At 62.8% G+C, this 115,343-nt stretch carries 93 protein-coding genes (1 of these 93 running past the window's edge); 61 read left to right on the top strand and 32 right to left on the bottom strand.

What is annotated here, in order from left to right; translation table 11 throughout:
* Positions 1 to 1,014 carry the 3' portion of an 8-oxoguanine deaminase gene (locus tag AC3WP7_RS24850; RefSeq protein WP_102593075.1) on the top strand. 342 nt of this gene lie to the left of the window's left edge, so only the last 1,014 of its 1,356 coding nucleotides appear in the window; the start codon falls outside the window, past its left edge; its stop codon occupies positions 1,012 to 1,014.
* Here the strand turns inward: AC3WP7_RS24850 and AC3WP7_RS24845 are convergent, their stop codons facing one another.
* Complete coding sequence (locus AC3WP7_RS24845) at positions 1,015 to 2,106, bottom strand: calcium:cation antiporter (protein WP_093514668.1); 1,092 nt, start codon at positions 2,104 to 2,106, stop codon at positions 1,015 to 1,017. It lies immediately after the preceding gene.
* 194 nt (positions 2,107 to 2,300) lie between these two features.
* Between AC3WP7_RS24845 and AC3WP7_RS24840 the strand changes: the two genes are divergently transcribed.
* On the top strand, positions 2,301 to 3,254 hold the full coding sequence (locus AC3WP7_RS24840) for an adenosine deaminase (RefSeq protein ID WP_071491558.1): 954 nt from the start codon (positions 2,301 to 2,303) through the stop codon (positions 3,252 to 3,254).
* 50 nt (positions 3,255 to 3,304) lie between these two features.
* On the opposite strand, the gene AC3WP7_RS24835 is transcribed toward AC3WP7_RS24840, so the two are convergent.
* Positions 3,305 to 3,994, bottom strand: a complete 690-nt coding sequence (locus AC3WP7_RS24835; RefSeq protein ID WP_102593074.1) for an ArsR/SmtB family transcription factor — start codon at positions 3,992 to 3,994, stop codon at positions 3,305 to 3,307.
* A gap of 137 nt (positions 3,995 to 4,131) precedes the next feature.
* Positions 4,132 to 5,058, bottom strand: a complete 927-nt coding sequence (gene vimR / locus AC3WP7_RS24830; RefSeq protein WP_102593073.1) for a transcription regulator VimR — start codon at positions 5,056 to 5,058, stop codon at positions 4,132 to 4,134.
* Between the two features lie 118 nt (positions 5,059 to 5,176).
* Here vimR and AC3WP7_RS24825 point away from each other — a divergent pair, with 118 nt between their 5' ends.
* The 3 genes from AC3WP7_RS24825 to AC3WP7_RS24815 all read left to right on the top strand — a co-directional run bounded on the left by AC3WP7_RS24825 (position 5,177) and on the right by AC3WP7_RS24815 (position 6,838).
* Positions 5,177 to 5,470, top strand: a complete 294-nt coding sequence (locus tag AC3WP7_RS24825; protein WP_092250040.1) for a putative quinol monooxygenase — start codon at positions 5,177 to 5,179, stop codon at positions 5,468 to 5,470.
* Between the two features lie 25 nt (positions 5,471 to 5,495).
* Positions 5,496 to 6,509 (top strand): zinc-binding alcohol dehydrogenase family protein, encoded by a 1,014-nt coding sequence (locus tag AC3WP7_RS24820; protein ID WP_092250037.1) that lies wholly within the window; start codon positions 5,496 to 5,498, stop codon positions 6,507 to 6,509.
* 146 nt (positions 6,510 to 6,655) lie between these two features.
* Entirely contained in the window at positions 6,656 to 6,838 is a 183-nt protein-coding gene (locus tag AC3WP7_RS24815; protein WP_071491563.1) for a hypothetical protein, read from the top strand.
* An 8-nt stretch (positions 6,839 to 6,846) separates the two neighbouring features.
* Here AC3WP7_RS24815 and AC3WP7_RS24810 read toward each other — a convergent pair whose 3' ends face one another.
* Both AC3WP7_RS24810 and AC3WP7_RS24805 read right to left on the bottom strand, forming a co-directional pair.
* Positions 6,847 to 8,040 carry a Bcr/CflA family multidrug efflux MFS transporter gene (locus AC3WP7_RS24810; RefSeq protein ID WP_058423620.1) on the bottom strand — a complete coding sequence of 398 codons (1,194 nt, stop codon included), beginning with the start codon at positions 8,038 to 8,040 and terminating at the stop codon, positions 6,847 to 6,849.
* An 85-nt stretch (positions 8,041 to 8,125) separates the two neighbouring features.
* The gene (locus AC3WP7_RS24805; protein WP_092250031.1) at positions 8,126 to 8,323 is read right to left on the bottom strand and encodes a heavy-metal-associated domain-containing protein; all 198 of its coding nucleotides are present in this window, start codon (positions 8,321 to 8,323) and stop codon (positions 8,126 to 8,128) included.
* Between the two features lie 147 nt (positions 8,324 to 8,470).
* On the opposite strand from AC3WP7_RS24805, the gene AC3WP7_RS24800 reads away from it, so the two are divergent.
* From AC3WP7_RS24800 to cueR, 3 genes are all read left to right on the top strand, one after another.
* Entirely contained in the window at positions 8,471 to 8,851 is a 381-nt protein-coding gene (locus AC3WP7_RS24800; RefSeq protein WP_071491565.1) for a hypothetical protein, read from the top strand.
* Positions 8,852 to 8,917: 66 nt separating this feature from the next.
* Complete coding sequence (locus AC3WP7_RS24795) at positions 8,918 to 11,119, top strand: heavy metal translocating P-type ATPase (RefSeq protein WP_102593072.1); 2,202 nt, start codon at positions 8,918 to 8,920, stop codon at positions 11,117 to 11,119.
* Positions 11,116 to 11,517 carry a Cu(I)-responsive transcriptional regulator gene (gene cueR, locus AC3WP7_RS24790; protein ID WP_092250025.1) on the top strand — a complete coding sequence of 134 codons (402 nt, stop codon included), beginning with the start codon at positions 11,116 to 11,118 and terminating at the stop codon, positions 11,515 to 11,517. Before AC3WP7_RS24795 ends, cueR begins: the two co-directional genes overlap by 4 nt.
* Positions 11,518 to 11,650: 133 nt before the next feature.
* On the opposite strand, the gene AC3WP7_RS24785 is transcribed toward cueR, so the two are convergent.
* Both AC3WP7_RS24785 and AC3WP7_RS24780 read right to left on the bottom strand, forming a co-directional pair.
* Complete coding sequence (locus AC3WP7_RS24785; RefSeq protein WP_014716761.1) at positions 11,651 to 12,550, bottom strand: PA4780 family RIO1-like protein kinase; 900 nt, start codon at positions 12,548 to 12,550, stop codon at positions 11,651 to 11,653.
* 124 nt (positions 12,551 to 12,674) lie between these two features.
* Positions 12,675 to 13,952: an acetyl-CoA C-acetyltransferase gene (locus AC3WP7_RS24780; RefSeq protein WP_092250022.1), complete on the bottom strand. Its 1,278-nt coding sequence runs from the start codon at positions 13,950 to 13,952 to the stop codon at positions 12,675 to 12,677.
* Positions 13,953 to 14,057: 105 nt separating this feature from the next.
* On the opposite strand from AC3WP7_RS24780, the gene AC3WP7_RS24775 reads away from it, so the two are divergent.
* From AC3WP7_RS24775 to AC3WP7_RS24760, 4 genes are all read left to right on the top strand, one after another.
* A complete protein-coding gene (locus tag AC3WP7_RS24775; protein ID WP_102593071.1) occupies positions 14,058 to 15,401 on the top strand; it encodes a 3-oxoacyl-ACP reductase in 1,344 nt (447 codons plus the stop codon).
* A gap of 2 nt (positions 15,402 to 15,403) precedes the next feature.
* Complete coding sequence (locus tag AC3WP7_RS24770; protein ID WP_102593070.1) at positions 15,404 to 16,252, top strand: MaoC family dehydratase; 849 nt, start codon at positions 15,404 to 15,406, stop codon at positions 16,250 to 16,252.
* Positions 16,253 to 16,553: 301 nt separating this feature from the next.
* Positions 16,554 to 18,116: a collagen-like triple helix repeat-containing protein gene (locus tag AC3WP7_RS24765; protein WP_172963362.1), complete on the top strand. Its 1,563-nt coding sequence runs from the start codon at positions 16,554 to 16,556 to the stop codon at positions 18,114 to 18,116.
* Between the two features lie 175 nt (positions 18,117 to 18,291).
* On the top strand, positions 18,292 to 19,974 hold the full coding sequence (locus AC3WP7_RS24760; protein ID WP_102593069.1) for a ShlB/FhaC/HecB family hemolysin secretion/activation protein: 1,683 nt from the start codon (positions 18,292 to 18,294) through the stop codon (positions 19,972 to 19,974).
* Positions 19,975 to 19,994: 20 nt separating this feature from the next.
* Here the strand turns inward: AC3WP7_RS24760 and AC3WP7_RS24755 are convergent, their stop codons facing one another.
* Both AC3WP7_RS24755 and AC3WP7_RS24750 read right to left on the bottom strand, forming a co-directional pair.
* Positions 19,995 to 20,399, bottom strand: coding sequence for a response regulator (locus tag AC3WP7_RS24755; protein ID WP_071491573.1), 405 nt, complete (start codon positions 20,397 to 20,399; stop codon positions 19,995 to 19,997).
* 58 nt (positions 20,400 to 20,457) lie between these two features.
* Entirely contained in the window at positions 20,458 to 20,649 is a 192-nt protein-coding gene (locus AC3WP7_RS24750) for a Flp family type IVb pilin (RefSeq protein WP_058423609.1), read from the bottom strand.
* Positions 20,650 to 20,980: 331 nt separating this feature from the next.
* Between AC3WP7_RS24750 and cpaB the strand changes: the two genes are divergently transcribed.
* Genes cpaB through AC3WP7_RS24710 form a run of 8 tightly spaced genes read left to right on the top strand, consistent with a single transcriptional unit; the run spans position 20,981 to position 28,399 of the window.
* Complete coding sequence (gene cpaB, locus AC3WP7_RS24745) at positions 20,981 to 21,922, top strand: Flp pilus assembly protein CpaB (protein ID WP_093128527.1); 942 nt, start codon at positions 20,981 to 20,983, stop codon at positions 21,920 to 21,922.
* Between the two features lie 19 nt (positions 21,923 to 21,941).
* The gene (locus AC3WP7_RS24740) at positions 21,942 to 23,159 is read left to right on the top strand and encodes a type II and III secretion system protein family protein (protein WP_092250008.1); all 1,218 of its coding nucleotides are present in this window, start codon (positions 21,942 to 21,944) and stop codon (positions 23,157 to 23,159) included.
* Positions 23,156 to 24,349, top strand: a complete 1,194-nt coding sequence (locus AC3WP7_RS24735; protein WP_071491576.1) for a CpaE/TadZ family protein — start codon at positions 23,156 to 23,158, stop codon at positions 24,347 to 24,349. Before AC3WP7_RS24740 ends, AC3WP7_RS24735 begins: the two co-directional genes overlap by 4 nt.
* Positions 24,346 to 25,617 (top strand): TadA family conjugal transfer-associated ATPase, encoded by a 1,272-nt coding sequence (locus AC3WP7_RS24730; RefSeq protein ID WP_092250005.1) that lies wholly within the window; start codon positions 24,346 to 24,348, stop codon positions 25,615 to 25,617. Before AC3WP7_RS24735 ends, AC3WP7_RS24730 begins: the two co-directional genes overlap by 4 nt.
* A 10-nt stretch (positions 25,618 to 25,627) precedes the next feature.
* Positions 25,628 to 26,509, top strand: coding sequence for a type II secretion system F family protein (locus AC3WP7_RS24725; protein ID WP_092250002.1), 882 nt, complete (start codon positions 25,628 to 25,630; stop codon positions 26,507 to 26,509).
* A 1-nt stretch (position 26,510) separates the two neighbouring features.
* Entirely contained in the window at positions 26,511 to 27,398 is an 888-nt protein-coding gene (locus tag AC3WP7_RS24720; RefSeq protein WP_092249999.1) for a type II secretion system F family protein, read from the top strand.
* Between the two features lie 10 nt (positions 27,399 to 27,408).
* Complete coding sequence (locus AC3WP7_RS24715) at positions 27,409 to 28,119, top strand: tetratricopeptide repeat protein (protein WP_092249996.1); 711 nt, start codon at positions 27,409 to 27,411, stop codon at positions 28,117 to 28,119.
* 10 nt (positions 28,120 to 28,129) lie between these two features.
* Complete coding sequence (locus tag AC3WP7_RS24710; RefSeq protein ID WP_092249993.1) at positions 28,130 to 28,399, top strand: DUF3613 domain-containing protein; 270 nt, start codon at positions 28,130 to 28,132, stop codon at positions 28,397 to 28,399.
* A gap of 3 nt (positions 28,400 to 28,402) precedes the next feature.
* Here the strand turns inward: AC3WP7_RS24710 and AC3WP7_RS24705 are convergent, their stop codons facing one another.
* Both AC3WP7_RS24705 and AC3WP7_RS24700 read right to left on the bottom strand, forming a co-directional pair.
* Positions 28,403 to 29,191, bottom strand: coding sequence for a response regulator transcription factor (locus AC3WP7_RS24705; RefSeq protein ID WP_102593068.1), 789 nt, complete (start codon positions 29,189 to 29,191; stop codon positions 28,403 to 28,405).
* A gap of 125 nt (positions 29,192 to 29,316) precedes the next feature.
* The gene (locus AC3WP7_RS24700) at positions 29,317 to 29,766 is read right to left on the bottom strand and encodes a prepilin peptidase (protein WP_093128505.1); all 450 of its coding nucleotides are present in this window, start codon (positions 29,764 to 29,766) and stop codon (positions 29,317 to 29,319) included.
* 72 nt (positions 29,767 to 29,838) lie between these two features.
* Here AC3WP7_RS24700 and AC3WP7_RS24695 point away from each other — a divergent pair, with 72 nt between their 5' ends.
* Complete coding sequence (locus AC3WP7_RS24695; RefSeq protein WP_092249984.1) at positions 29,839 to 30,288, top strand: TadE/TadG family type IV pilus assembly protein; 450 nt, start codon at positions 29,839 to 29,841, stop codon at positions 30,286 to 30,288.
* Positions 30,285 to 33,011, top strand: coding sequence for a PAS domain-containing protein (locus tag AC3WP7_RS24690; RefSeq protein WP_102593067.1), 2,727 nt, complete (start codon positions 30,285 to 30,287; stop codon positions 33,009 to 33,011). Before AC3WP7_RS24695 ends, AC3WP7_RS24690 begins: the two co-directional genes overlap by 4 nt.
* On the opposite strand, the gene AC3WP7_RS24685 is transcribed toward AC3WP7_RS24690, so the two are convergent.
* The 6 genes from AC3WP7_RS24685 to pbpC form a co-directional block, all read right to left on the bottom strand.
* On the bottom strand, positions 33,008 to 34,954 hold the full coding sequence (locus tag AC3WP7_RS24685) for a pilus assembly protein TadG-related protein (RefSeq protein ID WP_102593066.1): 1,947 nt from the start codon (positions 34,952 to 34,954) through the stop codon (positions 33,008 to 33,010). The two genes, AC3WP7_RS24690 and AC3WP7_RS24685, sit on opposite strands and share 4 nt — an antisense overlap.
* Before the next feature lie 213 nt (positions 34,955 to 35,167).
* Positions 35,168 to 35,725 carry a DUF4136 domain-containing protein gene (locus AC3WP7_RS24680; protein ID WP_071493017.1) on the bottom strand — a complete coding sequence of 186 codons (558 nt, stop codon included), beginning with the start codon at positions 35,723 to 35,725 and terminating at the stop codon, positions 35,168 to 35,170.
* 45 nt (positions 35,726 to 35,770) lie between these two features.
* Positions 35,771 to 36,373, bottom strand: coding sequence for a DUF4136 domain-containing protein (locus tag AC3WP7_RS24675; RefSeq protein ID WP_093128495.1), 603 nt, complete (start codon positions 36,371 to 36,373; stop codon positions 35,771 to 35,773).
* 24 nt (positions 36,374 to 36,397) lie between these two features.
* Positions 36,398 to 37,147: a methyltransferase gene (locus AC3WP7_RS24670; RefSeq protein WP_102593278.1), complete on the bottom strand. Its 750-nt coding sequence runs from the start codon at positions 37,145 to 37,147 to the stop codon at positions 36,398 to 36,400.
* Entirely contained in the window at positions 37,140 to 37,448 is a 309-nt protein-coding gene (locus AC3WP7_RS24665; protein ID WP_093514656.1) for a MazG-like family protein, read from the bottom strand. Before AC3WP7_RS24665 ends, AC3WP7_RS24670 begins: the two co-directional genes overlap by 8 nt.
* 146 nt (positions 37,449 to 37,594) lie before the next feature.
* Entirely contained in the window at positions 37,595 to 39,925 is a 2,331-nt protein-coding gene (pbpC, locus tag AC3WP7_RS24660) for a peptidoglycan glycosyltransferase PbpC (RefSeq protein WP_102593277.1), read from the bottom strand.
* Positions 39,926 to 40,015: 90 nt separating this feature from the next.
* On the opposite strand from pbpC, the gene AC3WP7_RS24655 reads away from it, so the two are divergent.
* Complete coding sequence (locus AC3WP7_RS24655) at positions 40,016 to 40,309, top strand: hypothetical protein (protein ID WP_071491590.1); 294 nt, start codon at positions 40,016 to 40,018, stop codon at positions 40,307 to 40,309.
* A gap of 129 nt (positions 40,310 to 40,438) precedes the next feature.
* On the opposite strand, the gene AC3WP7_RS24650 is transcribed toward AC3WP7_RS24655, so the two are convergent.
* Complete coding sequence (locus tag AC3WP7_RS24650; RefSeq protein ID WP_102593276.1) at positions 40,439 to 45,337, bottom strand: alpha-2-macroglobulin family protein; 4,899 nt, start codon at positions 45,335 to 45,337, stop codon at positions 40,439 to 40,441.
* Positions 45,338 to 45,635: 298 nt separating this feature from the next.
* On the opposite strand from AC3WP7_RS24650, the gene AC3WP7_RS24645 reads away from it, so the two are divergent.
* The gene (locus tag AC3WP7_RS24645) at positions 45,636 to 47,003 is read left to right on the top strand and encodes an MATE family efflux transporter (RefSeq protein ID WP_102591569.1); all 1,368 of its coding nucleotides are present in this window, start codon (positions 45,636 to 45,638) and stop codon (positions 47,001 to 47,003) included.
* A 207-nt stretch (positions 47,004 to 47,210) separates the two neighbouring features.
* Here the strand turns inward: AC3WP7_RS24645 and speA are convergent, their stop codons facing one another.
* From speA to AC3WP7_RS24625, 4 genes are all read right to left on the bottom strand, one after another.
* Positions 47,211 to 49,124, bottom strand: coding sequence for an arginine decarboxylase (speA, locus tag AC3WP7_RS24640; protein ID WP_071491593.1), 1,914 nt, complete (start codon positions 49,122 to 49,124; stop codon positions 47,211 to 47,213).
* A 143-nt stretch (positions 49,125 to 49,267) separates the two neighbouring features.
* Positions 49,268 to 49,639 (bottom strand): translation initiation factor Sui1, encoded by a 372-nt coding sequence (locus AC3WP7_RS24635; protein WP_017849660.1) that lies wholly within the window; start codon positions 49,637 to 49,639, stop codon positions 49,268 to 49,270.
* A 173-nt stretch (positions 49,640 to 49,812) separates the two neighbouring features.
* Complete coding sequence (locus AC3WP7_RS24630) at positions 49,813 to 50,349, bottom strand: NUDIX hydrolase (protein WP_093128483.1); 537 nt, start codon at positions 50,347 to 50,349, stop codon at positions 49,813 to 49,815.
* A gap of 2 nt (positions 50,350 to 50,351) precedes the next feature.
* Entirely contained in the window at positions 50,352 to 51,329 is a 978-nt protein-coding gene (locus AC3WP7_RS24625; protein WP_371322043.1) for a DUF2333 family protein, read from the bottom strand.
* A gap of 388 nt (positions 51,330 to 51,717) precedes the next feature.
* Here AC3WP7_RS24625 and AC3WP7_RS24620 point away from each other — a divergent pair, with 388 nt between their 5' ends.
* From AC3WP7_RS24620 to AC3WP7_RS24560, 13 genes are all read left to right on the top strand, one after another.
* Positions 51,718 to 53,388, top strand: a complete 1,671-nt coding sequence (locus tag AC3WP7_RS24620) for a response regulator (protein ID WP_102591568.1) — start codon at positions 51,718 to 51,720, stop codon at positions 53,386 to 53,388.
* Between the two features lie 53 nt (positions 53,389 to 53,441).
* Entirely contained in the window at positions 53,442 to 55,403 is a 1,962-nt protein-coding gene (locus AC3WP7_RS24615) for a methyl-accepting chemotaxis protein (RefSeq protein WP_102591567.1), read from the top strand.
* A gap of 296 nt (positions 55,404 to 55,699) precedes the next feature.
* Positions 55,700 to 56,155 carry a type II 3-dehydroquinate dehydratase gene (gene aroQ / locus AC3WP7_RS24610; RefSeq protein WP_010213488.1) on the top strand — a complete coding sequence of 152 codons (456 nt, stop codon included), beginning with the start codon at positions 55,700 to 55,702 and terminating at the stop codon, positions 56,153 to 56,155.
* A 24-nt stretch (positions 56,156 to 56,179) separates the two neighbouring features.
* Positions 56,180 to 56,644 carry an acetyl-CoA carboxylase biotin carboxyl carrier protein gene (gene accB / locus AC3WP7_RS24605; RefSeq protein ID WP_010213489.1) on the top strand — a complete coding sequence of 155 codons (465 nt, stop codon included), beginning with the start codon at positions 56,180 to 56,182 and terminating at the stop codon, positions 56,642 to 56,644.
* Positions 56,645 to 56,661: 17 nt separating this feature from the next.
* Entirely contained in the window at positions 56,662 to 58,023 is a 1,362-nt protein-coding gene (accC, locus tag AC3WP7_RS24600) for an acetyl-CoA carboxylase biotin carboxylase subunit (protein ID WP_010213490.1), read from the top strand.
* A gap of 234 nt (positions 58,024 to 58,257) precedes the next feature.
* Complete coding sequence (gene prmA / locus AC3WP7_RS24595; protein WP_071491599.1) at positions 58,258 to 59,136, top strand: 50S ribosomal protein L11 methyltransferase; 879 nt, start codon at positions 58,258 to 58,260, stop codon at positions 59,134 to 59,136.
* Between the two features lie 30 nt (positions 59,137 to 59,166).
* Complete coding sequence (locus AC3WP7_RS24590) at positions 59,167 to 60,369, top strand: DUF3426 domain-containing protein (protein WP_102591566.1); 1,203 nt, start codon at positions 59,167 to 59,169, stop codon at positions 60,367 to 60,369.
* A gap of 185 nt (positions 60,370 to 60,554) precedes the next feature.
* A complete protein-coding gene (gene dusB / locus AC3WP7_RS24585) occupies positions 60,555 to 61,568 on the top strand; it encodes a tRNA dihydrouridine synthase DusB (RefSeq protein WP_092249945.1) in 1,014 nt (337 codons plus the stop codon).
* Positions 61,565 to 61,885 carry a DNA-binding transcriptional regulator Fis gene (gene fis, locus AC3WP7_RS24580; RefSeq protein ID WP_002555375.1) on the top strand — a complete coding sequence of 107 codons (321 nt, stop codon included), beginning with the start codon at positions 61,565 to 61,567 and terminating at the stop codon, positions 61,883 to 61,885. The genes dusB and fis overlap by 4 nt, the downstream gene beginning before the upstream one ends.
* 81 nt (positions 61,886 to 61,966) lie before the next feature.
* The gene (gene purH / locus AC3WP7_RS24575) at positions 61,967 to 63,574 is read left to right on the top strand and encodes a bifunctional phosphoribosylaminoimidazolecarboxamide formyltransferase/IMP cyclohydrolase (protein WP_092249942.1); all 1,608 of its coding nucleotides are present in this window, start codon (positions 61,967 to 61,969) and stop codon (positions 63,572 to 63,574) included.
* Between the two features lie 113 nt (positions 63,575 to 63,687).
* A complete protein-coding gene (gene purD, locus AC3WP7_RS24570; RefSeq protein ID WP_071493000.1) occupies positions 63,688 to 64,980 on the top strand; it encodes a phosphoribosylamine--glycine ligase in 1,293 nt (430 codons plus the stop codon).
* Between the two features lie 100 nt (positions 64,981 to 65,080).
* Complete coding sequence (locus AC3WP7_RS24565; protein WP_092249939.1) at positions 65,081 to 67,852, top strand: hybrid sensor histidine kinase/response regulator; 2,772 nt, start codon at positions 65,081 to 65,083, stop codon at positions 67,850 to 67,852.
* A gap of 115 nt (positions 67,853 to 67,967) precedes the next feature.
* Positions 67,968 to 68,564, top strand: coding sequence for a MarC family protein (locus tag AC3WP7_RS24560; RefSeq protein WP_003171467.1), 597 nt, complete (start codon positions 67,968 to 67,970; stop codon positions 68,562 to 68,564).
* Here AC3WP7_RS24560 and AC3WP7_RS24555 read toward each other — a convergent pair.
* The 5 genes from AC3WP7_RS24555 to cobG form a co-directional block, all read right to left on the bottom strand.
* Positions 68,561 to 69,340 (bottom strand): hypothetical protein, encoded by a 780-nt coding sequence (locus AC3WP7_RS24555; protein WP_092249936.1) that lies wholly within the window; start codon positions 69,338 to 69,340, stop codon positions 68,561 to 68,563. The two genes, AC3WP7_RS24560 and AC3WP7_RS24555, sit on opposite strands and share 4 nt — an antisense overlap.
* A 236-nt stretch (positions 69,341 to 69,576) precedes the next feature.
* Positions 69,577 to 71,214, bottom strand: a complete 1,638-nt coding sequence (gene cobJ / locus AC3WP7_RS24550) for a precorrin-3B C(17)-methyltransferase (protein ID WP_092249933.1) — start codon at positions 71,212 to 71,214, stop codon at positions 69,577 to 69,579.
* Positions 71,214 to 71,945, bottom strand: coding sequence for a precorrin-2 C(20)-methyltransferase (locus AC3WP7_RS24545; RefSeq protein WP_071491607.1), 732 nt, complete (start codon positions 71,943 to 71,945; stop codon positions 71,214 to 71,216). Before AC3WP7_RS24545 ends, cobJ begins: the two co-directional genes overlap by 1 nt.
* Positions 71,945 to 72,571 (bottom strand): precorrin-8X methylmutase, encoded by a 627-nt coding sequence (locus AC3WP7_RS24540; protein WP_071491608.1) that lies wholly within the window; start codon positions 72,569 to 72,571, stop codon positions 71,945 to 71,947. Before AC3WP7_RS24540 ends, AC3WP7_RS24545 begins: the two co-directional genes overlap by 1 nt.
* A complete protein-coding gene (cobG, locus tag AC3WP7_RS24535; RefSeq protein WP_092249930.1) occupies positions 72,564 to 73,910 on the bottom strand; it encodes a precorrin-3B synthase in 1,347 nt (448 codons plus the stop codon). Before cobG ends, AC3WP7_RS24540 begins: the two co-directional genes overlap by 8 nt.
* A 38-nt stretch (positions 73,911 to 73,948) precedes the next feature.
* On the opposite strand from cobG, the gene cbiE reads away from it, so the two are divergent.
* Together cbiE and AC3WP7_RS24525 are read left to right on the top strand one after the other, a co-directional pair.
* Entirely contained in the window at positions 73,949 to 75,154 is a 1,206-nt protein-coding gene (gene cbiE / locus AC3WP7_RS24530) for a precorrin-6y C5,15-methyltransferase (decarboxylating) subunit CbiE (RefSeq protein ID WP_092249927.1), read from the top strand.
* Positions 75,151 to 75,870, top strand: coding sequence for a cobalt-precorrin-6A reductase (locus AC3WP7_RS24525; RefSeq protein WP_102591564.1), 720 nt, complete (start codon positions 75,151 to 75,153; stop codon positions 75,868 to 75,870). Before cbiE ends, AC3WP7_RS24525 begins: the two co-directional genes overlap by 4 nt.
* A 118-nt stretch (positions 75,871 to 75,988) precedes the next feature.
* Here the strand turns inward: AC3WP7_RS24525 and AC3WP7_RS24520 are convergent, their stop codons facing one another.
* Entirely contained in the window at positions 75,989 to 76,195 is a 207-nt protein-coding gene (locus AC3WP7_RS24520; protein WP_093514644.1) for a DUF6124 family protein, read from the bottom strand.
* 101 nt (positions 76,196 to 76,296) lie between these two features.
* On the opposite strand from AC3WP7_RS24520, the gene AC3WP7_RS24515 reads away from it, so the two are divergent.
* From AC3WP7_RS24515 to urtE, 15 genes are all read left to right on the top strand, one after another.
* Positions 76,297 to 76,590, top strand: coding sequence for a helix-turn-helix domain-containing protein (locus AC3WP7_RS24515; RefSeq protein WP_071491613.1), 294 nt, complete (start codon positions 76,297 to 76,299; stop codon positions 76,588 to 76,590).
* Between the two features lie 275 nt (positions 76,591 to 76,865).
* On the top strand, positions 76,866 to 77,261 hold the full coding sequence (locus AC3WP7_RS24510) for a DUF2946 domain-containing protein (RefSeq protein ID WP_093514643.1): 396 nt from the start codon (positions 76,866 to 76,868) through the stop codon (positions 77,259 to 77,261).
* Between the two features lie 47 nt (positions 77,262 to 77,308).
* Positions 77,309 to 77,791 (top strand): copper chaperone PCu(A)C, encoded by a 483-nt coding sequence (locus tag AC3WP7_RS24505; protein WP_102591563.1) that lies wholly within the window; start codon positions 77,309 to 77,311, stop codon positions 77,789 to 77,791.
* 11 nt (positions 77,792 to 77,802) lie between these two features.
* Positions 77,803 to 78,192 carry a DUF2946 domain-containing protein gene (locus AC3WP7_RS24500; protein ID WP_102591562.1) on the top strand — a complete coding sequence of 130 codons (390 nt, stop codon included), beginning with the start codon at positions 77,803 to 77,805 and terminating at the stop codon, positions 78,190 to 78,192.
* Positions 78,193 to 78,285: 93 nt separating this feature from the next.
* Entirely contained in the window at positions 78,286 to 80,355 is a 2,070-nt protein-coding gene (locus tag AC3WP7_RS24495; protein ID WP_102591561.1) for a TonB-dependent copper receptor, read from the top strand.
* A 125-nt stretch (positions 80,356 to 80,480) separates the two neighbouring features.
* Entirely contained in the window at positions 80,481 to 81,863 is a 1,383-nt protein-coding gene (locus AC3WP7_RS24490; RefSeq protein WP_102591560.1) for a PepSY-associated TM helix domain-containing protein, read from the top strand.
* 151 nt (positions 81,864 to 82,014) lie between these two features.
* Positions 82,015 to 84,123 carry a TonB-dependent receptor gene (locus tag AC3WP7_RS24485; protein ID WP_102591559.1) on the top strand — a complete coding sequence of 703 codons (2,109 nt, stop codon included), beginning with the start codon at positions 82,015 to 82,017 and terminating at the stop codon, positions 84,121 to 84,123.
* Positions 84,123 to 84,911: an ABC transporter ATP-binding protein gene (locus AC3WP7_RS24480; RefSeq protein ID WP_093530648.1), complete on the top strand. Its 789-nt coding sequence runs from the start codon at positions 84,123 to 84,125 to the stop codon at positions 84,909 to 84,911. Before AC3WP7_RS24485 ends, AC3WP7_RS24480 begins: the two co-directional genes overlap by 1 nt.
* Complete coding sequence (locus AC3WP7_RS24475; protein WP_102591558.1) at positions 84,908 to 85,855, top strand: ABC transporter substrate-binding protein; 948 nt, start codon at positions 84,908 to 84,910, stop codon at positions 85,853 to 85,855. Before AC3WP7_RS24480 ends, AC3WP7_RS24475 begins: the two co-directional genes overlap by 4 nt.
* On the top strand, positions 85,852 to 86,862 hold the full coding sequence (locus tag AC3WP7_RS24470) for a FecCD family ABC transporter permease (protein ID WP_102591557.1): 1,011 nt from the start codon (positions 85,852 to 85,854) through the stop codon (positions 86,860 to 86,862). The genes AC3WP7_RS24475 and AC3WP7_RS24470 overlap by 4 nt, the downstream gene beginning before the upstream one ends.
* Before the next feature lie 187 nt (positions 86,863 to 87,049).
* On the top strand, positions 87,050 to 88,315 hold the full coding sequence (gene urtA / locus AC3WP7_RS24465) for an urea ABC transporter substrate-binding protein (RefSeq protein WP_093128435.1): 1,266 nt from the start codon (positions 87,050 to 87,052) through the stop codon (positions 88,313 to 88,315).
* Positions 88,316 to 88,460: 145 nt separating this feature from the next.
* Positions 88,461 to 89,963: an urea ABC transporter permease subunit UrtB gene (urtB, locus tag AC3WP7_RS24460; RefSeq protein WP_102591556.1), complete on the top strand. Its 1,503-nt coding sequence runs from the start codon at positions 88,461 to 88,463 to the stop codon at positions 89,961 to 89,963.
* Positions 89,963 to 91,030 carry an urea ABC transporter permease subunit UrtC gene (urtC, locus tag AC3WP7_RS24455; RefSeq protein WP_092249886.1) on the top strand — a complete coding sequence of 356 codons (1,068 nt, stop codon included), beginning with the start codon at positions 89,963 to 89,965 and terminating at the stop codon, positions 91,028 to 91,030. The genes urtB and urtC overlap by 1 nt, the downstream gene beginning before the upstream one ends.
* Positions 91,027 to 91,860 (top strand): urea ABC transporter ATP-binding protein UrtD, encoded by an 834-nt coding sequence (urtD, locus tag AC3WP7_RS24450; protein WP_172963310.1) that lies wholly within the window; start codon positions 91,027 to 91,029, stop codon positions 91,858 to 91,860. Before urtC ends, urtD begins: the two co-directional genes overlap by 4 nt.
* 45 nt (positions 91,861 to 91,905) lie before the next feature.
* Complete coding sequence (urtE, locus tag AC3WP7_RS24445; protein ID WP_071491627.1) at positions 91,906 to 92,604, top strand: urea ABC transporter ATP-binding subunit UrtE; 699 nt, start codon at positions 91,906 to 91,908, stop codon at positions 92,602 to 92,604.
* Positions 92,605 to 92,622: 18 nt separating this feature from the next.
* Here the strand turns inward: urtE and AC3WP7_RS24440 are convergent, their stop codons facing one another.
* Positions 92,623 to 98,538 (bottom strand): DUF4329 domain-containing protein, encoded by a 5,916-nt coding sequence (locus tag AC3WP7_RS24440; protein ID WP_102591554.1) that lies wholly within the window; start codon positions 98,536 to 98,538, stop codon positions 92,623 to 92,625.
* Positions 98,539 to 98,630: 92 nt separating this feature from the next.
* Entirely contained in the window at positions 98,631 to 103,184 is a 4,554-nt protein-coding gene (locus AC3WP7_RS24435) for a hypothetical protein (protein WP_102591553.1), read from the bottom strand.
* A 252-nt stretch (positions 103,185 to 103,436) separates the two neighbouring features.
* Between AC3WP7_RS24435 and AC3WP7_RS24430 the strand changes: the two genes are divergently transcribed.
* The 6 genes from AC3WP7_RS24430 (at position 103,437) to ureC (ending at position 107,762) form a co-directional block, all read left to right on the top strand.
* Positions 103,437 to 104,276 carry an urease accessory protein UreD gene (locus AC3WP7_RS24430; protein WP_102591552.1) on the top strand — a complete coding sequence of 280 codons (840 nt, stop codon included), beginning with the start codon at positions 103,437 to 103,439 and terminating at the stop codon, positions 104,274 to 104,276.
* Between the two features lie 3 nt (positions 104,277 to 104,279).
* Positions 104,280 to 104,582: an urease subunit gamma gene (gene ureA, locus AC3WP7_RS24425; protein ID WP_003171437.1), complete on the top strand. Its 303-nt coding sequence runs from the start codon at positions 104,280 to 104,282 to the stop codon at positions 104,580 to 104,582.
* A gap of 9 nt (positions 104,583 to 104,591) precedes the next feature.
* Positions 104,592 to 105,104 carry a GNAT family N-acetyltransferase gene (locus AC3WP7_RS24420; RefSeq protein WP_092249871.1) on the top strand — a complete coding sequence of 171 codons (513 nt, stop codon included), beginning with the start codon at positions 104,592 to 104,594 and terminating at the stop codon, positions 105,102 to 105,104.
* 5 nt (positions 105,105 to 105,109) lie between these two features.
* The gene (locus tag AC3WP7_RS24415) at positions 105,110 to 105,643 is read left to right on the top strand and encodes a GNAT family N-acetyltransferase (RefSeq protein ID WP_102591551.1); all 534 of its coding nucleotides are present in this window, start codon (positions 105,110 to 105,112) and stop codon (positions 105,641 to 105,643) included.
* On the top strand, positions 105,640 to 105,945 hold the full coding sequence (locus AC3WP7_RS24410; RefSeq protein ID WP_058423547.1) for an urease subunit beta: 306 nt from the start codon (positions 105,640 to 105,642) through the stop codon (positions 105,943 to 105,945). Before AC3WP7_RS24415 ends, AC3WP7_RS24410 begins: the two co-directional genes overlap by 4 nt.
* A gap of 116 nt (positions 105,946 to 106,061) precedes the next feature.
* Positions 106,062 to 107,762 (top strand): urease subunit alpha, encoded by a 1,701-nt coding sequence (ureC, locus tag AC3WP7_RS24405; RefSeq protein WP_071491633.1) that lies wholly within the window; start codon positions 106,062 to 106,064, stop codon positions 107,760 to 107,762.
* 20 nt (positions 107,763 to 107,782) lie between these two features.
* Here ureC and AC3WP7_RS24400 read toward each other — a convergent pair whose 3' ends face one another.
* Complete coding sequence (locus tag AC3WP7_RS24400; protein ID WP_092249865.1) at positions 107,783 to 113,017, bottom strand: NEL-type E3 ubiquitin ligase domain-containing protein; 5,235 nt, start codon at positions 113,015 to 113,017, stop codon at positions 107,783 to 107,785.
* 63 nt (positions 113,018 to 113,080) lie between these two features.
* Positions 113,081 to 114,148, bottom strand: coding sequence for a hypothetical protein (locus tag AC3WP7_RS24395; protein ID WP_146012678.1), 1,068 nt, complete (start codon positions 114,146 to 114,148; stop codon positions 113,081 to 113,083).
* Between the two features lie 287 nt (positions 114,149 to 114,435).
* Between AC3WP7_RS24395 and AC3WP7_RS24390 the strand changes: the two genes are divergently transcribed.
* Positions 114,436 to 115,343: dermonecrotic toxin domain-containing protein (locus AC3WP7_RS24390; RefSeq protein WP_492574135.1), on the top strand; the 908-nt coding region annotated here is incomplete at its 3' end.

Genomic DNA, 115,343 nt, shown 5'->3' with positions numbered 1-115,343 from the left:
CTGCTGCTCTCGGGCTGCACCACGGCGGCAGACCACCACTACCTGTTCCCCGAGGGCCTGGAAAACGCTATCGACGTGCAAGTGCAAAGCGTGCGCGAATTGGGCATGCGCGCCATGCTGACCCGCGGTTCCATGAGCCTGGGCGAGGCCGACGGTGGCCTGCCGCCGCAACAGACGGTGCAACAGGGCCAGGTCATCCTCGAAGACAGCCAGCGCCTGATCCGTGAATACCACCAGCGTGGCGACGGCGCGCAGATCCAGATTGCCCTGGCGCCCTGCTCGCCGTTTTCCGTCACCCCGGAAATCATGGAAGCCAGCGCTGAACTGGCCAATCGCCTGGATGTGCGCCTGCACACCCACCTGGCGGAAACCCTCGACGAGGAGGATTTCTGCCTGCAACGTTTCGGCCTGCGTACCGTGGATTACCTGGACAGCGTCGGCTGGCTCGGTCCGAGCACCTGGCTGGCCCATGGCATTCACTTCAACCCGGATGAAATCGCGCGCCTGGGCGCTGCCGGCACCGGCATCTGCCATTGCCCAAGCTCGAACATGCGCCTGGCGTCCGGCATCTGCCCGACCCTGGACCTGCTCGCGGCCGGCGCGCCTATCGGCCTGGGTGTGGACGGTTCCGCGTCCAACGACGCGTCGAATATGATCCTTGAAGCGCGCCAGGCTTTGTACATCCAGCGCCTGCGTTACGGCGCGGAAAAGATCCCCCCGGAAGGTGTGCTGGGTTGGGCGACCAAAGGTTCGGCGCAGTTGCTGGGGCGTACGGATATCGGTGAGTTGGCCGTAGGCAAGCAGGCCGACCTGGCGCTTTTCAAGCTCGACGAGCTGCGCTTCTCCGGTAGCCATGATCCGATTTCGGCGTTGCTGTTGTGCGGCGCCGACCGTGCGGACCGGGTAATGATCGGCGGCAAATGGCGCGTGATCGACGGCCAGGTCGAAGGCCTGGACCTCAAGGGCCTGATCGCCGATCACACCCAGGCTGCGCGTCAGTTGATCGCTGGCTGATTACAACCCCAACAGCGACAGCATGATAAAGGTCGCAAACAGCACGAAATGGGTCATCCCTTCGATGGCGTTGGTTTCGCCATCGTTGAGGTTGATCGCGCTGACGATCAGCGTGATAAATACCATCACGGTCTGCACCGGCGTCATCGCCATCTGGAACGGCTGCCCGGTGTAGAGCGCCATCGCCTCCATCACCGGCACCGTCAGGATCACCGTCGACAGCGAAGCACCCAGCGCGATATTCACCACCGACTGCATGCGGTTCGCCAACGCCGCCCGCAACGCGGTCAGAATCTCCGGTGCCGCCGAAATGGCCGCGACCACGATCGCCGTGATCACCGGCGGCGCGCCTGTGCCTTCCAGGCCCAGGTCCAAGGTCTTGGACATCACCTCGGCCAGTGCACCGATCACTATCACCCCAAACACCAGCGTGCCAATGGAAAACGCCAGGTTGACCGCCGGCGCTTCCTGTTCTTCCGGCAGTTTCTTGCGGCGCTTTTCCGGGTAGCTGTAGCTGAAGAAGTAACTGTGCGGCCCAACCTGCATACGCAGGAACAGGGTGTACAACACCACCATCGCGCCAATGGTGAAGGCCGAATAGATTTTCCAGTCGGCTTCGGGGATAAATTCCGGCACCACCATCGACACACCCATGGCGGTGAGGATCATCACGCTGTAGGTGCGTGCCGAGTCATCGTTGTAGGACTGTTCACCATGCTTGATGCCGCCCATCAGCGCGGCCAGGCCGAGGATCCCGTTGATGTCGAGCATCACCGCAGAATAGATGGTGTCGCGCACCAGGGTGGGCGATGGCTCATTGCTCATCATGATCGCCAGGATCACCACTTCCACCAGCACGGCGGCGAGGGTGAGGATCATGGTGCCGTAGGGATCGCCGACTTTTTCCGCGAGCTGCTCGGCGTGATGGGCCACGCGCATCGACGCCACCACGATAAAGCCGATCAGCACCACACCGGCCAGCAGCGCCGTGATTTGGCCACTATGGAGCATCCAGTGCTCCAGCGGATAGGCAGCGATGGCGGCAATCAGCGCCAGCAGCATGAATTTTTCTTGCTTGAGGGATGTGAGCATTCCGGGCCTTTTAGTACGGCAAATCAGTCATTGATGGGGTACAGACTGCGCCAAGCCGCTAACGTTTCGTTACACCTTAGTTCACAAGGCCCTTGCGTGAATGCAACGAAAGCAATCCTGCTGGTCAGGTTTTGCCGATTATTTCAGCCATGGCCTGTAGAATGCCTTCATTGCACCTGATGAGAATTTAGAAAATGTACGATTGGCTCAACGCCCTGCCCAAGGCTGAACTGCACCTGCACCTGGAAGGCTCGCTGGAGCCGGAGTTGCTGTTCGCGCTGGCCGAGCGCAACAAGATTGCGCTGCCGTGGAACGACGTCGAAACCCTGCGCAAGGCCTACGCCTTCAACAACCTGCAGGAATTCCTCGACCTGTATTACAAGGGCGCCGACGTGCTGCGCACTTCCCAGGATTTCTACGACCTGACCTGGGCCTATCTGCTGCGCTGCAAAGCGCAGAACGTGATCCACACTGAACCCTTCTTCGACCCGCAAACCCACACCGACCGTGGCATACCGTTCGAAGTGGTACTCAACGGCATCGCTGCGGCGCTGAAAGATGGCGAGCAGCAACTGGGGATCACCAGCGGCTTGATCCTCAGCTTCCTGCGCCACCTGAGCGAAGCCGAAGCCGAAAAAACCCTCGACCAAGCCCTGCCGTTCCGCGACGCGTTCGTGGCCGTGGGCCTGGACAGCTCGGAAATGGGTCACCCGCCAAGCAAATTCCAGCGTGTGTTCGACCGTGCCCGCCACGAAGGCTTCCTCACCGTCGCCCACGCCGGTGAAGAAGGCCCGCCGGAGTACATCTGGGAAGCCATCGACCTGCTGAAAATCCAGCGTATCGACCATGGCGTACGCGCCATCGAAGACGAGCGCCTGATGCAGCGCATCATCGACGAGCAGATCCCGCTGACCGTGTGCCCGCTGTCCAACACCAAGCTGTGCGTATTCGACGACATGGCCCAGCACAACATCCTCGACATGCTCGAGCGTGGCGTGAAGGTGACCGTGAACTCGGATGACCCGGCGTACTTCGGCGGTTATGTCACCGAGAACTTCCACGCGTTGTACACCTCACTGGGCATGACCCAGGACCAGGCCAGACGCCTGGCGCAAAACAGCCTGGATGCGCGACTGGTCAAACCGTAATACCCGTGGGAGCCGGCTTGCCGGCTCCTGCACAGTCAATGCCTGGACCATCACTCAGGCACGGCCAACCGGCTGATCGCCCTGCGCCCGATGGCACTGACCTGCAAGGCCTGGGACTCATTGCTCACGCAGATCCAGCTCGACTGCAAAAACAGTTGCAACAACCCCGCCCCCAACGCACCGCCCAGGTGCGGCTGCTGCTGGCTCCAGTCAAAGCAGTTACACACCAGCGGCGACGCCAATGCCTGGGTAAAAATCCCCAGTTTTGCCAAGTGCTGGGCGCCCTTCACCGTGACATCGGGACGCTGTTCGTAGCGCTCGATCCAGCCTGCGTCCAGCAGATGTTGATACAACTGCGCCCCCAACTCGCCACCAAGGTGCCCATGGCACAAACGGGCATGACGTAACGACGGCGGAGCAATCAGGGTCGGCGGCAAAGCATCCGGCGCGCTGCGCGCAGCGCAGGCCATGGTGGTCCTGGCCAGAGCATCGATGGCTGCACTGACATCCGGCGCCGCCACGCGAAACAGGCGCTTGCCACGCCTGGCTTCCACACGCAGCAAACCGCCTGCGGTCAGTCGCGCCAGGTGCGCATGGGCAGAGGTCGTGGACAAACCGGCGAACGTCGCCAACTCTATCGGTGACTTGGCTGAACCGTCCATCAAGGCCCACAGCATGGCGGTGCGCTTGGGCTCGGCGAGCAAGCTGGCGATCTGACTGATGCAAGGTGCTGCTTCCATCTTTTCACTCCCTGTTGGCTTATTTTTCTACTAATGTGGGAGCCAGAGTATAGGGGCGCAAACCACCGGTTCCACGGCGTCTGACAGCGCGGATAGGGACAGGACCTGAGTGAAATTTCCTGCTCTGATGGAAGGCGCTACGTCGCGCTCAATCGCTCCGGCCATTGAGCGGTCAACGTCGCACAGCGAGATACGAGCATTTCCCGCAACAGGTTGATGGGCTTGCTCAGTTGCGCACGATGGGCACACAGCAGATTGAGCGGCGTGCGCTCACCACGCAGCTCCGGCAGGATCAGGCGCAAGCGGCCCGCGAGCACATCGGTGCTGACATCCAGCCAGGATTTGTAGGCAATCCCCACACCCGCCACCGCCCAACGACGGACCACGTCGGCATCGTCACTGAAGCGGTCCCCCGTGACGGTCAAGCTCACTTCACGTTTGCCGTCGTGGAGCGTCCAGTGGTCATGAACCCGGCTTCCGAGCATATAGAGCAGGCAATTGTGCTGGGCCAATTGCTCCAGGTGCCGTGGCTGACCATAACGGGCGAGGTAGCTGGGGGAGGCACACAGCACGCGAACATTCTCCGGCGCAACCGGCAGCGCGATAAGGCTCGAATCCTCGGGCTCACCATAGCGCAGGGCAATATCCACCGGCTGGCGAAACAGGTCGGCAATCCGATCACCCAACAGCAGACGCACGGTAAGTTGCGGATACTCACGCTGAAATTCATCCAGCCACGGCAGCAACTGGTTACGCCCGAAATCCGACGGGGCGGACAGCTGCAGCACGCCGCTGACATGGTCCTGGCCGCTGGCCAATAAACGGCGCCCCTCGTCCAGTGAACTCAACGCAGCACGGGCATACTCCAAAAAGCCCTCGCCTTCGGCCGTCAGGCGCAAGCTGCGGGTGGAACGCGCCAGCAAGCGCGCGTCCAGTTGCTGTTCGATACGCTTGAGCGCGGCGCTGGCCACGGCGGGCGACAGGTCCATCACCCGTGCCGCTGCGGACAGGCTGCCGAGGTCCGCCGCCCGTACAAACAACTGCAAATCATCAAAGCGCAGCATGTGTTCCCGCCCATTATCAAAATTTTATTGAAACAGACTGCTGTTTTAGCCGCTTTTATCTGCGCGGGAAATAGCCAATCATCTGTGCATCCCGTTCATCACGTGTCTGGAGTTGACTATGTCCACCGCCTTTAACGTCATTGCCACGCTGATCGCCAAACCCGGCCAACAAGCCACCCTGGAACCCTTGCTGCGCGGCCTGCTGGAACCCACGCGCCTGGAGGCCGGTTGCGAACAATACGACCTGCACCAAGACCTGCAACACCCCGAGACCTTCTACATGCTCGAACGCTGGAGCGACGAAGCGGCGCTCGCCGACCACGACCAGAGCGCGCATATCCAGAGCTTTCGCACCCAGGCCGCTGATGTAATCGAACACTTCGAACTCAAGCGCCTGAAATTTCTCGCCTGATCATCGCCCTTTTTCCGGAGCCATCATGAAAGCCATTGCCTACTACGCCTCACTGCCGATCAACGATCCAAACGCCTTGCAAGACATCGAGCTGCCAGCGCCCGTCGCCGGCCCGCGTGACCTGCTGGTGGAAGTCAAAGCCATCTCGGTCAACCCGGTGGACACCAAGGTGCGCCAGAACGTCGCCCCGGAAAACGGCGCCGCCAAGGTGCTGGGCTGGGACGTCGCCGGTGTGGTCAAGGCCGTCGGCAGCGACGTGACGCTGTTCAAGACCGGTGACAAGGTGTTCTACGCCGGTTCCCTGGTGCGCCCAGGCGGCAACAGCGAACTGCACACCGTGGACGAGCGCATCGTCGGCCATATGCCGAAAAGCCTGGGCTTTGCCGAAGCCGCCGCGCTGCCACTGACGGCGATCACCGCCTGGGAGCTGCTGTTCGAACGCCTGCAAGTGCGTGAGGGTAAACAGGATGAAGGCCAGAGCCTGCTGATCGTCGGTGCCGCCGGTGGTGTGGGCTCGATCCTGACCCAATTGGCCAGCCAGCTCACCGCCTTGAAAGTGATCGGCACCGCTTCGCGCCCGGAAACCCAGGCGTGGGCCAGGGACCTGGGCGCCGAGCTGGTGATCGACCACAGCCAACCCTTGAGCGAAGCGCTGAAAAGTGCCGGCCACCCGCACGTGACCCACGTCGCCAGCCTGACCCAGACCGATCATCATCTGGACCAGCTGGTCGAGGCTCTGCAACCCCAGGGCAAGCTGGCGCTGATCGACGATCCCAAGGCGCTGGACGTCAGCAAGCTCAAGCGCAAAAGCCTGTCGTTGCATTGGGAGTTCATGTACACCCGCTCGATGTTCGAGACGCCGGACATGATCGAGCAGCACAACCTGCTCAACCGCGTGGCCGAACTGATCGACGCCGGCACCCTGAAAACCACGGTGGGCGAACACTTCGGCGTGATCAATGCGGCCAACCTGCGCCGTGCCCATGCGCTGCTGGAAAGCGGCAAGGCCAAGGGCAAGATCGTGCTGGAAGGGTTCTGAAAAAACGGCTGTCAGCGTCGTCCATTATTCATGTGAGTAATGGACGACACCGCTAGTCAGAGAGTTGATCCTTGTCATATTTGTGAGCGTATTCGGGTTTATATTGGCCGCCTTTGCCACGATTCTTTTACGTGAGGAAGTCAGCAATGAAGATCCTGATAAAAGCGTTAGCAAAATCCGCAGGCAATAAATGGCAGGTGCGTCTCGACCAGGACGCCTTCACCTTCCGCACCGAGGCCGAGGCCCGCGCCTTTGCCGACACCCTGCAAGCCCGTATCCAGGCCCCCCACCGTTTCCCCATCAGCCAGCAACGTTCTGCCGCTGGCTGACCCGCTCTTCAGACCTGCGCCTGCAAGGCCCGTTTGCGTTGCAGGCGCTGGGTCGACATCGCAATCGTCACCGCCAGTACACCGCACAAGCTGATGACCATGGCCATCGGCATCGCCGTGCCGTCGTGCAACACGCCGACCAACGAAGCAGCGCCGGCGGCCACGCCAAACTGAATGCAGCCGAGCAACGCCGAAGCGCTACCGGCCCGTGCACCCTGCCCGCTCATGGCGCAGGCCGAAGTGTTAGGCAGAATGCAGCCCAGGCTGGCAATGCAGATAAACAGCGGCACCAGCAATGGCCACAATGCATCGGTGCGCAATGCCGCGATACCCAGCAACGTCAACGCCGCCAACAGGTAGACCCACACACTGCGCGACAGCAGGAACGCCGGGCCGCGCTTGGACAGCAGCCGCGCATTGACCTGCGCCACGAGGATAAAACCCGCCGCGTTGGAGCCGAACAGCCAGCCGTAATGCTCGGCCGGCACGCCATAGAGTTGGATAAACACGAACGGTGAACCGGCGATGTAGGCAAACATCCCGGCAATCGAAATGCCACCGGTGAGGGCATACCCGAGGTAGACGCGGTCCGACAACAAGGCCGCATAGCGACGCAACGAGCCGGACAACGGCTGGCGCGGCTGATGGGCCGGAAAGGTTTCCGGCAACCCGACGGCGACCGCGATGGCCGCCATTACGCTGAATATCGACAGCGCCAGGAAAATCGACTGCCAGCCCCACAGCCCCACCATCAACCCACCGGCCAGCGGCGCGAGGATCGGCGCCAGGCCAGTGACCAGCATCAGTTGGGAAAAGACTTTGGCCGACCCCACCGCGTCGCATTTGTCGCTGACCACGGCACGGGAAATCACCATGCCCGCGCAGCCGCCCAGGGCCTGCACGAAACGCGCGCCAATCAACCATTCCAGTGAAGGCGCAAAGGCGCAGGCGAAGGAGGCCAAGGTGAACAAGGTGACGCCGCTGAGCAGCGGACCGCGCCGACCAAAGCGGTCAGCCAATGGACCGTAGATCAACTGGCCGATGGCCAGGCCGCCGAAATACACCGCCAGGGTCAGCTGGATGTGTTTTTCATCGGTGGCAAAGGCCTTGGCCATGGCCGGGAAGCCCGGCAGGTAAAAATCGATCGCCAGCGGCGCGAAGGCGCTCAAGGCACCCAGGATCAGGATTATGCGGAGGTTCATCGGGCACCCAAGTGAGTCGACAGCCCGATAGTCTAGCCGCGCTTGGGTGCGTTGAACACGATAGCTCGCTAACTATTGGTCCGCGTCAGGCGAGCTTGGCGCTATAGCCCTCGTCTTTGATTGCCTCGATCACTTGCTCGGCAGACAAGCGGCTCTCGACGCCCACCTCTTTTGCAGCCAGGTCGACCTTCACGCTGGCCGCCGGGTCCTGGTTCTGCACCGCCTGGGTCACCGCTCGAACGCAATGGCCGCAGGTCATTCCTTCAACGCTGAATACTTGCATGACATGACTCCTTTGATGAGGTTGGACCCAGTCTCGACCTTGCCACGATGGCAAGGTCAAGTTCCGGAAGTTTCTGCCGGGCTGGTATTTGGCCGCTTCAAAGGCCAAGCTTCACTCATCTTCGATTCACACCACGGAGCATTCGCCATGCGCTGGTCGTTTTTTGCCCTTGCCGGCCTGATGAGCCTGTCGGCCGCCGCGCCCCAAGCATTCGCCGCAGAAGACTATGCGGTGCTGATCATTTCCCGGGAACGCCTGGAGGTGCCGACCAACTGCGAAATCGGTCTGTACCTGAATGACCAGTTGGCGGGTCGGCTGTTCCAGGAGCAGGCCACCTCGTTCAACCTGCCGGCGGGCAACCTGTCACTGCGCCTGAAGTTACTGCCGGGCCAATCCCCGGGTTGCCTGCCGGGCCTGCTGGCACCGCCTGCGCAGAACATCACGCTCAAGGTCGGTGATGTGCGCAAGTTGCGCATTGCCCAGGGCCCGGACGGCATGTACCTCAAGCCCGCCGCATTGGAATACTGAAGGCGCTTGACCTTCCCCACAGGTCAAGGTTGATGCTAGGGGCAACTTCTCCTGGAGGACTGCCCCATGAATGGATCCACCACCTTTGACCTGCCCATCGGCGGCATGACCTGCGCCAGCTGTGCCGGCCGGGTCGAGCGCGCGCTGAGCAAGGTGCCGGGGGTGCAAAGCGTCAGCGTCAACCTGGCCAATGAACGCGCCCATGTCGAAGTGCTCGGTGTGATGGACCCCGGCGTGCTGATTGCCGCCGTCGACAAAGCCGGCTACACCGCCAGCCTGCCCCAAAGCGAAACCACCACCGATGCCGATCAGGCCCGGCGCCTGCACCGCGAGCGTTGGTCGTTGCTGCTGGCGATCCTGCTGGCACTGCCGTTGGTATTGCCGATGCTGGTGGAGCCCTTCGGCCTGCACTGGATGCTGCCGGCCTGGGCGCAGTTCGCCCTGGCCACGCCGGTCCAATTCATCTTCGGCGCACGCTTTTATATTGCTGCCTGGAAAGCCGTGCGGGCCGGTGCCGGCAATATGGACCTGCTGGTCGCCATCGGCACCAGCGCCGGTTACGGCCTGAGTATCTACGAGTGGCTCACCGCTCACCCAGGCATGACGCCGCACCTGTACTTCGAAGCGTCGGCCGTGGTGATCGCCCTGGTGCTACTGGGTAAATACCTGGAGAGCCGCGCCAAACGCCAGACCGCCAGCGCCATCCGCGCCCTGGAAGCCCTGCGCCCGGAGCGAGCGATTCGGGTACTGGATGGCCGCGAAGAAGACGTCGCTATCAGCGTCCTCAAGCTCAATGACCTGGTGCTGGTGAAACCCGGCGAACGCTTCCCGGTGGACGGTGAAGTGGTCGAGGGTCAGAGCCACGCCGACGAAGCGTTGATCAGCGGCGAAAGCCTGCCGGTGCCAAAGCAACCTGGCGACAAAGTCACCGGTGGCGCCATCAACGGCGAAGGCCGCCTGCTGGTACGCACCCTGGCCCTCGGCGCCGAAAGCGTGCTGGCGCGGATCATCCGTCTGGTGGAAGACGCCCAGGCCGCCAAGGCACCGATCCAGAAGCTGGTGGATAAAGTCAGCCAAGTGTTTGTCCCGGCCGTGCTGGTGCTGGCGTTGATCACCCTGGTGGGCTGGTGGCTGTACGGTGCTTCCCTGGAGACCGCGATCATCAATGCCGTGGCTGTGCTGGTGATCGCCTGCCCCTGTGCCTTGGGCCTGGCCACACCCACCGCAATCATGGCCGGCACCGGCGTTGCCGCCCGCCACGGCATCCTGATCAAGGACGCCGAGGCCCTGGAGCGCGCCCATGAAGTGAGCGCCGTGGTCTTCGACAAGACCGGCACCCTCACCTCAGGCGCCCCGAAAATCGCCCACCTGGTCGCCATGGATGGCAACGAAGCGCGGCTGCTGCAACACGCCGGCGCACTGCAACGCGGCAGTGAACACCCTTTGGCCAAAGCCGTATTGGATGCGTGCAAGGAACAAGGGTTGGCAGTTGCCGATGTGACGGCCAGCCAATCCCTGACCGGACGCGGCATCGCCGGAACCCTGGACGGCCAGTCGCTGGCCCTGGGCAATCGCCGCCTGCTCGAAGAAAACGGCTTGAACGCGGGGGGCCTGGCGGACTCGGCCAAGGCCTGGGAAGCCGAAGGCCGCACGTTGTCCTGGTTGATCGAGCAAGGCGCCCAACCGCGAGTGCTGGGGCTGTTCGCTTTTGGCGATACGCTCAAGCCCGGCGCGCTGGAAGCGGTACGGCAACTCAAGGCCCGGCACATCAGCAGCCATTTGCTCACCGGTGATAATCACGGCAGCGCGCGCGTGGTCGCCGAGGCTTTGGGTATCGACGATGTACACGCCGAAGTGCTGCCCGCCGATAAAGCCGCAACTGTCACTGAGCTGAAGACAACCGGCGTGGTGGCCATGGTCGGCGACGGCATCAACGACGCCCCGGCCCTGGCCGCCGCCGATATCGGCATTGCCATGGGCGGTGGCACCGACGTGGCCATGCACGCGGCCGGTATCACCCTGATGCGCGGCGACCCGCGCCTGGTGCCGGCAGCCCTGGAGATCAGCCGCAAGACCTACGCCAAGATCCGTCAGAACCTGTTCTGGGCCTTTGTGTATAACCTGATCGGCATTCCATTGGCCGCATTCGGCCTGCTCAACCCGGTATTGGCCGGCGCGGCAATGGCCTTGTCGAGTGTCAGCGTGGTCAGCAATGCCTTACTGTTGAAGACCTGGAAACCCAAGGACCTGGAGGATCGACGCCCATGAACATCGGCCAAGCCGCACGCCAGACCGGGCTCAGCGCCAAGATGATTCGCTACTACGAATCCATCGGCCTGCTGAAGCCAGCCCACCGCACCGACAGTGGCTATCGCGTGTACGGCGCGGATGACCTGCACACCCTGGCGTTTATCAAACGCTCGCGCGACCTGGGATTTTCTCTGGAGGAAGTCGGCAGGCTACTGACCCTGTGGCAGGACCGGCAACGGGCCAGCGCCGATGTAAAAGCCTTGGCGCGCCAGCATATCGAGGCATTGAACCAGAAGATTCTTGAGCTGGGGCAACTGCGCGATACCTTGCAGGACCTGGTGGAGCACTGCCAGGGCGATCATCGGCCGGATTGTCCGATTCTCAAGGAGTTGGCGTCCGGAAGCTGCTGCGCCTGACCGAATGTGCACAAATCCAATGTGGGAGGGGGCTTGCCCCCGATTGCAGTGGGTCAGCTACAGATAAGCCGGCTGATCCACCGCTATCGGGGGCAAGCCCCCTCCCACATTGTGATTTCCAGTTATCTGGAAATCACTGCATCCACGGCGGCGGCGGCGGTTCGTCCGGCACCTTGCTCGGCGGCGCATCGTCCGCCGCGCGAATCGCCTGGCGGCGCTCTTCATCCAACCGCGCCGCTTCGATCTCGCGGATCACACCGCCGACGTCTGCCAGTTCTTCCGGCTCGTCGAACTCACCGGTCAACACGCTGGCAGGGTGCAACGTGCCGGCTTCGTACAGCGCCCACATTTCCTTGGCGTACTTGGTCTTCTTCAACTCCGGGGCAAAGCGCCCGAAATAGGAAGCCATGTTGCCCACGTCCCGCTCCAGCATGCTGAACGCGTGGTTGTTGCCCGCCGCATCCACCGCCTGGGGCAGGTCGATGATCACAGGGCCGGTGGGCGTGAGCAGTACGTTGAACTCGGACAGGTCACCGTGCACCAGGCCGGTACACAGCATCAGCACGATCTGGGAAATCAGGAAGGCGTGGTATTCGCGCGCCTGGTCCGGTTCCAGCACCACGTCGTTCAGACGCGGCGCCGCATCGCCGTACTCGTCGGCCACCAGTTCCATCAGCAGCACGCCTTCAAGGAAGTCGAACGGCTGGGGCACGCGGACGCCCGCACCGGCCAGGCGGAACAATGCAGCCACTTCGGCGTTCTGCCAGGCATCCTCGGTTTCTTTCTTGCCGAACTTGGAGCCCTTGGCCATGGCCCGGGCCTGCCGGCTGTTACGGACCTTACGGCCTTCCTGGTATTCGGACGCTTGACGAAAACTTCGTTTGTTCGCCTCCTTGTAAACCTTGGCGCAACGCAATTCGTTGCCGCAGCGCACCACATAAACAGCTGCTTCTTTACCACTCATGAGTGGGCGCAGCACTTCGTCGACCAGACCGTCTTCGATCAGGGGTTCAATGCGTTTAGGAGTCTTCATCAGCTTTTATTGTGGGTCCTGTATTACCAAACACGCGTATGGCACTCGTTATACGGCAATCAGCTCGCCGGTGGGAGAGGCTAGCGACCGTTGATCACTTAAGAATGCATCCAATATGCCAGTTTCAGCGCTCGATGATCGCCGTAACACCCTGACCGCCCGCAGCGCAGATCGAAATCAGCCCACGCCCCTTGCCCGCCGCGTCCAGCAACTTGGCCAGATTGGCAACGATACGCCCACCGGTGGCGGCAAACGGATGGCCGGCGGCCAGGGAACTGCCTTTAACGTTCAAGCGGCTACGGTCGATGGAACCCAAGGGGGCGTCAAGTCCAAGGCGCGTCTTGCAGTAGTCCGCATCCTCCCAAGCCTTGAGCGTGCACAACACTTGGGCAGCGAAGGCTTCGTGGATCTCGTAGTAATCGAAGTCCTGCAGCGTCAGACCGTTCCTCGCCAGCAAGCGCGGTACCGCATACACCGGCGCCATCAGCAGGCCTTCGGCACCGTTGACGAAGTCCACCGCCGCCGCTTCGCCATCGCGCAGGTACGCGAGGATCGGCAGGCCGCGCTCCCTGGCCCACGCTTCACTGCCCAAGAGCACCAACGATGCGCCGTCGGTGAGCGGCGTGGAGTTGCCGGCAGTGAGCGTGCCCTTTGCGCTGCGTTCGAAGGCGGGTTTAAGGGCGGCGAGTTTTTCCAGGGTCAGGTCGGGACGCAGGTTGTTGTCGCGGGTCAGGCCCAGGAACGGCGTGAGCAGATCGTTGTGCCAGCCCTCGGCATAGGCGGCGGCCATTTTCTGGTGGCTTTCCAGGGCCAACTGGTCCTGCTCGGCGCGGGGGATCTGCCAGGTCTGCGCCATCAATTCGCAGTGCTGGCCCATGGACAAACCGGTACGCGGTTCGCCGTTGCGCGGCAGTTCCGGCTTGAGGTGATGGGGACGAAGTTGTAACAGGACTTTTAATTTATCCGCCATGGACTTACTGCGGTTGGCTTGCAGCAAAAGCCTGCGCAGCCCTTCGTTCACCCCGATCGGTGCGTCGGAGGTGGTGTCGACCCCACCGGCAATCCCGCATTCGATCTGGCCCAGGGCGATCTTGTTGGCCACCAGCAACGCCGCTTCCAGGCCGGTGCCGCAGGCCTGTTGAATGTCATAGGCCGGGGTTTGCGGGGACAGGCGCGAGCCGAGCACACATTCGCGGGTCAGGTTGAAATCCCTCGAGTGCTTGAGCACCGCGCCGGCAGCCACTTCACCCAGGCGCAGGCCGTGCAGGTTGTAGCGTTCGATCAGGCCTTCGAGGGCCGCGGTCAGCATTGCCTGGTTGCTCGCCGTGGCATAGGGGCCATTGGAACGGGCGAAGGGAATGCGGTTACCGCCAATGATCGCTACACGGCGCAATTGAGTCATGGAAAGCTCCCTCTGTCTGTTATGGGCTGGATTACTGAGCCTAGTCGAACGACTGCTACCCTGGGATGGTCAACCCTTTGAACCCCAGCCTTCGGAGAGCGTTCCATGTCTGACCGTTATATCGACTTCGCCAACTCTAGCCTCGGCCATCGTCTGGTCGCCGCCATTGGCCTGCCGTCGCCGGTACGCCTGGAACGCTGGCAGGCCGGGCGCCTGCGCCCGGTGGAAGGCGCATTGCTGCTGGGCGGCGGTGCACTGGTCAGCAAGGTGCAGGCGTTCGCCAACAAGCTCACCGACGCGATCTACACCTACGGCGCTGAGACGTCGACGTGGATCCCCGGCCACGGCCCCAAGCTCAAGGCCGTCGTGTTCGACGCCAGCGACTTGCAACACACCGACCAGCTCAAGCAACTGCGCGAGTTCTTCCAGCCGCTGCTGAAAAACCTGGATAACAGCGCACACCTGGTGATCCTCGGCCGTGCGCCGGAAAGCCTCGGCGATCCGTTCGCCGCCAGTGCCCAACGCGCCCTGGAAGGTTTCAGCCGCTCGCTGGCCAAGGAGTTGCGCAACGGCGGCGTGTTGCAATTGCTGTATGTCGGCGACGGTGCCGAAGACCAGTTGGAAGGCGCCCTGCGCTTCTTCCTCTCGCCGAAAAGCGCCTATATCTCCGGCCAGGTGATCCGCCTGGAGGCTTGCACTACACCGGTCGAAGATTGGACACGGCCGCTGGCCGGGCGCAAGGCGCTGGTCACCGGCGCCGCCCGGGGCATCGGGGCATCCATCGCCGAGACCCTGGCCCGCGATGGTGCCGAGGTGATCCTGCTCGACGTGCCCCAGGCCAAGGCCGACCTCGACGCCCTGGCCGCACGCCTGGGTGCACGCACCGTAGCGCTGGATATCTGCGCCGAAGACGCCGGCAACCAATTGATCGAACACTTGCCCAAAGGCCTCGACATCCTGGTGCATAACGCGGGTATCACCCGTGACAAAACCCTGGCAAACATGACCCCGGAATACTGGGACGCGGTGCTGGCGGTCAACCTCAATGCACCGCAGGTACTGACCCAGGCGCTGCTCGACAGCGGCACCCTGCACGACAACGCCCGTGTAGTGCTGCTGGCTTCGATCAGCGGCATCGCCGGCAACCGTGGGCAAACCAACTATGCGGCGAGCAAGGCCGGCTTGATCGGCCTCGCACAGGCCTGGGCGCCGCTGCTCAAGGAGCGCGGCATCAGTATCAACGCCGTGGCGCCGGGGTTTATCGAAACCCAGATGACCGCGCATATCCCGTTCGCCTTGCGTGAGGCCGGGCGACGCATGAGTTCGCTGGGCCAGGGCGGCCTGCCGCAGGACGTCGCCGAAGCGGTAGCCTGGCTGGGCCAACCGGGTTCCGGTGCGGTCAGCGGGCAAGCGCTGCGGGTGTGTGGGCAAAGTCTGCTGGGGGCGTAACCATGCAATGGAAGACGTTAGACAGTGCACCGTCTCTGCCGCCGCTGTATTGGCGTGCGGCCCTCAAGCGCAAGATCACCGGCCGCACGCTGCCCGAGCACGGGTTGCGCTGCCGGGTCAGCATCGACCCCAAGCGGGTAGCGGCCTATCGCAAGGTCTGCGGCTTTGCCGACAGTCCGATCCTGCCGGCGACGTATCCGCATATCCTTGCGTTCGGTTTGCAGATGCAGTTGCTCACCGATAAGAGTTTTCCGTTCCCGCTGCTGGGGCTGATTCACCTGAGTAACCGCATCCGCATTCATCGCCCCCTGGGGGGTGTGAGCGACCTGTCTGTGGCTGTACACGCGCAGAACCTCAAGCCCCACGCCAAGGGCGCAACCTTCGACCTGATCACCACGGTTGAAGACTCCCTCGGCCTGCTGTGGGAAGCTGAAAGCCGCATGTTGTGCCGGGGCGTGAAGCTGGAAGGCGCGGCAGAAGATATCGCCCAATCGCCCCCCGACCAGGTCAGCGAGCTGACCCGCTGGAAAGCCCCCGCCGATATCGGCCGTCGTTATGCGCGAGTCTCCGGTGATTACAACCCGATCCACCTCAGCGCCCTGACCGCCAAGCTGTTCGGCTTCCCCCAGGCCATCGCCCATGGGTTGTGGAACAAGGCGCACACCGTTGCCGCGCTCGGCGAACACTTGCCCGCCGCCAATATCGAGATCGACGTCGAGTTCAGGAAACCCGTGCGCCTGCCCGGTGAAGTGACGTTATTGGCCAGCGCCGCCGGTTCCAGCGGAGAGTTGCGGTTGAAAGGCACGGGCGATATTGAACATATGGTAGGTAAGTGGCGGCCGATCGCCTGAAACAAACAGATTAATTGTATATATACACCCTAAGTAATAGCGGACTTTATGAAGTTCGCTTTTTTATTTAACCAATTGATTTATAACATATATACATCTTGGTACATCCTTTCTCTACACCCTTGGCATTAGTTGCTTAACCGGTACATCGCTGCTGTATATAAATCGTTAATACCAAGTAGAGCATTGAGAGAACGCACCGCCGGGGCTGTTATAGCCGCACGGACAAACGCATCGCTATCCCCAGAAGTAGCGAGCGCTTGAAGACAACCAAGGTTGTACAGGTGCAAGGAACTCAATCATGAAAACTCAAGTTGTGTTTTGGAAAGCAAGTACCGCGCTGGCCCTGGCAGTAGCACTGGCACTCGGCGGCTGCAGCAGCGGTGGTGGTGGGCACAAATCCAGCGTTGCAGCATCCTCCCCGGATGCAGGTGCAGGAACCGGGGGTGGCACGAGTGGCGGTGATGGCAGTGGCACAGGCGGCACGGGTGGCGGCACAGGTGGTGGCACAGGCGGTGGCACAGGCGGTGGCACGGGTGGCGGCACAGGCGGTGGTACGGGTGGCGGCACAGGCTCGGCCAGCACACCTCTGGTCACCGGCCAGATTGTCGGTACCCTGGGCGGCACCGTGGGTAACGTAGGCGCTGCCGTCGGCGATCTGGGGGACACTTTGACCAGCGTCCCCATCGTCGGCACCACCGCAGGAGGCCTGGTCACCGCAACCGGCAATGCGGTCACCAGTATCGGAACCGGCGTCACTGCAGGCCTGGGCTCCCTGGGCACAAACAGCAACTCCTTAGGCATCACCGTGGCGGGTGTAGGTAATGGCGTCGCCGACTTGGGCGACGGCCTTTCGACCACTGGCAGATCGTTGTCGACTACGCTGGGCGGTGTTCCAGTCGTCGGCGGACTGACCGGCGGTGTAGGGGGCGCAGCAGGAGGCCTGGTCGACCAGGTTGGCCAGGCCGTCACCATGCTCGGCGATACCTTGAGTACCGCCAGCACCACCGGCCCGCTGGGCTCGATCACCGGCCGTGTCGGCGCAAGAGTGCTGGTACCCGTGGTGTCGTTGGTGGAAAACACCACCGGCAACCTCGGCAACGCAACCGGTCTGGGAAACCCGGTAAACGGCCTGGTGGATAAGGTCGGTGCCGCAGTCACCGGCCTGGGTGGCCAGGTGGCCAGCGCAGGCGGTACCGGTAACCCCGTCACTGACATCGTGGGTGGCGCATTGACCGGCGTCGGTGGCGTGCTCGACAAATCAGGGGGTTATGTCGCTCCAGCGGGTGGCGCTTCCGCACCTGGCTTGCCGGAGTTGGTGGGTGGCCTGGTGGCAAACGTCGGTAACGGGCTGAACGCTGGCAACACCAACGGCGCGGTCAGCGCAGCAGGTGTCACCGGTGGCGCGCTGGGCGGCACCGTCGCCTCCCTCGGCACGGTCATCGGTGGTACCGGCGTGGCCAACACGGGGGCAACGGCACCCGTCGCAGGCCTGGCAACCAATGTCGGCGCAGCCCTCAATCCGGTGACCTCAGGCGTGGCCAGCCTCACGCAAAACATCGGCACAACCACAGGCGTCGGTGCTCCGGTCAACGGCCTGGTGACCAACGTGGGCGCCGCAGTCACCAACGTCGGGACCACGCTGACCGGTGCAAATGCCAACCCGATCACTCACGCGCTGGGCAATACCGTCAGTGCCGTAGGCGGCACGGTAGGCTCGGTCGGGGGCCTGGTCACTGGAGGTACCGCCAGCAGTGGCGGCCTGCTCGGTGGCTTGAGCGTCGGCGCCTCCGCCAACGGCAGTGCAGGCGCTACCACCAACACCGGTGTAGGCGGTTTGCTCACAGGCCTCACCGGTCAATAGAAATGCACCTGGCCGATTAGACGGCCTCACCTACAGCGCCTACGCTTGGTTGAGACGAGAGCCCCCCAATAAGTCTCTCGTCTTTTTTATGGGGCTTGGCACCATGTTCCTCCCGAACCGAGTCCCAGAACCCGGTGGGCCCGAAACGCTGCTGCAGTTGACCATGGAGTGTCCTATGCGCGTGTTGACGCCGTTGTTATTGCTTTCTCTCAGTGCCTACGCCCAGGCCGAGACCCTTCCCCGCTTCCTCAACAGCAACGACACCATCCGCAACTTGCCAGTGCCCAACCTCCCTGCCGATGCTTATCGACCGGTCACGCCGCAAACCCAGGTGCCTGAAGCACCGCCTACCCAGGGCCAGCCGCTGATGATGGACACCAAGGTGACGATTCGCAAACTGCAGATCGAGGGTGGCACGGTCTACCCTCTCGCCGAGAGCGCCAAAGCCTACGAACCGTTAATCGGCCATGAGACCAACCTGGCGCAGTTGATCGAAGCTACCCGCGGTATCACACGTCGGTACCAACAGGACGGCTATCTGCTGTCCTATGCGTTCCTGCCCCAGCAGAACTTTGAAAACGGCCTGGTGCGCGTGGTGCTGGTGGAGGGCTATATCAAGGATTACCAGCAAAGTGGCGACATCGGCTCGGTCTCGACCTACGTCGACAAGTTGGCCGACAAGCTTCTGGTCGAACGCCCCCTGACCCGCAAGACCTTCGAGCGCTACACCACGCTCATGGGCCGCATCCCGGGCGTCACGTTGCAAGCCCAAGTGCCACCACCCGGTACCACTGACGGTGGCACGAGCATGCACATCACCGCAAGCCGCAAACCCTTCACCAGCAGCATGAGCATGACCGACGACAGCCGTGGTGGCCTGCAGGCCCTGCTTACCGGTACCAGCAACGCGCAGACCAGCATGGGCGAGCAGCTCAACATCAGCGGTCTGCTCCCACCTGGCAAGGATAAAGAGCATTACTACCGCGTGGGCTACAGCCAGTTCGTGAATGCCGAGGGGACGCAACTGGCGCTCGGCGCTGAGCGCTATCGCGCCGATCCCAACACCAGCCTGCAACTGGGCAGCGGCTTCGCGCTCAAGCCGCACCAGGCCATCGATCGCTATTCCGTCGGCCTCAGCCATCCGTTGATTGCCTCACCCAACGAGTCGCTGACCCTGGGCACGCGCCTGTACGCGGTCGACCAGACCACGCGCTACCAACTGGTGGGCTACCCCCAGCGCTTCGACATCGAAACCAACCTGCGCGCCCTGGCCTTTGAAGGTGACTGGCGCAAGGCCGACACGCGCCAGTTACGCATTCTCAGTGCCGGCCTGTACCAGGGGATAGACGGCATGGGTGCCAAGACCCGTAGTGATTTCGAAGGACTCAAGCCGGACCTGGATTTCTTCCGCCTGCGCCTGTCCGGCGTCCAGAGCGACAAGTTCTTCGATAACTGGCAGGGCGTGCTGTCGGGAGCGTTTTACTGGAGTGATGACACCCTGCCCGACAGCGAGCGTGCCACCTTCGGCGGGCAGAACTTCGGGCGTGGCTACCCCGATGACCAAGGTTCCGGCGACAAGGGCTGGGGGTTGGCGTATGAGGTCAACTACAGCTACAACCGCGCCGGTGAGTGGGTGCGGATCCTGCAGCCCTATATCGTGTTCGACCGCGCCAAGTCCTGGTTCAACAACCTGCCGGTCAGGGCCAGCGATATGTCATCTGCGGCGATGGGCCTGCGCTTTGGTGACAACAAGTACTACAACATTGCATTGGAAGCCGCCAAACCCATGTCAGATATTGCGCTGGACAGCTTCAACCGCAGGCCGCGCTACTCACTGAGCTTCAGCTACCAACTGTAATCCCCTATAGAGGCCAGGCTCTAAGGTTTCGCTTTGGGCAGGGGGAAGAGGTTGTTCAACGTATCGATCAACCGCACCAGGTAGATCGGCTTGCGAAACAGGTCCAGCACCTGCAGGCGCAGCATGTCGCTCACATCATCCATTTCGGCATGACCCGACATCACAATCACCGGCAAGTGCGAGCGCGAGGTGTGTTCGCGCAGGCGCTTGATCAAGGAAATGCCACTTTCCTCAGGCATGCGCAGGTCGGTGATGACCAGGGCGATGTCGGGGTGAAGTGTCAATTCTTGCAGGGCGAAGGTGACGGAATTGGCGGTGAAACACACAAACCCTTCGTTTTCGAGGGATTCGGCGAGTTCGATCAGGGCGTCCTCTTCGTCATCCACCAAAAGAATTTGTTGGCGGGAAGTCGAAGAGGCGCTCATGGCTGTACCTGGACAGGAAGAACGTTGATAAGGCGTTTCCACATGGAAAAAGACGCTATCAAGTGGTCATCTTAGTGGCGACGCTGTCGAAGATCGATTTGATCTTAGTTCCCAGCCCAGAACCGGCACCGACGATCACCAATGCAACCATGGCCACAATGATCGCGTACTCAATCCCGGACGCACCGTCTTTGCGTTGAAAAAAAAGTTGGGTTTGGACATACAGCTTCAACATCATGTCAAGGAACATTGGACTTCTCCCTAAAACGCCACTGAAAGCCGGAAAGGCTCTACCACCAGATGATCGCGGCGTGCCATTAGAGCATTGTCAACAAACCCTGGCCTCACAACTGTAAGAACGGATTAATCACAAAGTATTAGTCGCAACGTTGACGCCACAACACCGCAGTTTAAAAGGCCAACTTTCTGCTTCAGATAATTTTTCCCCGCGGTAATGGCATTTCGTCCTAGCTGAGCTACCTTCAAATAGCCAAATCGTTAGATGTTCATCACAGCCAGGTTGCGGATTAACCCGTTTGGATTAACAGGGTGTGCAGTGCAACGGGAAAGGGAGAGCCGTCATGAACAGTCGCATCAGCATGGTCCTGGCCGGCTTGTTGCTGATCGGGGCATTGATTGCCGGGTACTGGGGGCTGGTGTTGAGTCGCGCACCTGAGCCCGTCGCAGCGCCTGCCGCACCTGTCGTTTCCGTTGAAAAAACCCTCGCCGCCGCTGAAGACCAAACCCGCCAGCCGGTGGTCGTCCTGCGGCATGAAGTGCCTGCCTTTACGCCACTGACCGCCGCGGACCTGTCCGTCGAGAAACTGCGCACCGCGCCCGCCGGCAGCCTGACCCAACTCGACCAGGCCATCGGGCGCATACCTCTGAGAACCCTCGGCGCCGGTACCTGGCTCAACGAGGACAGTTTCAACGCCGGCGGCCCCCTCTCGCGCATGATCCGACCCAACGAGCGCGCGCTGGCCGTGGCCGTGGACGAGGTGGTCGGCGCCGCAGGCCAATTGAGCCCCGGCGATTACGTGGATGTGTTGCTGTTCCTGCGCCAGGATGCCGGCAACGCCGAACAGTCGGCCCAGATCGTCCTACCGGCGATGCGCCTGCTCAGCGTCGGTGATCAATTGGGCCTGGCCAACGATGGCCAACCGGCAGTGCCACCCCCGGCTACCGCCGAAGAACGCGCCCAGGCCCTACAACGTCGACTCACCGCACGCACCGTGGTGCTGGCCGTGCCGGAGCCCTTATTAAGCCGCATGATGCTCGCGGCACAAGCCGGGACCTTGCGCCTGGCCGTGCGCAGTGCCGAGGAACAACTGCTCAGCCGCTATTGGGCCGGTGAAGACGACACCGCGCAGAAGCTGGAAAGCGCTAACCGCGACCTTTACCAGTTCACTCAACTGGCGTTGACCGGCCCGCCCAAACCCGTCGTGCCGGCTGGCGGTGGGCCTGGTGTACGGCGTGGCATTGAAGTGATTCGCGGTGCCCAGGCGGCACCACAAACCCCGTGATCGAGCAAGGATGCCTTGAATGAGCCATCGCTACGCACCCATGTTCACGCAACTGGCCTGCGCCCTGATGCTGGCGAGCCTGCCGATCGGCATGGCCCTGGCAGCGCCGGGCAACTGCAGTGCCCTGGGCCAGCTGCCCGCCGTGGTCGAGGTGGGAGAAGGCCTGCAACAGGAACTGCAATCGCCCGTGGCAATTACGCGCCTGGCCATCGGCGATCCGAAAATCGCCGACGTGCGGGTCAACGGTGACCGTAACTTCCTGCTCACCGGTGTCAGCAGCGGCGCCACCAGCCTGCTGGTGTGGACCGCCTGCGCCAGCGCGCCGCGCCAGAGCATGGTGTTCGTCAAGGGCAAGGCCACCTCGGCGCTGACCAGCGTGTCGCTGTCGCCCTCGCAAGACCCGTTGCTGCCCAGCCAGGTGCAGACCGACATCCGCTTTGTGGAAGTCAGCCGTACCAAGCTCAAGGAAGCCAGTACGAAGTTTCTCGGCGTGGGTACCAACTTTTTCCTCGGTAGCCCCAGCCTTCTTTCGCCCTCTGAGGGGGTATTCAAGCTGCCGGTGAGCACGGACAGTTTCAACGTCGGATTTGGCGGCGGCCGGGTCAAGGCCATGATCAACGCCCTGGAGCGCAGCGGCTTTGCCTACACCCTGGCCCGCCCAAGCCTGGTGGCCATGAGCGGGCAGAGCGCATCCTTCCTCGCCGGCGGTGAAGTGCCCGTCCCGGTACCCAGCTCCGGTAGCGATACCATCTCCATCGAATACAAAGAGTTCGGTATTCGCCTGACCCTGACCCCCACCGTGATCGACCGCAACCGCATCACTCTCAAGGTGGCACCGGAAGTCAGCGAACTGGACTACAGCAACGCCGTGCAGATTCAAGGCATCCAGGTGCCGGCCCTGACTGTACGCCGTACCGACACCAGCGTGTCCCTGGCCGATGGCGAAAGCTTCGTGATCAGCGGCCTGATCAGCACCAACAACCGCTCGACCATCGATAAATTTCCAGGGCTGGGCGATATCCCCATCCTTGGCGCATTTTTCCGCGATTCCACGATCAGCCGCGAAGAAAAAGAGCTGCTGATGATCGTCACGCCGCACTTGGTGCAGCCGTTGGCCGCCAACGCCCAACTGCCCTCCTTGCCCGGCGAAAAACTGCGCAACTACGACCCGAACTGGTACCGGCTGTTCTTCCTGGAAAACGGCAACTTCGACCGTCGCAGTGGACTTTCCCAATGAGCGATAGCCTGAGCCAGACCTTCCTCGCCATCACCCGCAACACCACTGACCTTGAGTGGCTGCAGGGGGCCCTCGCACCGCTTGGCCAAGTGGTGAGTGCCGGCACCGGCAGCCTCGACGAACTGTTGGCGCTGGTCGATGTGACCTTCGCCAACCTGGTGTTCATCGGCCTTGACCGCGAAAACCTGGTGGCCCAGAGCGCACTGATCGAAGGGGCGCTGGAGGCCAAGCCCATGCTCGCCGTAGTTGCCCTCGGCGATGGCATGGACAACCAGCTTGTGCTGAATGCCATGCGTGCCGGCGCCCGCGATTTCGTGGCCTACGGCTCACGCTCCAGCGAAGTGGCCGGCCTGGTGCGGCGCCTGAGCAAGCGCCTGCCGACCGTGACCCCCAACGCACAACTGGGCGGCCTGACCGTGCTGTTCGGCACCCAGAGCAACGCCGACGGCGCGATGCTGGCCACCCACCTGGCGCTGGTGGTGCAAAAGAGCGGGCAGCAGACCCTGCTGCTCGACCTCGGCCTGCCACGCAGCGACAGCCTGGCGTTGCTGGGCCTGGAGAGCACGTTCAATTTCGGCGATGCGCTGCGGCATTTGCGCCGCCTCGACACCACCTTGATCAACAGCGCCTTCACCACCGCCCTGGATGGCCTGCGCATCCTGGCGTACGCCACCGGTGACGAACCGCTCAAACTCACCAGCGCCGCCGAGCTGTACATGTTGCTCAGCGCCTTGCGCCAACACTTCCAGCACATCGTCGTGAACATTACCGGACAGCCGGACAGCGAAGCCCTGCGCACCTTTGTCAGCCACTGCGACAAACTGCTGTGGTGCACCGACCAGAACGTGCTGGACTGCCGTCGCAACCTGGCGGTGATCAATCGCTGGCGTGAAAAAGGCATGAAGCTTGAGCATGCCAAACTGGTAGTGGACCGCTACATCAAGGCCTGCGCCCCAGACACCGAAGCCCTGGAAAAGAGCTTCGGCCTCGAATGCGTCGCCGTGCTGCCCCTGAGTGCCGAACTGCGCCTGAATGTGAAAAACCAGGGCCAGACGCTGTTCGCCCTGGCGCCACGCGAACCCTTGACCCAGGCCGTGCGCGCCTTGGGCGAGCGCCTGGCAAAACGCTCCGAGGGTTTGGCAAAACCTTCGATGCGCTGGTTTGAACGCATCCTGGGGTCAGGACGATGAACGGAGAAAAGCTGTTTGGCGGCCCGGCCCGCGCTGCCGGTGGCAACACCGATCACGATGGCCTGAAACTGGTGCTGCATCGCTACATCATCGACGCCATCGAGGAGTCGGGCAAGAACCTGCTCGAAGGCACGCGCCAGTCCCTGGCGCAATTCGTCACCGACAAAGTCTCCGAGTACATCACGCGCATGCGCCTGGCGATTTCGCGCTACGAGACGGAGCGCCTGGCCGAAGAGATCGTTGACGAACTCACTGGTTTCGGCCCGCTGGAGGTGTTGCTGCGCGATCCATCGGTGACCGAAATCCTGGTCAACGGGCCACATCGAGTATTTATCGAACGTGATGGTTTGCTGCACCAGAGCGACCTGCGCTTCATCGACGACCACCACGTGGAGCGCGTGATGCAACGCATCCTCGCACCGCTGGGCCGGCGCCTGGATGAGTCTTCGCCCATGGTGGATGCGCGCCTGCCCGATGGCAGCCGGGTCAATGCGATCATCCCGCCGATCGCCCTGGACGGACCGTGCCTGTCGATTCGAAAATTCCGCAAGGACATGCTCAAGAGCAGCGACCTGGTCGCCATGCAGACCATCGACCAGAGCATTTTCGAGTTCTTCCAGGAGGCCGTGGGCAAGCGCTGCAATATCCTGATCAGCGGCGGCACCGGCACCGGCAAGACCACGCTGCTGAATATCCTCAGCCAGTTGATCAACCCCCACGAACGCCTGGTGACCATCGAGGACGTCGCCGAATTGCAATTGGGCCACCCCCACGTGGTACGCCTGGAAACCCGTCCACCCAACGCCGAGGGCCACGGCGAAGTCAAGTCCAGCGACCTGATCCGCAACGCCCTGCGGATGCGCCCGGACCGCATCATCCTTGGCGAGATCCGTGGTGTCGAAGTGCTCGACGTGATGACGGCGATGAACACCGGCCACGACGGCTCCATGAGCACCGTGCACGCCAACAACGCCCAGGATGCATTGCTGCGCCTGGAAACCCTGGTGGGCCTGACCGGGCGGGTAATCGCCGAAAAAACCCTGCGCCAGATGATCTGCGCCGCACTGGACGTGATCATCCAACTGACGCGCATGCCCGATGGGCGTCGCTGCGTGAGCGAAGTGGTGGAAGTGGTCGGTGTGCGTGATGACGTGTACGTCACCAATACCCTGTTCCGCCTGGACCGGCGTACCGGCTTTGGCTTCCTGCGCGAAGCCCTCAACCCGGCCGGCGACAAACTGCGCCGCGAATCGGCGTTGCAGTCCTAGGGAGCGCGTGATGACAGGACCGGTGTTGTTGCTTGTCTGCCTGCTGTTGATCGGCCTGTCGTTCTGGCAGTTTCAGCATGGCCTGCGCAAAGCCCAGACGGACCGCGTGCTGGAGCGCCTGGGTGACGGCCAGCCGCAGGCACAGGAAACGAACACCAAGTGGACCGCTCTTGAGCGCATGTTCCAGCGCGCCGGGCTGGGCAAACCCACTGACCGCCTGGGCCTTTGGCTGAGCGCCTGGGTGATCGGCGCGCTGTTCGGCTGGCTGCTGGCCGGCGGTCTGGGGCTGATCGCGATGGTCGTGGCGCCGCCCCTGGTACTGCGCTTGTACATCAGCTGGCGTTATCAACGGCGCGTGCAGCGCATGGTCGAGCAACTGCCGCAGTTGCTCGACCACAGTGTACGCAGCCTCAAGTCCGGCAGAACCCTGGCAGATGCGGTACTTGGAGGCGTCGAAGGCGTTGAAGACCCACTCAAGGACGCCATGGCCCGCGTGCAACGCAATGTGCGCATGGGGGTCAGCCTGCCGGACTCGGTGAGCGACTTTGCCGAGTTCTACGAGCAGGACGAATTCCGCCTGTTCGCCCTCGGCCTGAAGGTCAACCACCGCTACGGCGGCAACGCCAGCGAACTGCTGGAAAACCTGATCAAGATGATTCGCGAGCGCGAACAAGGTGCCCGGCAGCTCAAGGCCATGACCGGTGAAACGCGCATGACCGCCTATGTGCTGGGCGGACTGCCCATCCTGATCGTCGGCTACTTCATGATCGTCAACCCTGGCTACTTGATGACCATGTGGAACGACGACACCGGGCGCATCATGCTGTTCGCCGCGCTGGGGATGGACCTGACGGGTACCTTCGTCATGTGGCGCATGTTGAGGAGTGTCTGAGATGGTGCTGCTGGCCTGCGCCCTGTTGTTGCTATCCGCCGCGGTACTGGTGGGAGGCCAGGTGCTTGAACACCGCCGGCGCGATCGACGGGTCGCCGAGCGCTTGCAAGGGCGGACGGCCAGCGACCACAAACTCGGTAGCTTCATGCGTCAACTGGGGGGAAGCGCCCTGGCCCAGCGCTCGGTCAGCCTGGACAACGAGACTCAGGTTCTCCTCAACCGGGTCGGTTGGCGCAAGGCCAGCCAGCGCTCGCTGTTCGCCGCCTTCCAGGTCGGTACGCCGATTGTGCTGCTGGGCCTGACCCTGCTCGGCCAGCAGCTATTGTTTGCGCACGCGGCCCCCGCATGGATTGCGCCGATGTTTGCCGTGGGCATCGGCTACCTGCTGCCCAAACGCGTGCTCGCCGCTGCGGCCAAGTATCGCCAGCAGACCATCGCCAAGGAAATTTCAACCTTCATTCCACTGCTGCGCATCCTGTTCGAATCCGGCATGGCGATTGAACAGTCGCTGCGGGTGGTGGGCAACGAAGCCCAACGCCTGCTCCCCGCGTTGACGCATGAACTACGCCTGATCCTGGCACGGGTCGATTCGGGGCTGGAGCTGGGCGAGGAACTGGGCAAGACCGCACGCCTGCTGGAGGTGGATGAGTTCACCGACACCTGCATCATCCTCCAGCAATTGATCCAGCAGGGCGGCGGCGCGATGAAGTCCCTGCTGGCCCTCAAGCAACTGCTCGACGACCGACGCCTGACCCGTTTGCAGGAATACATCTCGAAGATGTCGGCAAAAATGTCGGTGGTGATGATGGTGTTTCTGTTCCCCGCTTTGTTGATCGTGCTCGGCGGCCCGGCCTTTATCGGCATCGCCCGCGCGTTGAGCCACTTTTGAGGAGACCTTGATGAAAGCATTGATTGCCGGCCTGACGCTGTTGATGCTCGGCGGCTGCGCCACCAACGGCCAATCGCCCTGGGCGGCGCTGACCTCACCGGGCAGTTGCACCAAGCCGAGCGCGGACCAGGAGCTGGCGCTGAACCTGTCCGACGACCTGGCCAACGAAGGCAAGCTGCACGCCAGCCTGGCCAACCTGCAAAACCTGCCCGAGTCCCTGCCCCAGGTGCGCCAGCGCAAGGCCCGCACTTATCGCCTGCTCGGGCGCAGCGAAGCCGAGCCGCTATACCGCAGCCTGCTCGGCACCTGCATGACGGCCGAAGGCGAGCACGGCCTCGGGCAGTTGGCGGCCGCCAGCGGCGACAACGGCCTGGCCATGACCCACTTGCAACGGGCTGCGCAGCTGGCCCCCACTGACGAAAAGATCCGCAATGACTTGGGCGTGGTCTACCTCAACCAATTACGGGTGGAAGACGCCCGCTTTGAATTCATGACCGCCATCGAACTCAAGCAAGGCGACCCGCTGGCCGCCGTCAACCTGGTCACACTGTTGATCTACCAGAACGACTGGGGGCAAGCGGCCAAGGTCGTCAGCCAGTTGGGCCTGAGCCGCGAGCAGTTCACCGAGGCCCAGGCCCGCGCGGAGAAACTCAAGGCCACCGGCGTGGCGGCACGCAAAGTCGCGGCAGTCAGCCAGGCCCTGCCGGTGACCCTGAAGTAAGGAGAGCGAGATGACAGCACATTACTTAATCGCACTGGCGCTGCTACCGCTGAGCGCACTGGCCATCGAGCCGGGCCCGTCGTCCCCCTATCAGGCGGAGACGGAAAACTGGATGGCCTTGCAGGTCGATGGGCGCGCAGCTTCCGCCACGCCGCAACGAACCACGCCCGCAGAACGGGAACAGGCCATGCAGCGTTGGCTGGACAGCAACAAGCATCCGATTCCGGAGTTCTTCGAGTCGCAATCCGGCGGGTCTTCCAAGGGTGGGAAGAGTCAGTAACCGTCAGTGCGCCGTCACCCGTTGCCGCGGCGCCGAGATAGTCGGCGACAGGGCCAGTGCCAGCTGGGTACGGTTATGCATATGGGTGAGGCGCAGCACCTGGGACACGTACAGCTTGACGGTGTTCTCGGTGATCCCCAGTTCACAGGCGATCTGGTAGTTGGTCTGGCCCTTGCCCACCAGGCGCGCAACATCGAGCTGGCGCGGCGACAGCTGGTTGAAGATGGTCGGGATTTCGATCGGCCCGGCATCATCGACGACCGGCTCGCCCTCATCCGCCAAGCCGGCGCCAGGGCTGCGCCGCACTTTGTCGAGGTCATGGTACAAATCGTTGATGGATTCGGAAAGGTATTGCAGCTTCTGGTTCAGGTGCCCCAGGTGCAGCTCTTTTTGCCGCTCCTCCAGCGCCGCTTCCTGGCGTTGCAGGCCTTCGAGCAACTCATCGAGGTTGATCGGCTTCTGGTAGTAATCCGAGATCCCCGCGCGCAGGGCCTTGATCACGTCCTGTTTGTCGGCACGCCCGGTGAGCATGATGGCCTCGAACGCGCGCTGCTTGCCCGCGACCTTCTGCATGGCCTGCACCAGCTCGATGCCATCCATGTCCGGCATATGCAGGTCGCACAGCACCAGGCCGATCTCGGGGTCTTCACTGAAGCGCTGCAAGGCGTGTCGACTGGACTCACATGGGGCGCAGCGGTAGCCGCTGCCTTCAAGAAATTCGCAGAGCTCTTCCACGATCAACGGCTGATCGTCGACCACGAGCACTTTTACTGCCGAGGTAAGCTTGTTCACGCGCTACTCCATGCCTGGCAAGCAAATGGGCGACCCATCCATTTGGACAAAAAACAACTTACGGATACTTCATAAACGTAGACGTACTTTTCGACTATGTACATAGCGGTAGAGCGGTTGTTCGACTAATGGATCCAAAGCCAGTACAGCACAAATCCTGTCAGGACAAAGGGGGCAAATGGCTGTTTGGTCGACACCTGCGCATCTGCCCTCCCCCGACGCGCCCCAAGCCTTTGACTCACAAGCACCCAGCACGCCTGAAAGAGCGCCGCACCGATCAACGACCACAGCAAACAGTCCAGCGTACTGGCCAGGGCCAGGGCAGCCAGCAGCTTCACATCTCCCGCACCAAAGCGGTCCAGCGCATACCCGGGCAAGGTCAACAACAGGGCCAGGGCAAACGCCCAACCGCCCTCGCTGGCGGGCGCTCCGAGCCAGGTCGTGCCCGTCCACAGCAAGAAGATCAGTGCCAACAGCGCTGCCGTCAGGGTCAAGCCATTGGCGATCTGCCGCTGGCGGATATCCTGCCACGCACAGAGGACCAGCCAGAGCAGTATCACCACGCCGTGGATCACGTAAAAAACATCCCTTTTCGCTGATTGATTCTATGCTGATATCAAGTAGTAGCCGTCAGGGTAGACGCAGTCATGAAAACAGGCCTGCCTGGAAAGCAAAAAGGTGCGGCGGCGATTGAGTTCGCCCTGGTCTTCACGATCTTTTTTGCCGTGTTCTACGGGTTGATCAGCTATAGCCTGCCGTTGCTGTTGATGCAGTCGTTCAACCAGGCGGCGGCGGAGGCCGTGCGCCAGGCCCTGTCGGTGGACCCGATAGCCGCCGGCACCGCTTACGGCACGCAGGTGACCGACCGTGCCAAAACCACTGTGATAGAGCAGTTGAAATGGATCCCGAGCAGTTTCCAGTTCTCCCCCAGTTACATCAGCAGTTCCTATAACGGCGCCACGACCACGCTGACCGTGGCAATCAACTACCCGACTACCAACCTCTATTCCGTGTTCCCGGCGCTGGTGCTGCCGGGGATCGGCACCGTCCCGAGCCTGCCGGCCAACCTGTCCGCCAGTTCGAGTCTGCAGTTTTGACGTCGGGGGACAAACTCTTCGGCCGCCTGCTCGGCCGCGTCAGCGCGCCGCCCCTCGATATGCCGGGCATGCCCATGCCAGGCCTGCAGGTGCAATTGGATGCTCAAGGCCACGTGCTGGGTATCCGCGGCACCCTGCGCTCACAGCTGGCGACCCACGCCATCGGCGAACGTCGGCCGCCACTGCGTGAGCTGCTGTGCGCCGACAGTGCCCTGGATATCGAAGGCAGCCCTGCCGACTGGCAACACCAGAACCTGGACCTGGACTTCCAGGGCGCAACCGGCCAGGTGCTGCACACTCGCGGCTGGATCGAACCCGACGGTGATGAATGGAGTCTGCGCCTGCAGGACGTGGGTGATTTACTGGCCGGCCGGCAACTGGCCCAGCACCGCGAACAGAACCATCAACTCGCCTGCCAGATGAGCGAGCAGTTGCGGGTGTGCAGCCTGACCCGCCTGCCCGAGGTGTTCAACGAGCACCTGCGCAGCCTGGCCCAGCGCTGGCACATCCCCTGCGTTGCCCTGGCCCTGCTCGATGACGAAGACCGGGGTTGGCGGATCTACAGCCAGTACGCCGCCCACGACGCCCCCGCCTTGTGGCAGGCCGGCCAACACCTGGGCATCAGCCTGGACAGCGTCAATGGCAACGTACCGTTGAGCCTGGCCCGGGAGCGCAGCGATAACCCGCGTCTGCACAGTATATTCGGCGATGCCGACGGTTTTCTGGTGCCTTACCGTGACAGTCAGGGCGTCGCCGCCTGGTTGCTCTGTGGCCCATACAACGGCCAGCAGCACACCAACGACCGCGACTGGCTGAATCTCACCGCCGCCCTCGCCGCCCCCCTGCTGAGCCGGCTGCGCGAGCAGCGCTATCACCAGCAGCTCGACCGCATGGAGGCGTTGCAGGGCCTGCTCGGCACCGGCTGGTGGGAGCTGCTGCCGGCCACCCACGAAATCCAGCTGGCCCCGCAGTTGCTGCACAGCCTCAGCCTGGAAGACGGTCCGACCCTACAACCTTTGAGCCAATGGCTGGAATTGATTCACCCCGCCGATCGCCAGGCCCTCGACAGCCGTCTGCACGACCTGCTGGCCCTGGGCAAACCCTTGCTGACCAGCGTGCGCCTGCAACGCACCGACGCCGAGCACCACCCGCTCTGGTATCGCGTGCAGGGCCAGGTGCTTGGCGTGGGTGACAGCCGCCGCTGGATCGGTTTCATGCTCGACATCAGCGACATCAAGAACCAGCAACTGCAAGCCGCCGCCGCCCATGCACGCCTGGACAACCTGATCGCCAGCTCACCGGCCGTGATCTATGTGCAGCGCTATGTCGACGGCGCCCTGCATCCGGCTTTTTTCAGCGACAGCCTGCTACCGCTGCTGGGCTGGACCTTGGCCGAGTGCAACCACGACAGCCTGGCGTCCTTGATCCACCCCGAAGACCGCGACCGGTACTTCGAGCGCAGCCGCCAGTTGCTGCGCGAAGGCAGCGTACGCAGTCGCTACCGCCTGCGCGACAAACAGGGCCACTACCACTGGCTGCTGGACGAGGCCAAGTTGCTGCGCGATGACTTGGGCCTGCCGGTGGAAGCTGTCGGCCTGTGGCTGGATGTCACCGAGGCGACCCTGGCCGCCGAACAGATCAAGCAGAGCGAAGAACGCTATCGCATCCTGGTCGAAGACTCCCCGGCAATGATCTGCCGCTATCGCCCCGACCTGACCCTGACCTTCGGCAACACACCGCTGGCCAATTACCTGGAATGCCCGCCCGCAGAGCTGCCAGGGCTGAACCTGGGCCACTGGATGTCGCAGGAACAGCGCCAGGCGTTTGTGCAGCGTATCGGCCAATTGAGCGCGGAATTCCCGGTCAGCACCGCCGAAATCAGCCTTGAACTGCCGGGGCGCGAACACGCCTGGTGGGTCTGGTCGGACCGTGGCGTGTTCGATGAACAGGGCTCGCTGGTGGAGGTGCAGGCGGTGGGCCGTGACAACACCGAAGTGCGCCGCTCCCAGCAGCAACTGACGCAAAGCGCCAAGATGGCCACCCTGGGCGAAATGGCCACCGGTCTGGCCCATGAAATCAACCAGCCGCTGAACGTGATGCGCATGGCCATCGTCAATGTGCTCAAGCGCCTGGGCAACGGCGATGCGCAGATCGACTACCTCACCGAAAAACTCCAACGCATCGACACCCAGGTGCAGCGCGCCACGCGGGTGGTGGACCATATGCGGGTGTTCGGCCGCCGCTCGGAAATCGAACAGCAACCCTTCGACCCGTCACAGGCCGTGGAAGGCACGCTGTCACTGCTCGGCGAGGGCCTGCGCGGCAAGGGCGTTGAGCTGCGGATCACCCCGGCGGACGTCCAGGTCCAGGTCAAAGGCTATGTCGATCAGCTTGAACAGGTGTTGATCAACCTGATGGTCAATGCCCGTGACGCGCTGTTGAGCAAACGGGGAAAACACCCCGAATTTCGTCCCTGGATCGCAGTGCATTGCGAACAGGACAGCCGCCATGTGCGGATCTGGGTGGAAGACAACGGCGGCGGGATTGACCCACGGTTGCTGGAGCGGATTTTCGAGCCGTTCTTTACCACCAAGCCGATCGGCGTGGGCACGGGGCTCGGGTTGTCGGTGAGCTACGGCATTGTGGAAAACATGGGCGGACGCTTGAGCGTCGCCAATGGCGAGCACGGCGCGAAGTTTTGTGTGGAGCTGCCGATCAGCTAGATCACCAGATAGGCGCGGCCCATGTGGCAACTGAGGTTGGCGCCGACTTCGGCGTTGCCGAGGTTGACGCCCAGCGCTGCGAGCAACGTATTGACGATAGGGTCGAGGATCGGCGCCAGGACGTTCTGGACCAGGCTGACCACCGAGCTGACGATGGTCGCCAGTGCACCGGTGACTGTACTGTTCGGCGTAGCGGGCGTGCTCCCCGTAGGTGGGACATAGGTGACCTGCAGGCCGTTCAAGGTAGCGCCCAGGCTGTTAACGATATTGGCGGTGCCGGGTGGGCTTTTGTAGATCGTCGCCGCATTGACGTCATTCACCGGCGAAAACAACACCGTATTGGTTTGCGCCCCCACGGTGGACAACGCCCTCAGGTTCAAGCCACCGCCAACGCCGGCCGTGCGAGGCCCGCACACCAGGGTCAGCAGGCAAAAGCGTTGGCCAAAGTCGATCAGCCGCACCGGCTGCACATTGACAGGCGCAGACGATGAAAACGCCGACACCGGATCAACATAGCCGACGCCCAGGGTGGCGAGTGACGTGGTGGCCTGCACCGTCAACGACTTGGTGGCCGGTGTGGCGCAACTGAAGTCTGTCACGTGGCTCTCCGCGCTGGCCGCCTCGATATAGATGGATAAAGTCGTGGTGATATCCACATCAGCCACATTGCACCCGACTATGCACACGACACCGGCCACCACATCGAGCAGGTTCAGGTTCAGCAAACCGCCGACCACCTTCGACACAGGCGTCGCCAGCCCGGTCAGTATCGATGAAACCCCCGAGACCACCTTGATGATCGGCGCATCGATGGTGATCAAAGTGCGTACCTGGGCAGTTTGTACAAAAATCTGGTCCGTCGGCGGATTATTCAAAAGCCCAGCCTTGGCCTTGGCCGGATTGCCAAACGCAGACAGTTGCGGCGGCTCGATGACTTTGGTCTGGACCGAGACGGTGCCAACCAGAGGAATATTCACCTGCGCTGCCGCACCGACCGCACTTTTGCTACTGGATAGCTGCGCCACGGTCTCCAGCAACTGAAACAGCTGCACACTGGTATTCAAGGCAGCCGCTGGTGTACCGGTAGCGACCTTCAACAGATCGCCCACCTTCAAAAGCTGGGTATTCGGGGCAATGGCTTTCACTGAAATGACATCGTTGATCACCGCCGTGGCGACCGCGCCGTTTTTTTGCAGAACCTTCACCGCTGCGTCGAGCAACTGGCTGGCGGATACGGCGGTGCTCAGCAACGCGTCGTAGTCCCCCGCCTTGACGTTCAATTGAACCGCCAACTGGTCCAGGTAACCGAGCAGGTTCACGTTCGTCGTCAGCAAGCCATTCCAGCCCGCAGCGGTCAGGGACAGGCTGCCGCCCAGCAGATTGCCGATGACCATGTTCAATAGCGGGGAGTTGCCGGAGTTCACTGAGGCCAGGCTGCTGCGAATCGTCAGTTGCGCCACCGGCGGTGCATAGGCGGCCACGGCGGTGGCACTCAGCGTCATCTGGGTGGAGACCGGCGCACCACTGAACATGCCCCACAGCCCACTGGCGATGCTGGTGATTACGCTGCGCGTGGCGACCACGCGCACGGCATCGCTTTTGGTGGCGTCGGCAGTGAATACACGGACATTGCCGGCATTGGTGGTCAAGGTGCCGCAGGTGACGGCCAGGCCACGGCTGCTGTCGCCAGCGACCACGCTGAAACCGTTGCGTGTGGCGTTCTGCACGGCGTAGTCATTGGCGGTGGTGGCGGGTGTGCACAGGCCGCCACGGCTGGCGGCTTCCAGCGCGGCGCTGTCGGCGACGGACTGCAGCTTGCGCTTTTCCAGATAGAGACGGCCGCTGTCTACCGCCAGCAGCATGAAGACCATGGCCAGGGCCAGGGTAGCTGCCGCCATCAGGCCAATCGCACCACGCTGCCTGTAACCAAGTCGGGGAGACATCAGGCACTCCTTAGCGCTTACTCTCCGTAGATGGTTTTGAGTGTAGACAAGGGCTGGCCCGTTGCCATAAATCGGTTTGAGGGGGGGGGTTGAGGGGGCTGCTTCGCAGCCCAACGCAGGGCAAGCCTGCTCGCCACAGCAAGCCTGCTCGCCACGGCAAGCCTGCTCTCCACAGCAAGCCCGCCTGCCACAGCGAGCCTGCGCCCGCAGAGGTTAGTGAGGGGGGTAGCTGGAGAGGACGCGGGTGACGGTGGTGCGGATGGCTTTGTCACGGTCCTGAGGGTTGGGCGAGGTGGCCATCATCTGTTCGTCGCTGCCGCGCCAGACCAGTTTGCCGTCCTTGCCATCGAGCAGGTCGATCTGGATGGTCGCCACTTTGTAGGTGATGTTCCGCGTTTCGTTGTACATCGGCGCGCCCCAATAGCCATTCCACGGGCCGCCCCAGGCGCCGCCGTAGTTGGTGGTGACCTGCTGCTGGCGGTCTTCGACGATCAGGTAGGCCTGCACGTTCAGGTCAGCCCTGGTGCCCGGCGCCGCAGGGCGCAGGCCGCGCTGGTCGAGTTGTTCACCCACGGCCTGGCGGATGCGTTGTTCAGTGAGGTCGCTCTTGATGCGCGGGTCATCCGGGCGGTATTGCAGGGCCGGGTCTTTCCAGGCCCAACTTCGGTAGGCACCGAAGTCCCGGCTGGCGTCAAAGTCGTGGTTGACCTGGCTGGTCTGGCAACCGCCTAGCAGCACAACAAAAGCGAGCGTAGCGATACGACGAAACATGGTTGTTCTCCAAAGAGCGACCCGCGCCAAAGATGAGAATAGCGGTTAACTGGGAGGATACGCCGTCATTGCCTTCTGCACCGCCTGGCGCAAGGCATCCGCCCGTTCACTGAGGCTTCCCTGGCTGCCCGTCTCTGCGCTGGCGCTCCACACCGGCTGACCGGTGCGGGCATCGAACAGGTTGACGCGCACCACCACGACCTGGACTTCATAAGTGCGCACGATCGGCACCGAGTTGTACATGCCATAACCGTTGCCGTAGCGGTTATAGCCGCCATAACCGTAGCCGTAGTCATCCTGGACTTGCTTGAGACGCTTCTCCAGGCGCACGTCGGCGCTGACGAAAAGGTCCGCCGGGCGGTTGTCATGCAAGGGACGCAGGCCGCGCTGGTCGAGGGCGCCGCTGACCGCTTCGGCGATCTGCGCCGAATCGGCCCAGGCAGTGCCCGCCGGCAGCTGGCCGTTGCGCCAGGCCCAATTGCGGTAGGCGCCGTAATCACGCACTGGCGCCGGGTAGGCACTGGTATCAAAGGTGTGGGCGGCCTGGGGCGGTGCCGGTGGGATCGGCGCCGACGCGGCAACATAAGGGTTGGGGCTTGAGCAGGCGCCCAACCCCAGGGACAACAGGATCAAACAGAGACGACGCATTTCGACCTCCCCAGACTGGCCCGCCTAAACCGGACGGCAGATCCAGTGCAAATAACGCCCAAGTCCGGCAAAGCTTGGGTGACGACGGTGAGCGAGTTCCATCTCTACAAGGTCCTGCAAATCCGCACGGGCCTGGAATTCCACCGGCATATAGTCGTGGAACACCCGCACGCCACTTTGGCTTTCGACCTGCCAAAAGCCTTCGAGTTGCGCCGCCAATTCTCGTGGGTCCAGCGGTTGTTGCGGCGTGAGGCTCTGCTTTTCGCCGGCCATGTCATTCTTGCGCATTTTGCGGAAGTGGCCTTTGAGCAGGTTGCGATAGATCAGCGCATCACGGTTGTAGAACGCCAGGGATAGCCACCCACCCGGCGCCGCGAGTTGGTGCAGTACCGGCAGGATTGCATGGGGCTCGGCCAGCCATTCCAGCACGGCATGGCACAGCACCAGGTCGTAGGGTTCGGTGAGCTGGCCGAGCAGGTCTTGCCAGGGCGCATGGATAAACGTCGCGGTCTGCCCCGCCTCGGCGAAACGTTGGCGGGCGCCTTCGAGCATCGGTTCGGCGGGTTCGGCCAGGGTCACCTGATGCCCTTGCTCAGCCAGCCACAACGACATATGGCCCAGGCCCGCGCCAATATCCAGCACACGCAGCGGGCGCTTTGGCAGGGCTTCGGTGAGGTCGGCCTGGAGCACCGCCAGGCGGATCGCGCCTTTGGCACCGCCGTAGATTTTCTCGGCGAAGCGCGTGGCCAACTGGTCGAAATGACGGTCACTCATGGGCAAACCGCCGTTCGCTGTCGGCCAGTTTGGCGTGCACCACTTCGTTCATGTCCAGGCCCAGCTCACTGCACAGCAACAGCAGGTACAGCACGATATCGCCGACTTCCTGCCCGGCATGGGCGAGTTTGTCGGCCGGCAGCTGGCGCGACTGGTCTTCGGTCAGCCATTGGAAGATCTCCACCAGCTCGGCCATTTCCACGCTGGCGGCCATGGCCAGGTTTTTGGGGCTGTGGAACTGCTTCCAGTCGTTGGTATCGCGGATGCGGTGCAGGCGTTCGGTGAGGTGTTCGAGGTTCATGTGGCAGGCTCCTGAAGGTGGATAGCTTCGGGGGGAATGGCCTTCAAGGCAAGTGAACCTTTGGGCCGTCACCGGAGCAAGCCCCCTCCCACCTTTGATAGGCCAACACATCCCAGTGTGGCAGGGGGCTTGCCCTCGATAGCGATCTAATCAACGACGCTGAACTCGACGCGCGCGGTCTGCCCGGCTTCGTCGAGGACACTGAGTTGATAGCGCCCCAGTTGCTCGAAACTGGCATTGATAAAGTCCTGGTTGGCACTGTCGCCCAGGGGCGCGCCGTTAAGGAACCACCAACGCCGGCCGCTGCCGCCCAACGCAGAGAGTTTGAGGCGCAGCGCCTGTTGGCTGGCGGCGGGCAGGCGCAGTTGGTCACCTTCACGCACGCCAACGATGGATAAAGGTGAAGAGGCGGCCAGCGCCGGTGGCGGGCAATCGGGGTCGGCCGCGGGAATGCGCGCTTCGCGGCGTTCGGCCCTGGGCAGCCAAGGCTCCAGGGGCGCGGGCCACAGGGCGATGCTCCTGGGCTCGGCACCGGGGCAACGGGCGTCCACCCGCAAGCCCTTGGCATTGACCCACACACTTTCCATCAAACCCACGCTCAACGGTTGGTCCAACGCCTGCAAAGTGGGTGGCGTGGTGTTGTCCAGGGTCCAGGCAAAGCGCTGGCGGCGGCAGTTGGGATCGCTGCGGTTCATCGGCTGGCCCAGCGGCCAACAGATCGCGGCCACACCGACATTTGCCGGCACCGGCTTGACCGGTGCAGTGATACCGCGCTGGCTGTCGCGGTTGGTCAGCACATCGTGCACCTGCAACATCAGCGGTGCGGCCGAAGCCAGGCCGAACTGGCCCGGCACCGGCGTACCATCCGGGCGGCCGATCCACACGCCGATCAGGTAACGCGGCCCCACACCGATCGCCCAGGCATCGCGAAAGCCGTAGCTGGTGCCGGTCTTCCAGGCCAGCACCGGGCGCTGCACCAACTCGGCACGCGGGTCGCGGTCGGGTCGCGCCTGGCCGCTGAGGATGCGCCGCACAATCCAGGCGGCCCCTGGCGACAATAATGGCCGTTCCCTGAGCGTATCGTCCGGCTGCAAGCGAAGGGTGGCGCTTTTGCCGTCCCGGGCGAAGGCGCTGTAACCACTCACCAGGTCTTCCAGGCGGCTGCCCGCCCCCCCCAGGATCAGCGCCAGGTTCGGCTCGGCCAATGCCGGCAATGCCAGCGGCACGCCGCCGATGCGCATTTCGGCGGCGAACCGCTTCGGCCCATAGGCTTCCAGCAACTGTACCGCCGGGAGGTTGAGCGAGCTGGACAGCGCCGTACTGGCCGGCACTGCACCGGTGAAGCCCATGGAGAAGTTGCCCGGCCGGTAATCGCCATACCGTCGGGGCACGTCCTGCAGCAGGGATTCGGAGTGGATCAGCCCATCGTCCAACGCCATGCCGTACAAAAACGGCTTTAACGTGGAGCCCGGCGAACGCAGGGCACTGATCATGTCCACATGGCCGAAGCGCTTGGCGTCGTTGATATCCACCGAACCGAGGTAGGCCCGCACGGCCATGGTTTCCTCCTCCACCACCAGGATCGCGGCGGAGGTGTGCTCCGGCAAACGCGCGCGCCAGCCCAACAGCAAATCTTCGAGGCGACGTTGCAGGGTGGCGTCCAGGGTGGTGCGGATCAGCGACGGGCTGTCGGGGCGGTTCAGGCGCCGGGCGAGCAAGGGCGCCAGGCTCGGCTCCAGGCGCGGCGCGAGCAACAGCGGTTCTTCCAGGGCCTCATCGACGGCGGCTTGCGGCCACACCTGGAATTCGGCGAGGCGGCGCAGCACTTTGTCGCGGGCGTCCTGGGCGCGTTGGGCGTGGCGGTCCGGACGCAAGCGGCTGGGCGCCTGGGGCAGCACGGCGAGCAAGGCGGCTTCGGCGTGGGTCAGCTGTGACGGCGACTTGCCCAAGTACGCCCAACTGGCGGCGGCCACGCCCTGCAACGTACCGCCAAACGGGGCGCGATTCAGGTAGAGGTTGAGGATTTCTTCCTTGGACAGGTGCCATTCCAGCTGTGCCGTGCGCCACAACTGACGCAATTTGCCGTGGAAAGTGCGCGAATGCGGATCCAGCAAGCGCGCCACCTGCATCGACAAGGTGCTGCCGCCCGACACCACCCGCGCGCCGGTCAGGTTCTGCCAGGTCGCCCGCACCAGCGCCAGCGGATTCACGCCGGGGTGCTGGTAGAACCAACGGTCCTCATAGGTGAGCAGCGCATCCAGGTAATACGGCGACACCTCGCGGGTCTGCACGGGGTAGCGCCACACACCGTTGGCATCGGCAAACCGCCACAACGGCGTGCCATCTTCGGCCAGCACCACCCGCGCCAGGTCATCCTTGGGCAAGGGCAACGGCCAGATGCGGTCGGCCAGCCAGAGCAGGGCGATCACCAACAAAAGGCTGGCCAGGGTCCAGCGGGCAACTAAACGCAAACTCAAACGGGCAAACCTCTATGCTGGTAGGGAACTAGCCTGTTGCAATAACAACCAAAGGCACAGATACGCCCACCTTCTCATCAGGACACACACATGCAGGTAGAAAGCTTTTTCGAATGGTTGGGCCAGGCGCTCGGTTCGGTCATCCGTTTTATCGTCGACGGGCTCAGCGGCCTGTTTGGTGCGCTGACCCATGCCGGTGGCAACTTCATCGATGGCCTGTCCCGCACCTTGGGCATGGATACCTCGATCATCAGCATCCTCACCCTGATCATCGGCCTGATGCTGCTGTACTCGGCGGTGCGCGCCTTCATGCGGGCGTCGATCATCATGGGGATTATCTGGTTGCTGCTGGGCCTGTGGCTTCTGAGCTGGGTCGTCCACTGACCCCAAAACACCGCAAATCACCTGTGGGAGGGGGCTTGCCCCCGATAGCGGTGGGTCAGCTACAGATAAGCTGACTGATCCACCGCCATCGGGGGCAAGCCCCCTCCCACATTGAGGCCCCGTTTTACATTAACGCCCCTTGATCACCAGATCGGTCGGCGTCTCCCCCACCGCCTGCCAGTTCGGCCGGTACATCGACTCCACCTGCGGCGGCGGCACACGATAAGTCCCCGGCGTCACCGCCCGCGCCAGGTACAGCAGGTGCGTGGTACCGGAACCGTCCAGGTTGATCGCTGCCACATAGCGGTCGTCACGGAACTCCTGATGCTTGAGCGAGGCGTTCTGCATCGACTCACGCCATTCCTTCACCTGGCTGCTGGCGTTTTCCAGGCTGGCGGCGCTTTGCGCCAGGTTCTGGTTTTCCACTTCCAGGCCGGCCGGCAGCAAATCTACCACCAGGGCATCCGGCACACGCTGCTTGGCGCTGACCGCCAGGTGCACCAGGACCAGCTCACCGCTGTTGAGGTTGCGCAGGTTCAGCGGCTGGCCGTTCATGCCCAGGTATTCGCGGCGGATGCTCAGGTTGTCGCCGCCGGCAGCCGGGGGCACCTGTGGATAACCCGAGATCGTCAATTGCTGGTACACCGGCGTCTCGCCCTGATTGCTCAAGGTCAGATCGCTGGACAGCAGCTTGCCTTCCAGCTCCAGCGTCGATTGCTGATTGTTCAACTCCTGCACGCCGCCACTGCCAGTGAGCGACACCTGCCAGTTCGCATCCGGCCTGGCAAACCCGAGGCGCCCCGCCAGGAACAGCGAGTTGCGCTCCTGGGTCGACAGATACGGGCTGGCCGCCAGTTGATCCGACAGCGTAAACAAACGCTCCTCACGCTTGCCCTTGGCCAGGTCGTTCTCTTCCAGCAGGGCCAGGATCATTGCCTGGTCGCGCAATGGGCTGCCGTAGTCGGCCAGCCACTCGTTGGCGTTACGCTGCGCCGCCAGCCCAGCGAGCAAGGCCTGGTCCGCACGCGGCTGGTCGCCCATCTTCTGCAGCGCGATAGCCAACTGCACCAGCGGCAAACCGGAGCGCGCATCGCTGCGTCGATCGAAGATACTGCGCAGCGCCCCCAACGGCGCCTGCTGACTGCGCGCCAGCACCATGCCGGCGTAGGCCTGTACGGCGAAGCGCGTATGGTCGGCGTTATCGCTGTAGTCGACGTCGATCAGATTGCGTTCCTGCACGTAGCGCAACAGGCGCTCGCTGGCTTTCTTCAACGCTTCAGGCGGCACGGCAAAACCCTGGTCGCGGGCACGCAGCAGGAAGTCGGTGACGTAGGCCGTCAGCCAGTATTCTTCTTCGCCATCGGCGCCCCACAACCCGAAGCTGCCGTTGTAGCGCTGCATGCCCAGCAGGCGCTCGATGCCCAACTCGATCTTGCGTTTACGCTCACTGTCCGACTCACCCTTGATCGACAGGCGCTTGAGCAGCGCATCGTCGGCATACAGCGACGGGTACAGGCCGCTCGCGGTCTGTTCCAGGCAACCATAGGGGTAGGCCTTGAGTGCGCTGATCTGAGCACCCAGGTTCAGCGGCGGCCGGCTCGACAGGCTCAACAGTGCCTGGCGCCCCGATGAATCGAACTGATCGAGCGTGCCCGCCGGCAGGCTCCACGGCTGATCCTTGAGCACCGCGCGGTAATGCTTGAGCAGTGCCGGGTACGCCGGGCGCACGCCCAATGTCCATTCGCGAGTGAACGGCGGCAGGTTTTCACCCGGCAAGTCCAGCCCGTTCACGGTGACCTTGACCTTGCCCTGCCCCAAACCACCCCAGGCCTTCACCGGGATGCGCAGGGTGGTGCGCTGGCCTTGTTTCAACTCGACGGTCTGCGCGCCAGCGTTGACCAACTCCAACTGCCCTTCGGCGCTCAGTTGCACATCCAGCTTCTGAGCCTTGCCCGACAGGTTGGACAGGTCCAGCGCCAAGGTGGTCTGGTCACCACCGGCCAGGAAACGCGGCGCCGACAGCTCCGCAATCAAAGGCGCGGCGATCACCGTCTTGGCTTCGGCCATGCCGTAGCGGTCGTCGCTCCAGGCCTGGGCCATCAGGCGCAGTTCGCCGTTGAAGTCCGGGATATTGACGCTGACTTCGCCCTCGCCCTGCTCGTTCAGGGTCACCGGCGCACTTTGCAGGGCGACGATGGTCACGCTGGTGTCCGGGCGCTTGCCGCCCTTGGCCAGCGCGGCGTCACCGCCGAATGCCAGGCTGGCCAAGCGCCCCTGCCCGGCTTCGATCAACTGGCCGTAGATGTCGAACTGGTCCACGCCATAAGCCTTGCGGCCGAACAGGCTGGAGTAAGGGTCCGGCGTCGGGTATTCGGTAATGTTCAAGATGCCCACGTCCACCGCTGCCACCAGCACGTGCACCTGTTTCGGCACGCTGCCATCGGCGTTTTTCGCAGCGACTTTCACCGTCAGCGGCTGTTTGGGACGCATTTTTTCCGGCGCGGCCAGGGTCACGCCGAGTTTACGCTGGGTGCGATCCAACGGCAGGTGCAGCAGGCCCACGGCACGTTTGGGCGTGATGTTGGCTTTGCGCTCGCCAGGGCGAATCACCAGGGCACTGACGTACAGGTCATGGCGCGACCACTTCGGGTCGAGCTTCACGGCGAAGCTTTTGCCCTCGGCCGGTACATCGATTTCCTGCCACCACAGCGGCCCTTCGGCGGACTCCACCAGCAGGTAGCCTTTGCCGGCAGCGGGCGGGGTGACGGTGACGTTGGCGGTATCGCCGTCGCCATAGGCCGGTTTGTCCAGCGCCAGCTTGACCTGGTCGGGGCGTACGGCGCCGCCTTCGGTGTTGTCCTGGGCCTGGTAGCCGGCCCAGAAGCGCAAGCTGCTGACCAGGCCGGTCTGCGGGTCTTCCACTTCGACGCGGTAAGGGCCCCACTCCACCTGGAAGCTGACCTTGGCCGTATCGCCGGCCTTGATGTTCAGGGTCTGCTCGTCGAGGTTGAGGAATTTCTCGTTGAAGTGGTAGCTCCAGCCGTCGTTCTCGGAGTAGTTCCAGTAGTAGTCACGGCGCTCGCGCACCAGGCGCACCTTGAGGTTCTGCGCGGCGAGCTTCTGCCCGTCCTGGTTGGCCAGCAGCACTTCGAATTCCGCCGGGCCATCGCCATTGGTTTCCTTGCCGTCAAACAAGCCGCGCAGGCCCGGCAGTTGCTCGGCCGGCCAGATCGGCTGTACCAGGCGCCGAGTGATCGGCCGCCCGCCCGACTCGTGCAGGCTGGCTTGCACGATCAGTTGCAGCGGCGACTTGGCCTCGGCCCACTTGCTTTCCAGGGTCAGTGCTTCCTGCCCCTTGGCATCGAGCACGCTTTCGTCCAGTTCGAAATCCTGGCTCAGCTCTTCTTCGGTGACAGAGCCGAACTGATAGCCCGGCAGCGACTTGACCGCTTCGCGCAACGGCCGCACATAAACCTGCCCGCTGACCCGGTTGCCCGATGCCGGCGCACCGTAGAGATAGCGCCCGGTGACTTGAATCACCGGGTTATCCGCCGGGCTCAATGCGGTATCGCTGCCCTTGAGTTCCAGCGCCAGGCGCTCGGGCAGGAAGTCTTCGACGAGAAATTCATACAGCTGCGGCTTGCCGTCGCCCAGGTCGAACACCAGCTGCCAGCGCCCGGTTGGCGCTTCGCCAGCCAATTGCAGTTGATATTGATAGAGACCGGAGGCGTCGGCATCCCACACGAATTTGCGGCTCACCTGCTCATCCGGGCGACGCACTTCGACGCTCACCGGTTGCGGTTTGACGGCATTGCCATCCTTGTCGCGCAGCAGGGCGTTGAGCAGCACGGTTTCGCCGGGGCGATACAGGTCACGCGGGCCAAAGACGAAAAACTGCAAGGGGTGGGACGGTTGCCCGCCGATATCGAACTCGGCCAGGTCCAATGCGGCACTGTCCAGGCGCAGCATGCTGGTCTGCTCGCCCTGCTTGGCCAGCAACACCTGGGCCTTTTTCGGCAACGGCAACTCGGCGTGGCCGCCCTTCTCGGTCTTGCCCTGACCGACCACACGCCCCTCGGCGTCGAGCACCTCGAGGTCGACACCGTCCAGCGCCTTGCCGCCATCCAACGCCTGGGTGAACACATCCAGACGATTGGCATAGCGGTGCACAGACAGGCCGATATCGCTCAAGGTGAACAACGTGGCCGGTTGGGAATAGTTATAGGTGCCGGAGGCACGCATTACCGCCAGGTACACGCCCGGCTGCTGCAGTTGCTTGAGGCCGGCGATCGGCAGCAACAGGGTTTCGCGGGTGTTGCGCGCCGGGTTCAGGTCGAAACGGCCGCCGTAGACCAGGTCGGCCAGTGGCAGCAGTTCGCGGGACTCATAGCTCTGCAGGCTGGTGTTGCGCCCCCACTGCGCGAGAAAAGTCGGCAGGGATTCGGGCTTGATGCGGAAGAATTCGACGTCGATCTTGTCGACGTTCAGCGCGATCACCGGCAACCCTTCAGCCAGACGCGTCGGCAGCAAGGTGCCACGGCTGGCGAAGCCGACGGTGGCTTGCAGGTCGCGGGTTTCCAGGCGGGCGCTGTACTCGGCGGCGAGTGTATTGCCGTTGACCGCCTTCACCCCGGCATCCACCGTGAGCACCAGTTTGCGCTGTGGCTCCAGGTGACGCAGGCGCAATTCCATGAGGTTGTCGGAGATTTCCCAGGCGCCATCGACCTTGCCGGACTTGCTGTCCACCAGGTGGAGTTTGTCGGCGAACTTCTGATCGGGATCCAGCGGAATGGAAAAGCTCACGGACAGGGTGCTGGCCCCATCGAGCTGCACTTCGGACACATCCACCACACTCAACTCACGGCCGGCATAACGCTGCTTCAGCGCCGCCACGTCCACCGCCGCCTTGGCCGGTTTGGGTGCAACCGTCGCCGCTGCTGGAGCGGTCGGGGCAGCCGGTTTATCGGAGGAATCGCAGGCGCTCAGCAGGGCCAGCGCACAAGCAAGGAACAGTCCTTTGTTAAGCATGGGGCACTCGTTGTGAGAGGGGTCCGAGGGGTGAACTATATATCAGCCCGCAGGGGGCCGATGTGGTGCTGGTCACATTGACCGACGGAGGGTGGTTTGGTTCTTGAAGGAACGCGAACGGAGCCAAATCCCACAAACGCTGGAGATCCAAATGTGAGAGGGGGCTTGCCCCCGATGGCAGTATGTCAGCCGATACATTTCCAGCTGACAGACCGCTATCGGGGGCAAGCCACCTCCCACATTGGTTCTGCAGTGAGATTAAGGGCCCGTTACAATGCCGCTCCCCCAAGGAGCCCCCATGCCCACCCTACTCACCGACTGGCGCCACCGCCCTACCCACCGCCGCGTCTGGGCCCTGGCCGCGCCGATGATCCTGTCGAATATCTCGGTGCCCCTCGTGGCCCTGGTCGACAGCATGGTCATCGGCCACCTGCCCCACGCCCATCAACTGGGGGCGGTGGCGGTCGGCGCCAGTCTGTATACCTTCCTGGCCTGGGCCATGGGTTTCCTGCGCATGGGCTCAACCGGTTTTGCCGCACAGGCTGCCGGGCGCAATGATGGGGCCGCGCTGCGACAAATCCTCCTGCAGGGCCTGCTACTGGCGTTGGGGTTGGCCATGCTGCTGGGCAGCGTGGGCATTCCGTTCAGCCATCTGGCATTGGAATGGATGCAACCCTCCCCCGAACTCAATCAACTGACCCAGGACTTTTTCCACACGCGCCTGTTCGGCCTGCCTGCCGCCCTTGCCAGCTACGCACTGGTCGGCTGGTTCCTCGGCACGCAGAACGCACGCGCGCCCTTGGCGATCCTGCTGACCACCAACCTGGTCAACATCGCGCTGAACCTGTGGTTTGTGCTGGGCCTGGATTGGGGGGTGGTCGGTTCGGCGCGGGCGTCCGTGATTGCCGAATGGACCGGCGCCTTGCTGGGCCTGGCGATGACGCAAAAAGCCCTGCGCGCCTACCCCGGCCATATCGCCTGGGCGGCGCTGAAACAGTGGGAAAGCTGGCGCCCGCTGCTGGCGGTGAACCGCGACATCTTCATCCGCAGCCTTGCGCTGCAATCGGTGTTTTTCATGATCACGGTGCAAGGTGCACGCCTGGGCGATGCCACCGTGGCGGCCAATGCACTGCTGCTCAACGGCCTGTTGTTGACAGCCCATGCGCTGGACGGCTTGGCCCATGCGGTGGAAGCCTTGTGCGGCCACGCCATCGGCGCCCACGACCGCCAGGCCATGCGACGTTCACTGGTCGTCGCTGGCGGTTGGTCGCTGATTGCCAGCGTCGGCTTTGCCCTGCTGTTCACGGTCTGCGGCCACCTGTTTATCGCCATGCAAACCGATATCCCCAGCGTGCGCGAAACGGCAGATATCTACCTGCCCTACCTGGCCGTATTGCCCTTGATTGCGGTGTGGAGCTATTTGCTCGACGGCTTGTTTATTGGTGCGACACGGGCGCGGGAAATGCGCAATGGGATGCTGTTGACCGTGGTTTCAGTGCTACCGGTTGCCTGGGCATTGCAGGGCCTGGGCAACCACGGGCTGTGGATTACCTTCCTGGTGTTCATGTCGGTGCGCAGTCTGTTGCTTTGGGTCATCGCCAGGCGAATCAATCGGGCGAATGGATGGTTCGACCCTCGTTTGGCACCGCGGTCATATTGGCCGTAACGCAACGAACTCAGATACGCAATCTGGCGCCGGGACAAGCTATTGAGCTGGATATAACCCAGGCAACTGTGTGTACGCTCAATGCGTCAGGGTAGATTGACCTGCCCCATCCGGCGAGGTGACATAGCTCAAATGAAGACCCGTACTCGGCGCTCAAGCCCCACAGCAGGGTAGGGGCGAATGTGCTCGCTCCTACCCTCTCATAGCTTACGACGAAAGATACGACGACCGCGTCAGCCCTAACCGTAGTGCATCCAGGAACTGCGTGCGCTCACTGGCGCTGATCTTCGCGCTCGCACACTTGTCACGGTAGTGCGTCATCAACTCCTCCGGCGACAAGTGCACATAGCGCAGCATGTCTTCGATGGTGTCGTGGGTCTCGATACCGGCGCTGTACACCGAACCGTCTTCACGCTGGTAGATGTTCACCGAATCGGTGTCACCGAACAGGTTGTGCATGTCGCCGAGAATTTCCTGGTAAGCGCCTACCAGGAAGATCCCCAGCAAGTAGTCCTCACCTTCGTTCAAGCCATGAACCGGCAGGCTGGTCTCGATGCTCTGCTCATCGACGTACTGCTTGATCTTGCCGTCGGAGTCGCAGGTCAGGTCTTGCAGTACGGCGCGACGCAGCGGCTCTTCGTCAAGGCGGTGCAGCGGCAGGATCGGCAATACCTGGCCGATGGCCCAGGTGTCCGGCAGGCTCTGGAACACCGAGAAGTTGCAGATGTACTTGTCGGCCAATTTGTCGTTGAGCTCATCCAGCACCTGGCGGTGCGAGCGCTGGCGGGCCTTGAGCGAGTTGTGCAGGCGGCGGCACACGGCGAAGTAGCACTGCTCGGCCAGGGCTTTTTCGGCCAGGGTCAGCTTGCCGTCGGCGTACTGCGTGGCCACGTCGCTCATGTAGTGGGTGGCGCGCCAGTAGGTTTCGGTGACCATCTCGATGTCGGTCGGACCGAGCAGGTCCACCAGCCATTGCACGGTTTCCGGCAGGGCTTCCTTGTTTTCGATGGTCGGGATTTCGTCGTTGTGTTTCTCGACGTCGGTGACCTGCACCACCAGCATGGCGTGGTGGGCGGTCAGGGAACGGCCGCTTTCGGAGAAGATATTCGGGTGCGGCAGGCTCTGCGCGTCGCAGAATTCCTTGAGCATGCCCACGACCACGCCGGCATAGTCATCCATGTCGTAGTTGATCGAACTGGCGTTACGCGAGTGCGTGCCGTCGTAGTCAACGCCCAGGCCGCCGCCCACGTCGATGTGGTCCACCGGCAGGCCGAGGTTGCGCAGCTCGCCGTAGTAACGGATGGCTTCCTTGAAACCGTGCTGGTAGTCGGCCAGGTTGGCGATCTGCGAGCCCATATGGAAGTGCAACAGGCGGATGCCCTGGTCCAGGCCGGCCGCACGGAAGCGCTCGACCACGGACAGCAGTTGCGCCGCCGACAGACCGAATTTGGATTTCTCGCCACCGGTGTCCGCCCACTTGCTCGACGCCAGGGAAGACAAACGCACACGCAGGCCAACCTGTGGCTTGACCTTGAGGCTGGCGGCTTCTTCGATCACCAGCTCAACTTCGGATTCTTTCTCGATCACGATGAACACGTTGTGGCCGAGCTTCTGGCCCATCAGCGCGAGGCGGATGAATTCGCGGTCCTTGTAACCGTTGCAGACGATGGTGCCGCCCTTGGGAGCCAGGGCCAGCACGGCCAGCAGCTCGGGCTTGGAGCCGGCTTCCAGGCCGATGGACACGTTCTGGGTGGCGATGATGTTCTCGATCACCGCCTCCTGCTGGTTCACCTTGATCGGGTACAACGCGGTGTACTTGCTCTGGTATTCCAGGCGTTCGATGTTCGAATCGAAAGCACCGGTCAGTTGGCGTACACGGTCTTGCAGGATGTCGGGGAAGCGCACCAGCAACGGCAACGACAGGCCGCTCTTGCGCAGCTCGTCGACTTGCTCGTACAGGTCGACGGGCGTGCTGTTCGGGCCGTTCGGACGAACTTCAACGCGACCGGCTTCATTGATCGCGAAATACCCGGCCCCCCAATGGCGGATCCCGTAAACACTGCGGCTGTCCGCAACTGTCCATTGGCTGCCATCGTCTTTGCGTGTGCGTCGTACGGACATCGAAGTCCCCTATAAATGAAGGCGAAAGCGCCGCCTCTGGTTGAGGCTGGCGCAGTCTAAAGAATGAAAATGACGATTTGCCTGCGTGCAAGGTAGGACCCCGCGCGCAGGACAGAGTTTAGACACAGGTCGGGAAGAGGCTTTCAGCCGCCGGACTTCTTGGCCTTGTACCCGAGCTTGATCAGCTCGGCCAACAGCAACTCGACGTGATCGCCCTGAATCTCGATAACGCCGTCTTTCAACGCGCCACCGGTGCCACAGCGCTTTTTCAGCGTGGTGGCGAGCTCCTTCAGCGCGTCTTCGGCCAGCGGCACGCCGGTGATGGTGGTCACCGTCTTGCCGCCACGGCCTTTGCTCTCGCGTCGCACGCGGGCAATGCCGTCGCCTTCGGGAATCAGGGTCTGTTTGCAGGTGCAAGCGTCCACGGGCTGACGACAGTCCGGGCAGTGTCGACCTGCGTCGGTGGAAAATACCAGGCCACCAAGGGCGGCGAAGGATGCGGCTTTTTTGGCCACCGGCAATCCTCTTGGGAGGATGAAGACTGATCGATCAGACTGACCGACCGCGAAGCCCCACTCAGGCAGGGGCAGCGCTACCGAGCCGCCAAGGCGGTTCGGGTGAAAAGTCGCGCAGTGTAACCACAAAAAGCCGACTTGCTAAGAGCCAAATGGCGCCAATTTATGCAACTTTAGCGACGTGAGGCCAGATAGCGGCGCAAGCCTTCCTGGGCGTCCGGGCAGTACGGCTTTTGCTCAGCCTCCTGCAGGACGGTGTCGATAGGTAAAAAGCGCGCTTCCATGACCTCTTCCGGCTGCAGACGCAGCGGCCCGTCCCACACGGCTGAGTAGGATTTGCACCAGAGCCGGCTATCGCCATCTTCGAAGTAGAAGTGGTCATGTTCGACCAACGCCACCCCACTGACCCCAAGCTCTTCTTCCAGCTCACGGGCTGCCGACGCGGCATAGGACTCACCCGCCGCCACCATCCCGCCTGCCGCCGTGTCCCAGTAACCGGGATACAGGGCTTTGCTCAAGGTGCGCCGATGCACACACAACTCACCGGCGCTATTGAAAAGAAAGATAAAGGTGCAACGGCCGATCAGGCCGCGCTGGCGCAGGTCCGACCTGACAAGGTCGCCGAGCAGGTTGTCATGCTCATCGACCCAGCAGATCAGTTCAGCGTCGGAAGCCGCACGGTGGGCGGCCTCCTTTTGAGTAGCGTCCATCATCAACCCTGGTTGAGGAGCTGACGCAAGTCGATCACTGCAGCGTTTGCCCGGGAAATGTAATTGGCCATCACCAGCGAATGGTTCGCCAGTACGCCGAAGCCACTGCCATTAAGAATCATAGGACTCCACACCGGTTCCTGCGAGGCTTCCAGCTCACGAATGATCTGGCGCACGCTGACGGTGGCGTTTTTCTTGGCCAATACGTCGGCAAAGTCCACTTCGATGGCGCGCAACAGGTGGGACAAGGCCCAGGCCTGGCCACGGGCTTCGTAGAACACGTTGTCGATCTGCATCCATGGAGTTTCCACCACTTCTTCATCGACCTGCGGCACTTCACCCGGCGCCAGCGCTTCGGTTTTCAGCGCAGTGTTCAGCTTCACGCGGCCCACACTGGCCGACAGGCGTTGCGACAGCGAGCCCAGGCGGGTGGCGACATCGCCCAGCCAGTTGTTCAGGTTGTCGGCCCGCGCATAGAACAACGCGCCTTTCTGGTTCGGGTCGGACAGGCGCGCTTCATAGCGGCTCAGGGAGTTGATGCCTTCCTGGTATTCGGACTCGCTGGATGGCAGCACCCAGCTCTTGTTATCGAAGTTGAAGCGCGGCTCGGCCTTGGCCAAGTCGGCGTCTTCGGCCGACTGCGACTGCGAGCGGGCGAAATCCTTACGCAGGGCGCGGGTCAGGTCGCGCACCTGCACCAGCACGCCGTATTCCCAGCTCGGCATGTTGTCCATCCACAGGCCTGGCGGGAAGCGGTCGTTGGAAATGTAGCCACCCGGCTTGTTCAGCAAGGTGCCAACCACCGTCTTGAGGGTTTCGACGGTGGTAAAGCCCACCACCATCTGCTTGCCGTCTTTTTCGGCGGCAATCTGCGCGTTCTGCTGGACCGGGAACAGCGCCGGCTCTTCGCTCCAGTACCAGCCCAAGGCGCCTGTGACCAACAGGTACAGGCCGAGCACACTGAGCACGGCACGGCTCATCAGCAGGGTACGAAAATAGCTGCGGTTGGCCGACTTGGGCTCAGGGGCGGGGCCTTTGGCGCTGCCTGCACGGTTTTTCCAGTCCAGCATGGCGATATCCTTTCAATCACTTGAGTTCATGCACTTGAATTGATGGCGTGCGTTCAAACACTCCGACCACAACCCTACCCCATCGTGCCCGCCCGTGCGGGGCTTTTCGCCAAACTGGCGCACAGAGGGTGTTCGACTATAAAGAATGCACGCTTTTTACGCCGCGCGACCAGCGGGTCAGCAACTGAATACTCCGCACGTACAGTTTATTGACGTATGACACTCATCCCACGGGAAAGAGGTGCTAGCATAGAGCCATCAGTCGACCTCAGCATGCACCCTCACTAGTAGTCAGGATATGACCGAGCCAGAAGACCCCAGCCGTGAGCGCCTAAAGCAGCATTTTGCCCAGCGGGTAATTCATCAGGCACGTCAAATTCTTGAGATCTGGCAGCGCCTGCAACGCAGCGAGTGGTCCGGCACCGACCTTTCCGAACTCAGCGAGGCCAATCTGCGCCTGCTGCGCTTTGCCGAACGCTTCGAACAGCCGGAACACAGCCAGTTGGCGCAGCACATCGGCGAATCCCTCAAGGCCGTGGACGAAAACCGCGGGCGCCTGAGCAGCCAACTGATCACCGAACTCAACCGCCTGATGCAACGCCTGTCCCGCACCGGGCTGCGCCAGGGCGACCAGCTTGAGCAAACCTTCCTGCCGCCGATGCGCAAGCCGATCTACGTGATGCTGGCTGATCACGACCGTGCCGAGCGCCTGGCCAAGCAGTTGGAGTTCTTTGGCATGAGCGCCCAGTCCCTGGACAGTGTCGCGGCGTTTCGCGCGTCGATGGCCGAGCGCCTGCCGTCGGCGATTGTGATGGACGTGGACTTCTGCGGTGCCGGCCTGGGCCTCAAGCTCGCCGCCGAGGCCCAGGAAGGCCTGGAGCAGAAGCTGCCACTGCTGTTTTTCAGCCTGCACGAAACCGACACCCCGACCCGCCTCGCCGCCGTGCGCGCCGGAGGCCAGGAATTCCTCACCGGTACGCTGGAAGCCTCCAGCTTGCTGGAAAAGATCGAAGTGCTGACCTGCGTCGCCCAGTACGAGCCGTATAAAGTGCTGATCATCGACGACTCGCGGGCCCAGGCGCTGCACACCGAACGGCTGCTCAACAGCGCCGGTATCGTCACCCGCACCTTGATCGAGCCGATCCAGGCAATGGCCGAGCTGGCGGACTTCCAGCCCGACCTGATCATCCTCGACATGTATATGCCCGCCTGTACCGGCACCGAACTGGCCAAGGTCATCCGCCATAACGACCGTTACGTCAGCGTGCCGATCATTTACCTGTCGGCCGAAGACGACCTGGACAAGCAACTGGACGCCATGAGCGAAGGCGGCGATGACTTCCTCACCAAGCCGATCAAGCCGCGCCACCTGATCACCACCGTGCGCAACCGTGCGGCGCGGGCGCGCAACCTCAAGGCGCGGATGGTGCGCGACAGCCTGACCGGCCTGTACAACCACACCCATATCCTGCAACTGCTCGAAGACTGCAGCTTCCGCGCACGCCGCGAGAACAAGCCGCTGAGCTTCGCCATGCTCGACATCGACCACTTCAAGCGGGTCAACGACAGCCACGGCCACCCCATGGGCGACCGCGTGATCAAGAGCCTGGCGCTGTTTCTCAAGCAGCGCCTGCGCAAGACCGACTACATCGGGCGCTACGGCGGTGAAGAATTCGCCATTGTGATGCCTGACACCGATTTGGAAGCCGCCTGCAAAGTATTGGATGAAATCCGTGGGCGCTTTGCCGAAATCCATTACCCGGCCCAACCCCAGGATTTGTGGTGCACCTTCAGCGCCGGGGTGGTGGAGCTGCGCGACGGCTCCGACAGCCTGATGATGGCCGCCCAGGCCGACGAGGCGCTGTACCGCGCCAAGGACGCGGGACGCAATCGCGTACAACCCGCACGCGCATCAAAGCAAAGTGCCATCTTTTCACCGGAATCCACTGAATCCGTCATAACGCTGTAATGGAAACGCAATAACTTCAGGCACTTATCTTTTGCTGTCGGTTGAAACCCCGCATGCGCCTGAAGCTGCTGACCAATCTCAATACCCTTCTTCTGGTGGCCGTGTGCCTGGCGCTGGGGGCGACGTTGTGGTGGTCGCAACGGGCGCTGGAGCGACCCTATTTGCTGATGGAACGCTACCTGGGCCTGTCGCAGACGTTCCAGAATGAAGCCGCACGCAATATCGACGATTACCTGGCCAGCGGCGACGCCCTGCGCTTGAGCAGCGCGGGCCAGAGCCTGGAGAGCCTGTTGCAGCATCTGGACGAGTTGCCTGCGGACCTTGCGCAGAACCTGCGCCCGAGCCTGGTGGACCTGGATGCGTTCAGCAAGACTGAGTTGCTGGCGGCCGGTAAGCTGGCAGGCGACCCGCAAGCCTTGCTGCTACAGGCAGAACGTGAATTGGGCGCGAACCTGGAGCAACTGAGCCAGTACGCCATCGGCGTGAACTCTCCCGAAGCCGCGCGCTATCTGCCGCCGTTGCTGGCCGCCTCCCAGCACCTGGGCAAGTTATCCCTGGCCCGCGACAAACTGGTGAGCAGCGGGCGTGCGGAACTGGCCGACGATGTGGAACGCGAAGTCGGCGCTATCCGCAGCCAGGCCGACCTGTTGGAGCAACTGCCGTTGCTCGGTGTCAAGGCCAGCGCCGAATCCAGCGCCGATGACTTTTCCGCGCTGATGGGGCTGCAGAACAGCGAAAAAACCGAAGCCCAGGACACCGGCGTCGACCTCAAGCGTGAACTCAATAGCCTGCTGACCCGCTACCCCGCCGAACTCAAGCGCACCCGCGACCAGATCCAGCAACGCACCGAACTGGCCGCCAAGACCCACCAGAAAATCAACTCCGTTCAGCAAGCCATCGCCGCACTGGAACCGGTGGTGCGCGCGCAACATGGCCAAATCCAGGGTGAAGTGCGCCTGATGCAAGGGGTGATGATTGGCCTGATCCTGTTGATCGCGCTGCTGATCGACACCTTGCAACGCAAGCTGGCGCGGGTGCTGACCAATCTGGCGCCGGCCCTGTCGACTTGGGCCGAGGGTGACTTCAGCCAGCCGATTGCCCTGGGCAAGACCAATCGCGAACTGCACGATATCGAAGCGTCTCTGAACCGCCTGCGCACCTACCTGGTGGACTTGGTCGGCACCATTCGCGGCAACGCCGAGGAAGTTGCCAGCAGCAGCCGTACCCTCGCCGAACTGAGCAGCGGCCTGCACGACGGCGCCGAACGCCAGGCCGGTGATACTGCGCAAATCCGAGATTCATTGGGTGAACTGGAGGCGACGATCCAGCAAGTCGCCGGTGATGCCAGCCAGGCTGCCGGCGCCAGTCGCAGTGCCGGCCAGGCCGTGGAACAAGGCCAGCGCGTGATCGGCCTGAGCCTGACCGGCCTGCGTGCCCTGGTGGGCGAAGTGCAGCAAAACGCGCAGATGATCGAAAAACTGGCTGAGGAATCCGCCACCATCGGCGGCGTGCTCACGGTGATCCGCTCGATTGCCGACCAGACCAACCTGCTGGCCCTCAACGCTGCCATCGAGGCCGCCCGTGCCGGTGAGGCCGGACGCGGTTTTGCCGTGGTGGCCGACGAGGTGCGCTCGCTGGCCCAACGCACCGCTGGCGCCACCGCAGAAATCCAGACCTTGATCGCCGGGCTGCAAAGCGCCGCCCACCAATCGGTGCAAGGCATGCGGGCCCAGGTCGAACACGCCGAAGCCACCGCCCAGCAAGCCCAGGCGGCGGACGGTGCGCTGGATGAGATTGTCGAGGCGATCCAGACCATTTCCGACACCGCCGTGCGCATCGCCGATGTGACCGCGCAGCAGAGTGGCGCCGTCAGCGAGATTCGCGACAACAGTGAGCGGATTCATCAGTTGGGTGAGGACAACTTGCTGCGAATCGGCCAGGGCCGCAGCCAGGGTGAGCACTTGCTGGTGCTAGGTGGGCAGCTCAACACTGCCGTTCAAGCCTTCCGCGTCTGACACGATCTTCAACCTTATAGAGATCAAATGTGGGAGGGGGCTTGCCCCCGATTGCAGTGTGTCAGCCTCAGTGTCTGTAACTGACCCAGCGCTATCGGGGGCAAGCCCCCTCCCACATTTGACCTTCATGGCATTCAGGAGCGTATTACCCATGACCGGATCACCGGCCACAGTCACAAATTTCGCGCTATCCTCGCTAATCGTGCCGCCTACTGCATAGAACTGGACAGTCACAAAGGCTTTGCGGCATAGTCGCCGGGTTCTGCCGTACCCACATCAATAACAAGGAACAGCCGATGGCGACCTTACTGGTTCTTCACGGACCCAACCTGAACCTGCTCGGCACCCGTGAACCGGGCGTCTACGGGGCAGTCACCCTGGACCAGATCAACCTTGATCTCGAACGCAGGGCGCGTGAAGCCGGCCACCATCTGCTCTACCTGCAAAGCAATGCCGAGTACGAATTGATTGATCGCATCCATGCCGCGCGCGGCGAAGGCGTGGATTTCATCCTGATCAATCCCGCCGCTTTTACGCATACAAGTGTTGCATTACGTGACGCGCTGCTGGCGGTGAGCATCCCATTCATCGAAGTGCATTTGTCGAACGTGCACAAACGCGAAGCTTTCCGCCATCACTCCTACTTCTCCGATGTAGCGGTAGGTGTGATCTGCGGCCTTGGCGCCAGCGGTTACCGACTGGCCCTGGAGGCCGCCCTGGAACAACTTGAACAACCGGCCAAGCGCCCCTGACCGACCCTTGGGAGTTGATGATTCATGGATATCCGTAAAGTTAAGAAACTGATCGAACTGCTGGAAGAATCCGGTATCGACGAGCTGGAAATCAAGGAAGGCGAAGAGTCCGTACGGATCAGCCGCCACAGCAAGACCCCGGCCCAGCAGTTCTATGCACCACAGATGCAAGCGCCGGCTCCGGCCGCTGCTGCTCCGGCCGCCGCGCCTGCTGCCGCCGCTGCACCTGCCGCCCCAGCCGCTCCGGCGCTGAACGGCTTCGTGGTCAAGTCGCCAATGGTCGGTACGTTCTACCGCACCCCGGCACCGACTTCGCCAGCCTTCGTTGAAGTCGGCGCTACCGTGAAAGTGGGCGACACCATCTGCATCGTTGAAGCGATGAAGATGATGAACCACATCACCGCTGAAAAAGCCGGCGTCATCGAATCCATCCTGGTAGAAAACGGTCAGCCGGTTGAGTACGACCAGCCGCTGTTCACCATCGTTTGAACCGCGGAGCGCCTTCGATGTTGAAACCTGCGAAGAAACTGCAAAAAGTCCTGATCGCCAACCGCGGCGAGATCGCGCTGCGTATCCTGCGCGCCTGTAAGGAAGAGGGCATCAAGACCGTCGCTGTTTACTCGACGGCCGATACCGAATTGATGCACGTGAAACTGGCGGACGAAAGCATCTGCATCGGCCCGCCACTGGCCACGAACTCGTACTTGAAAGTCTCGAACATCATCGCGGCCGCGGAAGTGACCGGCGCTGATGGCATCCACCCTGGCTACGGCTTCCTCGCGGAAAACGCCGATTTCGCCGAACAGGTGGAAAAATCCGGGTTTGCCTTCATCGGCCCGAAAGCCGAAACCATTCGCCTGATGGGTGACAAGGTGTCGGCCAAGGACGCCATGATCGCGGCCGGCGTGCCAACCGTTCCAGGCTCCGACGGCCCGCTGCCGGAAGACGAGGAAACCGCGCTGCGCATTGGTCGCGAAGTCGGCTACCCGGTGATCATCAAGGCCGCCGGTGGCGGTGGTGGTCGCGGCATGCGCGTGGTGCACAAGGAAGAAGACCTGATCGAAGCTGCCAAGCAGACTCGCTCCGAAGCGGGCGCCTGGTTCGGCAACCCGATGGTCTACCTGGAGAAGTACCTGACCAACCCACGTCACGTGGAAGTGCAAGTACTGTCCGACGGCCAAGGCCACGCCATCCACCTGGGCGACCGCGACTGCTCGCTGCAACGTCGTCACCAGAAGGTCCTGGAAGAAGCGCCAGCACCGGGTCTGGATGAAAAAGCGCGCCAGGAAGTACTGGCTCGTTGCGTCAAGGCGTGCATCGACATCAACTACCGTGGCGCGGGTACTTTCGAGTTCCTGTACGAGAACGGTCGTTTCTACTTCATCGAGATGAACACTCGTGTGCAGGTAGAGCATCCGGTGTCGGAGATGGTCACCGGTATCGACATCGTCAAGGAGATGCTCAGCATCGCCGCCGGCAACCCGCTGTCCTTCACCCAGGACGACGTGAAGATGCACGGCCACTCCCTGGAGTGCCGCATCAACGCCGAAGACCCGAAAACCTTTATCCCAAGCCCTGGCCTGGTCAAGCATTTCCACGCGCCCGGCGGCAACGGCGTACGTGTGGATTCGCACCTGTACAGCGGCTACAAGGTGCCGTCCAACTACGACTCGCTGATCGGCAAGCTGATCACCTGGGGCGCTACCCGCGACGAGGCCATGGCCCGTATGCGCAACGCCCTGGACGAAATCGTGGTCGACGGCATCAAGACCAACATCCCGCTGCATCGGGACCTGGTCCGTGATGAAGGCTTCTGCGAAGGTGGTGTGAACATCCACTACCTGGAACACAAGCTGGCCAACCAGTAAGTGCGCCAAACGACACAGCCGCCTCCGGGCGGCTTTGTTGTTTACGGGCCCCGGATTTCCTGGATGTACAGGGTCCAATGTGGCAAAGAGCTTGCCCCCTCCCACAGTTGTCCTGTGTATATTTTGAATACTGCAAATCGCCAGCACAGTCGTCTTCTGACCGCTGCTCGCGTAAACTTGCGCCCTTTCGCAGCCCCACCGCGCTGCACACTCATTTTTTCAAAGGTGCCCGCCATGCCTTGGCTGCAAGTCCGTCTCGCCATCAGCCCAGAACAAGCCGAAACCTATGAAGACGCTTTCCTCGAAGTAGGCGCTGTCTCCGTAACGTTCATGGACGCCGAAGACCAGCCGATCTTCGAACCCGAACTCAACACCACGCCGCTGTGGTCCCACACCCATTTGCTGGCCCTGTTCGAAGACGGCACCGATGCCGCCAGCGTCCTGGCCCATATGGAGCTGCTCACCGGCGGCCCGCTGCCAGAGCACCACAGCGAAGTCATCGAAGACCAGGACTGGGAACGCAGCTGGATGGACAACTTCCAGCCGATGCGTTTTGGTCAGCGCCTGTGGATTGTACCGAGCTGGCATGCCGCGCCCGAGCCCGACGCCGTCAACCTGCTGCTGGATCCGGGCCTGGCGTTCGGCACCGGCACCCACCCGACCACCGCGCTGTGCCTGGAATGGCTGGACGGCCAGGACCTGACCGACAGCCACGTGCTGGACTTCGGCTGCGGCTCGGGGATCCTGGCGATTGCCGCCCTGTTGCTCGGCGCCAAGGAAGCCGTGGGCACCGACATCGACGTGCAAGCCCTGGAAGCCTCTCGCGATAACGCCGGGCGCAACAACATTCCTGAAGGCAAATTCCCACTCTACCTGCCGGAGCAATTGCCCCAGGTACAGGCCGACGTGCTGGTGGCCAACATCCTCGCCGGCCCGCTGGTGTCGTTGGCGCCGCAGTTGTCGAGCCTGGTCAAGCCGGGCGGCCGCCTGGCGCTGTCGGGCATCCTGGCCGAGCAGGGCGAAGACGTCGCCGCTGCCTACGCCAAGGATTTCGAGCTGGACCCGATCGCCAACCGCGATGGCTGGGTACGCATCAGCGGTCGTCGGCGCTAGAATGAGCGCTTGCCTGAATCGGATGGCCGCATGACCGACAGTTTCGTCACCCAGTGCCCGCATTGCCAATCGCGCTTTCGCGTCAACCACGCTCAATTGAGCGTGGCCCGTGGCGTGGTGCGCTGCGGCTCGTGCCTGCAAGTGTTCAATGCGGCTCGCCAGCTGCTGGAGCAACGCGCCCAGGCGCCGACACCGCAGCCTGAGTCGACTCCCGAGGCGCCGCGCGCGATCAGCCAGAAACAGTGGAGCGCCGAAGAGCTGGACCTGGACAACCTGGACCTGGATGAAGAACTGGCCAAGCTGGAACGCCGCGAGATTCAGCACACGCAGCCTGTTGGCGCAGATCGTCGCCAGCCCGGCACCGACCGCCGCCAAAAGGATGAGTCCTTCAGCGCCAGCCGCGACACGGTCAAGGCCGAAGAAGAAAAATGGGCGGCAAGCCTGTTCAGCGAGCCGCCTGAAGAGCGCCTCCACGTCACCGAAGACCAGCCAGAACCTGCGACCAGGCAGCGCACCGAACCATCCATGTCGTTCCACACCGACGATCGCGACGATGAGCCCCCCCTGCGTTCAACACCAGACGATGACGACATCGACCCACCGTTTACACCGCTGACCAAAGCGGCCGAACCCGACGATCGCCTGCCCCCCCGCCGCAAGCGCCCACGCGCTGAAACCAGCGCCCATGACGACCTGCTGCAGGACCTGGAAGACGATCCGCTGCACCTCTACGCACAAAAACGCCCGACAGGCCTGGGCCGTCGCCTGGTCTGGCTGCTGCTGGTGCTGATCGCCGCCGCCGGCCTCGCAGGCCAATACATCGCCTACCAATTCGACGACCTGGCCCGCCAGGACGCCTATCGCCCGTGGTTCCAGCAACTGTGCCCCACCCTGGGTTGCACCGTGCCATCGCGGGTCGATATTGCCCATATCAAGAGCAGTAACCTGGTAGTGCGCAGCCACCCGGATTTCGCCGGGGCGCTGGTGGTGGACGCGATCATCTACAACCGCGCCACCTTCTCCCAGCCCTTCCCGCTGCTGGAGCTGCGTTTTGCCGACCTGAACGGCAACCTGATTGCCAGCCGTCGCTTCAAACCCGCCGAATACCTCAGCGGTGAGCTGGCCGGCGTTAGCGAAATGCCATCGCAAACCCCGATCCATATCTCCCTGGATATCCTCGATCCGGGCAACAAAGCCGTGAATTACAGCCTGAGCTTCCACTCGCCCGAGTGAATCGGTTCACGCGTTGAGGTTTGACGGCAGGTTATTGACTTTCCCCTGCGTAACCAAACCGCTGGCGATAAAGAAATAACTGTTCAGATTTTATCCAATTCAGCCTTTATCCAGTCATCGAGAGCGGGTATCATGCCAACCCTTTTTCGAACTCTAATGATCCGGCCCCACAACAGGGAAGTCCTATGTCGGCGGTACGCATCGGCCCATACACATTGCAGAACGGCTTGATCCTCGCCCCGATGGCGGGCGTCACCGACCAGCCCTTTCGTCAGCTGTGCAAGCGTTTGGGCGCGGGTCTAGTAGTCTCGGAAATGGTCACCAGCGACATGAGCTTGTGGAACACCCGCAAATCGCGGATGCGCATGATCCACGAAGGTGATCCCGAGCCCCGCTCGGTACAGATCGCCGGTGGAGATGCACAGATGCTGGCGGATGCGGCCCGTGCCAACGTGGAGTTGGGGGCGCAGATCATCGACATCAACATGGGCTGCCCGGCCAAGAAGGTCTGTAACAAGGCCGCCGGTTCGGCCCTGTTGAAAGATGAGCAGTTGGTGGCCGAGATCCTGCAGGCCGTTGTCGCCGCAGTGGATGTGCCGGTTACCCTGAAGATCCGTACCGGTTGGGACCGGGACAACAAGAACGGCCTGACAGTGGCGAAGATCGCTGAACAGGCAGGCATTACAGCGCTGGCGGTGCATGGCCGTACCCGCGCCGACCTTTACACCGGTGAAGCCGAGTACGACACCATTGCTGCGATCAAGCAGGCGGTATCGATGCCGGTATTCGCCAATGGCGACATCGACTCCGCCGAGAAGGCAAGGCGCGTGCTGCACGCAACTGGTGCCGATGGCTTGTTGATTGGCCGGGCCGCCCAGGGGCGTCCGTGGATTTTTCGTGAGATCGATCATTTTCTGCGTACCGGCGAAGTGTTGCCGGCACCGGGGCTGATCGAAGTGGAACGTATTCTGCTAGAGCATCTGGCCGCCCTGCACGCCTTCTATGGGGACGTGATGGGAGTACGCATTGCTCGCAAGCATGTCGGCTGGTATCTCGCAACCCTGCCGGGCGCCAGGGAGTTTCGCGCCCACTTCAATCGTTTGGATGATACGCAAGCACAGGTCGCCACCGTTCGAGAGTACTTCAGCGAGCGTGAAAAGAGCCTGGGGACAGGGGACGGAGAGGGGGTGGCCGCATGACGATGATGACCGAGACTTTAGTGAGTGGAACAACACCCGTGAGCGACAACGTCAATTTGAAACAGCACCTCAACACGCCGAGCGAAGAAGGCCAGACCCTTCGCGGGAGTGTCGAGAAGGCGCTGCACAATTATTTCGCCCACCTTGAGGGCGCTTCCGTCACGGACGTGTACAACCTGGTGCTCTCCGAAGTCGAGGCGCCCTTGCTCGAAAGCGTGATGAACTACGTCAAGGGCAACCAGACCAAAGCCAGTGAGCTGCTGGGCCTCAACCGTGGCACCTTGCGCAAAAAGCTCAAGCAATACGATTTGCTGTAAGCATTCAATCAAACCAGAAAGGCGCCCGCGTAAAACCGGTCGCCTTTTTTGCTGACTCCTTTGCTTTTGATGGAAATTGAAATGACCGACCAGACTACCCGCCTGCCGATCCGCCGCGCCTTGATCAGTGTCTCCGACAAGACCGGGATCCTCGAATTTGCCCGGGAGCTGGAAGCCCTGGGCGTGGAAATCCTCTCCACGGGCGGGACCTTCAAACTGCTGCGGGACAATGGCGTGGCCGCAGTGGAAGTGGCGGACTACACCGGCTTCGCAGAAATGATGGACGGTCGGGTCAAGACCCTGCACCCGAAAATCCACGGCGGTATCCTCGGCCGTCGTGGCACCGACGACGCGATCATGGCCGAGCACGGCATCAAGCCGATCGACCTGGTGGCCGTCAACCTCTACCCATTCGAAGCCACCATCAACAAGCCAGGCTGCGACCTGCCGACCGCCATCGAAAACATCGATATCGGCGGCCCGACCATGGTGCGTTCGGCGGCCAAGAACCACAAAGACGTGGCCATCGTGGTCAACGCCAGTGATTACGCCAACGTATTGGAAAGCCTGAAAGCCGGTGGCCTGACCTACGCCCAGCGTTTCGACCTGATGCTCAAGGCGTTCGAACACACCGCCGCCTACGACGGCATGATCGCCAACTACATGGGCACCGTGAACCAGGCCGCTGAAACCCTCAGCACCGAAGGCCGCAGCCAGTTCCCGCGCACCTTCAACAGCCAGTTCATCAAGGCCCAGGAAATGCGCTACGGCGAGAACCCGCACCAGAGCGCGGCGTTCTACGTGGAAGCCAAGCCTGCCGAAGTGGGCATTGCCACGGCGACCCAGTTGCAAGGCAAGGAGCTGTCCTACAACAACGTGGCCGACACCGACGCCGCGCTGGAATGCGTGAAGAGCTTCGTCAAGCCGGCCTGTGTGATCGTCAAGCACGCCAACCCATGCGGCGTGGCCGTGAGCCCGGATGCTGAAGGCGGTATCCGCCAGGCGTACGAACTGGCCTACGCCACCGATACCGAATCGGCCTTCGGCGGCATCATTGCGTTCAACCGCGAACTGGATGCCGAGACCGCCAAGGCGATCGTCGAGCGTCAGTTCGTTGAAGTGATCATCGCCCCAAGCGTCAGCGAAGAAGCCCGCGCCATCGTTGCCGCCAAGGCCAATGTGCGCCTGCTGGCCTGCGGCGAGTGGTCGGCCGAGCGTGCAGCGGCCTGGGACTACAAGCGCGTCAACGGTGGCTTGCTGGTACAGAGCCGCGACATCGGCATGATCGGCAGCGAAGACCTGAAAGTCGTGACCAAGCGCGCCCCGACCGAGCAGGAGATCAACGACCTGATCTTCGCCTGGAAGGTGGCCAAGTACGTTAAATCCAACGCCATCGTCTACGCCAAGAACCGCCAGACCATCGGGGTCGGCGCCGGCCAGATGAGCCGTGTGAACTCGGCGCGTATCGCCGCGATCAAGGCCGAGCACGCCGGTTTGCAGGTGGTGGGGTCGGTGATGGCTTCCGATGCGTTCTTCCCGTTCCGTGACGGCCTGGACAACGCCGCGAAAGCCGGTGTAACCGCCGTGATCCAACCGGGTGGTTCGATGCGTGATGCCGAAGTGATCGCCGCCGCGGATGAAGCTGGCATCGCCATGGTCTTCACCGGCATGCGTCACTTCCGTCACTGATTCAACTCGATCGAAATGTGGGAGCGGGCTTGTGTGGCGATCGGGCTTGCCACATGAGTTCGGCTCCACATTGAAGCGCACCCTGAGCGCCTACAGAATTTGAGGTTTTTGACATGAATGTTTTGATCATTGGCAGCGGTGGCCGTGAACACGCCCTGGCCTGGAAAGTTGCCCAGGACCCGCGTGTCCAGAAAGTCTTCGTCGCTCCCGGCAACGCTGGCACCGCCATTGAAGCCAAGTGCGAAAACGTTGCCATCGACGTGCTGGCACTTGAGCAACTGGCGGACTTTGCCGAGAAAAATGTGTCCCTGACCATCGTCGGCCCGGAAGTGCCGCTGGTGGCCGGCGTCGTGGACCTGTTCCGCAGCCGTGGCCTGGACTGCTTCGGCCCTACCGCCGGTGCGGCCCAGTTGGAAGGTTCCAAAGCCTTCACCAAGGATTTCCTGGCCCGCCACAAGATCCCGACTGCCGACTACCAGAACTTCACCGAGATCGAGCCGGCCCTGGCTTACCTGCGCGAAAAAGGTGCGCCAATCGTGATCAAGGCCGATGGCCTCGCTGCTGGTAAAGGCGTGATCGTCGCCATGACCCTGCAGGAAGCCGAAGACGCCGTGCGCGATATGCTCGCCGGCAACGCTTTCGGTGACGCAGGTTCCCGCGTGGTCATCGAGGAGTTCCTCGACGGCGAAGAAGCCAGCTTCATCGTGATGGTCGACGGCAAGAACGTCTTGCCGATGGCCACCAGCCAGGACCACAAACGCGTCGGCGACGGCGATACCGGCCCGAACACCGGTGGAATGGGTGCCTACTCCCCTGCCCCGGTGGTCACGGCCGATGTGCACCAGCGCGTCATGGACCTGGTGATCTGGCCGACCGTGCGCGGCATGGCCGACGAAGGCAATGTGTACACCGGTTTCCTGTATGCCGGCCTGATGATCGACAAAGCCGGTAACCCGAAAGTCATCGAGTTCAACTGCCGCTTCGGCGACCCGGAAACCCAACCGGTGATGCTGCGCCTGCAATCGAGCCTGGTGCTGTTGGTCGAAGCGGCATTGGCCCAGGCCCTGGACAAGGTTGAAGCGCAGTGGGATCCACGTCCGAGCGTCGGCATCGTGCTGGCGGCTGGTGGCTACCCTGCCGACTACGCCAAGGGCGATGTGATTGAAGGCCTGGACGCGGCTGCTACGCTGGAAGGCAAGGTGTTCCATGCGGGCACCGCGCTCAAGGATGGCCAGGTCGTGACGGCCGGTGGCCGTGTGCTATGCGCCACCGCCATGGGCGCCAGCGTCGACGCCGCGCAGCAACAGGCGTACAAGCTGGCCGCGAAGATCGACTGGAAAGGCTGCTTCTACCGCAAGGACATCGGCTATCGCGCCATTGCGCGGGAGCGTGGCGAGAACCAGTAAGCAGCTATCCGTTCGGCTAGGCAGGGGCCGCTGGCCCTTGCCGTATGCAGGCCTACCCGCGCATAGTTAACCGTGCATCAACCTACGAAGGGATTTCGCCGTGCGCTGGCTCAGGATCGCCATAGGTTTCACTGTCAGTCTGCTGACACTGCTCTGCTTGTTCCCGGCCCAGGCCGCCGCGCAAGGCAGTGGCTGGGCAGTATTGCTTGATGAACAGGCCGACCTGCAACTGAGCGACATCCGTTCCTCGCGCTACACCAACCAATTCAGCCCCATCGACCTGGACCGCATTACCGCCGCGGAACCGGACGGTGCGTTGTGGGTACGTTTCAAGCTGCAACCCGGCAAGCACGAACAAGTGCTGCGGGTATTCGCCCCGGACCTGTCGCACCTGAGCCTCTACGTGCTGGACGGCGACACCCTGGTGGAACAACAGAGCACCGGCACACGCCAGCCCCAGGCTGAACGGCCGTTGCCCAGCAGTGACTTCATGCTGCCGATGCCCCAGAGCCAGAACCCCCTCGAGGTCTACCTGCGCCTGGTCTCGGAACACGAACTGCGGCCCTACATCACCCTGGAACCGGCCGTGCTCGCCGCCGCCGACCAGACCCAGACGCTGATCTACGGCCTGCTGTTCGGCTGCCTGTTGATGCTGATCCTGCACAACCTCACGCGCTTCGCCTACCACCGCTCGCGCAGCAGCCTGTGGCTGGCGGCCTGCGAAGTGCTGCTGATGCTCAGCCTGGCGCTGCTACTCAACCTGGTGGGCCCATGGCTGCCGAACTGGCATGCGATCCAGACGCCCGGCGCCTACCTGGCGCTATTGCTCACCGCGCCGTGCGGGCTGATGTTTGCCTACCGGTTCTTCATGCCCCTGGGCCCGCACCCGCTGAACAAGCTGTTGATGGCGGACATCCTGTTCATCGTGCTGTGCGGCCTGCTGTTGTTGTTCGTCAACACCCTGCCGCTGAACATCATCACCTACGCCCTGGTGGCCCTGGCCGGCTTGAGCATGTTGTTTGTCTCGGCCTATCACTGGCAGAAAGGCTACCGCCCGGCACGTCTGTTCGTGGTGGCGATGGTGGTGTTCAACATCGGTACGCTGATCATCCTGCCAGCGTTGCTGGGCCTGACGATGGTCTCGCCCCAGGGCCTGATCGTCACGCTGCTGGCGTTTATCTGCCTGAGCGGCCTGCTGATGAGCCTGGCGTTGGGCGAACGCCAGCGTGCGATTGTCGAGGCGCGTTTCAGCCTCAGCCGCGACCTGGCGGCGAGCAATGCCGAAATCGCGGCCAAGGCCGAGTTCCTGGCCAAGATCAGCCACGAAATCCGCACCCCCATGAACGGTGTGCTGGGCATGACCGAACTGCTGTTGGGTACGCCGCTGTCGGTGAAACAGCGCGACTACGTGCAGACCATCCACAGCGCCGGCAACGAACTGCTTACGCTGATCAATGAAATCCTCGATATCTCCAAGCTCGAATCCGGCCAGATCGAACTGGACGATGTGCAATTCGACCTCAATGCGCTGATCGAAGACTGCCTGAGTATCTTCCGCGCCAAGGCCGAGCAGCAGAATGTCGAACTGATCAGCTTTATCCAGCCCCAGGTGCCCCGCGTGATCAGCGGCGACCCGACGCGCCTGCGCCAGGCCATGTTGAGCCTGCTGGAAAACGCCCTGCAAAAGACCGACGAAGGCGAAGTGCTGATCGTGGTGGCCCTGGACGACCGCAGCACCAAGCCACGCCTGCGCATTGCCGTGCAGGACAGCGGCCTGCCGATGGAAGCCTCGGAGCGCGACGCCCTGCTGCACAGTGAGCTGCACAGCAAGAATTTCTTCTCGGCCACCCGCCTCAATGGCCACCTGGGCCTGGTCATCGCCCGCCAGTTGATCCTGTTGATGAACGGCGAGTTCGGCATCAAGAGCGGCAGCCACCAGGGCAGCACCCTGTGGCTGACCCTGCCGCTGGACCCGGAGCGCCTGGAACACCCGACCTCCGACCTCGACGGCCCGCTCAAAGGCGCGCGCGTGCTAGTGGTGGACGACAACGACACCTGCCGCAAAGTGCTGGTGCAACAATGTTCCGCCTGGGGCCTCAACGTCAGCGCCGTGCCCTCGGGCAAGGAAGCCCTGGCGTTGCTGCGCACCAAGGCGCACCTGCGCGACTACTTTGACGTGGTGCTGCTGGACCAGAACATGCCCGGCATGACCGGCATGCAACTGGCGGCGAAGATCAAGGAAGACCCGAGCCTGAACCACGACATCCTGCTGATCATGCTTACCGGCATCAGCAATGCGCCGAGCAAGATCATTGCGCGCAATTGCGGGATCAAGCGCATCCTCGCCAAACCGGTGGCCGGCTATACGCTCAAGACCACCCTGGCCGACGAACTGACTCAGCGCAGCAAAGGCAACGTGCCGCCACGTCCGGTCCTCAGCACTCCGGCCGCCATCACCGTGCCGGCGGATTTCCGCATCCTGGTAGCCGAAGACAACAGCATCTCCACCAAGGTGATCCGCGGCATGCTCGGCAAGCTCAACCTCGACCCGGACACCGCCAGCAACGGCGAGGAAGCGCTGGAGGCGATGAAGGCCCAGCGTTATGACCTGGTGTTGATGGACTGTGAAATGCCGATCCTCGATGGTTTCTCGGCGACCCAGCAACTGCGCGCGTGGGAAGTCAGCCACCAGCGCATCCGCACGCCGGTGGTGGCGTTGACGGCGCACATTCTGTCGGAACACAAGGAACGTGCGCGCCAGGCCGGGATGGATGGGCATATGGCCAAGCCGGTGGAGTTGTCGCAGTTGCGCGAGCTGGTGGAATTCTGGGTCGCCCAGCGGCAACAGCGCCCAGAACACGCACCTTCCTGAACTTGAAATGCAGTCAAATGTGGGAGGGGCAAGTCGAATCGTCGCACCGCCCCTCCCGCCTTTGATCTCTTTCGCCTGATAGACTCTCCACACTTTCCTCCTGCGAGCCGCCCCCATGCTCCACGTGTTATTCAGCGTCTACCTGAAAATGCTGGTGCTCTACAGCCCGTTCTTCGTGCTGTCCTGCTTTATCAGCCTGACCCGTGGTTATTCCAGCAAAGAGCGGCGGCGCCTGGCGTGGAAAGTGGCGCTGGCGACCCTGGTCTCGAGCGTGTTGCTCTACCTGTTCGGCCGGGTGATTTTCAGTGTGTTCGGCATCACCGTCGACGCCTTCCGCATCGGCGCCGGCAGTGTGCTGTTCATTTCCGCCCTGGGCATGGCCCAGGGCAAGTCGGCGGTGCAGACCGACAACGTGCAGCAGGACGTGACCATCGTGCCGCTGACCATCCCCCTCACGGTCGGCCCCGGCACCATCGGTGCGCTGCTGGTGATGGGCGTCAGCCAACCGCACTGGGATGACAAGCTCACCGCTATCCTCAGCATCGCCCTGGCCAGCCTCACGGTGGGCGTGGTGCTGTACCTGTCCAACCGTATCGAACGCATCCTCGGTGACCAGGGCTTGCAGATTGTCAGTCGGTTGATGGGATTGTTCGTGTGTGCCCTGGCCGCACAAATCATCTTTACCGGCGTGCGCGGCTACCTGGTGCCCTAGATCCGGTATTTGGCAATTGCCAGTTGTACCTTGTCGCCCGCGCTTTCGCGCATCAGTTGGATCGTCTTTTCATTGATCACCGAGGTATTGAGCACCAGGCACGTCTGCCCGCTGAAGGCCTCGAACGAGGAGCTGTCCCACTCCAGGAAGGGCAGCCCCGTCTGTTTGCTCACGCCGTGAGTGCTGTAGGTCACCAGCACCATCGTCAATTCGCCATCGATTTCGGCACAAGAGGCCAGGCCGAAATCACCGCCCTGGTGCACCGAGCTGTTGCGTTTGAACAATTCAAAAGACGCCGGCGTCTGCTTCAACGCCTCCAATGCATCGGCCGCCAGTTTCGGCAGCATGCCCAGCAGCGGCGCGGACAAGGACGTGGAAGCCAACAGCGTGGCAATAAGATTCAGCGCCGCCAGCTGCACGGTCAGCCCCTTGCCCGAACGTGAGACCCGTTCGAAGCTGCTGCGCACCGGGAGCCACCCCAGGCTGACCATCACCTTGATGAATTCGTCGTACCAGTCCTCGGTACCGCGGTGTATTTTCAATACATCGCTGACGTAACTGCTGGCCAGCAAATAACTCTTACGGACATATTCTCGCTTCAGACCCGACAGGCCTTCGGCAAACGAAATCACGCCGTTGTTGACCACGGCTGCGTTGAAGTCATCTTCGGTGTCCAGCGGTACAGCTGCGTGCTTGCCTGACGCGCCCGGTAATTTGTAGGCGGCAATCAACTTGCGCCTTTTTGTCGTGTTGATCCGTCTGTGATGTCGCTCCATTTTGATTCTCCACAAGCACCCCAAAGTGGGGCTTGTGTCCACCCTAGTTCACCGGCGGATGGGCTTTCCAGGCGATAAACATCCCTTGGCGCAAGGCGTTAAACCGTAACGCCCAGCAATAACGCGGCATGACCGGCGTGCCTCCATATTTCGTTGTAAAAAAAAGAAAAAACGCCGAATAACGCCAGAAAAATCCCTGGGCTATTCGGCGCTTTCAGGCAACCGACAGGCCGTTTTCAGGAAGCGGGTTTTTCACCGTACCATCGTGGTGTGTAGACCCATTCGCCACCATCGGCACGGGGAAATGTGCAGGTAGTGGACGAGCCGATCAACACCATGGTGCGCATGTCCACTTGATCCGGCGTCAGTTGCCCCAGCGTGGTGACACGCAGGGTCTGCCCCGGGCGACCTATATCGCGGCCCAGCACCACCGGCGTTTGCGGCGTGCGATGCAGGGCGACGATTTCCAGGGCGCGCCCCAGTTGCCACGGCCGCGCACGCGAGATCGGGTTGTAGAACGCCAAGGCCAGGTCGGCCTGGGACGCGAGGTCCAGGCGTTTTTCGATGATCGACCAGGGTTTGAGGTTATCCGACAGCGACATCACGCAGAAGTCATGGCCCAGCGGTGCGCCCGCCTGGGCGGCAGTGGCCAGGCTGGCCGAGACCCCGGGCAGGATTTCCAGGTCGACCTGATGCCAGGCCGGATCGCTGGATTCGTGCAGCGCTTCGATCACCGCAGCCGCCATAGCGAATACCCCCGGGTCACCGGAGGACACCACCACCACCGAGCGACCTTGGGCCGCCAGCTCGAAGGCGTGGCGGGCCCGCTGCATTTCTTCGCGGTTATCGGTGCAGTGTTGCACTTGATCATCGCGGAACGGGCCGGCCATGCGCACATAGGTTTCGTAACCCAGCACATCGGTGCAACGCGCCAACTCAGCCTTCACCGCAGGCACCATCAACTCGGCGGCACCGGGGCCAAGGCCGATCACGGCAAGGCGGCCACGAACACGACCAATCTGCGACAACTCCAGCGGCTGTTCAGCCACGCTGACCACGATATCGGCGTCCTGGCAAACGCTGGTAAAACGCAACGGCACACCCAGCGCCAACGCCGCCTCATGCAGCGACGCTTCGGCCATCTGCGTTTCGCTGGCCAGCAGGCACGCCAGGGATTGCACGGCCAGACCCGCTTCATGCAACGCCGTGCGTACACGCTCGGCCAATTGCGCGCCGGGTTTGCAGGTCACACTGACGGTCTTCGGGTAGATCAGCAACTCATTGGCGGTGGGTTGGCGCTCGGCACTGCCGACATGAATCGCCAGGCGCGCTTGTGGGTCCTGCGGCAAGTTGGCTTGGTCCAGCCAAGGCGCTGCGCCTTCGATGCGCACGTTTTCACCGGCCAGCAAGTCGGACACGAAACGCTTGCCCAACTCCAGGTCGGCCAGCTCGTAGCCCTGCGGCGGGTTGAGCAGGCAGGTGCCAAAACGCAGTTCGCCACTGGTGGTGATCGCAGCGGCCACATTCAACGCAGCAGCAATTTCGCGCGCCATGACGTTCACACCGCCAAGGCCCCCCAGCAACGGCACTACGGCGCTGCCGTCTTCAGCCACGGCCAGCACGGCCGGCTCTTCGCCTTTTTCCAGCAGCAGCGGCGCCAGGGTGCGGATCACGATACCGGCCGCGCACAGCGCAATCAGCGGCGTGCCCTGCTGGTACAACTGGCGCAGGGTCGTGCCGAACTCGCTGTAGGCCTGGTCAGCACCTTCAACGCGGCCGGCAAGACCGTGGATCAGCGCCTCGGGATAAACCTGTTGGATCCTGCGCGCGGTGGCCAGGCTGCCCTGGCCCAGAATGACAATCGCCGGGCTCATCAACCTTGCCACCTTTCACCCGGCACGATGATCAGCGAGAAATAGGGCGAAGACGCCGGGTCGACCTGATCCAGCGGCACGATCTTCTGGTTGGCCATCGTGGCGCGCTCCACATAGAGGGCACGCTCGGCCAGGCCGAGTTCTTCGAGCACCAGGCGCACTTTCGGGAAGTTGCGCCCCAGCTTCATGATCACCGCCGCGTCGGCGTCCGCCAGGCGGCGCTTGAGGTCCTCATGGGGCAACACGCCCGAAAGCACCGACAGGCTCTGGTTGCGATACACCAGCGGCGCCCCCAACACCGAGGCGCCGCCGAGCATCGAGCACACGCCGGGGATGACTTGCGCTTCATAGCGTTCGGCAAGTCGGTCATGCAGATACATGTAGGAACCGTAGAAGAACGGGTCACCTTCGCAGATCACCGCCACATCGCGACCGGCATCCAGGTGCGCGGCAACGTCGACACTGGCAGCGTCGTAGAAATCGCTGATCACCTGCTCATAGGACATCGGCGCCGGCAGTACCTCGGTAGTCACCGGGTACACCAGCGGCATCAAGGTCTGTTGCGGCACCAGGTGATCTTCGATGATGCCGAAGGCATTGCCCTTCTTGCCCTTGGCCACGAAGTACGCCACCACTGGCGATTCGCGCAGCAGGCGCAGGGCCTTGAGGGTGATCAGTTCCGGGTCACCGGGGCCTACGCCCAGGCCGATCAAACGTCCGCGTGCCGGCATTATTCGACCTCCGTGGCCAGGGCATTCACCGCAGCGGCGGCCATCGCACTGCCGCCCAGGCGGCCCTGCATGATCACGAACGGCACGCCACGGCTGTCCGCCGCCAGCATCGCCTTGGATTCGGCGGCGCCGACAAACCCGACCGGGAAGCCAAGGATCAAGGCAGGTTTAGGCGCACCGGCATCGAGCATTTCCAGCAGGTAGAACAACGCGGTCGGCGCATTGCCGATCACTACTACGCTGCCTTCCAGATGCGGGCGCCACAGCTCCAGCGCGGCGGCGGAACGGGTGTTGCCCAGTTCACGCGCCAGCTCCGGTACGCTGTCGTCGCGCAGGGTGCAGATCACCGGGTTATTGGCCGGCAGGCGCGCACGGGTCACACCTTCGGAAACCATCCGCGCATCACACAGGATCGGCGCGCCAGCGGCCAACGCATCGCGCCCGGCCTTGCCCGCGCCTTCGGAAAACTGCAGGCCGTCGATGGCCTCGACCATGCCGCACGCATGAATCACCCGCACCGCGAGTTTCTCCAGGTCGGCCGGAATGCGCTCCAACCTGGCTTCCGCGCGAATAATGGCGAAGGAGTTGCGATAGATCTCCTGACCGTCGCGGATGTAATCAATCATCGGTGTTGCTCCGTGGACGAGCGCGCAACAGGGCGCCCGCCGCTTCAATGGAAAGGGTGCGCGCGTGCAGCCGGCCGAAACCGGACTGGGCTGCCTCGCGGAAATAGAGGTCGTAGTGGCCGGGGCTCACCGCCAGCAAGGTGACCGGCGCGACATGCGCGGCGGCACAGGAACGGGGGCAGCCGGACAGGTGCACGTCATGGCCGGGGTTCAGCGCAGCCAGTTGCACGGCGTCAGCCTTGGTGTCGGCCAGGGCCTTGCCGCAACCGCTGGAACCCGTGCAGGCGGTCATGCGCGCCAGGGGTTGGTCGATGGAGCAAAGGAAGCCCAGTTGCGCCAGGCGCTCGGTCACGGCGTGCGGTTTTTCGATGTTGGGCAACAGCACGCCTTGCCAAGGGGTGAAGCGCAAGGTGCCGTCGCCGTACTCACTGGCCAGGTGTGCGGCGCCTTTGAGCATCGTCGCGTCCAGGCGCCCCAAGGGTGCGATGACGGCGACGTAGAACTGATTCTTTTGAACCTGTGGATAAGTGCCGAGGTGCAGCAAAGCCCCGTTGGGCGGGCGTCTGAAGCCTTCAGCCGACAGCAATGGCAGGCGCAGATGCCCCAGCAAGTTATCCACAGCCAAATGCCGCATGCGGGTTTGTTCCGGGCCGGCCAGTTCGAGGAACGCCTCCAGCACGGCCACCACCAGCGCATGACCCTGCTCGAGCGGCACGGCGGCCAGCGGCGCATCCAGCCCCGGGCAACCGGCCAGGCCAAAGGCGAGGAGCGTCTGGCCATTGCGGATAAAGGCCGACAGCCACAGGTCGTGGTGATGTTCGAGCATCGCCAGGGCTTCGCCGCCATCCAGTTGTACGGCGAACTTGGCCGACAGTTCATGGAAACGGGGATGGTTTTGCAGGGTGGCGAGAATCTGCTCAGCCAACGGGCGGGTGTCGAACAGCATCTGCCGGTCGATCCCGGCGCTGGGGCTGAGCATCAGGTTGCGTACATCGTCGCCGGCGGCATTGTCGGGACCCAGGCCTGCGGCCAGTAGCAGGGCGATCAATGCCTGCTCTTGGGTACCGATCCCGCGAATCTGCAGGTTGGCCCGGTTGGTCGCCTCGATCACGCCGCCCGCATGGGCCTGGGCCGCGTCCGCCACGGCATGGGCTTGTGTAGCGCTGATCGAACCACCGGCCAACTTGATCCGGCAAATGCCGCCGTCCAACGCCTGGACAATGCGCAGCAACCCCGGACAAGCCGAGGGGCGCAAGGTATTCACAGCGGGCGTTGGGTTCACGGGGCTACCGGTTGGTGGGTAAAGGCGCGGTATTATGCCTGCTTTGTCCGGCGGCATGAAAAGCCTGCCCGTCGGATGTCGTTCAAGGAATTCATATGTCGCCCTGGCTGACGGTTGTAGGCATCGGAGAAGACGGCTTCAAGGGACTGGGCAGGAACGCCCGGCATGCCCTGTTGCACGCCACGCGGATTATAGGCGGCCAGCGCCAGTTGGACCTGTTGCCGGTGTGTATCCGTGGCGAGCGCCAGGTGTGGCCGAGCCCGTTTTCCCTGGAACCGGTGCTGGCGCGGCGCGGCGAGCCGGTGTGCGTGCTGGCCAGCGGCGATCCGATGTTCTATGGCGTGGGGGCCAGCCTGGCGCGGCAGGTGCCCGCTGAAGAGTTGCTGATTTTACCGGCGCCCTCGTCGGTGTCCCTGGCGGCGGCGCGGTTGGGCTGGCCGTTGCAGGACGTGGTGACGTTGTCCGTGGTGGCCCGACCGTTGGCCGCGATCAATGCGCACCTGGCCAGTGGCGTGCGCTTGTTGGTGCTGAGCAATGACGGTCGCAGTCCTGGCTTGATTGCCTCGTTATTGGCGCAGTCCGGTTTCGGCCAGAGCCGGTTGAGCGTGTTCGAGCACTTGGGCGGCACGGATGAGCGGCGTATCGAAGGTTTGGCGGATGAGTGGCAGCACGCCTGCGTCGCCGATTTGAATCTGCTCGCCATCGACTGCGTCGCTTCTGGGGCAACACCGCGCCTGTCGCGCCTGGCAGGCCTGCCCGACTCAGCCTTCAAGCACGACGGCCAACTGACCAAGCGCGATGTGCGCGCCATGACCCTCGCTCGCCTTGCCCCCATGCCCGGTGAGTTGCTGTGGGACGTGGGCGCGGGCAGCGGTTCCATCGGTATCGAGTGGATGCGTACGCACCCGAGCTGCCGCGCGTTGGCGATTGAAGCCGATGAAGGCCGCCAAGGCCTGATCGAACACAACCGCGACGCCCTTGGCGTGCCCGGGCTGCAACTGGTTCGCGGCAAGGCGCCCGAGGCGTTGAGCGGCCTGGAAGCCCCGGACGCCATCTTCATCGGCGGCGGCGTCACCCGCGACGGCGTGCTCGATACCTGCTGGCAACACCTGCGCCCCGGTGGTCGGCTGGTGGCCAATGCCGTGACCCTGCAAAGCGAAATGACCCTGATGAACTGGCGTGCCCAGCATGGCGGCGAACTGACGCGCATCCACGTGGCGCAGGCGCAGCCGTTGGGGGAATTCGATACGTGGCGCCAGGCGTTGCCGATTACCTTGCTGGAAGTGGTCAAGCCGCTATGAAACGCATCCTGCTGTTGGGTGGCGTGACTGAAGCGCTGGCCATTGCTCGTACGCTGGGCCCGGAACATATCTACAGCCTGGCCGGGGTTGGACGTGTGCCCACCGACCTGACCTGTCAGGTGCGAGTCGGTGGTTATGGTGGTGCCGAGGGCTTGGCGCGATTTGTTCGGGATGAAGGGATTGGGCTGATTGTCGACGCGACCCATCCGTATGCCGCGCAGATCAGCCGCAATGCCGCCGAAGCTGCGCGCGCGTGCGGCGTGCCTTGCTGGGCATTGCGCCGACCGGCGTGGCAGCCGCAGATGGGGGATGACTGGCGTGAGGTGAGTGATTGGGCTTCGTTGATTGAAGCGTTGAAGCCCTTCAAACGCCCGCTGTTCACCTTGGGCCGCGAGCCGTTGCAGCATCTGGATGAAATCCCGCCGGAGCAGTTCTGGACGCTGCGCGCACTGGATGTGTATCCGGGGAATGCGCGGTGTGAAGTGATTGGCGCGCGCGGGCCGTTTTTGATTGCGGATGAGCGTGCGTTGTTCGAGCGGCGCGGCATTGATGTGCTGATCAGCAAGAACAGCGGGAGCACGGCAACGGAGCCGAAGTTGGAGGTGGCACGGGAGCGCGGGGTGCCGGTGTTGGTGTTGAAGCGGCCGGTGTTGGCGATGGTAGATCGAGAATTCACTACTGTGCCTGCGGTACTACAGGCAATCGCCACTCTCTAAACACCATCGATTCAGTGTGGGAGGGGGCTTGCCCCGATTACGGTGTATCAGTCTAAACATCTGTGACGGGTCCATCGCCATCGGGGGCAAGCCCCCTCCCACATTTAGAACGGCATCATCACGCAGCGCTTTTCGTTGGCCCGGCAGCATCGTGTACACGCTCCGCAAGCAACTGCGCCAGCTCAATCAACTGCGCGACGCCGAGCAATGCTTCGCGTGGCGCGCCTTCCAGGTTGAAGGCAATGTCACAACTCAGCGCATTGGCTGAGGCCAGGGTTTCGCTGAGGTTGACCAAAAGGTCTTCACTGCTGATTCCATCGGACACGGTGAAAAGCCGGACGGGTCCATCCCTGAGGGCTCGCCATTACTGACAAGATCTGTAAGCCACCCTCAACTCGACCTGCCGAACAGACGATTATCGAACACATGATCGCAAACTCCGAGTTTGCGGACGCACTCAGCGTTGAAGCCGAAGCCCTGAAATCGGATGAACCTGAAGTAGCAGCGCGATTAAACCAATGGCTGGAAAAGGCCCAATACCTCCCTGACAGAAAGACAGGATTCACTCGTTTCGACGCCGCTGACTATCTCCTAACGCAAGAAGATATGGATGCTTTCCTCGAAGCCTGCATCGAAGAGGACCCAGGCGATGGTTCTTTGATCAAAATAGGGAGAGACGACATTGCTCGCGCAACCCGCAGGCTCAACACCAAGCGATAGCCGAACACTGGCAAAATGTGGGAGGGGGCTTGCCCCCGATGGCGGCGTGTCAGCCACTGGTTTGTTGGCTGGGCTGGCGCTAGCGGTGGCAAGTGAATCGTTGCACCAGCCCTCCCACATTTGAACTGTGCAGCTTTGAAGATCGGCATCCACTCGATTCCCCGTCTATCCTCAAACCAGTCACTGCGACACCAAACCACACCGCCCCTTTTTACTTATCCCCACCGATCAGGCTAAATACCCGCCTGATCGTTTAACCCTACGGATTGTCCGCCATGCCCCGTCAACGCTTTGCAATTGCCTGGATCGCCTGCCTTGCAGTGCTGTTCAATGCCTTTGCCATGCCGATGGCCAGCGCGATGCAGCAGTCCAGCGACCCGGTCCGGCAATTGCTGTGGGGCAGTTTCTGTTCCTCAAATGGCGCAAGCCTCAAGACCATCGCCCTAGGCAAGCTGGAGATCCCGGCGCCGCAGCAGGACGATCATTCCACCATGCAGCATTGCTGGTGTTGCTCGGGCTCGGCACCGTTGGTGGCGTTGCCGGGGCATGTGCCGCAGTTGTATCTCACCCAATTCAATACTTCACAGCGCTTGCCGCCGCCCCGGCTGCACAGCCCGCCCCCGCGTCAGCAATGGCCAAGCCTAAACCCCCGCGCCTCTCCAACGGCTTGATCCTCTTCGCAAGTGAACTGCGTTTAGAACCGTTCTGGAGAACTGCCATGCTCAAATCTTCCCTGCTTCTGGCTGCGTTGTTGCTGCCGGTGTTCAGTGCTGCCAATGCCGATGACTACAAGGCCGGCGACCTGCGGGTCAGCGATCCCTGGTCCCAGGAATTGCCACCGAATGCGCCAACCGTCGCGGCGTACTTTGTGATTCACAACACCGGAGAAAGCCCGGACCGCCTGCTCAGTGTCGACACCCCCGTGGCGGACAAGGCCGAGCTGCATGAGCATGTAATGCAGGGCGACCTGATGAAGATGCAGCAGGTGCCCAGCGTCGCCGTACCGGCCAAGGGCGAGCTGACCTTCGCGCCCATGGCGTATCACGTGATGCTGCTGGGCCTCAAGGACCGCAGCCTGCTGGCCGACGGCAAGCAATTCCCGCTGACCCTCACCTTCGAAAAAGCCGGCAAGGTCGAGGTGGAAGTGTCGGTGCAGAAAGTGCCGCCGATGGCCACCCACGAGCACAAGCACGCCCAATAGGCTGACACTCGATGGGCGCCCCTCGCGCCAGGTTGTCTCCACATTCGCGTATGAAGCGCGGCAGTTGGATCAGCCTGTTCGCCATGCTGATGATCTTTATCGGTCCGCTGATTTCCCAAGCGATGCCGATGGACCATCACGCCGGTATGTCGATGGACATGCCGATGGACCACGGCGCCTCCCATCACCCCATGGCGCCTGACGAACACCACGCCCTCTGGTCCAAGTGCGGCTATTGCGACCTGCTCTATAGCTGCCCCGCCCTGCCCGGCGGCGTTTCAATCTTCACCCTGAGCAGCCCGCCGCCCGCCAGCGCCCTCACCCCCGCCACACGCCTGGGCCATGCCCGGCAGAGCATCTTCCCCGGCGCCCGCAGCCGCGCGCCGCCCATCGCTTCGTAAGCACTTAACACCGTTACTTCACACCGGCCGACTTTAGACAGACAGCCGCAGGCTGCTGGCCGTGTTGTTTACGATTGCTAGATGGAATGTGTCATGTCCAGGTTTCCTGCTGACTCCCGTATGGGATATACCCCTGTGCTCGCTGCCCTGTGCGGCGCGCTGCTTGCCCCTCACGCTCAGGCCGATGACCACGCCGAACATGAGCTGACGCCCACCGTGATCACGGCAATCGCCCCCAGCTCACCGCTGACCGTTATCACCAACCCGAAAGACCCACGCCAACCGGTGCCCGCCAGCGATGGCGGCGACTACCTCAAGACCATCCCCGGCTTCGCCCTGGTGCGCAATGGCGGCACCAATGGCGACCCGGTGCTGCGCGGCATGTTCGGCTCACGCTTGAACATCCTCACCAACGGCAGCATGATGCTCGGCGCCTGCCCCGGCCGCATGGACGCCCCCACCTCGTACATCTCGCCCGAGACCTACGACAAGCTCACCGTGATCAAAGGCCCGCAAACCGTGCTCTGGGGCCCGGGCGCATCGGCCGGCACCATTCTGTTCGAGCGCGAGCCGGAGCAGTTCGGCGAACTCAGCACACGTCTCAACGCCAGTGTGCTGGCCGGTTCCAACGGGCGCTTCGACAAGGTCATCGACGCTGCTGCCGGCGGGCCACTGGGCTACGTGCGGGTGATCGGCAACCAGGCCCACGCCGATGACTACAAGGACGGCAACAACGACACCGTCGCCTCGCGCTATGACAAATGGAATGGCGATGTGGCGGTCGGCTTCACCCCCGACGCCGACACCCTGCTGGAACTCACCGCCGGCCGTGGCGATGGCGAGGCGCGTTATGCCGGGCGCGGTATGGACGGTTCGCAGTTCCTGCGCGAGAGCCTGGGGCTGCGCTTTGAAAAGTCCAACATCGGCGAGGTGCTGGATAAGGTCGAGGCCCAGGTCTATTACAACTACGCCGACCACGTGATGGACAACTACAGCCTGCGCACGCCATCCGGCACCGGCATGATGGCGGGGCCCATGGCGTCCAACGTCGACCGGCGCACCCTCGGCGCACGTATCAAGGCCACCTGGCGCTGGGCCGATGTGCAACTGATCGGCGGCCTGGACGCGCAGACCAACGAACACCGCCAGCGCAGCAGCATGGGCATCGACACCTACAAGGACTTGCCCCGGGTCAAGGACGCCGACTTCCACAACTACGGCGCGTTCGGCGAACTGACCTGGTACGCCGCCGACCGCGATCGCCTGATCACCGGTGCGCGGCTGGACCGCGCTTCGGCCAAGGATTTGCGCCAGACCAGCGGCTCGGGGATGATGACCCGCCCCAACCCGACCGCCGACGACACCCGCACCGACACGTTGCCCTCGGGCTTCGTGCGTTATGAACACGACCTGGCCGACAGCCCCACCACCCTCTACGCCGGCCTGGGCCACTCGGAGCGCTTCCCGGATTACTGGGAGCTGTTTTCCCCCAACACCGGCGCGGTCGGTTCGGTGAATGCCTTCGACGGCGTGAAGCCGGAGAAAACCACCCAGCTCGACTTCGGCGCGCAATACAAAGCCGACGACCTTGAAGCCTGGGCCTCGGGTTACATCGGCCGGGTGCAGGACTTCATCCTGTTCGACTACAGGCCCGGCATGATGGGCACCACCTCCCAGGCCCGCAACGTCGACGCGCGCATCGTGGGCGGCGAATTGGGCGCGGCCTACAAGCTCACCCGCAACTGGAAAGCCGACGCCACCCTCGCCTATGCCTGGGGCAAAAACAGCAGCGACGGCAAGGCGCTGCCGCAGATGCCGCCGCTGGATGCACGACTGGGCCTGACCTACAGCGAAGACGACTGGAGCGCCGGTGCGTTGTGGCGCGTGGTCGCGGCGCAGAACCGCATCGACCAGAACAAAGGCAATGTGGTCGGCAAGGACTTCGACAAGAGCGGCGGCTTTGGCGTGTTCTCGCTGAATGCGGCGTACCGCATCAACAAGCATTTCAAGGTCAGCACCGGCGTCGACAACCTGTTCGGCAAGGCCTACGCCGAGCACCTGAACCTGGCCGGTAACGCCGGGTTCGGCTACCCGGCGAGTGACCCGCAAGCCATCAAGGAGCCAGGCCGAACACTCTGGACCAAAGTCGACATGAGCTTCTAAGAGCATCGCGGGCAAGCCCCCTCCCACACTTTTGATGTTGTGAACACCATCAAATGTGGGAGGGGGCTTGTCCCCGATGACGGCCGACCAGACACAAAAAACTCAAAGCCTTGCGGAGCCCAATGATGAGCACTCAAAAAATATCCTTCTACAACCTGGCCTGGCGCTGGCACTTCTACGCCGGCCTCTTCGTCGCCCCTTTCATGGTGCTGCTGGCCCTGACCGGCATCATCTACCTGTTCAAACCCCAGCTCGACCCGCTGATGTACGGCGACCTGCTCAAGGTGCAGAGCGCCGCGCACGCCCTGAGCGCCGACGAGCAACTGCAACGCGCCCAGGCGGCCTACCCCAAGGCCGCGATCAGCAAATACCTGCCCGCCGCCGACGCCACCAGCAGCGCGCAATTCGTGACGCATCAGGACGGCCGCGAAGTGACGGTCTTTGTCGACCCCTATCGCGGCACGGTCCTCGGCGAGCAGGATGCCAAATACAACCTGCAAGCCATCGCCCGCGCCCTGCACGGCGAGCTGATGATCGGCACGGTCGGCGACCGTCTTGTAGAACTCGCCGCCGGTTGGGGCGTGATGCTGGTGGTGTCGGGCCTGTACCTGTGGTGGCCGCGCGGCAAGTCATCAGCCGGTGTTCTATGGCCACGCTTCACCACCCGTGGCCGGGTGTTCTGGCGCGACCTGCATGCGGTCACCGGTTTCTGGGGCGCCTCGCTGTTGCTGGTGATGCTGCTCAGCGGCATGACCTGGACCGGCTTCTGGGGCAAGCAGTACGCCGAGCTGTGGAATCGCTTTCCAGCGGCGATGTGGAACAACGTGCCGCAGTCCGACCAGCAGGCGCGCAGCCTCAATACCGCCAGCCAACAGACCGTGCCCTGGGCCATGGAGAACACGCCGATGCCGATGTCCGGCGACCACGCCGAGCACATGAACCACGGCGCCATGCACGCCGGTCCCGCTGCACCCACGGTGCGCCTGCAACAGGTGGTCGACCTGGCCAACGCACGCCACGTCGAGCCCGGCTACAGCATCACCTTCCCCACCACCGCCGAAGGTGTGTTCACCGTCGCGGTGTTCGCCAACGACCCACGCAACGACGCTACCCTGCACGTCGACCAGTACACCGGCAAGGTCCTCGCCGATGTGCGCTGGGAGCATTACAACCTGGTGGCGCGCGCCACCGAGACCGGCGTGATGCTGCACGAAGGCAAGATGTTCGGCTGGGTCAATCAGCTGATCGTGCTGCTGATCTGCCTGATGATCCTGCTGAGCGCGGTCAGCGGCGTGGTGATCTGGTGGAAACGTCGTCCGGTGGGCGGGCTGGGCGTGCCGCCGCTGCGCCACGACCTGCCGAAGTGGAAAACCGCGATGGTGATCATGTTCGGGCTGGCGATCATTTTCCCGCTGGTGGGTGCGTCGTTGATCGTGGTGTGGGTGCTGGACCGCCTGGTGTTGTCGCGGCTGTTCGCACAACGTGAATCTGCCTCAGGTTCGACATGAAGTCGGCGAGATGCCCTACATAGAGGCGTTATGTAGTCTTACGCGGGCTTTCGCCCACGCCGCAGTAAGTGTTAACTTATAACACTTACTGCTTACTCCAGCTCGCCGCGCCCAGCGGCGAGCACTGCCTTCAAGAAGACTTTTTCGTCCGATGAACAAGTACCTCGCGTCCGGCCTGTGCCTGCTCGCCCTGCATACCTGCGCCCAGGCCCTGACCCTGCCCGCCAGCCCCGTCACTGCACCTGCCGTGGACGATGACCACGTCGACCTCAAGACCCCGACCACCGCCGGTTCGCGCCTGAACCTCAGCGCCCTGCAAACCCCCGGCAGCGTCGAGAGCCAGACCGGCGTGCAGATCCGCGAACGCGGCGACGCCAGTGTGCAGGACGCGATTTCCCGCGCCACCGGCATCAGCCGCACCGGCACGCCGGGCGACGGCGGCACCTCGTTGTCGGCCCGGGGTTTTACCGGCCAGGGCTCGGTGATGCAGTTGTATGACGGCAACCGCATGTACATGGGCATGGGCACCTCGACCTTCCCGGTGGACACCTGGTCGGTGGAGCGCGTCGACGTACTGCGCGGCCCGGCCTCGGTGCTGTACGGCGAAGGCGCCACCGGTGCGGTGATCAACACCGTGCCGAAAAAGCCTTTCGAGGGCGAGATCGAAAACCACATCCGCCTCGGCTACGGCTCGTATGATCGCCAGCAACAAGCCCTGGACAGCGGCGGCTCGCTGACCGACACCCTGAGCTACCGCCTGAACCTCAATCGCCTGCGCAGCAACGGATTCATCGACCGCGGCGACTCCAGCAGCGACTTCGTCAGCGGTGCCCTGCGCTGGCGGGCGGCAGACAACCTGAGCTTCACTTTCGCCAGCGACTACGGCGACCAGCGCCCGCAGAACTACTTCGGCACACCGCTGATCAACGGCCAGTTGCACAAGGGCCTGCGCGACAAGAACTACAACGTCAGCAACGACACCCAGCACTACAACGACCAGTGGACACGCCTGACCAGCGAGTGGCAGATCAACGACAGCGTCAGCGCCACCAACGAGCTGTATTACCTGAAAAACCAGCGTCGCTGGCAGAACGCGGAGAACTACAACTTCATCGGCGGCCAACTGACCCGCAGCGGCAACTATGGCATCAAGCACAACCAGGAACAGCTGGGCGACCGCCAGACCTTCACCTTCAAGCACAGCCTGTTCGGCCTCGACAGCCAGACCGTGACCGGCGTGGAATACAACCGCATCCGCTTCCGCCTGGCCAGTAACTCGCCGTTTACCGACACGTTTGCCAGCGGCCAACCCATCGACGTGAACCACCCCGCGCCGGGCCAGTTCGCCAGCAACGACCCGTTCAAGCCGCTGTTCGCCAGCACCACCAAAACCGTCGCCGGCTTCGCGGAAAACCGCCTGCAGCTCACCGACCAACTGTCGCTGATCACCGGCATCCGCCGCGACTACGCGCACATCGACCGTGATGACCTGCGCACCGGCAGCCAGTCCGACAAGACCCTTACCGGCAATAACTGGAAGGCGGGCCTGGTCTACGCGATCACGCCCGACACCTCGGTCTATGGCCAGTACGCCACCAGCACCGACGGCGTCGGTGGCCTGATTTCCCTGAGCCCGGGCCAGCAGCAGTTCGACCTGTCCACGGCCAGGCAGACCGAGATCGGCATCAAACAGGCCTTCTGGGATCAGCGCGGCGAATGGACATTGGCGGCGTATCACATCGTCAAAAAGAAACTGCTCACCGACGTGCCGGGCAATCCGAGCCTGCAGCAGCAAGTCGGCCAACAATCCTCCCGTGGCCTGGAAGCCAGCCTCGACCTGCAACTGCCCCACGCCTGGCAACTGCAAGCCAACGCGGCCATCGTGCATGCGCAGTACGACGACTTCAAACAGGACGTCAACGGCGTGCAAGTGTCCCGCGACGGCAACCGCCCGGTGGACGTCCCACGTCGCACCGCCAACCTGTGGCTGAGCAAGGCGGTGACCGACGATATCCGCGCCGGTGCCGGTGTGCGTTATGTGGATGCACGTTATGCCGACATGGCCAACCAGAATGAGTTGCCCAGCTACACCGTGGTCGATGCCACCGTGTCGTGGAAAGCCCTGCGCAACACCACCCTGGGCCTGCAGTTGAACAACCTGTTCGACCGCACCTACGCCGTCAGCCAATACAACGACGGCCAGCAGTGGATCCTCGGCGAACCACGCTCGTTTTTTGTCACGGCGGACTACACCTTCTGATGACCGCACTCACCCTCAGCGACCTGGCCTGGACCCCGCCGGGGCATGACCATTGTCATCACCAGTTCCAACTGCGTGACGCCAGCCTGCAAGTCGGTGCGGGAGAGTTCGTCGGCCTGATCGGGCCTAACGGCAGCGGCAAGACCAGCCTGTTGCGCTGCGCCTACCGGTTCAGCAAACCGGCGTGCGGCGACGTGTTGCTCGACCATCAGAACGTGTGGAAACAGAGTTCGAAGTGGTGCGCGCAACGCATTGCCGTGGTGCTGCAGGAGTTCCCGGATGCGTTCGGCCTGCGCGTCGATGAAGTGGTCGCCATGGGCCGTACGCCGCACAAGGGCCTGTTCGACGGCGACACGCTGCACGACCGGCAGTTGATCCACCAGGTACTGGCGTCAGTCGGCATGCACGGCTTCGAGGATCACGCTTTCGCCACCCTGTCAGGGGGTGAAAAGCAACGTGTGATCCTGGCCCGCGCCCTGGCCCAGCAACCGCAGTTGCTGATCCTCGACGAGCCGACCAACCACCTCGACCCGCGCTACCAACTGGAGCTGCTGCGGCTGGTCAAGCGCCTGCACATCGGCACCCTGGCGAGCATTCACGACCTCAACCTGGCCGCCGCCTTCTGCGATCGCCTGTATGTGATCAACCACGGGCGCATCGTCGCCAGCGGCACGCCCCATGAGGTGCTGACCCGCGAACTGCTGCGCGATGTGTTTGGCGTCGAAGCGTTGATCGATCCCCACCCGCTGTCCGGCTACCCCCGAATCACCTGGATAACCCAACCATGATCCTGCGTTCGCTGCTTGCCACTACCTTGTTGTTCAATGCCACCGGGGCACTCGCCGAAGCGACCCACTACCCGGTGACCATCAAGAGCTGCAACCGCGACGTGACCTTCCAGGAAGCGCCGAAACACGCGGTCAGCCACGACATCAACATGACCCAGATGATGCTCGCCCTCGGCCTCAAGCCGAGCATGGCCGGTTACAGCGGCGTTACCGGCTGGAAGTCGGTCACGCCGGAAATGGCCGGGCTGCTCGACGGCCTGCCGGAGCTGGCGAGCAAGTATCCCTCGGTGGAAACCCTGCTCAACGCCAATGTGGATTTCTTCTTCGCCGGCTGGGACTACGGCATGCGCGTGGGCGGCGACCTCACGCCAAGCACGCTGCAACCCTTGGGCATCAACGTGTATGAGCTGACCGAATCCTGCGCCTTCGTGATGAAGCGCCCGGCCGCGACCCTGGAAGACACTTATAACGACCTGCGCAACCTGGGCAGGATTTTCGATGTGCAGGACCGCGCCAATGCCTTGATCGCGCAGATGCAGGCGCAGGTCGCCGAGGTGCAACAGGACCTGCCCGCCGACAAGCCCCGGGTGTTCCTCTACGACAGCGGTGAAGACCGCGCCATGACCTCCGGCCGCCTGGGCATGCCCCAGGCGCTGATCGACGCGGCGGGCGGGCGCAACATTCTCGATGACATCGACGCCAGTTGGACCCGGGTCAACTGGGAGACCGTGGTGGAGCGCAACCCGCAGGTGATCGTGATCGTTGACTACAGCGAAGTCACTGCCGAACAGAAAGAGCAATTCCTGCTCAACAACCCGGCGCTGCGGGCGGTGGATGCGATCCGCAACCAGCGCTTTATCGTGATCCCTTACGTGCAGGCCACGCCGGGTATCGACAACGTGCTGGCGGTGGAAACCCTGGCCAAGGGGTTCCGCGGCGAATGATCACCCGTCGCTATGGGCTGCTGCTCGCCGCGCTTGGCGCGGTGCTGCTGGTCTCCTGCGTGCTCTCGCTGGGCTTCGGCCCGGCACGGGTGCCAGTGGACGTCGTGTGGCGCATCCTGATGTACAAAGCGCTCGGCATCGGTCAAGCGAATTGGCCGGCCGGGCAGGAACATATCGTGTGGCTGATCCGTGTGCCGCGCATGCTGCTCGGCGCGCTGGTGGGCGCCGGGCTGGCGTTGATCGGCGCGGTGTTGCAGGCAGTCACGCGCAACCCGCTGGCCGATCCGCACCTGCTTGGTGTCACGTCCGGCGCCACCCTGGGCGCGGTGATCGTGGTGCTGCATGTGGGCGAAGTCATCGGCCTGCTGACCTTGCCCATCGCCGCGTTTGTCGGAGCTTTGGCGAGCATGCTGGTGGTGTTGGCCGTGGCCAGTCGCAACGGTCGCCTGGAAAGCGATCGTCTGTTGCTGTGCGGTGTGGCGGTGTCCTTTGTGATGATGGCGGCGGCCAATCTGCTGCTGTTCATGGGCGACCATCGCGCCGCCTCGGCGGTGATGTTCTGGATGCTCGGCGGCCTCGGCCTGGCGCGCTGGGAGCTGCTGGCGATTCCGGCGCTGACGGTACTGCTGGGACTTCTGGTGCTGCTGGGCATGGCACGCCCGTTGAACGCGCTGATGGCCGGCGAACAGACAGCCGTGACCCTCGGCCTGAACGCCCGCACCGTGCGGCTGAAGGTGTTCCTGGTGGCCTCATTGATGACCGGTGTGCTGGTGTCCATCAGCGGCTCCATCGGTTTTGTAGGGCTGATGGTGCCGCACATCGCCCGGCGTCTCGTCGGTGCCGAGCATCGCCGCCTGCTGCCGATCTGCGTGCTGCTGGGCAGTCTGTTCCTGGTCTGGGTCGACGTGGCCGCCCGCACGCTGATCGCCCCTGAAGACCTGCCCATCGGCGTGGCCACGGCGGCGATTGGCGGGGTGTTTTTCATCGGGCTGATGCGCAAGCGCTGACCGCGCCCCGTTGTAGCGCATAGCGATGCACCTGGCACGCAGCCCTGCCATTTGATGGTGCGCAACCCGAGCGCAACACGCGGCCAGGCGACTATTTCATGCCTTTTCCCGACTAGGCACAGCGCTTGCAATCACCTCCTCGACTTTGTCCCTCTCATAACAATCTTGAGTTCACGGAGATCGCACCATGAAGCGTCGTAGCTTGATCAAGGCTTTCACTCTTTCGGCGTCCATTGCCGCCATGGGCATGACCTGGACGATCCAGGCCGCCGAGACCATCAAGGTCGGCATCCTGCACTCGTTGTCCGGCACCATGGCGATCTCCGAAACCTCGCTCAAAGACATGGCGCTGATGACCATCGACGAGATCAACGCCAAGGGCGGCGTGAACGGCAAGATGCTCGAACCGGTGGTGGTCGACCCGGCGTCCAACTGGCCGCTGTTCGCCGAAAAGGGCCGCCAGTTGCTGACCCAGGACAAGGTCGCCGTGGTGTTCGGCTGCTGGACTTCGGTGTCGCGCAAATCGGTGTTGCCGGTGTTCGAAGAACTCAACGGCCTGCTGTTCTACCCGGTGCAATACGAAGGCGAAGAGATGTCGCCGAATGTGTTCTATACCGGCGCGGCGCCCAACCAGCAGGCGATCCCGGCGGTGGAGTACCTGATGAGCGAAGAAGGCGGTGCGGCCAAGCGCTTCTTCCTGCTGGGCACCGACTACGTGTACCCGCGCACCACCAACAAGATCCTGCGCTCGTTCCTGCACTCCAAGGGCGTCGCGGATAAGGACATCGAAGAGGTCTACACCCCGTTCGGGCACAGCGACTACCAGACCATCGTCGCCAACATCAAGAAGTTCTCCGCCGGCGGCAAGACCGCGGTGATCTCCACCGTGAACGGCGACTCCAACGTGCCGTTCTACAAAGAGCTGGCCAACCAGGGGCTGAAAGCCACCGATGTACCGGTGGTGGCGTTCTCGGTGGGCGAAGAAGAATTGCGTGGTATCGACACCAAGCCCCTGGTGGGCAACCTGGCGGCCTGGAACTACTTCCAGTCGGTGGAGAACCCGGTGAACAAGAAGTTCGTGGCCGACTGGAAAGCCTACGCCAAGAAACACAACCTGCCGGGCGCGGATAAAGCCGTGACCAACGACCCGATGGAAGCCACCTACGTGGGCATCCACATGTGGGCGCAGGCTGCCGAGAAAGCCAAGTCCACCGATGTCGACAAAGTGCGCGAAGCCCTGGCCGGCCAGACCTTTGCCGCGCCATCGGGCTTTACCCTGACCATGGACAAGACCAACCACCACCTGCACAAGCCGGTGATGATCGGCGAGATCCAGGCCGATGGGCAGTTCTCGGTGGTGTGGCAGACCCAGGAGCCGATCCGCGCACAACCGTGGAGCCCGTACATCCCCGGCAATGACAAGAAGCCGGACTATGCGGTGAAAAGTAACTAAGCCCCAAGCGCAGATAACAATGTGGGAGGGGACTTGCCCCCGATAGCTGAGTGTCAGGCTCTGCATGTGCTGACTGACCCACCGCCATCGGGGGCAAGCCCCCTCCCACATCAAGCTTGTCCGCGCGTGATCAGGACATTTGTTTATGCCCACTGCCCTCTACCGCTGTTTACTGGCTTTGCTGCTGTTGCTGCCTTTGGCCGCACACGCCAGCGACGCCGAAGACTTCCTGTCCGCCAACCCCACCCAACAAGCCAAACTGCTCCAGGACTGGGCCGCCCAGCCTGACCCGGCGCGCATCGAGCTGATGGACGCCCTGCAACAAGGTCAGCTCACCGTCAACGGTGAGACCAGGACCGTACGCCTGAACAACCGCCTGCGCGGCCTGATCGATAACGTGCAGGCCAGCCAGCAACTGCTCGCCGCCGACCCCAAGGTGCGTCTGGCCGCCGCGAAGACCTTGCAGAAAAGCGCGCAACCCGCGCAGTTGAAATTCCTCGACCAGCAAGTCGCCACGGAAACCGATGAGCAGGTGCACAGCGCCCTCAGCCTGGCACTGGCCAACCTGCAACTGGTCGACACCGACCCGGCCATTCGCCTGAATGCCGTGCGTTTGCTCGGCAGTACCGGCGACCCGCTGGCCCGCACGCGCCTGGAAGCCCTGCTTGCGCCGGGCGTTGAAAGCGATGCCGCCGTGCATACCGCCGCCGAAACCAGCCTGGCCCAGGTCAAGCGCAAATTGATGATCGGCGAACTGCTCGGGCAAGCCTTCAGCGGCATGTCCCTGGGTTCGATCCTGCTGCTCGCGGCCCTGGGCCTGGCGATCACCTTCGGCCTGCTGGGCGTGATCAATATGGCCCACGGCGAGATGCTGATGCTGGGTGCCTACTCCACCTACGTGGTGCAACTGCTGATGCAACGCTACGTACCGGCGGCCATCGAGTTCTACCCATTGGTTGCGCTGCCGGTGGCGTTCTTCGTCACCGCCGCCATCGGCATGGCCCTGGAGCGCACGGTGATCCGTCACCTCTACGGGCGGCCCCTGGAAACCCTGCTGGCCACCTGGGGCATCAGCCTGATGCTGATCCAACTGGTACGCCTGATGTTCGGCGCGCAGAACGTCGAGGTGTCCAACCCGGCGTGGTTGTCCGGTGGTATCCAGGTGCTGCCCAACCTGGTGCTGCCGTACAACCGCATCGTGATCATCGCCTTTGCACTGTGCGTGGTACTGCTGACCTGGTTGCTGCTGAACAAGACCCGCCTGGGCCTCAACGTGCGGGCGGTAACCCAGAACCGCAACATGGCCGCCTGCTGCGGCGTGCCCACCGGGCGCGTGGACATGCTCGCGTTTGGCCTGGGTTCGGGTATTGCAGGTCTGGGCGGGGTCGCTCTGAGCCAGATCGGCAACGTCGGCCCGGACCTGGGCCAGAGCTACATCATCGACTCGTTCCTGGTGGTGGTGCTTGGCGGCGTCGGTCAGTTGGCCGGCAGCGTCACGGCGGCGTTCGGCCTGGGCATCGCCAACAAAATCCTGGAACCGCAGATCGGTGCCGTGCTCGGCAAGATCCTGATCCTCGCGCTGATCATTCTGTTTATCCAGAAACGCCCGCAGGGACTCTTCGCACTGAAAGGACGGGTGATCGACTGATGAACCAGCCATTGATGCTCACGGCCACGCAAAAGGCCGGCCCCAAGCTGACGATTGCCCTCGGCGCGATGATCCTCGCGGTGCTGCTCGCGCTGCCGCTGCTGTCGCTGTTGCCGCCGGACAATCTCTTTCATGTCTCGGCCTATACCTTGACCCTGGTGGGCAAGATCCTCTGCTACGCCATCGTCGCCCTCGCCCTCGACCTGGTGTGGGGCTACGCGGGCATGCTGTCCCTCGGCCACGGCCTGTTCTTTGCGCTGGGCGGTTATGCCATGGGCATGTACCTGATGCGCCAGGCCGCCGGCGATGAGCTACCGGCGTTCATGACCTTCCTGTCGTGGACCGAACTGCCGTGGTACTGGGTGGGCACCGAGCACTTCCTCTGGGCCTTGTGCCTGGTGGTGCTCGCGCCGGGGTTGCTGGCGCTGGTGTTCGGCTTCTTCGCCTTCCGTTCGCGGATCAAGGGCGTGTACTTCTCGATCATGACCCAGGCCCTGACCTTCGCCGGCATGCTGCTGTTTTTCCGCAACGAGACCGGCTTTGGCGGCAACAACGGCTTCACCAATTTCCGCAGCATCCTCGGGTTTGGCATTACCGAGCCGGGCACGCGGGCGGTGCTGTTTGTCGCCACCGTCGCCTTGCTGGTGGCCAGCCTGTACATCGGCTGGCGCCTGGCGCAGAGCAAGTTCGGCCGGGTGCTGACCGCGCTGCGCGATGCCGAGAACCGCCTGATGTTCTGCGGCTACGACCCGCGTGGTTTCAAGCTGTTCGTGTGGGTGTTGAGCGCGGTGTTGTGTGGTTTGGCCGGGGCGCTGTATGTGCCGCAGGTGGGCATTATCAACCCCAGCGAAATGTCGCCGACCAACTCCATCGAAGCCGCCGTGTGGGTGGCCCTGGGCGGGCGCGGCACGCTGATCGGCCCATTGCTCGGCGCTGGCGTGGTCAATGGCATGAAGAGCTGGTTCACCGTGGCCTTCCCGGAGTACTGGCTGTTCTTCCTCGGGGCGCTGTTCATCCTCGTCACCCTGTACCTGCCCAAGGGCGTTATCGGCCTGTTGAAGAAATGAGGAACGTCATGCTGGAACCCATTTTCGATGCGGGCAGCGGCCGCGATGCCATCGGCCTTGGCCAGGCGGCCGGCAAGGGCCTGAACACCCGCCACGGCACCATCCTGACCCTGGAAGACATCAGCGTGAGCTTTGATGGCTTCAAGGCCCTCAACGCCTTGAACCTGTACATCGGCGTCGGCGAACTGCGCTGCATCATCGGCCCCAACGGCGCGGGCAAGACCACGCTGATGGACGTGATCACCGGCAAGACCCGGCCCAGCCACGGCACCGCCTGGTTTGGCGAAAACCTCGACCTGACCGGCATGAGCGAAGTGCAGATCGCCCAGGCCGGCATCGGTCGCAAGTTCCAGAAACCCACGGTGTTCGAGGCCTTGAGCGTGTTCGAAAACCTGGAGCTGGCGCAGAAGACCGACAAATCGGTGTGGGCCAGCCTGCGCGCACGCCTGAGCGGCGAACAGAAAGACCGCATCGATGAAGTGCTCGACACCATCCGCCTGACCGCCTGCGCACCGCGCCAGGCCGGGTTGCTGTCTCACGGCCAGAAGCAGTTCCTGGAAATCGGCATGCTGCTGATGCAGGACCCGCAACTGTTGCTGCTGGACGAACCGGTGGCGGGGATGACCGACGCCGAGACCGAGTTCACCGCCGAACTGTTCAAGCGCCTGGCGGGCAAGCATTCGCTGATGGTGGTGGAGCACGACATGGGTTTTGTCGGCTCGATTGCCGACCACGTGACGGTGTTGCACCAGGGCAGCGTGCTGGCCGAAGGGTCGCTGGAGCAGGTGCAGGAAAACGAGCGGGTGATCGAGGTTTACCTCGGTCGCTGACCAGGACACTGGCTTGCTTTATGTGGGATCTAAGGAGGTTTGAGAATGCTGCAAGTCGACAAGCTGCACCAATACTACGGCGGTAGCCACATCCTGCGCGGGCTGTCCTTTGATGTGAAGGTCGGCGAAGTCACCTGCCTGCTCGGGCGCAACGGCGTGGGCAAGACCACCTTGCTCAAGTGCCTGATGGGCCTGTTGCCGGCCAAGGAAGGCGCGGTGACCTGGGAAGGCCGGGCCATCACGGCGTTCAAGCCGCACCAGCGGGTGCACGCCGGTATCGCCTACGTACCCCAGGGCCGGGAAATCTTTGGCCGGCTGACGGTGGAAGAAAACCTGCTGATGGGGCTGTCGCGTTTTGGCGCGAAGGAGGCCAGGGAGGTGCCGGCCTTTATCTACGAATTGTTCCCGGTGTTGCTGCAAATGAAACACCGGCGCGGCGGCGACTTGTCCGGTGGCCAGCAACAACAATTGGCCATCGGCCGCGCTCTGGCCAGCCGGCCGCGCCTGTTGATCCTCGATGAGCCCACCGAAGGCATCCAGCCTTCGGTGATCAAGGAAATCGGCGCGGTGATCCAGAAGCTCGCCGCACGCGGTGACATGGCGATCCTGCTGGTGGAGCAGTTCTACGATTTCGCCGCCGAGCTGGCCGACCAGTACCTGGTGATGTCCCGGGGCGAGATCGTGCAGCAGGGGCGCGGAGACCAGATGGAAAGCGAGGGCGTGCGCGGCCTGGTGACGATCTGAGCCGCCCCCCTTCAACGCTCAACCGTGCGGCACTTTGCGCAGCTCCATCAAGAACCGCGACGCGACATGCCCCCTCGGCTGCCAGAATGAATCGGGCTCCAGCACATACAACCTGCCGGAATTGAACAGCGTCGTGAGCGCCTCGCGGGTGCTGACCCTGGGTTTGTCCGATTCGGGATCGACCCAGCCGAACAGCAACAAGTCGTGCTCGGCACGCTCGAAGCTGGGCGCATAGACCAACAGCGCGCCCGCCCTGGGGGTGAAGTAGTAACGGGCACCCACCACGTTATCCTGCCTCAGCATATCGACCACGAACCGACACTCTTTTTGTGAGATGAAGTTGTCGGCGATGGCCTGTTCATACCGATCCGCCGATTGCTCCAGACCGACCTCCCACTTGTGCAGTTGCTGCACGCCCATCACGCGATAACCCGCCGGGTACTTGGGGCGCGGCGTGGTGCGTGGGTCCAGGTTCATCACCCCACCAAACAGGCGCTGGTAGGCACGCGTGCCGCTGCGCAGTCCCACATAGACACTGGGCCCGCTGTCGTCCACCGGTTCACTGGCCAGGTAACTGTTGCCTGCCGGGTTTTGCAGGATGGCGGCCATCCACGCCTTGCCTGGAGCGGCCGGGTAGCGGCGCCACAGATCGCGCGCGGCGTCGTCCGGATGGGAGAACAACGGCCCGAGGGCAACCCTGGCATCCAGCGCCTCAGCGGCCGTAGAGCCGGAACGCTCGCTCCAGGTTTGCAGGACGGGGCCCTTGCCGGCCCAGATATCACCCGTCACCAGCACATCGAGCTGCCCCGCACGGGCGACCTGGAGGATGTATTCACGGGGGTTGAAGTCCCCATTCAACCGCTTGATGTATGCCTGCAACTGCGGCTCGGCATCCCAATCATCGTCCAGCCGCGTGGCCTGGTATTTGAGCAAGGCGCTGTCGGCGCAGGACAGGTACAGCGGCAGAAAGGCCGTTGCGCCGGCATTTTTTCTCGTACGCACCACCCCCAACGCGGCGCGCAGCACACTCGGCGGGATGAACGCGTGATACACCGGGGACGCTCGCAATTCTTGCGGCTGCCGGGCCGGGGCGTACAGGTACAGTGCCGCCACCGTACAGCCCACCGGCAAGCGCCCGCCCAGCAGCACCCGATCATAGGGGAACCTCTTGTCTTCACCCTCCACCGGCAGGCTGGCCATCCAATGCCCGTTGGCCAGTTTGAAGATAAATCCGTAGGTCAGGCGCTCGTGCCCGCCCGCCCGCTCATGGGCATCGCGTGCGGCGTCGTCGATATGGCTGAACACCGGCCCCATGGCACGGTCCGCCGTGGCGTGGGTGAACCGATCCGGGCTCAGGAACCCACGGGCAGGCAGCCAGGCGCTGCCCAGGGCCTGTGCATTGCCCCACAACGCACTGCCCTGCACCACCGACAGGGACGCGACGTTAAGTACCCGGTTGACGTATTCGACAGGCGTCAGGCGGCCATCGCGCATCTGTTGCTCCAGCTGATTGCTCAGTGGGTCGTGGGGTGTCCGCCCGGCCGGTGCCACGGCTTGCCTGAGTGCCTCAAGGTCGTCTGCCAGCCGGCCTTGCTGCGTCGTGCCCAATGCGTTTTTGCAACTGAACCCGACTACCGAACCGTCGAGCCCGAACAGATACTCATGGCTCCACAGGTGCTGGCAGGTGAGTGCCGTGGCCAGCACCTCGGTGGAAAACATCGCCCGGTAAACCGCCTCGCCGTCCTCATCCAGGATGAAGCCGGGCAATACATCGCGGCGCGAACGGTAGCGCCCCACCAGCGTCAGGCCAGGAGCCAGCCAGTCGGCACGCACATCCTCATCCGGCAGGATCCACTTGGGATCGAAATTCTCCGTCGCCACGGGCAACGGCTCGGTGGCGACAAACAGGCCATCGACACGCTTGAGCAGCAAGCCTGCGTAGATCTTGTCACGACGTTCACCCACTCGTTCGTGTGCATAGCGCACGGCGTCGTTCTGATCAAAGAACGCCGGGCTCAACGCTCTGCGACTGAAGTCCGCATAGGGCAGCCAGTCCGCTCCCAGCCTGTTGCTTTCCTCGTCCCAGCATTCGCTGGTCACCAACACGCCAAGCCAGCTGGTGGCGATGACATTCCTGATAAAGGCCTGGGCTGACAACTGACCCGAACTCAGTCGGGTGTGTACGTCCTCAAAAATACCGGACGATTGTTTGACCGGGTCGAAGAGCCGCGTCGAAATGTCTGCCTGGTACTCGAGCAAGGCATTATCCAGAGTGGAAATGAACACAGGCAGGGTCACCTCGCTGCCCGTATCCCGCCAACGCCTGGCGGCCAGGAAGGCGCTGTACAAGTCAGCCGAGGACAGGAAGTGCCTGGCCAGCCAGCGCTGTGGATTCTGCAGTGCCTCGGGCATCCACCGGCGCGCGTACACCAAACCGTGCAACTCGAACGGCGCGGGGTAGATGAACGCCCCGTCCTCCTGGGCGGCAAACAGACTTGCCTGGGTGAACAACGGGTTGGCCGCGTCTGCGGGGACAAATTCGCTCACCACGTACTCATCCTTGTCGGCGTGCTTGAGCAAAAACGCAAACGCCGTCTGGGCCGGGTGATAGCCCCGTCGCAGGCGTCGGTGGGCGTCCGTGACGGCATCCCGGGCAGTGGAAAATATCGCGCCGAAAGCCACCTGTTGCGGTCTTGCAAAAGGTGCCGAGGCCGGGTACGGGCGCCAGGTTGCCAACACATTGCCCGGCGGTCCCCACAATGGGCTGCCGAGCACAATGCGCAGGCCCAGGGCGGATACGTGTCGCACCATGGCCAGCGGCTCGCGTGCCTCAAACCCACTACCGGGCGCCACCTCGGCCATCAGCGCTAATTGTTCCTTGGCCCCCGTGAGATCAAAGGCGATCAGGCCATCTTCATCACAGGAGAGATACCCGGTGGAGACCCAGTGTCGATTGCCGATCAGGCTGTGCAGGTCGGCATCGCTGAACCGTTGCCAATCCACGCTGGCCTCTTCCCGCGTCCAGCCCTGGCGCTGCATATGCCCCCGATCCAGGCGCGCCAGCGAACGGCATGAGGCGTACTGTCCATGCAGCGTGTAGGGTTCGGGGACCAACAGCACGCCGGCATGATCCACGGGGAATACTGTCTCGAGGGCAAAGCGCCCGGCGTCGGTGCAAGCAATCGGCAAGGTGGCGATAAACCGCTGGTCCGGCGTCCTGAGGATGCAGCCGCAGTACTGCGCGTACCGAGCGGCATTCACCTGTTCATGGGCAAACCGCGCCGCATCATCGGCATGCAGGAACGGTGCGCTGAACACCGGCGTCCGATACCGGGCGAAGGGTTTCCAGGTTTGCTCCACGCGCCCGGTCACGTCCCAGAGCCGGCCGGCCACCTGCACCGACAGCGCCCCTGCCGCCGCAACCCGCAGCACGTACTCAGTGGGCGTTACCGCACCGGAGAGCAGGCTGGCCTGGTGACCGTTATCGGTGACGCGACCGGTAGGCGTGACCCCATACAACTGGCTCTCGAGGCCGGTCCCGCTGAACCGGTATTGCAGTTGCGCGCCATCTCGGGTGCTCAGGTAAAACGAACGCAGCGTCCGGTCCGCTGCCCGTGCCTGGGCGATCGCCGCGCCGAGGTCCTCGGGCGCCACAAAGCTCTCGTACAGCCAATGCTCTCGAGTATTCATCCCAAGGGCTGGGAGCGACTGATAGCAAATGCCGTGCAGTTCATGCCCCTCGGGTATCACTGGCTCGCCCTTGGCATCGCGTGCGAACACCGATGCAGGCGAAAACAACGACCTGCCGACCGCCTCGGTCAAGGGTAGGGGCAACGTGGCGAAATACGCTGGGGCCTGGGTGTCTTTGAGAATGAACGCGACCTGCCTCACTCCCGGCTTGAGGTTGAACCGGGCGTGCACCACTTCAGCCGCCAGTTCCGGGTGAGACACGACCCAGGTATACGCCGGCTCCACCGGAGTCACCGCTACAAACGGCTCAAAGGGTTGCCATGTGACAGGCACCCGGCCCCGGGAATTGCCGAACACCGGGTTTGTCTCGATGACATGAAACTCGCCCGCGCGCACCATCTTATCGAGGACATGCGGGGGCGCGCCGCGGAACCGGTCAAGCCGCGGCTTGATGGTACCGGTGCGCTGGATTTCCTGCAGCGCGTCATGAAGATCAAGTTCCAGCGCACTGCCACTGCGTACATATTTGATCAGCGAACCCGCCGTGCCCGAATAGTAGAGGCTGGGAATGGGTTGCCCACGCCTGGTGAAACTGGCGACATACGTCCGCAAAGGGACATTGAGGGTCAACAGCAGTCGTTCGTCCAGCGTCCATTCATCGTCATAATCCGAGCCAGCGGCCAATATCTTGCGTATTTTTTCCGGGTCGGTGTCCACGGCGATGAAAAAGCCGTGGTAGCGGTAATCCGGTGGCAAGGCCATGGCATCGAGCACGGTACCGAATGACAGGCCCATTTGCGCGAGCAGCTCGGTGTCGCCAATAGGCGCCGTCGACACGAACCTGCCGTCGCTGCGCTGCAGGATAAACCCCAGTTGCAGGATGTCGCGCTGACGCACGCGCTCATAGAGATAACGGGCCGCGTCATCGGCCCTGAAGAAGGCCGGGCTCAGGTCAGCCTGCTGCCGTTCAAACCAGGGCTGGACTTTCCCGAGGCTGCGCCAGATCGTTCCGCCCTCGCGGACGTTCAACTCGCCCATGCTCGCCAAGCGGTCGACATAACGGTATTCGGTCAGCGTACCGTCCTGGAGCTGCGGTTGTACCGCCGCCCCATCCGCCCCCAGAAACGAACGCTCGGCATGCGTCCCCGAGAGGGTATAACTCATCAGGCTTTTATCGATGAGCCGCTGATACAGGGTCGGCGACCTCTGTGGGTCGAACAGCGCCGGCGCCAATGCCAGCCTCTCGGCCAGGCTCGCCAGGAACACCGGTGAAATCGCCGGCAGGCTCGCCGAGGTCCGGCCCAGCAGGGCACCCTCGATCAAAAAGCCTGGCGGCAACTGCGCCTGGCCATCGTTGCCCCGTGGAAATACCTGCGGGGGCGGCGCGCCTTTCGGGGTCAACCGTTCGCCAAGGGTACAGACATAGGCGTCCTCTCCCGTGGCCTTGAGCAGATACCCGAAAAAGGGCTGGTCGAGTGCCTTGTCGGTGGCGGGAATCAACTCGGACACGAGCGGCTTGGGCATGACCGGAGAGAAGAACGGCTGCATCCGGTCACCGCCCGTCAAGGGCCGACTCAGGGCCCAGTCGTTGAGTACCCATGCCTTGCTCACCCGCCCCCGCACGCCGCCCCAGGCACTGTTGGCCACCAGCACCGACAGTGCACCCGCCTCGGCCAGCGCCGGCACGTAGTCCTTGAAAAAATCGATGTTCGGGTGGTTGACCGGGTCAAGCTGGGAGAGGAACGCCTGCAGCTTCCCCCGGGTGCGCACTACAAATTTCAACAAGGTGCCATCCGGCCCGGACAGGTAGCTCGCCGCCACGTGGCCGCTCAACCGCTCGATGACCTGCATGTCCGGATACGAATACAGACCCCGCAGGAGGGTGCGCTCCCGGGGCGGGAACAGTCTGGCGGGAAAGTCGTCATCGGTATCGGGATGGGAGTGGTAGAACCCGTAGCAGGTATAGCCCGCCGGCAGGATCGGCTTGCCGTCCACGATCGGGATCACACTGTCGAGGGCAATCTGTTTGGCGGCGCCCCTTTTTGGCACCGTCGCGAAGTAACGCTCTGTGTACTTGAGAATCGCACCGCCGTACTCCCCCTCGCGTTTCTTGCCGATGTGCCGGTGGGCCCAATAAGCGGCGTCATCCGCAGTGATGAACGGCGGGCTGAGTGCCGGCAGGCCAGCGCCTGAGGCAGGTGTTTGCCGACTGTCATCGGCGTGCGGCGAAGCATGGGTATCCATCGTGAAGCCCCCTCGGGCGTGATCTGGGAAACGGACATTTAAAGCGCCCGTCCTTCCCGCAGGGTCTTAACTATGTGTGGTGCGCCAAGGCGTCAGAATTCGTCCTTGGCCGGGCGCTGGGGCTGCACCTCCATGTGCGGTTGCTGCTGGCCGTCGCGCACCGACCAATCCACATGCAACAAGCCGCTGAGTGTCCAGTAGTCATCCGGCTCCAGCACGTACAGGTGCCCATCGGTGGCAAGGCGCGACAGCCATTCAGTCGGCTGGTAATCGACAGGGCCGAAAAACAACTGGCCAGTGAACAGCTCCTCCTCCCGCGGGGTAAACCTGGGTTGGTACTTGAGCAAAGCACCTTGACGCGTGGTCAGGTAGCAGAAGGCGCCCTGGACGCCGCCCACTTTCAACAGGTTGCGATAAAACCCCAACTCGTCCCGACTGACGAAATGAGCCGCGAGGTCTTCATTGCCGGAGCCCTCGCCCATTGTCTTGTAGAAAAGATGGCAAGCCTGCAGTTGGTACCCCTTGGGATAGTCCGGTGTCGGCGGGTCGGGAAACAGCAACGTGCTTTCATACAGAAACAGGCGTTGCGGCACCGATGACTCGATACCGTGGTCCTCAAGGGGTTCGGCCGCAATGAACGAAGCCCGCGCAGCATCCACCAGAATCGCCCCCAGCCCTTGCTCCTTTTGGAATGTCCCCATGCGGTGGGCGGTCGCGCGGGCAGCGTCGTCCGGGTGTGAAAACAGCGGGCCGAACAGTAATGGACGGTTTTGCCGCGAGTCTGCGGCCTTGGTGCCGGCAACCCAGTCGGCGTCGACCTTGCCGCGCACGCTCCACGTGGTGCTGACCTGCTCCACCTGAATCTCCAGGGCACCGGCTAACTGACGCACATACGCCAAGGCCTGCAAGCGTCCGGCCTTAAGCTGCCGCCAGATCTCGGTCGAAGGCATGCCCGCGGCGAACGGCGTGGCGCTGGTGGGGTTCAGTTTGAGCCAGGCGCCGTCCACACACCCCACATAGATCGGCAAATAGGCATGATGGGTCGGCGTTCGCACGCCCCAGGCGCGCGCCAGGTCCTGGGGCGACACGAAACGGCTGTACAACGGGTCGTGCTCCAGAATGTCCGCCCTTGCCGGCGGGCACAGGTAGAGCCCCAGCAGCTCGAAGCCCTGGGGCGCAAGGCCGTCGAGCATCACTCGGTCCAGGCTCAATGCCCCACTGTCACCGGGCAGCGGGACACTGGCCACATACCGCTCGACATGCCTGGCCTTCAACAGCAGGCCGAACTGCAGACGCTCACGCGGGCCAGCCAGGCGGTGCAGATAAGCCTGCAGGTCAATGCGTTGCGCGAACACCGGCGTCAGTTCCGTATCCGCCGTGACAGGCCCCGTCATGGCCGAGACAGCACCGGGTACCCAGTGCGTGAGCGTGCGCGCGGCCCCCCACAGTGCACTGCCCTGGACAACCCGCAGCTCACCCGCACGGGCAACGCGATTGACGAACTCGCTGGGGGTCAGGGTGCCGTCGCGAAAGCTGCGTTCGATGTCGTTGCGTTCGGGGTGATCCTTGTCGCGGCCGCGCACCGACACTTTATGCTCCAGGCTCTGTTCAAGCGCGTTGTGGCTGGGCGTGTAGCACAACAGCGCATCGTCGTCGCACAACAGGTATTCAGGCCCGACCGAATGCCTGGACGGCACCGTCGAAGGGCTGAGTATCGCCGCCAGGAACGCCGTGGAAAACATGTTCCAGTACACCGCGCGCTCCTGCTCGGGAAGCGCAAAGGGCACCTCACCCGCCACCCGCGAGTGGTAACGCGCCACACAGGTACTGGCGTGCAGAAACATAGCCTGCGTCACCAGTTCATCAAGGCGAATCCAACCCGGCGCGAAGTCTTCGACCTGCACCGGCAACGGCTCGGTGGCAGTGAACAAGCCGTCGGTACGCCGCAGGATCAGCCCGCCGTACACTTGGTCGCGCCGCGCGCCCAGGCGCTCCAGGGCATAACGCGCGGCGTCATCCGCGTTACTGAATACCGGGCCCAACAGGCGACGGCTGATGTGCGCGAACGCCAGCCAGTCGGCTCCGACCCGCCCTGGCACGTCCCAGCATTCACTGGGCACCCGCACAGACAATTGACCACTTGCCGCCATTTGGCGGACATAGCTGCGTGGCGTCAATGTCAGCGCCAGCTTGGCCGGCAGCACCTGCGGATCGACCTGGCCGGAGTCGTCGACAAACAGGGGAAACGGATCTTGCCGGGTGTGGAACTCCAGCAGTGCGCCATCGAGTGGCGAACAGTACAGCGGCAACGGTGACATCAGCCCTCCACGCCTCACGCCACGCTCATCGTAGAGGGCCTGATACAGCGCCTGCGCATCGATGAAATGGCGGGCCAGCCAGGCCTCCTGCCCCACCAGTGCGCGGGCCATGCGCTGGCAGGCGTAGTACACGGCATACACTCGAAACTCATCGATCAGGACCGGGGCGCCGAACTCTGCAGCGTGATAGAGGCGATCCAGCAAGTGCCCCGGCAGGACGGGAGTGGCAGCGAACTCATCCAGCGTCACATGCTTGATCACCAACCCCAGGCCACTCGCGCCGATGGCGTAGCGCGTGCGCCCACGGGCACAGGCGTGCTCCACGGCCTGGGCGGCAGTGGCAAATACGGGGCCCAGTTCCGGTGGTGAGGCAACCCGGTACTCATCGGGTTCGAACGGCCCGGACCAGTCGCTCTCCACCTTGCCCGCAGGCCCCCAGACCCGGCTGCCCACCACCACCCGCAGCAACCCGCCCAAGACCGTTTCGCGCACCAGGTCGCCAGGCTGCAACGTGCCGTCCTGCAATTGGTGCTGCACTTCACTGCCACCGGGGCCAGGGGCGACGCGGGCACGCAGGTCATGGGCCATGCCCGGCGCAAACGGCTCATAGCACAGCAGGCTGTCCGCCGAGCCCGACAGGTAGGCCAGCGGGACGTCCTGTTGCAGGCCGAACACAGCATGCAAATCCGTGTCCGTAAACATCTGGCCCGCGATTGCCGCTTCCTCTTCAGACCACTTGAAAGCGCCGTTCTCGGCGCGTCTGCGCGAGCTATAGATACCCCGTACACGATGCCCCTTCGGCAGCAAGATGAGCTGGCCATGGCGGTCCAGCGGGTAGACCTGGCTCAAGTCGAAACGCCCGCCTGGGTTTGCCAACGGCTCGGTCGCGACGAAGCGGTGATCATCACGCTGCAGAATCAGGCCGATGTAGCTGTGATCGCGCCGGCTGCCGATTTGCTCGTGGGCGTAGCGCGCGGCATCATCAGCCATCACGAACGCCGGACCAAAGGTCAGGGCATGACGGGCATAGGGTTTCCACTGCGCACCGACGCGTCCGGGAACGTCCCACAACAGGCTGGTGCGCAGCACCGTCAGCTCGCTGGCTGCAGCCACTTTCCGTACAAACTCCAGGGGCGTCATAACGCCCGCCACCAACCCCGCATTCAGGTTGTTGTCGATGCCGCGCTGCGACGTCGGTGTTGGATTGAAAAATGGCGACTGCGCCTGGGCATTGGCGAACAGCAACTTGAGTTGCGCACCGTCATAAGTGCTCAGATAAAACCCGAACCCGGGCCCGCCGGTGACCACCCTGGACAAATTGATAGCATGGGCCAACGGCAGCGGTTGGATAAAGCGCTCATACAACCACGGTTGCCTGACCTTCGGCGGCGCGGGCACATCGGCACACAATGTATAGGCGCCCACAAGTGTCCAGATATGCGGGATAAAGAAATTGCCGTCGTTGTCCGACCGAAACACAACCGCTGGATCGAACTGCACCTGAGCCACCACTACCGGCTCGGTCGCCATGAATGCCTGGCGGCTGCGGTGCTTGAGGATGAATCCGACTTGCTGCGCGTCGGGATTACGCAGCAGTTGCTCATGGACCAGCGCCATGACCTTTTCGGGGTCGTCCAGGATCGGCCCCAGGTAAGGCTCTTGGACAATGGGGTTCGGATTGGGCAAGTAGGCACGCCACTGGCTGGACAGGTCTGCACGCCACCCCGCCCAGACCGGCGAGCTGACGACCACCGATACTTGGCCGACCGCCAGCAATTCCTGGATGTAGGCTTCGACCGGCTCGCTGTCCAAGGGTAGCGCCGGTGTCGCCTGCCCCTTCAGCCGAGCCCGCATGCGCAGGACAAAGTCCTGTGGCATCGGCCCCTCATTGAGCACGAACCTGACCAGGGAGCCTTGCGGCCCAACGGTGTAGAACACCCTTAAAAAGCTGGTCGCCAATACGGCCTCGAAGCAGGGGACACTTTGCGTGAGGGTAATGCGGGAGGCCGACCAGCCCGGGCGCAGGCGGCTGATCTGGGCATGACGGTCGATATCACAGAAGTAGTACGCCTCGTATTGATAGCCATGGTTTCGCATCTGAACGAAGGCCGGGACCATGGTCTCGACATCGCTGAACAGAAAATCCTCCAACCGCCCTTCTTGAGGGTACGAAGCGCGACAGTAGCCCTGCGCGTCGGTAAAGATATACCCGCCGCAGGATCGGCCCTTGGTCCTGTCGATCTGCGCCGCCGCGTAACGTGCGGCATCATTCAACGCGCCAAAAGGTGGGCTCAGGCGGTGCAACAGGGTCTGGGCGGAATAGGTCATGCAGTTCACTCCTTGATAAAAGGGTGGACCACCACCCTTACAGTGCCACCATCTTGGCGAGGGGCGCAGAGAGCAGGCGTTAGATAACTAATGTGCGCGCACCATAACGGCTCAGCGAGCGGGCCGCGCTCGAGCATGGCGCACCAATACGGCGCAATTCACTGCGCCTGCCCACCGTGACGTTGGGCTTGCCCCCGGCACGTCCTTTGCTTTACCCAGGCACGGCCTAAAAAAAGACCACCTGCATTCACCATGAACCTGCCCGCCTCCACCGCCCTGTTCACCCCCAGCTGGCATGCCGAGCTGGAACTCGGCTACGCCCGTATCGGTGACACCACCCGCCCGGTGATGCGTCGCCACCTGGGCCCGCTGCGGGTGCAGAAGCACCTGTACGCCGAAGGCCCCGAAGTGTGCCAGCACATCATCGTGCACCCGCCCGGCGGGATTGCCGGCGGTGACCGCCTGGACATCCGCGCGCATGTCGCCGAAGGCGCCTGGGCGCAATTGACCAGCCCCGGCGCGGCCAAGTGGTATCGCGCCAGCGGCCCTGCCTATCAGCAACTGGAACTCACCGTGCAAGCCGGCGCCACCCTGGAATGGCTGCCCCAGGAAACCATCGTGTTCAGTGCGGCCCAGGCCGAGCTCACCACGCGCATCGACCTGCAGGGCGATGCCCGTCTGTTTTACTGGGACGTGGTCGCCCTGGGTCGCCCGGCCAGTGGCGAGCGCTTCGATCTGGGGCATTTCCAGTCTCATCTGGATATCCGCCGCGACGGCCGGTTGCTCTGGCATGAACGCCAGCGCATTGTGGGCGCCGACGGCTTGCTGGAGTCGCCCATCGGGCTGGACGGCCAGCCGGTGTTCGCGACGCTGCTGCTCACCGGTGAAATCGACACAGACTTACTGGAACACTGCCGCACCCTGCCCCATGCAGTACGCGGCGACCTGACCCAATTGCCCGGCTTGCTGGTCGCCCGTTGCCTGGCCAGTGAAGCACTGCTGGCGCGGGCATGGCTGATCGATTTATGGCGCTTGTTGCGCCCGGCGGTGCTCGGCCGGGAAGCCGTTTCACCACGAATCTGGAGTACCTGAACCATGGACCTGACCCCACGGGAAAAAGACAAACTGCTGATCTTCACCGCAGGCCTGGTGGCCGAGCGCCGGCTGGCGCGCGGAGTGAAGCTCAACTACCCGGAAACCATCGCCTACATCTCCGCCGCGCTGATGGAAGGCGCCCGCGACGGCCGCACCGTGGCCGACCTGATGCACTACGGCACCACGTTGCTCAGCCGCGAACAGGTGATGGAAGGCATCCCGGAAATGATTCCGGACATCCAGGTGGAAGCCACCTTTCCCGACGGCACCAAACTGGTCACCGTCCACCAACCCATCGCGTGAGGCCTGGTCATGATTCGTGATGCGACCCAAGACGACTTGCCGGCGATCCGCGATATCTACAACGATGCGGTACTCAACACCACAGCGATCTGGAACGAACAGCCGGTGGACCTGGGCAATCGCCAGGCCTGGTTCAGTGCGCGGCATGCCCAGGGATACCCGATCCTGGTCTCGCTGGAAAACGATGAAGTCACCGGTTATGCCTCGTTCGGCGACTGGCGCCCTTTCGAAGGTTTCCGCTACAGCGTCGAGCACTCGGTGTATGTGCGTCACGACCAGCGTGGCAAAGGCCTCGGCCCACGCCTGATGCAAGCGCTTATCGAACGTGCGCGGGAAGGCGGTAAATACGTGATGGTCGCCGCCATCGAAAGCGGCAACCTGGCTTCCGTGCGCCTGCATGAACGATTGGGCTTCGTGACCACCGGGCAAATGCCGCAGGTAGGCATCAAGTTCGGCCGTTGGCTGGACCTGACCTTCATGCAACTGGCCTTGAACCCGGGCGCCGAACCGCCCCAGGAGTGAAAACGATGAACGCCACGCACCTGCGTCGAGTCAATGCAGAAAGTTTTGCCCATTACCGCCCGGGCTTGATCGAGTTGTTGCTGGATGCCGTCAGGCACGGCGCATCGGTCGGCTTCATGGCGGACTTCGATGAGGCCCAGGCGCGTGCTTACCTGAGCACTGTGCGGGCGAGTATTGAAGACGCCAGCCTGTTGCTCTGGGTCGTGGTACGCGACGAACAGGTGATCGCCAGTGTGCAATTGGCCTTGTGCCAAAAAGCCAACGGCCTCAACCGCGCCGAAGTGCAAAAGTTGCTGGTACACAGCAGCGCGCGGCGTCATGGCCTGGGCCAGCAACTGATGCACACCCTGGAGCTCGCCGCACGCCAGCACCAGCGCGGCCTGCTGTACCTGGACACCGAAGCCGGTTCACCGGCCGAAGCCTTCTACCAGTCGCTGCGCTACACCAGGCTCGGTGAACTGCCCGACTACTGCCAAAGCCCGGACGGGCGCTACAGCCCGACCGCCATTTACTTCAAGAAACTGGGGCAACCTGCATGATTCCTGGCGAATACCGGATCCAGCCTGGCGACATCGAACTCAACGTGGGCCGGCGCACCGTCACCCTAAGCGTGGCCAACAGTGGCGACCGGCCGATTCAGGTGGGCTCGCACTACCATTTCTTCGAGACCAATGACGCACTGACGTTTGACCGGGCGGCGAGTCGTGGCATGCGCCTGAATATTCCGGCGGGCACGGCGGTGCGGTTCGAGCCGGGACAGAGTCGCGAGGTCGAGTTGGTGGATTTGAGTGGTGGCAGGCGGGTATTCGGCTTTGCAGGTCGGATCATGGGTGATCTTTAGGGCCTTATCGGGGGCAAGCCCCCTCCCACATTTTGACCGTGTTCACACATCAAGGTGGGAGGGGGCTTGCCCCCGATAGCGATCTCACATTCAACACATATCTTCAGGGCAACCACATGAAAATCAGCCGCCAAGCCTACGCCGACATGTACGGCCCCACCGTCGGTGACAAGGTCCGCCTGGCCGACACCGAGCTGTTCGTCGAGGTCGAACAGGACTTCACCGTCTACGGCGAAGAAGTGAAATTCGGTGGCGGTAAAGTGATCCGCGATGGCCAGGGCCAAAGCCAGTTGCTCGCCCATGAAGTGGTCGACACCCTGATCACCAATGCCTTGATCATCGATCACTGGGGCATCGTCAAGGCTGACGTGGGCTTGAAAAATGGCCGCATCCACGCCATCGGCAAGGCCGGCAACCCGGATATCCAGCCCGGCGTGACCATGGCCATCGGCGCCAGTACCGAAGTGATCGCCGGTGAAGGCATGATCCTCACCGCCGGCGGCATCGACAGCCATGTGCACTTCATCTGCCCGCAGCAGATCGAAGAGGCCCTGAACAGCGGCGTCACCACCCTGATCGGCGGCGGCACAGGCCCCGCCACCGGTACCAATGCCACTACCTGCACCTCTGGCCCGTGGCACCTGGCGCGCATGCTCCAGGCCAGCGACTCATTCCCGATGAATATCGGCTTCACCGGCAAAGGCAACGCCAGCCTGCCCGAGCCATTGATCGAGCAGGTCAAGGCCGGCGCCATCGGCTTGAAGCTGCACGAAGACTGGGGCACCACCCCCGCCAGCATCGACAACTGCCTGAGCGTGGCCGACGAGTACGACGTACAAGTGGCGATCCACAGCGACACCCTCAACGAGTCCGGCTTTGTCGAAACCACCCTCGCCGCGCTCAAGGGCCGCACCATCCACACCTACCACACCGAAGGCGCCGGTGGCGGCCACGCGCCGGACATCATCAAGGCCTGCGGCTTTGCGAATGTGCTGCCCAGCTCCACCAACCCGACGCGGCCCTTCACCCGCAACACCATCGACGAACACCTGGACATGCTGATGGTCTGCCATCACCTCGACCCGAGCATCGCCGAAGACGTCGCCTTCGCCGAAAGCCGTATCCGCCGCGAGACCATCGCCGCCGAAGATATCCTGCATGACCTTGGCGCATTTTCCATGATCAGCTCCGACAGCCAGGCCATGGGCCGCGTCGGCGAAGTCATCACACGCACCTGGCAGACCGCCGACAAAATGAAAAGACAGCGCGGCCCGCTGCCGGGCGACGGTGCAGGCAACGACAACTTCCGGATCAAGCGCTACATCGCCAAGTACACCATCAACCCGGCGATTACCCACGGCGTCAGCCATATCGTCGGCTCCATCGAAGTGGGCAAGTGGGCCGACCTGGTGCTGTGGCGCCCGGCGTTCTTCGGGGTCAAGCCGACGCTGATCCTCAAGGGCGGCGCGATTGCCGCCAGCCTCATGGGCGACGCCAACGCCTCGATCCCCACGCCGCAACCGGTGCACTACCGGCCGATGTTCGCCAGCTTTGGCAGCGCCTTGCACGCCACCAGCCTGACCTTCATCAGCCAGGCGGCCCGTGACGCCGGGCTGCCCGAGGCCCTGGGCCTGAAAAAGCAGATCGCCGTGGTCAAGGGTTGTCGCGACGTGCAGAAAACCGACTTGATCCACAACGATTACCTGCCCGACATCGACGTCGATCCCCAGACCTACCAGGTCAAGGCCGACGGCGTGTTGTTATGGTGCGAACCGGCGGATGTGCTGCCGATGGCCCAGCGTTACTTCCTGTTCTGAGGTGTACGGCCTGCGTCCGGTTACAAGTCCTGGTACAAGTCTTCGATGCTGTCCAACTTGGCGCGCTGTAACGCTTCGTCGGTGAGCTTTTCCACTTGGGCCCGGTCTTGCGCCGCCAGTTTCTCCATTTCGGCGTCGAGCTGCGCCTGGGTCATCAGTGCCCCCGGCGGCACCTCGGCGGCCGGCTTGCCCAGGTGTTCCGCCAGCCGCAGTACCTCGCTGCGCCAACGGTCCTTTTGCACCGGATCAGCGGCGTCGAGCCAGGCTTGCTGGGCATCGCGCAGATCCAGCCAGGCCTCTGCCTTGCCTTGCAGCGTCCTGAAGGGCTCTGTGTGGGCCTGCCGGAGATAATCCAGCCAGAACGGCTGCTCACTGATCGATTGCCGCAACAGGTTACCTTCCTCAAGGGCGAGCACTCGCTTGCGGGCCTGTTCGATCATGTCCGCGGTCACGTCCGGCTCCGAGAACATCATCCGAGCGGATTGCCAGGGCAAGTGCAATTTGTCCCGGGGCGCCAATTCGGTCGCGTAGATCAGGTAGACCTCTACCTCGTCGATGTCGCGCATCGCATTGCCCTGCGCATCGCGATGGGTGATGCGTTCGCCATCGGCGTCGCGCTCGGGGTATTTGCGCCCTTCGGCCAGCAGCGCATCGACCCGGGCACGAGCGATCCGACCCAGTTCATCCAGGCGTGACTTGCCGCGCGCCACAGCCAGCAAGTCGCGCTCCACCGTGTCCGGGAGAAGCGAGTCGTACGCCCGCGCCACCAGCACTTCAACGCCCATGGCATTGAACAGTTGGGCACCGGCATCCACACAGGTGGTGGGCGCCGCGGCCATGGCAAACAGTTTTTCACGCAAGGCTGTGTTGGCGGCCGCGGATTCGATCATTTTCCACACTTTGCGCGTGAGATCGATTTTGGCCGCGCCCTCTTGTTCAAGTGCATCCGCCGATTCGGACAGTTTGCGCAACTCATCGAAAAACGGCTCGGACCCGTGCTCATTTTCCAGGGCGTCCCAGGTGTCCTGTTTGGCCTGCCACTGCTCATCGCTCAGGCCGCTGCGCCAATGGATGCTGTCCATCACCCCACGCAGCGGATAGGTACGGTCCGGCTCCAGCCCGACGGACAGTCGGTAGCCCCTGACGATCTCCAGATTCTGCGCAGAAATGAACGTCGGTTCCACGCTGATACGGGTACGTGCCACGGTGTTTGCGTGGCTTGACCCAGGTTCGACCTGGGGAACGCTGTCCAACCGATTGGCGCTCAGGTCCAGCACGAACGAACGCGCCCGTGGTTGCTCAAACAAGCCCGTGGGCCAGGTGGTCTGCCCGCTGTTGCTGAGCAGCAGCATGCCCAGGTCCGGCATGCGGCCGATGTCGGGCGCGCGGCCAAGCGGATTGCTTTCCAGCCCCAGGTAGTTCAGCTCCGTAAGCCCACTCAAGTGGTTGACGGCGTTCGTGTCCAGGACGATCCGATTATCGGACAGGTCCAGTGCGGTCAATCGCTGCATCTGACCTATCGGCTCCGGCAGCACCCTCAGTTTGTTGCCATCCAGGCCCAACCGCCGCAGCCGCTTGAAATAACGCAGGAAGGGGCTGGGGTCGGTCGAGATTTTCGCATCCGATAGCTCAAGGGCCGAAACATGGTCGAAATTGGCGGTCAACAGCGGCAGTTGCTCAAGCTGGCCGTGCAGGTCTTCGCCGGACAGGTCGAGGACTTGCCCATGGGCATACCCGCTGATATCCACATCCTCGGGGCCCGTGCGGCGCCAGGCTTCGCGCAAGGCCTTGACGATCCGCAGCCGGGCGAACCGTTGTTGCTGGAACGCCCCGGAACGGCGCTGCTCCTCGGTGACCTGGTTGAAGTGTTCGCGCTGCCAGTTCTGCAACGTGTTGTCGAGTGTCTTGTACTCCAGCTCCAGGGCCTTGAGCCGGGATTGGTACTCCAACCCCATGTCGTCGATGAACGCGTTTATTTGCTCGAAGGTAAACCCAGGGAAAAGGGTGCGCACGCGCTCCTCGATGATATGCCCCCAGACCGTATTCTGACCGTGGTTGCTGGCCAAGTACCCCAATTTCCCGCTCGCCAGGCGCAGTGACGGCCGATGTGAAAAGAGGTACCGCCGCTGCTGGAGTTTAAGCACCGTGCGCAACTGGTCACGGGGCAGCGCCGCGGCAATGATCCTGGCCTTCAGCTCCTGCCCTTGCTTGATGTTCGGCAAGCCGATGGCCTGGCGGTGCTCGTCGGGCAAGGCGTGCTGGATGGCTGAGTAGAGGTCGTCGGGCTCATGCAGGGTTTCATCGCGGACATTGCGTGCCTGGTAACGGCCCTCTCCAACCCGCACCAACACCTTGCGTTCAGTCGCCTGCTGCGGGCCGAAACTGGCCCGTAGCTCACCGTCCAGCTCTGCCTCACGCACTTCCAGGCGCAGGTTGTCCTTCCATCCCGCCAACCTCGGCACTGAATTGACGACCAGGGCTTCGGTGTCCTTATCCGCCAGCGCCTCCAGGTACAGGCCCTCGTAGGCGTGGGTCAGGCGCATGTTCTGCTGCAGTTCGTGTGCCTGCTGCGCCAGCCGCAGCGGCACACGCTGCTGGGTGTCGAGCACTGCTCTCTCCTGCGCAGTAGCGCTTCCCAACAACTCCTGGACCATCAGCGTCGGGACCCGCGCAAACTGGCGCTTGATCAATTGGGTTGCGGCGTCCGTGGGCGGCTGCTGCTCGGCGTAGAGGCTGCGCATCAATCGCGCGCGCTGGGTGACCGCGAAGGTTTGCAGGCGCGTCTTCAGGGCCGCGCTGCGCAGTTCCGGCGTCCTGGGGGTGTAGCCAGGCAACAAGGTGTGGATCTGGGCTTCATCGAGAAAAGCGATCACCCGCGCGGGTAACTGGCCGTTCATCAGTTCTGTACGGCTGATCCGCAGGGTGTCGCGGGTGGAAGCGCCGGGAGCGCCGTACTTCACCGACGGGCTGCTTGGCTCGGTGTCCGAAAACGCTTCGATCGCCAGCTGTTGCGGCCAACCCGTGAGGTCCACGGCCAGTGAGGCTGGAAAGCTGCACAATGCGCTGGAATGCTTGCCCGCGCCGATTTCCTCGGCCACCGTCCCCGCATCGCGATAGGCACGGAACTGGCGAACGGTATCCAGCAGGATCGCCGGCACCGGCTCACCTTCGACATGCACCCGACGCAAGCGGTCTTGCGTCACGCCACTGGCGTGGCGGATCTGTTCCAGCTCGGTGTCACTGAAACCGTCCATCACCGGCCCCAGGCGGCGCATCAGGGTAGCGCCTTGCCACTTCAAGGGTTGCTCAAGTTCATGGTTCCAGGCGCCCTCGCCATTGGCGGTCAGGCGCGGCAAATAGGCATCGTCCCGTGACGGGTGCTCGATATGAAAACGCTCGGTCTGCGGGTCTTGCCGTACCGCATAGCGCTTGCCCTCCAGTTCCAGCAGCTGTTTGCCGTCGACCTGGTGCAGCCCCTGTGCGTCGGCGACGGAACCGGCGGGCAACGGCGAAGTATGCTCGTAGATGGACAGATCGGGCTTCCACAGCCGGGTCTTGCCGCTGGGCAACTGCACCGCCTTGAGCTGCTCGATGAAGGGCGACAGGGTCAAGTGAGCCACGCCCACACCGGCCGCCAGCAGGGCCAGGTTTTCCAGCACATCGGTGATATGCGCCCAACCGGCTTCGCGGTCCCCCTGTGCCCACTCGATAACACCGTCCAGCACTTCGTATAGCAACTGCCCCGCCGTGACCAGGGACATCGCCACCCCCAGCGGCGGAACCACCATGCCCAGCAGGTTCACGGCAAACAGGCCGGTATTCAGATAATGCTCAAGACGCCGCGCACGTTCAGCATCGTCCGCGTCGGCAGTGCTCACGGCCTGGGCCCGCGCATCGGCATACAGGCGCTTGCGCAAGCTTTCGTAGCGATGGGGCCACAGGTCCACTTCCTCCCACAGCCCCTTGATCGCATTCGCGCCGATATTGAATTCCGGCGCGCTGATCGGCACCCGTATCTGCTGCCGAGGCTCACCGAAAATCGATGGAATACTCTGCAGGTACGACGGCGTCACCAGTGACGTGAGGTACTGGCCCCATTCGGACCGCAACCAATCCTCGATGAACGATCCTGGCGGTGCATCCACCACCAGCTCGGTAAGCCGGCGAAAGTAGTAGGGGCGATGCCGGTAATCAATGAACCGGCTGTAGAACCGCTGGTATTCGGTAACCGGTAACTCTACGGAGCGGTCGCCATGGGTCTGCGTGCCGGCAGTAAGACGGGCTGTCACGGCGTTGCTGAAGTCGGCGAATGACGCGTACCGCTTGATCGGATGCTCGGGGTCGTCCGGGACGTAGATGATCACCCATTGGGAATAGCGATATTTGACGCAGGGGTCGATGACCAGGCAATCGCTCATGCGCAGGTTCATCATGCACGGCACGCGGTACCACACTTGCTTGTCGCCCAGCATGATCGATTGTTCACCGGCCAGCACACGCATCAGCAAGGCATGATCGCTCGCGTCGATATCACCCTTGATCAGGGCCAGGTAGGCCGCCGCCTTGAACGCGGCTTTCTGGTGGGTCAGGTAGCGCTCGCGCAGCAAGCCCTCGGCGACCGCGTCCTGGGGTTCCAGGAAGGTCTTGAGGTAGGCCTGGTACTGCGCGCCAAGGTCCAGGTCACGGCACAATTGCACAAAGGTTTCGATCTGCAACGAAGTGGCATGGCGTTCGAACTGGCCGCGCGCATCGGGTGGGGTGATAAAGCCTGAGGATTGGTTGAAAAATCCCTTCTCGGCCTCCCGCGCTTCGAAGTTGTTCAACGCCGCCTGCAACAACGAAAAGGACTTGCTCTTGAACCCGCCCGTTGGCCGGCCGAAGGCATCTTCCACCGGTGAATAAAGCCGCAGCCAGGTTTGATGGACGTCCAGTTCGAAGCCCGCTTTTTTCAAGGCCGCCTCCAGCAACGGCTGGGCAAACGCAGTCACTGACTGCAATTTGCCCATGGACTTTTCCAACTGGTTGAGCGCATCGCAGCGCGCATCCATCAGGGTCTTGAGCTGGTCCTTCTGGACCTGGGAGGCGGCGGCGTACCAGTCGGGAATTTGCGGCGCAGTCTCTTTGAGGGCCTGACGACGCTCAGGCGAGGCCTGGATAAGGCATGGTGCGATGGCCTGTTTGATCAGCGTGTAATGCTGGCCTTGATCGATGGGTGCGGACGATGCGGAGGGTTCCACTGCGAGGGACTTGGACATGGGATGACTACTGTGTGACTTGAAGATCACCGGATCCTAGCCCCCCCGCAGGAGGGAGCGGGGTTAACTATTTATCCGACCGTCAACGCGGTTACGCGTGTGCTGTCCAGGCTCCGCGCCCCGTCCGTTCGTGCGCCCCCTGCCGAGGGTGATCGACTCGAAGAGGTCGCGGGTCACGTCCTCGACGGGCGGGCTCTCCAGTAGACTGTTCATCTGAGTCTCAGGCAGCACCGCCGCCTCCACGGCAGCCCTCAATTGCTCTGGGTTCGACAAGTGCAGGCGGCTGCGTTCCTGGGGCCGCAATGCGTCCCAGACCAGTGTGTAGAAATCCCGCCTATCCTCCTGGGCGGGCACTTCCAGCATCCTGCCGGGTTCAGCCGTCTCGATCCCGATGGCATCCACGGGAGCGCCCCCCAATTGCTGCTTGAGCTCAATGCGAGTGCCCGATTCCCAGCCGGGCAGTGTCTCCAGCAAGCGCAAGCCCAAGCGCATGCTGTCCAGGGCCGGCGGTGTACCGTACTGCAAGTCCTCATAGAGACAGAATTCGCGGATGAACCGTTCGCACACCCTGGCCTGTTCGGCCTGCACCTGCGGCAACAGACCGCTGCTACGAAACGCCCGTAATTGCTCGGGATTCAATGTCGCTACCAACCGCTGAGCGATGGGCGCAGATAGATGGGGACAGGCATCGAGCACACTGCGCACGTCCCGGCAGACTTGCCTGGCGAGGGCCTGCATGAGCGCATCAATCCGCTCACGTCTGAAGCAACCCGCATAGCGACCCAGGGTTTCGCGCAATTTGCCGGCGCGCACCGCCAACGTCTCACCCTCTTCCCCAGGTATTTTCTGCAGGGTTGGATCGCTGCGCTGCAACACGCGCAGCACTTCTTCCAGCACTTCGCCTCGCGCCAATTGCTGTTCACTCAGGGGCAGCCTTATGGGCGGCGTGGACGAAGCAATCAGATCATCGAAGTACACCTGCCCGCCCCCCAACACTTGCAGACGCGGTGCATCGGGCAAGAAGCCGCAGTGTTTCATGAAGTACAGTTGATACCTCGGATCGGCGTGGGAGTAGACCAGCGGATCCGTGCTTTTCATCTGCTCGACAAACATTCCGAGGTGCTGACGCATACGAGCGCGAAGCCGTGTGTAGTGCAGTAATGAGGTCAAAAGTGGCTGGGACTGCATCAAACTCTGGCACGACACTCCCACGGAGGAAGACGGCAGAGGGGTCGCAGCGGAGGTTGTGCGTGTTTCGTCGGTCATGGCGATGCTCCTGAAGCATAGGAAGACTGAATCTGAGCCTTCCCCACCTGCAGGTGGCGGTAGATAGTTAATCTGCCTGTGCATACCTATCTACCGCGTCATGTCCCTGCGCGGGTGATGTGCTGTCCGCTCCCAAATCCAAGGAGTGACTCATGGCAGCTTTACCCCCAATGGACGAGATTCGCCCAGCCGTCTCGGAGAGTGTGCACACCACTTTCCTCGAGAGCGCCATCCCCGACTGGCTGAAAAAAGCCACGCCGCAACAGTTAGATGCACTCAAGACCGCGCCCGACGCACTGCCAGACTGGTACCAGCACGCCTCTGCGGCGCAACGCCAGTCGCTTATGGACTGCATCACCGCCGGCTTCACGGCCCAGAGCACGCTGGACAACGCCATGTCCCAGTTGCAGGACATCGACACCTTCGCCCGGCCGTTGTTGGTCAAGGCCCTCAAGGATCAGTTCAAGGTCGAGCTGGACGTCGACAAAACCTATATCCGCCTGAGAAAGAGCGTGACGATGGGTGTCTTCAACGTCACCGCCGGCTGGTTCGAGGCGCTCAAGCTGCCACTGCTGCAAGCCGCCCTGCACAACTTCGAAGCCGCGGAATGCGAAGCCGGTGCCTTTCATGCCTCCTCGGGGTTCGTGGTCCAGGCGGCGACTGGAACCGGCTTTGACCCCGTCACCACCACGCTGACCGTGGAGCAATTCACCCGCCTGTGCCGCACGCTGGATATCGGCACGCAGTACCAGGCCTATCTCAAGGCGTTCCTGGAGCCCGAAGACGCGGTGGCGCAAGCCGTGTTACGCAACAAATTCACTGTCGCCCACACGACCGCCCTGCACGTGGCCGCCGAACAAGCGCTGATGAAAAAAGACATCAGCGACGCCGAATACCGCATGGTGCTGTCGGTGGTCGCCGGTGAACACGAACCTTTACTGAACGGCAAGCGTGTATGGTTCCGCGACTTGAGCCTGATGAAGCACCGCCTCACGGGCGTTGTGGTGTTTCTCTTCAGTACGTCCCAGATCCGCGATGAGAGCGAGTTGCTGCTGTACAT

The sequence above is a fragment of the Pseudomonas sp. FW305-3-2-15-C-LB1 genome (assembly GCF_058787615.1).
Note: the sequence above shows the minus strand (reverse complement) of the source record. Positions and strands in the feature narration are given on the sequence as shown.

What these genes read in the sequence shown, in the direction of transcription:
- AC3WP7_RS24845 (WP_093514668.1), bottom strand. Translation starts at nt 2,106, where the DNA reads ATGCTCACATCCCTCAAGCAAGAAAAATTCATGCTGCTGGCGCTGATT.
- AC3WP7_RS24840 (WP_071491558.1), top strand. Translation starts at nt 2,301, where the DNA reads ATGTACGATTGGCTCAACGCCCTGCCCAAGGCTGAACTGCACCTGCAC.
- AC3WP7_RS24835 (WP_102593074.1), bottom strand. Translation starts at nt 3,994, where the DNA reads ATGGAAGCAGCACCTTGCATCAGTCAGATCGCCAGCTTGCTCGCCGAG.
- vimR (WP_102593073.1), bottom strand. Translation starts at nt 5,058, where the DNA reads ATGCTGCGCTTTGATGATTTGCAGTTGTTTGTACGGGCGGCGGACCTC.
- AC3WP7_RS24825 (WP_092250040.1), top strand. Translation starts at nt 5,177, where the DNA reads ATGTCCACCGCCTTTAACGTCATTGCCACGCTGATCGCCAAACCCGGC.
- AC3WP7_RS24820 (WP_092250037.1), top strand. Translation starts at nt 5,496, where the DNA reads ATGAAAGCCATTGCCTACTACGCCTCACTGCCGATCAACGATCCAAAC.
- AC3WP7_RS24815 (WP_071491563.1), top strand. Translation starts at nt 6,656, where the DNA reads ATGAAGATCCTGATAAAAGCGTTAGCAAAATCCGCAGGCAATAAATGG.
- AC3WP7_RS24810 (WP_058423620.1), bottom strand. Translation starts at nt 8,040, where the DNA reads ATGAACCTCCGCATAATCCTGATCCTGGGTGCCTTGAGCGCCTTCGCG.
- AC3WP7_RS24805 (WP_092250031.1), bottom strand. Translation starts at nt 8,323, where the DNA reads ATGCAAGTATTCAGCGTTGAAGGAATGACCTGCGGCCATTGCGTTCGA.
- AC3WP7_RS24800 (WP_071491565.1), top strand. Translation starts at nt 8,471, where the DNA reads ATGCGCTGGTCGTTTTTTGCCCTTGCCGGCCTGATGAGCCTGTCGGCC.
- AC3WP7_RS24795 (WP_102593072.1), top strand. Translation starts at nt 8,918, where the DNA reads ATGAATGGATCCACCACCTTTGACCTGCCCATCGGCGGCATGACCTGC.
- cueR (WP_092250025.1), top strand. Translation starts at nt 11,116, where the DNA reads ATGAACATCGGCCAAGCCGCACGCCAGACCGGGCTCAGCGCCAAGATG.
- AC3WP7_RS24785 (WP_014716761.1), bottom strand. Translation starts at nt 12,550, where the DNA reads ATGAAGACTCCTAAACGCATTGAACCCCTGATCGAAGACGGTCTGGTC.
- AC3WP7_RS24780 (WP_092250022.1), bottom strand. Translation starts at nt 13,952, where the DNA reads ATGACTCAATTGCGCCGTGTAGCGATCATTGGCGGTAACCGCATTCCC.
- AC3WP7_RS24775 (WP_102593071.1), top strand. Translation starts at nt 14,058, where the DNA reads ATGTCTGACCGTTATATCGACTTCGCCAACTCTAGCCTCGGCCATCGT.
- AC3WP7_RS24770 (WP_102593070.1), top strand. Translation starts at nt 15,404, where the DNA reads ATGCAATGGAAGACGTTAGACAGTGCACCGTCTCTGCCGCCGCTGTAT.
- AC3WP7_RS24765 (WP_172963362.1), top strand. Translation starts at nt 16,554, where the DNA reads ATGAAAACTCAAGTTGTGTTTTGGAAAGCAAGTACCGCGCTGGCCCTG.
- AC3WP7_RS24760 (WP_102593069.1), top strand. Translation starts at nt 18,292, where the DNA reads ATGCGCGTGTTGACGCCGTTGTTATTGCTTTCTCTCAGTGCCTACGCC.
- AC3WP7_RS24755 (WP_071491573.1), bottom strand. Translation starts at nt 20,399, where the DNA reads ATGAGCGCCTCTTCGACTTCCCGCCAACAAATTCTTTTGGTGGATGAC.
- AC3WP7_RS24750 (WP_058423609.1), bottom strand. Translation starts at nt 20,649, where the DNA reads ATGTTCCTTGACATGATGTTGAAGCTGTATGTCCAAACCCAACTTTTT.
- cpaB (WP_093128527.1), top strand. Translation starts at nt 20,981, where the DNA reads ATGAACAGTCGCATCAGCATGGTCCTGGCCGGCTTGTTGCTGATCGGG.
- AC3WP7_RS24740 (WP_092250008.1), top strand. Translation starts at nt 21,942, where the DNA reads ATGAGCCATCGCTACGCACCCATGTTCACGCAACTGGCCTGCGCCCTG.
- AC3WP7_RS24735 (WP_071491576.1), top strand. Translation starts at nt 23,156, where the DNA reads ATGAGCGATAGCCTGAGCCAGACCTTCCTCGCCATCACCCGCAACACC.
- AC3WP7_RS24730 (WP_092250005.1), top strand. Translation starts at nt 24,346, where the DNA reads ATGAACGGAGAAAAGCTGTTTGGCGGCCCGGCCCGCGCTGCCGGTGGC.
- AC3WP7_RS24725 (WP_092250002.1), top strand. Translation starts at nt 25,628, where the DNA reads ATGACAGGACCGGTGTTGTTGCTTGTCTGCCTGCTGTTGATCGGCCTG.
- AC3WP7_RS24720 (WP_092249999.1), top strand. Translation starts at nt 26,511, where the DNA reads ATGGTGCTGCTGGCCTGCGCCCTGTTGTTGCTATCCGCCGCGGTACTG.
- AC3WP7_RS24715 (WP_092249996.1), top strand. Translation starts at nt 27,409, where the DNA reads ATGAAAGCATTGATTGCCGGCCTGACGCTGTTGATGCTCGGCGGCTGC.
- AC3WP7_RS24710 (WP_092249993.1), top strand. Translation starts at nt 28,130, where the DNA reads ATGACAGCACATTACTTAATCGCACTGGCGCTGCTACCGCTGAGCGCA.
- AC3WP7_RS24695 (WP_092249984.1), top strand. Translation starts at nt 29,839, where the DNA reads ATGAAAACAGGCCTGCCTGGAAAGCAAAAAGGTGCGGCGGCGATTGAG.
- AC3WP7_RS24685 (WP_102593066.1), bottom strand. Translation starts at nt 34,954, where the DNA reads ATGTCTCCCCGACTTGGTTACAGGCAGCGTGGTGCGATTGGCCTGATG.
- AC3WP7_RS24680 (WP_071493017.1), bottom strand. Translation starts at nt 35,725, where the DNA reads ATGTTTCGTCGTATCGCTACGCTCGCTTTTGTTGTGCTGCTAGGCGGT.
- AC3WP7_RS24675 (WP_093128495.1), bottom strand. Translation starts at nt 36,373, where the DNA reads ATGCGTCGTCTCTGTTTGATCCTGTTGTCCCTGGGGTTGGGCGCCTGC.
- AC3WP7_RS24670 (WP_102593278.1), bottom strand. Translation starts at nt 37,147, where the DNA reads ATGAGTGACCGTCATTTCGACCAGTTGGCCACGCGCTTCGCCGAGAAA.
- AC3WP7_RS24665 (WP_093514656.1), bottom strand. Translation starts at nt 37,448, where the DNA reads ATGAACCTCGAACACCTCACCGAACGCCTGCACCGCATCCGCGATACC.
- AC3WP7_RS24655 (WP_071491590.1), top strand. Translation starts at nt 40,016, where the DNA reads ATGCAGGTAGAAAGCTTTTTCGAATGGTTGGGCCAGGCGCTCGGTTCG.
- AC3WP7_RS24650 (WP_102593276.1), bottom strand. Translation starts at nt 45,337, where the DNA reads ATGCTTAACAAAGGACTGTTCCTTGCTTGTGCGCTGGCCCTGCTGAGC.
- AC3WP7_RS24645 (WP_102591569.1), top strand. Translation starts at nt 45,636, where the DNA reads ATGCCCACCCTACTCACCGACTGGCGCCACCGCCCTACCCACCGCCGC.
- speA (WP_071491593.1), bottom strand. Translation starts at nt 49,124, where the DNA reads ATGTCCGTACGACGCACACGCAAAGACGATGGCAGCCAATGGACAGTT.
- AC3WP7_RS24630 (WP_093128483.1), bottom strand. Translation starts at nt 50,349, where the DNA reads ATGGACGCTACTCAAAAGGAGGCCGCCCACCGTGCGGCTTCCGACGCT.
- AC3WP7_RS24625 (WP_371322043.1), bottom strand. Translation starts at nt 51,329, where the DNA reads ATGAGCCGTGCCGTGCTCAGTGTGCTCGGCCTGTACCTGTTGGTCACA.
- AC3WP7_RS24620 (WP_102591568.1), top strand. Translation starts at nt 51,718, where the DNA reads ATGACCGAGCCAGAAGACCCCAGCCGTGAGCGCCTAAAGCAGCATTTT.
- AC3WP7_RS24615 (WP_102591567.1), top strand. Translation starts at nt 53,442, where the DNA reads ATGCGCCTGAAGCTGCTGACCAATCTCAATACCCTTCTTCTGGTGGCC.
- aroQ (WP_010213488.1), top strand. Translation starts at nt 55,700, where the DNA reads ATGGCGACCTTACTGGTTCTTCACGGACCCAACCTGAACCTGCTCGGC.
- accB (WP_010213489.1), top strand. Translation starts at nt 56,180, where the DNA reads ATGGATATCCGTAAAGTTAAGAAACTGATCGAACTGCTGGAAGAATCC.
- accC (WP_010213490.1), top strand. Translation starts at nt 56,662, where the DNA reads ATGTTGAAACCTGCGAAGAAACTGCAAAAAGTCCTGATCGCCAACCGC.
- prmA (WP_071491599.1), top strand. Translation starts at nt 58,258, where the DNA reads ATGCCTTGGCTGCAAGTCCGTCTCGCCATCAGCCCAGAACAAGCCGAA.
- AC3WP7_RS24590 (WP_102591566.1), top strand. Translation starts at nt 59,167, where the DNA reads ATGACCGACAGTTTCGTCACCCAGTGCCCGCATTGCCAATCGCGCTTT.
- dusB (WP_092249945.1), top strand. Translation starts at nt 60,555, where the DNA reads ATGTCGGCGGTACGCATCGGCCCATACACATTGCAGAACGGCTTGATC.
- fis (WP_002555375.1), top strand. Translation starts at nt 61,565, where the DNA reads ATGACGATGATGACCGAGACTTTAGTGAGTGGAACAACACCCGTGAGC.
- purH (WP_092249942.1), top strand. Translation starts at nt 61,967, where the DNA reads ATGACCGACCAGACTACCCGCCTGCCGATCCGCCGCGCCTTGATCAGT.
- purD (WP_071493000.1), top strand. Translation starts at nt 63,688, where the DNA reads ATGAATGTTTTGATCATTGGCAGCGGTGGCCGTGAACACGCCCTGGCC.
- AC3WP7_RS24560 (WP_003171467.1), top strand. Translation starts at nt 67,968, where the DNA reads ATGCTCCACGTGTTATTCAGCGTCTACCTGAAAATGCTGGTGCTCTAC.
- AC3WP7_RS24555 (WP_092249936.1), bottom strand. Translation starts at nt 69,340, where the DNA reads ATGGAGCGACATCACAGACGGATCAACACGACAAAAAGGCGCAAGTTG.
- cobJ (WP_092249933.1), bottom strand. Translation starts at nt 71,214, where the DNA reads ATGAGCCCGGCGATTGTCATTCTGGGCCAGGGCAGCCTGGCCACCGCG.
- AC3WP7_RS24545 (WP_071491607.1), bottom strand. Translation starts at nt 71,945, where the DNA reads ATGCCGGCACGCGGACGTTTGATCGGCCTGGGCGTAGGCCCCGGTGAC.
- AC3WP7_RS24540 (WP_071491608.1), bottom strand. Translation starts at nt 72,571, where the DNA reads ATGATTGATTACATCCGCGACGGTCAGGAGATCTATCGCAACTCCTTC.
- cobG (WP_092249930.1), bottom strand. Translation starts at nt 73,910, where the DNA reads ATGCCGCCGGACAAAGCAGGCATAATACCGCGCCTTTACCCACCAACC.
- cbiE (WP_092249927.1), top strand. Translation starts at nt 73,949, where the DNA reads ATGTCGCCCTGGCTGACGGTTGTAGGCATCGGAGAAGACGGCTTCAAG.
- AC3WP7_RS24525 (WP_102591564.1), top strand. Translation starts at nt 75,151, where the DNA reads ATGAAACGCATCCTGCTGTTGGGTGGCGTGACTGAAGCGCTGGCCATT.
- AC3WP7_RS24515 (WP_071491613.1), top strand. Translation starts at nt 76,297, where the DNA reads ATGATCGCAAACTCCGAGTTTGCGGACGCACTCAGCGTTGAAGCCGAA.
- AC3WP7_RS24510 (WP_093514643.1), top strand. Translation starts at nt 76,866, where the DNA reads ATGCCCCGTCAACGCTTTGCAATTGCCTGGATCGCCTGCCTTGCAGTG.
- AC3WP7_RS24505 (WP_102591563.1), top strand. Translation starts at nt 77,309, where the DNA reads ATGCTCAAATCTTCCCTGCTTCTGGCTGCGTTGTTGCTGCCGGTGTTC.
- AC3WP7_RS24500 (WP_102591562.1), top strand. Translation starts at nt 77,803, where the DNA reads ATGGGCGCCCCTCGCGCCAGGTTGTCTCCACATTCGCGTATGAAGCGC.
- AC3WP7_RS24495 (WP_102591561.1), top strand. Translation starts at nt 78,286, where the DNA reads ATGTCCAGGTTTCCTGCTGACTCCCGTATGGGATATACCCCTGTGCTC.
- AC3WP7_RS24490 (WP_102591560.1), top strand. Translation starts at nt 80,481, where the DNA reads ATGAGCACTCAAAAAATATCCTTCTACAACCTGGCCTGGCGCTGGCAC.
- AC3WP7_RS24485 (WP_102591559.1), top strand. Translation starts at nt 82,015, where the DNA reads ATGAACAAGTACCTCGCGTCCGGCCTGTGCCTGCTCGCCCTGCATACC.
- AC3WP7_RS24480 (WP_093530648.1), top strand. Translation starts at nt 84,123, where the DNA reads ATGACCGCACTCACCCTCAGCGACCTGGCCTGGACCCCGCCGGGGCAT.
- AC3WP7_RS24475 (WP_102591558.1), top strand. Translation starts at nt 84,908, where the DNA reads ATGATCCTGCGTTCGCTGCTTGCCACTACCTTGTTGTTCAATGCCACC.
- AC3WP7_RS24470 (WP_102591557.1), top strand. Translation starts at nt 85,852, where the DNA reads ATGATCACCCGTCGCTATGGGCTGCTGCTCGCCGCGCTTGGCGCGGTG.
- urtA (WP_093128435.1), top strand. Translation starts at nt 87,050, where the DNA reads ATGAAGCGTCGTAGCTTGATCAAGGCTTTCACTCTTTCGGCGTCCATT.
- urtB (WP_102591556.1), top strand. Translation starts at nt 88,461, where the DNA reads ATGCCCACTGCCCTCTACCGCTGTTTACTGGCTTTGCTGCTGTTGCTG.
- urtC (WP_092249886.1), top strand. Translation starts at nt 89,963, where the DNA reads ATGAACCAGCCATTGATGCTCACGGCCACGCAAAAGGCCGGCCCCAAG.
- urtD (WP_172963310.1), top strand. Translation starts at nt 91,027, where the DNA reads ATGAGGAACGTCATGCTGGAACCCATTTTCGATGCGGGCAGCGGCCGC.
- urtE (WP_071491627.1), top strand. Translation starts at nt 91,906, where the DNA reads ATGCTGCAAGTCGACAAGCTGCACCAATACTACGGCGGTAGCCACATC.
- AC3WP7_RS24440 (WP_102591554.1), bottom strand. Translation starts at nt 98,538, where the DNA reads ATGGATACCCATGCTTCGCCGCACGCCGATGACAGTCGGCAAACACCT.
- AC3WP7_RS24435 (WP_102591553.1), bottom strand. Translation starts at nt 103,184, where the DNA reads ATGACCTATTCCGCCCAGACCCTGTTGCACCGCCTGAGCCCACCTTTT.
- AC3WP7_RS24430 (WP_102591552.1), top strand. Translation starts at nt 103,437, where the DNA reads ATGAACCTGCCCGCCTCCACCGCCCTGTTCACCCCCAGCTGGCATGCC.
- ureA (WP_003171437.1), top strand. Translation starts at nt 104,280, where the DNA reads ATGGACCTGACCCCACGGGAAAAAGACAAACTGCTGATCTTCACCGCA.
- AC3WP7_RS24420 (WP_092249871.1), top strand. Translation starts at nt 104,592, where the DNA reads ATGATTCGTGATGCGACCCAAGACGACTTGCCGGCGATCCGCGATATC.
- AC3WP7_RS24415 (WP_102591551.1), top strand. Translation starts at nt 105,110, where the DNA reads ATGAACGCCACGCACCTGCGTCGAGTCAATGCAGAAAGTTTTGCCCAT.
- AC3WP7_RS24410 (WP_058423547.1), top strand. Translation starts at nt 105,640, where the DNA reads ATGATTCCTGGCGAATACCGGATCCAGCCTGGCGACATCGAACTCAAC.
- ureC (WP_071491633.1), top strand. Translation starts at nt 106,062, where the DNA reads ATGAAAATCAGCCGCCAAGCCTACGCCGACATGTACGGCCCCACCGTC.
- AC3WP7_RS24400 (WP_092249865.1), bottom strand. Translation starts at nt 113,017, where the DNA reads ATGTCCAAGTCCCTCGCAGTGGAACCCTCCGCATCGTCCGCACCCATC.
- AC3WP7_RS24395 (WP_146012678.1), bottom strand. Translation starts at nt 114,148, where the DNA reads ATGCGTCAGCACCTCGGAATGTTTGTCGAGCAGATGAAAAGCACGGAT.